Here is a 115,343-nt window from a genome sequence, read left to right on the forward strand (position 1 = left end):
AGTTCTTTTAGTTGTTGATTTCATAACACTCTCCAATTTTGGGGGTGGAAAGTGTCAACCTTATTTAGGACGGCACAGTTGATACAAAAAAGGCCACCCGAAGGTGACCTTTTCCAAACGTTTGGTGGAGCTGGCGGGACTCACCTTCAACTGCCTTAAAAAACAGTCACTTCAATAGGTTAGGGTGTTTGTGATTTTTGAGAATAACCCTTTAGTACCTTATCTTAGTACCATATGAGGCCAGTATCAATATGGAAGCTTATTATCCTAAGTTAAGGACGCCAGTTCAGCTCCCTGAATGGGAGTTGAACTGGCGTCTGAAGTTTTATAGAGAGTCACAACCTTGATATTTGCATCTGCGGCGTTATAGGAAGGTGTTCTAAAACGAAATGAAGCGAAGTGTATTTTCGCACTTCGCTAGGAATGGCATCGGCAATAGTATTTGCAATTTAATCTATTGTGCTTTAGAAACCTTTCACCGATTGTACGGTATATGTTCCAATACGTGAGTTAATTAATCTATTCATCAAAAAATCTATCAATACATTTAGCACAGCGGTCTTGTTTGTCATAGTCGAAGTCTTCATAGACGTCGTTTAAAATTCTATTATCCTCAAATGTGATAATGGCTTGACAGTCTGAGCACCTTCCATAAGTAAGCTTGCAGACATCTTCTAGCTTGACCCGCTCTTCATAACCACATGGATGAGTTATGAAAAGTCGTAGACCATCCTGCTGAGCACTTTCGTAGGATATTTTCTCAAGTAGAACCGTAAGTTTCTGCATAGCAGATTCTAAGCTGTCGGCAGTGGCGACAAAATAACGTCGGGCTGGCGCAGCGGCAATTGCTTCATTAATAATGTAATTCATAGTTTACCTTTTTGTTTTATAATATTTTTTATTGTTTCTGTTTGGTGGGAAGTCAATGGCATCTTTTCTAATGCGAGTTGCGTTTGAATTAGGCGATTGCTTTGTCTGCGTACTTGGCACCAATCACTATCAATTTTTGCCTTAAGCCACTTATCAAACTGACTTCGCATCTTCTTAATCAGTTTTTCGATTTCTAAAGCTTGATTGGCTTTTTCATATTGATACTGCCAAGTACTCAACCGTCGTCCTTTCTCTTTTTCAATTGGTTCATAGCTCCGGTAATCTATTCCGACATGTTGCAAAACCGCATGGTTGAAAGTTTGCTTCAAGAGTTTTGTCGCGCCTTTTTTCTGCAACTCCTTCAAAACGCGCCCACGAACCACTTTGCCAATGATTAGGTGGACATGATCACCAGTGCCTTTTTGCCCTTCTTGGTTTTGCTGGTGTAATACAGCGCGGATCTGCTGTCGATACTGTGCGAACTCAGCTTTTGTCAGCTTGCAGTATTTAGCCAGCTTGATGCAGCAATCTTTGACAATGGATTGCCACTGCTCATAGCTAGGTCTGTAGCCCCTTGGCAACGTAAGGCAATATTCCATCGCGTAGCTCGATAGTGGGCGACCACCACGGCGGTTATTTAGCTGTTGCTTAAGCCTGAAATGTTCGCCTGTAAGAGCAATGCGCTTGGAGGTATCGGCACAGCCGAAGAGTGATACGAGGTCTTCGGTGTATTTGTGGTTAGCGTGTTTGGTGTTTAGAAGGTAACGTTCGCGCATCATTATGCCGTCAGATGCGAGGCGAACGGGTTGTGTTGTTACAGTCCAGTTTTTAAGCATGAATCTCTATTTTTTATAAACATAGAAATTTATTTTTGTATTTGCAAATAACCTTTGAGTTATTTTTGTTATTTATGGCAGGTTCCAGATAGGACAACCGCTTCGCGTTGTCACTGGCAAGAATGGAGACCCTTCTTAACTACCCCCTTTTCAAAAAATGCCATCGTTTGAATAAAGAAAAAATAGTTATTACTCTTTAAATAAACGATATGGAAAAAGAAACTTCCGCTTTGGATTTAATTCAACTTCTGCATGATTTAGAAGACCTTGAAACCACAGATCTTGAGAGCTTAGTGCTTGAAGGAGCGATGAACGCTGGTTTTGTTACCAAGGGTGATTCAGTGAAAAACCTATACAGACGAGCATGGGTTAAAAAAGTGACAGAACATGCTAATGATGCTTATAGATTAGAGGATGTTGCCACAGGCGAGAACTTGGCAGCTACGATCGATAACGTAAAGGCACTATTGAAAGCGAGAGAGACCAAAGTCACTGATATACTGGAATTGCTCGCTAAGCAAATATTAGATGCAACACCTCCGTATAAAAGCTGATTGGATCAGTAGCAATTTATATTTGGTTATTTGATTTAAGCGTCCGAAAGGGCGCTTTTTTGTTAGATGTCGCTGTCACCATATGAGCCGTAGGGTATAATCAGCGCAATTTTCTCAATTGTGCTGTTTACAATGACTAACAACAACTTCTCCCAAACCGCTGCCTTTATCTGGTCAGTGGCTGACCTGCTTCGCGGTGACTTTAAACAATCCCAGTACGGCCGTGTGATCCTGCCGTTTACCCTACTTCGTCGCCTTGAGTGTGTACTAGAGCCAAGCAAAGATGTGGTACTCGCTGAAATTTCAAAAGTAGATAAATTAAGCGAAACTATGGTTGCAGCAGGTAAAGATCCACTGGATGAAAACCAGCGCGAAAAGATGTTGCTACGAGCAACCCAATCACCTATGCAGCCGGATGGATTGGCTTTCTTCAACACCTCGCCAATGAACCTTGGCAAGATGGGACAAAGCAACATCAAGGCGAACCTTGAGAAGTACGTGCAGTCATTCTCCAAGGATGCACGTGAAATCTTCGAGCATTTCAAGTTCGACGAGTTTGTCGGGCTGCTGGAAGATGCCAATCTGCTTTACAAAGTGGTGAAGAAGTTTGCCACCACCGACCTTAGCCCAAACAGCATTTCCAACCACGATATGGGCTTGGTGTTTGAAGAGTTGATCCGCCGCTTTGCGGAAGGCTCAAACGAGACCGCTGGTGAATATTTTACCCCGCGTGACATCGTGCGCCTGACCACCTCTTTGGTGTTTATGGAAGATGACGAAGCCCTAACCAAAGATGGCATCATCCGTACCATCTATGACCCAACAGCGGGTACAGGTGGCTTCCTCTCTTCAGGCATGGAATACGTGCACGAACTCAACCCAAAAGCGGTGATGCGTGCGTTTGGTCAGGAGCTAAACCCAGAGTCCTATGCTATCTGTAAGGCAGATATGCTAATCAAAGGGCAAGATGTTAGCTGCATCAAGCTAGGTAATACTCTGTCAAATGACCAACTGCCCGCCGACAAGTTTGACTACATGCTGTCTAACCCGCCGTTTGGTGTGGATTGGAAAAAGATTGAAGGTGAAATCAAAGACGAGCACCAGCAAAAAGGCTTTGATGGACGCTTTGGCGCAGGCTTGCCGCGAGTCTCTGATGGTTCGTTGCTGTTCTTGATGCACCTTATCAGCAAGATGCGTGATAAGAAGAATGTCGATAACCAAGTGATCGATGGAGGTCGTATCGGCATCATCCTTAATGGTTCACCACTATTTACTGGTGGTGCGGGTAGCGGTGAGAGTGAAATACGCCGTTACATCCTTGAAGCTGATCTACTTGAAGCGATTGTCGCGCTGCCTACCGATATGTTCTATAACACAGGCATTGCGACCTATGTTTGGGTTCTGAGTAACAAAAAAGACCCAGCACGTAAGGGCAAAGTGCAGTTGATTAATGGCGCTAACTTAAGTACGAAAATGCGTAAGTCATTAGGCTCTAAGCGTCACTATTTAACTGATGAAGAAATTCGCACCATCACGAAGAACTTTGGTGACTTTGAAGAAATCGACACCTTGACCAAAGATGGTGTGACGGACAACCAAAAACACTTTGCCAGCAAGATATTTGATACTTATCAGTTTGGCTACCGACGACTAACCATAGAGCGTCCACTGCGTCTGTCAGCACAAATCACCGATGAAGCGGTGGAATCACTGCGCTTTGCTCCCAAGCCATTTAATGCCGTAATGCAGGCAGTCTTTGAACAGTTTGGTACAGAGTGGACTCAGGATACATACGGTACGCTGATTGAAGTAGAAGCTGAAGTGCGTGCGCTGATCAAAGCTGAATTTCCTGAACTAAAAGAAAAGCAAATCAAAGATGTGCTGAATAGCAAGCTGTGGCTGAATCAAAAAGCCCTGATGGATGCGGCGAACGCCCTGCAAGGTGCTGTAGGTGACAAACTTGGTGGAAAGGTGCAGCAATCTGACGACTTCAACCAGTTTGAACTGACCTTGAAAGGCGCATTCAAGGCCACTGGCATAAAATTCGATGCGAAGCAGAAGAAACAATTTATTGATGCGGTAACGTGGAAGAACCAAGACGCCGAACCTGTGATCAAAAAAGTGCTGAAAGAAGAGGCACAGCCGCTATACGGTGCGTTCGACTATAAGGGTAAGGTTGTTGAGTTCCAGCAAGATGGCGACTTGCGTGATAACGAGAACGTGCCACTTGAGCCAAGCGTTAGCACTTCAACCTTGATTGAAAGCTACTTTAAACGTGAAGTACAGCCACATGTTGCCGATGCGTGGATCAACCCAGATAAGCGTGATGACAAGGACAATGAGATAGGTATTGTTGGCTACGAAATCCCATTTAACCGCCATTTCTATGTTTATCAGCCACCGCGTGCGCTGGAAGATATTGATGCTGATTTAGATGCCGTAAGTGCTGATATTATGAAGCTTTTAAGTGAGGTTCATTCGTGATCAATTCGTATTTTTTAGCTGCTTATTTTAGTGCTACTGAACGATTTTCTAAACAATTTAACTTGACTAAAAATGACGGCGTGGTCAATAATGACGTTAACACGCCCACCAAGCCTATGCTTAGCATGCTCAAATTGAGTGGGCTTTTTTATGTCTTCAGTTTACCGAAATTAACCATTCATGTCCTCTCCTTCACGGAGGGGAACTGATGGCAACATTTACGAAAACCGCTAAAACGTTAGATGAACAAATCGCTTTGCTGCAAGAGCGTGGTCTAACAATTCGTGATCCAGAACGCGCCAAGCGTTACCTCGAAGTGATCAGCTTCTTCCGTCTTTCTAGCTATATGCGTCCTTTCCAAGTTCCGCATGATCACACACACCAGTTTAAGACCGATGTCGAATTTAAATCTATCGTTGATCTTTATGCCTTTGATCGTGAGCTGCGCCTATTAATCATGGATGCAATTGAACGAGTTGAAGTGGCAGTACGTGCAACATTCAACAACCATATGGGGACGAAATATCAAACCGAGAAACAGCATAGTGGTTCACATTGGTATTTGAATGAAAGTTTGTTTAAGCGTGACTACAACCATAAGCGGATGTTGAGTAAGGTAGAAAGTTGCCAAAGTCGAGATTCTATCGATCTGCAAAAAGACATAACTAAAATTAATCGAAGTAACCAAAGTGAGGACGAAAAAGCGAACAGGATAGATAAAAGAGTTCGCGAGCGCTACCCACGCTTTTATCAGCATAACTATCAACATCCTCGCTTGATGCCAAGCTGGGCTATGGTCGAAGAGTTGACCTTCGGGACTATCTCACATCTCTATAAAGGGCTGGCAAAAGATGCCGACCGTAAAGGGATTGCCAAGCGTTTTGATGTACCACAAGAGGTGTTTGTGAGTTGGCTGCATACACTCAATTTTGTTCGTAACTGCTGCGCGCACCATAGCCGACTCTGGAATCGTGAACTTTCTATACCGCCCAAAGTGCCTCATGGCGAGCACTGGCAACTTCCGCATCGATTAGAGCCAAGCAAGGTGCAACCTAGCCGTCGTATTTATATGGTGATGTTGATGTTGGCGCATTTGATGCGACAAATTAGCCCAGATAGCCAGTGGCATAACAAAGTCAAAGCGTTAGTAACCGTAATGTACCCAAATGTGCCTCTGGCACCGATGGGATTCCCTGAAGATTGGCGTACACATATTTTTTGGGGTGGGGAAGATGAGTAAAGTAGCTTTGAACGGAAAATATGCAGCATATCCAGAATATAAGGACTCTGGAGTCGAGTGGCTGGATGAAATTCCGAGCCATTGGCGTTGTACTCGTTTGAAAAGGTACTGCAAGGTAACAGATGGAAGTCATCATTCTCCAAAGATTGAAACTGATGGCTATCCGTTCATATCGGTTACTGATGTAGGTGTAAATAGTATTAACTTTTCAGATGCAAAAAGAATTTCTACGAAAGACTATGGACGCCTAGTGAGGGAAGGATGTAAGCCATCCATTGGTGATGTTCTTCTGACTAAAGATGGTACGATTGGTAGAGCTTGTATTGTCAAAGAAGGCATGCCTGATTTTGTCATACTGTCTTCATTAGGGCTGTTGACACCAAAAGAAAACCTCTTAAATAGTTATTTGTATTACTACTTGGTATCAGGAATTAATGTCGATCAGATGAACAGCATGATCCATGGTTCAGCTCTTCGTCGCATGACAATAAGCAAAATTGACGATCTAATTATTGTGCTCCCCTCGTATGATGAACAAACCCAAATCGCCAACTTCCTCGATCACGAAACCGCCAAGATTGACACTTTGATTGAAAAACAACAGCAACTGATTAAGCTGCTGAAAGAGAAGCGACAAGCGGTGATCAGCCATGCGGTGACTAAAGGATTGAACCCTCAAGCACCAATGAAAAATTCCGGTGTGGAGTGGTTAGGGGAAGTGCCAGAGCATTGGGTGGTAAAAAGGCTAAAACATATTTCGCCTAAGGTAGGGGTTGGCCTTGTTATAAATCCATCGACTTATACGAAGGATGAAGGTACGTATTTTATTTTTGGTGGTGACGTCAAAGAGTACGGTTTTGATTTGACGAAAACACGTAAAATCTCTCAAAAAGATAGCGACCAACTGAAGGCTTCGCAACTTCACCATCGTGATTTAGTGTCAATTCGTGTTGGATATCCGGGAATTACAGCGGTTGTTCCAGAGCATTTAGAAGGCTCGAATTGCGCTTCAATTATTATTATAAGGAGAGGTGAGTTTGATTCTGATTGGCTTTGTGCGGCTATGAATATTTGGGTTGGCAGACAACAGGTTGACTTAGCTTCTTACGGTGCAGCACAAAAGCAATTTAATGTATCTGATGCAATTGAGTTTATTTTTCCAGTTCCTCCTGAAGAAGAGCAAAAGAAGATAGCTTCATTTGTCCAGTCAACACTTGATAAATTTACGTTGTTAGCAGACCAAGCGCAGAAGCAGATAGAGCTACTAAAGGAGCGCCGAACTGCTCTTATCTCTGCCGCTATTACTGGCAAGATTGATGTTCGCAACTGGCATGCTCCAGATCCAGAAGTTCAACAGCAGGAGGCTGGGTTATGAGTATCAACTCAACTTTAAAGAACAATTTTCAAGGTGAGATCTATATCCAAATAATTCGGTGGGAACTATATGGCTAATTCATGGATGCATGAAACTGACAAAGGAGAGGTGCTATATAAGTACCGCTCTTTCGATAGCTTTGAAAACCTAGTTGATATATTGGTCAACTCCAGAGTCTACGCTGCAACTTTTGACGCAATGAATGATCCTATGGAAGGTTGTTATAACTTTCCTGACTCGTACTCTGTTGGTGATATTGAAGAGTTAGAATCAGTGATATCTAAACAGAAGTTCTGTTCTTTGAGTACATCAAGAGATATTGACCTGATGTGGGCACACTACTCGAATGGTAATCGAGGTATTTGCATTGGGGTTACACTGAAAAGCACTAAAAAATCTGGATGTGCTTTACGGGTCAAATATGAAGGACAGCCTAATCTTATACACCGCTCTGATTCTAAAGAGGGAGACGATAGAGCACGGCGTATACTTAGATATAAATCACCTTGTTGGCAATATGAAGAAGAGGTACGTTTATTCAGCAATGAAGGCCATCTAATCGATGTTGAAATAAAAGAGGTGATCTTTGGGAAAAGAGCAGATAAGAAAATTAAGCCATTGGTTGAAGCGCTAATTACTAAGTTTCAGCCAGATGCCAAAGTGCTGATGCAAGGTGATCTTTAAATAAGGGATTGTTAGTGGATAAGAAGGATGTATTAGAGATTTATAGAGAGCAATTTGCTTTTGAAGTTGAAAGGAAAAAGGAGATTACAGCTCAGGCTCAAATCCGTTTTGCTTTAGTTGCAACAGGAGCGACTATGCTTGTCTATATGGCTCGTAACTTTGACTTGAATGCTCCCATTTCTCTACTCGCTATTTTTTGTATTAGCTCGTTGATGAGTGCCATTGTCTTTTCTGTGATTGTTTATAAGTTAATAGAGGTTTTTTGGGGTAATACCTACAGCTATTTACCTGCTATGGATACTTCCGAGGAATATCGCAAAAATATTGAAAACTCTCCATCAACAACTGAAAGTTTTGAAGAATACTTAATCGATGAATACAGTGCATGTGCTGGAGATAATCGTAAAACAAATAGCCAACGGCAAGGTAAGCTTAATTCAATTGTAAAGTGGCTCAAAGCATCAATTATTCCTTTTTTAATATCAGGAGGGACTTTTTTGATATTTGACTTAGACGCATCGTCGTCGAGAAGGCCTGTTGAAGTTCAGCTTAAAGGTATTCAAAACTCTAGCTGTGACCTGATAAAACAACAATTAAAGGTAATACATGACGGACAATAAGAATGAACAAAAGCCTGCGCAAATGGCGTCGCCTATTAAGCGTCCCCAGCGAGAGCGGGTGATAGAAATGAAGAAAGTGTGTATTACTAAACCTTACGAACCTAGCCTTGAGTCTAAAGAGTTAATGTTGTTTGAAAGGCTTCCAACTCCTTCAAATAATCGAGCAGAACATCGACCTACTCTAGAATCTGTTTTTCAGGCAGACATTGTTAGCCAGATGGTTGCCAATGGCTGGGTACAAGGCACTGGCGCGGGCTACAACCGTGATTCGGCATTGTATGAAGCGGATGTGCTGACATTTATCAAACAGACGCAGCCGAAAGAGTGGGAGAAGTTCTGCAAAGTCTTCCCGACTGACTCAGAGCGCCACTTTCTCGATGCCTTGGTGACTCAGCTAAAAAAGGCCGATGAGAACGCCACTGATCGCGCATCACGTACCTTTGGCACTTTGGGCGTATTACGTCATGGTTTGAAAATCCGCAATGCCCGTTTTGAATTGTGTCAGTTTAAGCCAGAACATAACCTCAACCCAGAAACCTTGGCGCGTTATCAGCATAACATCTGCCGTATTGTGCCAGAGCTAGTTTACAGCCCGTATGCTACGCAAGCGGAACTCGAAGCGACAGGCAAGCAAGCTAAGAAGTGGCGTATTGATTTGGTGCTGTTCGTTAATGGTTTGCCCGTCTCTACCCTTGAGTTGAAATCTGAGTTTAAGCAAGCGGTAGAAAACGCCATTACGCAGTACAAACTGACCCGTTTACCGAAAGACTCAGCCACTAAAAAGCCAGAGCCGCTTTTGAGCTTTAAACGCGGTGCCTTAGTGCATTTCGCGGTAAGCCAGTATGAAGTCTACATGGCAACCAAGCTTGCGGGTGAAGAGACATTCTTCCTGCCTTTCAACAAAGGCACGCATGATGGCGGTAAAGGCAACGACATTCCTGAAGATGAAAACCGTTACGCCACCGACTACCTGTGGAATGAAGTATTAACCCCAGATAACTTGCTCAACATCATCGGGCGCTTTATCCATCTTCAAATTGAAGAAAAGGAAGATTGGGAGGGGCGTAAAACCAAGAAAGAAACCCTGATCTTCCCGCGTTACCACCAGTGGGATGTAGTGACGAAATTGGTTGATGCTGCGATTGTTGAGGGCACTGGTAATAAATACCTGATCCAGCACAGTGCAGGTTCGGGCAAGTCCAACTCGATTGCATGGACAGCGCACCAACTCTCGACCTTGCATGATGCCAACGGCAACAAGCAGTTTGATTCGGTGATTGTGGTGACTGACCGCACCGTATTGGATGATCAGCTACAAGACACCATCTATCAGTTTGAACATGCTGATGGCGTGGTGGGGCGTATCAATCGCAAAGAGGGCGATGGCTCTAAATCAGATAAGTTGGCAACGGCACTGGAAACGTCTCAGCCAATCATCATCGTGACCATTCAAACCTTCCCGCATGTGTTAAAGGCGATTGAGAACTCAACGTCACTCAAAGAGCGTCGTTACGCCATCATTGCTGATGAAGCGCACTCGTCACAAACAGGTGCAACGGCTCGCCAGCTCAAAGAAGTGTTGATGACGGATGAAGCTGACGAGGACATAGAGCTTTCGTCAGAAGATATTCTTGATGCCACTGTTGCGGCGCGTCGGGGCAGTGCTAACCTGAGTTATTACGCCTTTACCGCCACACCAAAGCCAAAGACTCTGGAGTTGTTTGGTCGCAGACCTGACCCAGAGCAGCCAGCATCTAAACGTAACTTGCCAGTGGCTTACCACATATATTCAATGCGTCAGGCGATTGAGGAAGGCTTTATTCTCGATGTTTTGAGGAACTACACCAATTACAAGGTGATCTATCAGCTCAAGCAGAAGTTGGAAGCGGAAGACAAAGAGGTGGATTCAGGCAAAGCCAAGCTGAAACTCAATAACTGGGTGCGCCTGCATGACCACAATATCTCGCAGAAAGTGAAGGTGATTGTTGAGCACTTCAAAAAGAACGTGATGGGCTTATTGGGTGGTCAAGCTAAGGCTATGGTCGTCACAAGCTCGCGTAAAGAGGCGGTGCGTTACAAACTGGCTTTTGATAAGTATGTTTCTGAGCATGGTTATGCGGGTATTCGTGCCATGGTTGCATTCTCTGGTGAAGTCGAGTTTAACGCTGCTGACCCAGACAGCACTGCGTTTATGGATCAGAAGTTCACTGAGCACAACATGAACCCTGACCTTAAAGGTCGTGAGATGCGCAAAGCCTTTAACACAGATGATTATCAGGTGATGCTGGTGGCAAACAAATTTCAGACGGGCTTTGACCAACCAAAACTCTGCGCTATGTACGTGGATAAAAAGCTCGCAGGTGTTGAATGTGTACAGACGCTTTCACGACTTAACCGAACTTATCCGGGCAAAGCCGAATGTGGTACATTTGTGCTCGACTTCTACAACGATCCGCAAGATATTCTTGATGCTTTCCAGCCTTATTATCAAGTGGCAGAGCTTGAGGATGTCACTGACCCTGACAAGATTTTCGACCTATCAGAGAAGCTGCGTGCTAGCGGTATATTCTTATGGTCGGAGGTAGATCTATTCGTTGATGCCTTCTTTACCAAGAACAAATCTAATGCGGCTATCAGTAATATCTGCAAGCCAGCGATAGACCGTTGGCGCAAGCGTTATACTTCTGCGGTAGAAGCATACATTCACGCTAAAAACGTGTTTGAACGCACCAAGAAAACAGGTGATGCCGTGTTAATCGCTAATGCGGAAAACACCTTCAAAGAGTGTAAGCAGGAGAAAGACCGTTTGGAGATTTTCAAGAAGGATTTAGGTAGCTTTGTACGCTTCTATGAGTTTATGTCACAGATTGTCGATTACGATGACAAAGAGCTAGAGAAACTGAGCCTCTATGCACGCCACCTTCGTCCAATGCTGCGCGAGAAGGTTATTGAAGAGGATGAACTTGACCTTGGTAATGTGGTGATGAGCCACTATCGTCTGTCGAAGATCCGTCAGCAGGACATTCAGCTTCAAGAGAATACGCCTGAGTACAAGTTGCACCCAAGCAACGATGTTGGCACTGCCAAGCCAAAGGATAAGAAAGAAGAGTTCCTGTCTCACATCATTGAGCGATTGAACGAGGTGTTTGTCACCGACAACCTGACCGACAAAGACATGATCAATTATGCCTTTACGGTGCGTGACAAACTCACAGAAAACGAAACGGTGATGAGCCAAATAGCCAACAACACGCGTGAGCAAGCCATGCTGGGCGACTTCCCACGTGCGATTGATGATGCGATTTTGAATAGCAACGAGGCGCACCAAGAACAAATGATGCAGTTGTTGTCTGACCCGAACAAAACCAAACAATTTGCGCGGGTTATCTTCGATATGTTGAGTGGGTATAAAGGGTAAGGAAGTGGTTTTTGTGATGAAGGGGCTGGTTGAATCAGCTTAAAGTTTTTTGAGTGAATTGGATGAGCCAGTTTATGGCTGGCTCATGCTTTAGGATATTCCGTTCTTTCAGTTAATTAAATAAACGTAAAAAACGGAATCAACTGATGCCAGTTAAGCGTTGTTGATAAGGTAATATATTTTCTTTCGCCCTGTTTTTCCGCTAACCTCAAAGTTGATGAGCTTACCAGATACACGGTCAATTATTTCAGCGCACTTGTCACGGCCATATTTTGTGTTTTTTAAAAGAAAATCTCTTAATTCCGTTTTATCCATCTTATTGCCATCTAAAACAGACTTTATTAATGAAACGGCATCAGGGTACTTATCAAGATAATCATTATATTTAAACACTTCATCTTGTAAAGATTTTGCCTTTGTATGCGTATTTTCATCGATATTTCGAACAGAATTTATCATATCAACATACTTCAAACTTTCTGCTTTTTGGTATGCGAATGTCAGCTCAAGGGCATTATTACCACGGAGTTTTTGGTTTATCAGTTGAATGTGTTTTGTTTGGGTTCCATTTTCGTCAGTATTGTCATATTTAATGTCCATCATGTAGATACAATCTACGTCTTCGACAAGATCTGATGTCCCAGAATAGACAAGTTTGTTGTCGCCATCTCGATTTTTGTTGGTATGACCTAAACCGATAAAGGTTCCCCCCCTCATAACAAAATCTCTGACAGTGATACCAAATCTACGCATATGTTTTTTGTCCATTGTGTCAGCGAACTTCTTAAGAGTATCCACAATGATCACAACATCCTTTGCTGCATCATCATCAGATAATCCGTCTAAGATGGCTAACAGAGAATGTGATTCGAAGCCGTTATATCCGGGAACAAGCACGTGAACCCCAATACTTTCCAAAATTTCAGTTTTTTCAATAACTCCATTTTGAGTGTCATCAGCATTTATATAAAAGACCGATAGATCGTTAGTAAGACCTGCTGCATGAGCTTGTTTCAGTTGGTTGATGATTAATAAGGTTTTGCCAGCATTCGGTGGTGCAAAAAGAGTACTTGACTGTCCTTTGAGAACTAAACGGTCAAAGATAAAAACGCTCTCAGCAGCGTTCTGTTTAATATTATCTAAGTCCTCATTGATAGCGAGTTCAATGAGTGTTGCCAATGTATTTTTTTTCATTAAATAAACTTTCAGTAAATTTAGGGTGAGCGAAGCCGTTCACCCAAAATATATGGGTTAATAAAATATTTTTTAGTTGTGGTGGTGCTGTTTAAATAGGTATCACGCTAAATTATATGGGCGAATATATGCGGTATGGCTCGTATCTATCATATTAACAACAGGAGCAAGAATTCTAGGATGGTATTGCTCACTGTACGTATCAAACGACTCAGAATTATGTTTATGGCCAACAATGCACTCTATAATCTCTTTGGAAATTCCTAACTGTTTCAACTCATTGATGAACGTGTGTCGGAAAGAGTGTGCATCTAACCCTTTACCTAAACCCAATGAATCCCTACGGCGACTAAACCACTTCGAAGCGTTAGTCGAGTAGTAGCCATCAACAAGAGGCAGTTCTGGGAAGAGACGACCATCGTTTTTTGAATCTACGAATGATAAGAAACCTTTTGCAATCAATTCATTATGAATAGGGATCAGCCTGATAGATGAACTATTTTTGACACTCTGCCCCTGGAAGTTCTCCCTAATCTTAAGACAGTAAACACCATCAACTTGAGTTACATCATCAAAGATTAGTTGGCAGATTTCATTTAGCCTTGCCCCTGTGTAACGTAACAATAGTGGTACCCAGTAGTAATAAGAATGAAGGTAGCGATGAGATTTGTAGTCTGTCATGTTGAAAATGGCAGCAAGGTGGTGGTCGGAAAAGCATAGGCGTTTCCGACCACCTTTTTCACTCTTTTTTGGAAGTCGATAGAATACATTGTCCTTAACGTATCCATGAGCTTTGCTCCAGTTAAGAAAAGTAGAGAATTTTTCGATTATCCCTTTGACGGTTGTAAGGGATAGACATGGTTTAGGCTTTGGCAAGGCCGCATTTTTGAAGATTACGTCGTACCCTGTTAGTCCCGCAAACTCAGAGTGTTTCTTTGCGTTTGTGGGATAGTGGCTCAAGGCGTCTCGAACGTTTTCAGCGCCTGAACGATCAAGCTCGTTTAAGTCATCAAAACCGATAAGGTGCAATACTCTCGCAAGAAGTTCATGATCTTGCTGGATGTTTTTTAGCTTAGATTTGCCGAGTTTGATACGTGAATCTGTATAAGCATCTAGTAGTTCGACACCTGTTAGTGGTTCTAGTGTCTTATGGCTTCGTTGCACTGGTATTTTAAGACTGAGGATAGCTTCGAGATTTACAGTATCTCTGAAATTTGAGCGTAAGCTTTGTGCTACAGAAGAGGATAAATTCATAATAGTTCCTAATTATTCGATTGCTTTCCAATCAATCTAAGAAGGTCTTTCACGCCCGTAAAGAAAAAAAACTAGCAACCTATCAATCACATACATGTATGCATACTTAACTGCAACTTGTTTTTTAAGTTGTTGTTTTTAAGTTGTTTATTTGGTTGCTTTGAGCTGAATTTTGAAATAAAGAGCTAATGAGTTTATTTTTTTTGGGCGTGAAATCACGCCCAAAATTAAAGCCACATAACTGTTTAAGAGGTCGCTAGGGTCACTCAGTTGAATAGTTTGGCACCTTATCTAAGGGGAGGGGTTCAATCAGGTTTACGACAGTCATCACTTGCTCAATGTTCAGATCCTTCCCGTAGCGGTCGTAGGTAATGTTATTCAAGGTGTGACCTAGTATCGCACCAGCCACAATATGGGAAACTTGCTTTTGTTTAAGTTGTGTCGCTACCGTATGACGGAAAGAATGAAAGTCATGCCCTTTGCCAAAACCAAGTTTGGTTTTAAAGCGTCCATACCACTTAGAGGCGGTGCTACCAAAACCATCTCGTGAATTTTTCAGTTCAGGAAACACACGCTCATGTTTGATTGAGTGTAGGTATTTAATGAATCCAAGTTCTATTAATTGTCGGTGAATTGGGATAACGCGACGACTCGTTACATTTTTTAGTTTCTGTCCCTCATATCGATCATCAATTCGGATCACCCAAATACCACTCTGTTGATAAATGTCCGCTTTGTAGAGTTGGCACAGTTCATTCTGCCGAGCACCTGTAAAATAAGCTAAGAGAGGGAGCCAGTAGTAGTAGGGATGTCTGAAGTCTCCCTTCGCATGAATTTCTGTACTAAAAATTTTCTGTAAGTCTGTTTTTGCATATGCGTTTTTGGCTTCACTATCTTTACGTTGCTTGCGGAAGCGAATTGCTTTGAATGGGTTGATATCAGTAAATTCGTTCAAGTGGCACCACTCAAAGAATCCTGACGCTTTCTGACAATAATCTTTTACCGACTCTTCACTGAGTGTAGGCATATTAAGGCTATTATTGAGTTTAACTGCCTCCTTGGCTGTTAGGCCTTTGAACTGGGGGTGTTTCTTCATGTTTACGGGGTAATGTCGCAATAGCTGCACTGCGTCTTCTGCATCGCGTCTGCGAATTAAAGGGAGATGGGATTTTCCAACTAAATCAAGAACGGTTTTGCACTTAGCTTTCAGCATTCCAACGGCCTTAGGAGAAATATGCTGAGCCTTATAAAGACAAAAGCGCTCTAGTATCTTTTCTGGGCATAACACCTTAAGCTTTTTCTGTTTTGCTGGTGGGTGCTTTTTTTCGTTCTGAATGGGTCTGACTTGCTTTGGTGCTGTGGTTGCAGTCGGGGATATAATGGTGCGACGAACCTGTATCTCTAGTTCTAATGCTAAAAGCGTAGCTTTATCTTTGCATGATGTTTTTAGCGATCGTTTAACTTCACGAATCCCATCAAATAAGTGTCGATGCTCTGAGGGGATTTGAAAGCGAAACTGCCAAATGCCAGATTTTGATATAGATAAATAGCGCATGTTTTAGTACCAAAATGTAGTACAAACAGCCTAATATTGAAGTGGCGAATACAAAAAGGGCGATAACTCAGAGAGTTACCGCCCTTTCCAAACGTTTGGTGGAGCTGGCGGGAGTTGAACCCGCGTCCGAAAACCGTTCATCATTGGTACTACATGCTTAGTCGATCTTTAATTTCGCCACCCACCTGCGAACCGACACGCTAATGAATGACTAGCCTGAATTAAAATTCGCCGTTCATCTCTCAGGCGGGAGAATCCGGGCTAGCGCGTTTGGGTTTGATCCCTCGTTGATCCCCGTCTTACGTGCGGAAGCTAGGGCGAGAGAGCTCTTAGCAGGTTATTAAGCTGCTAGTGCGTAGTTTTCGTCGTTTGCGACTATTTTTTTGCGGTTTGTTAACGAGGCCTACCGCACCTCGGCATGCACCTCAGACTTCTGAATTCCCGTCGAATCCTAAATCAGCCCCAGGTAATATTCGCATAGTAACAGAAAAGCATTGGCTGTCCAGTACTATGCGTTTAAGTGGTCAAGATTAACGCAGCGCGCTCTTCATTACGCGTGCTTTTTCTCTTGCCCAGTCTTTTTCTTTTAGATCCGTACGTTTATCGTGCAGCTTTTTACCTTTTGCTACGCCAATTTTTAGTTTCACCCAAGAGCGAGACCAGTACAGTGAGAGGGCCGTTAATGTCATACCTTCACGGTTTACACGTCCGAATAGGTTATCCAGCTCACGACGACTCATTAGTAGTTTACGCACACGTGTAGGGTTCGCCACAACGTGTGTCGATGCCTGATTTAAAGGAGTGATTGTCATGCCACTCACAAAGGCTTCACCGTCACGCATAAATACGTAACTTTCAGAAATATTGGCTTTACCTTGGCGAAGGGCTTTCACTTCCCAACCTTGGAGCTCCAAGCCAGCTTCGATTTCATCATCGATGAAATACTCGTGGCGAGCTTTTTTATTCAGCGCGATAGTATTGCTACCCGCTTTTTGTTTCGTTTTTTTCTTTGCCATAATAGCGTCATTATACGGGTTGGATATCGGATAGGAAATCCTTTTATTTGCGCAATCGTGGAATAAAAGTAAAATTGGCGAGTAGCTTTAAATCTGTACATGTATCGATAGGAGTATGTATGAAGCAAGTCAGCCGTTCTGCGCTTGTGTCTTTTAGCGCCGAACAGATGTTCAATCTGGTTAATGATGTTGCTAAATACCCTGAATTTCTGCCTGGTTGCTCGGGCTCTAGAATCATTGAGTCTTCGGGGAATGGTATGGTGGCTTCTGTCGATGTGGCGAAGGCTGGAATCAGCAAAACGTTTACGACTTCAAATGAGTTGATCCCCGGTCAGGCAATTATGATGAACTTGGTGGATGGCCCGTTTAAGACGTTGCGTGGTGGTTGGATTTTTACCGCGCTAGATGAACAAGCTTGCAAGGTTGAACTAAAGCTTGAGTTTGAATTCTCAAGTAAAATGATTGAGATGGCCTTCGGTAAGATTTTTAACGAGCTTACTAGTAATATGGTAAATGCATTTACTAAACGCGCAAAACAGGTCTACGAGTGTTATGAGTATTGAGTCAGATATGATTCACGTTGAGGTTGTCTATGCTCTTCCTCATGAACAGCGTGTATTTAACTTAGTGGTAAATAATCACGCAACGGTAGAAGAGATCATTCGACAATCCGGTGTATTGGAGTTGTACCCTGAAATTGATTTGTCCAAGAACAAAGTGGGTGTGTTTAGTCGTAACGTGAAGTTAGATGCGACCGTTCGAGATCGAGATCGAATAGAGATTTATCGTCCGTTACTCGCCGATCCGAAAGAGATTCGCCGTAAACGGGCGGAGCAGGCTAAAGCCGAGGGGAGTGCAGACCCAGTCACCGGTGGCAAGCCTAGTTCTGTACGTAAAAATAAGCAAGATTAATATAAACCCAATAGCTCATGTGAGTTACTCAAAGTTTGACTAACGTGATTTCTATATAATAAAAAACCTCCCAAACGGGAGGTTTTTTTGCAAAAGTCAGTTTACTGAATTTGCTCGTAAAATGCGTCACTTTTTGGAAAGTCACCACTGATGTCTGCGAGTGTGCCTTGGTCATTAAAGTTTACAATCAGATCTTTCTGTACTGGTTCGCCATGGCCAGGAGTATGATGATAGATGTAATACCAAGTGTTTGGATAGCCGTTTTCAATAAGCATTGGCGACCCTAATACGAAGCGAACCTGTGCTTTAGTCATCCCAAACTTTAATTTATCAACCGCACTTTGTTCTACATAGTTGCCTTGGTTGATATCAATACGATAAACCAGTCTTTCCAATACCGAACATCCTGTCAGCAATGTCATTGCTAATGGTACGGCAACTAACCACTTCTTTAATTGCATAATAATTTCTTAGTAACCTTTAAAATACTGCGCTGATAATAAACAAGCTCGACGCAGATGTAAAAAGCTATGCGTCGTATGGTAGACAATCTGACAACGAATTTTGAGTTGAGTTGCATTTATTCACCGATATTAGGCGGTAAATGTCACCACATGACGTATTAGTTAGGTGACGAAGAGCAAATTTCAATCGGAAGTAGGGTGATGGACGCTTTCAGCGGTGAGCAAAGCCTAGTGACTCGTTAGTCGGTTTTGGCGAATTCGCGTAATGCATCACCTGAAAAACGATAATACTCTTTTTCATGAATTAGTGTTGCACCAATTGAGCGGTAAAACTGACCTGCGGTAGGGTTACTACTTTCAGCTGTCCAGTCCAACCTTTGGCATCCACACTTGATCGCCAAAGATGCCAGATACTTCATTAACTTGAGACCAACCCCTTTTCCTCGAACCTTCGAAGATACGAACAGATCTTTTAAGTACATCTGCCCTGAGAGTTTTGGGGCAGGGAACATGACGGTATAAGATGCAAAGCCTACGACGTCATCATTATCGTAAACCGCAATGATATTAACACCAGAATGTTCAGAGAAGACTTGGCTCTTTAGATAATGGACCAGATCGTGTTTTGATGAAGCTTTTTCTTTGAAGTAGTAATGTTCTAACTCAATAAAAATAGGGATGAGATCTAAGCAGTTGGTTTTGTGTATTGCTCTGATATCCATATCTCATCCCTTGTCGATTTATTAAGCGGCGATAAGCAGTTCTTTTGCGTTTGCCAACGTTGAGTCGGTTATTTGACTACCACCAAGTAAGCGAGCTAATTCTGCCACACGTTGTTGTTCATCTAATGCGTGCATTTGGGTTTCGGTTTGGCCTGCTTTGGTTTGCTTAGCAACAAACATTTGTTGATGGCCGCATCCGGCAACTTGAGGGAGGTGAGTGACACACAATACTTGAGTAGATTCGCCAAGCTTGCGTAGCATTTTGCCCACTACGGCAGCTGTTGGGCCACTAATACCTACGTCCACTTCATCGAAGATTAAACTTGGTGTATCTACTTTCTGAGCGGTGATCACTTGGATAGCTAGAGAGATACGTGATAGCTCACCGCCTGACGCAACTTTTGCTATAGGTTGCAATGGTTGTCCCGGGTTGGTCGATACTAAGAAGCACACGCTGTCCATGCCAAGCGGCGATGGGTGCGTGTTGTCATTGCTAACTTCGATACTGAATACTGCTTTCTCCATGCTCAATTCGTGCATGCTTTGTGTGATCAGTTTGTTCAGTTCTTTTGCGTAACGGCTGCGTGATTTGTGCAGTTTTTCTGCTTGTGTTAGAAAGCTTTGGTACTTGTGTTCTACTTCTTGAGCAAGTTCATCTAAACGTTCATCGGAGCAATCTAACGCTTCTACTTGGGCCAGAAGATCTTGATGATGCTGGTAGAGTTCTTCTGGCATTACGTGGTGTTTACGAGCTACAGACATCACTTTAGAAAAACGTTCTTCTACATAAGCCATACGAGCTGGATCAACATCGATGCCATCTAAGTAGCTGCGTAATTCATTCTTCGTTTCTTCAAGTTGAATCATCGCTTCTGACAGCATGTTAGGTAGCTCAGATAGCTTTTCATCTAATTCGGCTAATTGAATTAGGGAGTGATTGGCCGATTGCAAAATACCAAGCGCATTGACTTCTTCACCTTCGTAAATAAGTTCGATGGCTTGCTGACAGGTAGTGGCGAGTTCACCACTGTTGGATAGTCGTTTATGCTCTTGCTCGAGCTCTGCAAATTCTTCTTCACCTAGCGATAACTCATTCAGTTCTTTGATTTGGTATTCAAGCAACTGTTTTTGCGCCTGGTTTTGCTGGCTATTTTCTTTTAGCTGCTTGAGGTTATTATCCGCCTGACGCCAATGCTGGTAAGCACTTCGTGTGCTTTTTAGTAGGTTTAAATGCCCAGCATATTGGTCGAGCATGGCCATTTGGTGCTCACTTTTCATCAATTGATGATGAGCGTGCTGCCCATGGATATTGATAAGTAGCTGCCCTAGAGATTTGAGTTGTGATAGTGGAACAGGGCTGCCATTAATGAAGGCTCTTGAGCGGCCTTCTTTTGTGATAATACGACGCAAAATACACTCACTGCCATCTAGCAGATCGTTATCTTCTAACCAACGTGTTGCATGTAAGTTGTTGTCCAATAAAAAAGCGGCGCTAACTTCGGTTTTCTCTTCACCTTGTCGCACCATGCCGGCATCGGCTCGTCCGCCTAAGCAGAGCCCTAAAGCATCGATAGCAATGGATTTACCCGCGCCTGTTTCACCTGTAATGGTGGTCATGCCCTTAGAAAGCTCGAGTTGTAAAGACTTAACAATCGCAAAATTATTAACACTTAGATGAGCCAGCATTTTATTTACCTGTATAACTGAACAATACTGTATAAGGGAACAGTATATACTGTTTCTTTATACAGTAAAGTCAGGTAGGGAAAATTTTCTTTGTAGGCTGTTTTTTTGTGATGAAGTGGGAAAAATGAGCCGATGTGATTACAACGACTCATTAAAATTGAACAGGTTACGGACGAGTTGGGTTAATCGTTAGTGGTTCTAGTGTGACGACTGCATTCACACCTGCACCTGGGTGATCTACGTATGAAGTATCTTGCATTAGAGTGTAGTAAACGTCGACGAAGTCATCATCATTCGTGAGTACACCATCGGGGATAGTGTCGATGATCTTGTTCGTGATTTGCGGAATAATCGCGTAAGCCTGAACTTCTGGATCTGGAATCGCTTTCAATACTTCTTCGGCAACTTGAACAAGGAGTTTTGCCAATTGTTTATAGTCTGTGCCGTCATCTTGCTCCATGAGCACAATGTCTGCCGCACCCCAGCGGTAACGAGACCAGTGAATAATGATCTGATTTGGATAGTAATCTTGGTTATCGTAGTCTAAGTATGGAAGCTCCACCAAATCGAGAGTAGGTTCATCACGACTTGGATTGACGCCCGTTACGATAGCGTAGATTTCTGCCTTGCCAGAGATCCAAGGTTCTTTGTCATCGGCTAGACGGATCTTTTTCAACTGCGTGGTTTGAATTGGAGCCGCTTCGCCCACTGCGCTACTTGACAATAGCGGTGTATTTTGGCGTTGTTCATCAGCAATATATGGTTGAACTAAAGCTGGTTGACCGAGTTTTTTCATCTCAGCTTGCATAGCTTGCAAGCCTGCTTTTAGCTCTGCAGAGCTATTGTTATCAACGACAAGTACAGGTACCTCAGGGAGCTGGTAAACATCGAGTTGATGGATGTTGCCATAAACATCAAATGCTTCGATGTATTGCCAATTCTCATCATCACCACTTGGTTCAAATGCAAATAATGGCTCGACCTCGCCACTTTGCCATGCTGTTATCATGGCTTCATTTGCCAAGCGAACTTCTAACAACTGATCAGAGTATTCAGAAATACCTTTCCAGCTACGAATTTGAGTGTCAGCTTGTACAAGCTGGCGGCTGAACTCTGAGTTAGGGTTTTGCTTAACAAATGCTGATACAGACACGTTAGTCTGTTGCGGAGTAATATCTCTTCTCAGCATGGGTTCAATGGCAGCATAATTCTCACTCAATTGTTGAGCTAGGGCCCGTTTCGTCTTAGTGATATCTTCCGCTTTTGCATTGGACACACTGTTGACTTGCGTTTCCTCTGATTGGCAGCCAATAAGTGCTAATGTACTGAGAACAGACAGAATGATGGTTTTCTTCATAATATGTCCTTTATTGATTGTATGAAATAGAGTTAATACTCTATTCATGGTGAGAATATCACCGGACATAGATCATTGAATTTGCTTTTCTATCTTTTGTGTAAAGTTTGCCCACAGGATCAAAATTTATAAGCTTCTCTTTAATGATGACAAATATCGTGTCGCCTCACTACTTTGTGTCTATTTCTTGTCTAAGAAAGCCAAAAGCCAGTAGCAATTGAGCTGCTGGCTTTTTTATTGAAGTTATTACCCTGAGTAACAAGTGTTAGAACAATTTACTAGACCAGCCAAGCTTATTCCGTAAGACGTGATAGTAGCTGTAGTCTTTTGGATGGATGAGCTTTAGTACATTTGGACTTTGATAGATGTGAATTTCGTCGCCAGGGGTAACTGGAAGTGAGACTTGTCCATCACAGCTAACTTCTTGTGTTCCACGGTTTTCTGGTGATACCACCAATTTAATTCGACGTTTTCCATCAACCACCAAAGGTCGACTCGACAATGTATGCGGGAACATTGGCACGAGTGAAATGGCATTCAAGCTAGGAGAAAGAATTGGGCCGCCGCCAGAAAGTGAATATGCCGTCGAGCCAGTCGGAGTGGAGACAATCAAACCGTCGGCCCGTAAAGAGAAGGCGAAGCTTTCATCTATGTACACTTCAAATTCAATCATATGGGCAATTTGCCCTGGGTGAAGTACGGCTTCGTTTAGCGCAGCGTTATGACTCTTTATTTGTCCGTGGCGGTGTACTTCCGCCTCTAAAAGAAAACGCTCCTCTTCAATATACTCACCGTCGAGTACCGCTTGCAGAGACGCTTGGAAGTCGTCTGGGTTCAAGTCAGTTAAGAAGCCCAGATTTCCACGGTTCACGCCTATAACTGGTACATCAAATCGGGATAAAATTCTTGCTGCACCTAGCATGTTGCCATCGCCACCAACCACAATGGCTAGATCGGCATTTTTTCCTAGTTCAACTAAGCTAGCAAACTGACTCTGTGGGATATCATCCAGTATTGCGGCAAGGCGATCGTCAATGAATACTTTATAGCCCTCAGAGGTCAACCATTGGTACAACTCTTTATGAGTTTGAATTGCTTGTTGATCTCTTGGTTTTCCGATAATCGCGATCACGTTACATGGATTTTTCATAGCATTTCCGCATTAAAGAGGCTTGAATCAGGAATCTTCATCCCCATAATAATGGCAAGTCACCTAAATATGCGAATTTTTATGTGGTTAAAGCCCGCAAAAACGCGCATGGCTTTAAGGGCATTATGTTGAATTCTGGAGATATCATGAGCAACGAAGAAAACAAAGTTACAGAAGAAGAGCTTGATCAAATCATCGAAGAGGCTGAAAAAGTAGAAGCTGAAGCACAAGAAGTTGAAGCTGAGCTTGAAGAGCTTGGTGATGAGACAGACGCTAAGATTGCTCAACTAGAAGCGGCACTATTGTCTAGCGAGGCAAAAGTAAAAGAGCAACAAGATGCGGTGTTGCGTTCTAAAGCTGAAGTAGAAAACATGCGTCGTCGCACTGAGCAAGAGATCGATAAAGCACGTAAGTTTGCGTTGAACAAGTTTGCAGAAGAGCTGCTTCCTGTTATTGATAACCTAGAGCGTGCAATTCAAGCGGCAGATACAGAGAATGAAACTGTGAAGCCGTTCCTAGAAGGCGTTGAACTAACACATAAAACGTTTGTAGACGTTGTAGCGAAATTTGGCTTGAAAGCAATCAACCCTGAAGGTGAAGCATTCAATCCAGAGTTCCATCAAGCGATGTCGATTCAGGAGAGCCCTGATCATGAATCAAACACTGTTATGTTTGTTATGCAAAAAGGTTACGAACTAAACGGCCGTGTGATTCGTCCGGCAATGGTAATGGTTGCTAAGTAACTTTAACTACCTGTTTTTTAAATATAAAAGCGCCCATCATTTTTGATGGGCGCTTTTTTGTTTTAAACATAAATGACTGCATCGAACTTCGTTGTATATCGATAAATGAAAATTTGATCCCCTTCATATTTTTTCCTATTGGTTAATTATTTTCCTATAGGAGATTTTCTCTCATCTCGCTGCGTGTTTATTAACGGAAAGGGCTATAAGTGATTGTAATCATTCGTTGTGTGAATATTTGTTCTGCATAGGAATGTAAATATAGTCATTTTTTCTAAAACAATGTCGTTAACAAAAATGTAAATTATCACTTTATTTTGTAACTTCGGTGTGTATGATTTGCGACTAATGCTTTAAAAGTAAGCATATATAACTACAAAAATGTAAATAGTAAACACAACATATCGGAGATTTATAATGGATAAATCGCTTTCTAGTAAGATTTTTATAGGCTTGTTTGCCGGCCTTGTGCTGGGGACAGCAATTCAGTACTTATTTAGCGGTATTGCGATTTTTGATACATACCTACTTGGAGCAGCAGAAGGTGTTGGCGGCATGTTCGTCTCACTGATCAAATTGCTTGTTGTTCCTTTAGTTTACGTTTCAATCGTATGCGGCATTGTTGACTTGAAAGACATCAGTGCATTTGGTCGTCTTGGTGGAAAAACTTTTACCCTTTACATTCTTAACACCATCATTGCGATTACGGCGGCTTTGACTGTCGGCTTGATCTTCCAGCCAGGAGCGGGCGCTAATCTAGCAGGAACGGTATCTGAGGCTGTACAGCTGACAACGACAGAGACGCCGGACATTTTCTCTTTAGTTGTTAACATTGTTCCTAGCAATCCTGTACAAGCGTTTGCTAGCGGCGACATGCTGCAAATCATCTTTATGGCAATTTTGACGGGGCTTGCAATTCAAGCTTTGGATTCTCGTGGTGGCCCAGCTATTCGCACATTCAAAATGGCAAATGAAATCATGATGAAATTGGTTGGATTAGTGATGAGTCTTGCACCATATGGTGTGTTCGCACTAATGATTCAACTAGGTGCAACGCTAAACGCCAATACATTAATGTCCGTTGCCGGTTACGTGGCTTTGGTGGTTGCGATGTTGGTGTTCTGGATCTTCTTCTTCTACCCAATGGCAGTGAGTATTGCGACAGGAACTTCTCCAAAGACTTTCCTACGTGCAACTCGTGAGCAGATTCTTTTCTCTCTATCTACCGCGAGCTCAAACGCGACTATCCCGGTAACGATGCGCACACTGACAGAAAAGCTTCAGGTCTCTAAATCGGTTGCTGGCTTCGGTGTACCACTGGGCGCAACGATGAATATGTCTGGTGTGTCTATCTATATTGCTCTAGCAACGATGTTTGTTGCGAACGCTTTTGGCCAGCCAATTAACACCGCAGACATCTTCACACTTGGCTTAACTATTCTTCTGTTATCTATTGGTGCTGGCGGCGTTCCTGGGGGCGGCGTGGTAATGGTAGGCGTTTTGCTTCACCAACTAGGTTTACCACCTGAAGGTTTAGCAATCATTGCAGCGGTCGACCGTATAAATGATATGTTCTGTACATCATCTAACGTTGTCGGCGACACGGCAGTGAACACCATTGTTGCAAAAACAGAAGGTGAGATAGGTAAAGAAGAAGGTGTTGATGCTGAGCCTGCTCAAGCGAACGCCTAATACCTTGAATAATTTATTTTAACCCTAATATTGAAGCGAGCTCTTATGAGCTCGTTTTTTATTTAGGAAGAGTCGGACATAAATAAATTTATCTGGGAAATGACGTTTTGTTGCGCTACAGCAGTGTGACGAGTTCCCAACTAATCAGAAAGAAACACATAAATTTCGAAAAAAGACGCTTTTTTTTAATTCTGCCCTTGAAAAGCATTTTGCCGCCCTTATCTATGTGGCATAGAGAAGCAAACATTGATTATTTTTGTTTGTGAGCAAGGGTTGAAACCCGATTCTCCTCCCCCCACATTGGGGTTATAACCAAACGAAAATAGAATTTATTCGGAGATAGCCAGATGGGTAAAATCATTGGTATTGACTTAGGTACTACTAACTCATGTGTTGCTGTATTAGACGGCGACAAACCACGTGTAATTGAAAACGCAGAGGGCGAACGTACTACTGCATCGGTTATTGCTTACACTGACGGTGAGACGCTAGTAGGTCAACCAGCGAAACGTCAAGCAGTAACTAACCCAGAAAACACGCTATTTGCAATTAAGCGTCTAATCGGTCGTCGTTTTGAAGACGAAGAAGTTCAGCGTGACATCGAAATCATGCCTTACAAAATCGTTAAGGCTGACAACGGTGATGCTTGGGTAGAAGCGAAAGGCCAAAAAATGGCAGCTCCTCAGGTTTCTGCTGAAGTTCTTAAGAAAATGAAGAAAACTGCTGAAGACTTCCTTGGTGAGGAAGTAACTGGCGCAGTTATCACAGTACCTGCTTACTTTAACGATGCTCAGCGTCAAGCGACAAAAGACGCTGGCCGTATCGCAGGTCTAGAAGTTAAACGTATCATCAACGAACCAACGGCAGCTGCACTAGCTTACGGTCTAGATAAGAAAGGCGGCGATCGCACTATCGCGGTATACGACCTTGGTGGTGGTACATTCGATATTTCAATCATCGAAATTGATGAAGTTGAAGGCGAGAAAACATTCGAAGTTTTAGCAACTAACGGTGATACTCACCTAGGTGGTGAAGACTTTGATAACCGTCTAATCAACTACTTGGTTGATGAGTTCAACAAAGAGCAAGGCATCAACCTTAAGAACGACCCACTAGCAATGCAGCGTGTTAAAGAAGCAGCAGAGAAAGCGAAAATCGAGCTTTCTTCTACTTCTCAAACAGACGTAAACCTACCTTACGTTACTGCAGATGCAACTGGTCCTAAGCACATGAACATTAAAGTGACTCGTGCAAAACTAGAATCTCTAGTTGAAGACCTAGTACAACGCTCTCTTGAGCCATTAAAAGTAGCTTTAGCTGATGCTGACCTATCAGTAAACGACATCACTGACGTAATCCTAGTTGGTGGTCAGACTCGTATGCCAATGGTTCAAGCGAAAGTTGCTGAGTTCTTTGGTAAAGAAGCGCGCCGTGACGTAAACCCTGACGAAGCAGTAGCAATGGGTGCTGCAGTTCAAGGTGGTGTACTTGCTGGTGACGTTAAAGACGTACTACTACTAGACGTAACTCCACTGTCTCTAGGTATCGAGACAATGGGTGGCGTGATGACTAAGTTAGTTGAGAAGAACACAACTATCCCAACTAAAGCGAACCAAGTTTTCTCTACAGCGGAAGACAACCAGAGCGCGGTAACTATCCACGTTCTACAAGGTGAGCGTAAGCAAGCGATGTACAACAAGTCTCTAGGCCAATTTAACCTAGAAGGCATCCAGCCTGCACCACGTGGTATGCCACAAATCGAGGTTACGTTTGACCTTGATGCGGATGGTATCCTACACGTGTCTGCGAAAGACAAGCAGACTGGTAAAGAGCAGAAGATCACTATCCAAGCTTCTGGCGGTCTAAGCGATGAAGACATCGAGAAAATGGTTCAAGAAGCAGAAGCTAACAAAGAAGCGGACAAGAAGTTCGAAGAGCTAGCGACTGCACGTAACCAAGCTGACCAAATGATTCACGGTACTCGTAAGCAAGTAGAAGAAGCTGGTGAAGCGCTACCTGCAGAAGAGAAAGAGAAGATTGAAGCAGCAATTTCTGAGCTAGAAACAGCACGTAAAGGCGAAGACAAAGAAGCTATCGATGCTAAAGTTCAAGCACTAATGACCGCTTCTCAAAAGCTGATGGAAATCGCTCAACAACAAGCTCAAGCGCAGCAAGCACAAGGTGCTGACGCAGGTGCACAGTCTAAAGAAGACGACGTTGTAGATGCTGAGTTCGAAGAAGTTAAAGACGACAAGAAATAATATTTCTTAACCAGATGGCTGCATAGCCATCTGGGGTCGATAAGACTTCGTGTGCGGGCGTTTGGGGCAACTCTTACGCCCGTCTGTTTGTAAACGCTGTCTTTCTAGTTAAGTATGTTGCAGACAAGTGCACTTACCTAGAACGATACAAACACCAAGCGGTGAATCGATGCCGTTTGTAGTAATTAACTGGTGACGAAGAACATGTCAAAACGTGATTTTTACGAAGTATTAGGCGTAAGCCGTGATGCCTCAGAGCGCGATATCAAAAAGGCGTATAAGCGTCTAGCGATGAAATTCCACCCAGACCGAAACCAGGGTGATGATTCTGCGGCGGACAAGTTTAAAGAAGTAAAAGAAGCGTACGAAGTTCTGACCGACCCTCAAAAGAAAGCGGCGTACGACCAATACGGTCATGCAGCTTTTGAACAAGGCGGCGGTGGTTTCGGTGGCGGCGGCTTTGGCGGCGGCGGTGCTGATTTCGGCGACATCTTTGGCGATGTATTCGGTGACATCTTTGGTGGTGGTCGTCGTGGCGGTGGTGGCCACCGTGCCCAGCGAGGTGCTGACCTACGTTACAACATGGAATTGACGCTAGAAGAAGCGGTTCGTGGTGTAACGAAAGAGATCGAAGTACCGACACTAGTACACTGTGATACCTGTGATGGTAGTGGCGCGAAGAAAGGTTCATCTGCTGAAACATGTGGTACCTGTCATGGTCATGGTCAAGTACAGATGCGCCAGGGCTTCTTCGCAGTGCAACAAACCTGTCCTACCTGTCACGGCAAAGGTAAAATCATTAAAGACCCTTGTAATGAGTGTCATGGTCAAGGTCGTAAGCAGAAAACAAAAACACTTAACGTTAAGATCCCGGCAGGTGTTGATACTGGCGATCGTATTCGCCTATCTGGCGAAGGTGAAGCGGGAGAAATGGGGGCGCCTGCTGGCGACTTGTATGTACAAGTGCACGTGAAAGAGCACCATATCTTCGAGCGTGATGGCAACAACCTATACTGTGAAGTGCCAGTAAGCTTTGCGATGGCAGCTCTAGGTGGTGAAGTTGAAGTACCAACTCTAGATGGTCGCGTAAGCCTAAAAGTACCTTCAGAAACGCAAACAGGTCGTATGTTCCGCATGCGTGGTAAAGGTGTGAAAGGCGTTCGCGGTGGCGGTATCGGTGACTTGATTGTTAAGTTGGTTGTCGAAACACCAGTAAATCTAAGCTCACGCCAAAAAGAACTGCTCAAAGAGTTTGAAGAATCTTGTGGTGGTGAAGCGGCGACAAAGCACAAGCCTAAATCAGAAGGCTTTTTCAACGGTGTGAAAAAGTTCTTTGATGATTTAACCAGCTAAGACTTTAGTGAAAAGCACAAATACAAAGGCCTGCTAAAATGCAGGCCTTTTTGCATCTCGGTGTTCTTCTAATTCCAGCAATCACTTGGTTCTTCGACATTTGTTGACGTTAAAGTAATCGTTTTAGCGCCAGTCAAACACTCGTCGTCGTCTTGTCCCAGAGCCGATTTTGCTGTTGCTGTAATGGTATAGGCCGTACTTGCAGAGCTCGCAATATTGAAAGAAAATCTATTTTTGTCTGAGTCACATAGAGTGCATGTGCCTCCAGAGATAATATGACTCCAGTCGTACCCACCATCATAAGATGTCTCTAGCTCTAGCTGAATTCGACTAAGATCGCTCAAGGCAACCGTCCTATGAGACTTGAGCACATGATTGGTGTAAGAAGGGTAGGCGACAGCCGCAATGATCCCGACAATCACTACAGCTACCAGTAATTCGATCAATGTCATCCCTCTCAATCCTTTTTTGTAGCCGTTACAACGAGAAATTCGAATCATCACGAGTAGTTTCCTTTTCACTTTTCCGCCTATTTTTGGCAGGTGATAGCATCTGTGCAAGATGAATTACGGCCCTTTTGCCGTTTACATAGGAATTTGGGAAATGCCTCGCGGGTTTACGTTGTTGGAGCTTCTTATTACTGTTGCTGTCTTGTCAGTACTACTACTTTTTGTCGCCCCAAGTTTTTCAAAAGTTAGCCAACACATGAAAATAGTGAATTTAGCCAACGAATTACAGGGTTTTTTGATCCAAGCGAAATCGGAATCGGTGATGAGAAATCAAGATTTTTGGGTTCATATTCAAGGCTTGCCTTCATCCACCGGAAGCTGGAAGCTCACACTCTCGAGTGTATCGAATGTCACTGACATTACTTCAATGAATACTGTTGCTGAGCTGCAAGGTCATCTATATCGGGGTCTGGTGGTGTCGAGTAATATAACTAGCGTCAAGTTTGATCGTGTTATGGGGAATCCCAAAAATGCGGGAAGTATTCACCTGAAGAAATCTCAAGCGGATACCAGTCCGATAAAAGTAACTGTTCATAACGGAGCAGGGCGAGTAAAAGTGTGCGCTATGAATAAGGCAAAATATGGCTTTGAACAATGCTAAACAGCAGGGTAGTACACTTGTTGAGTTTATGATTGCTGCGTTGTTAGGACTTGTCGCTTTGGGCATTGTTGGCGCAGTGTTTCTTTCTAACCAAAAAACAGCTGTGCAGCGAAGCAAGGAAATAATGCTACTTCAGCAGATGAGTAGTGTAATTCAACAAGTGAAAGAGGATATTCAGCGAGCAGGGTTTGATGGTATTACGACAAAATCAATGATGCTTTCCGGTTCTCCTAGCGTTCTATATCAACAATCCGAAAAAATCGGTTATGTTTATCGAAACACAGCAAGCTCTGTGAGTAATACGATATATCGGTTAAAGGATAATATGTTGGAATATTGCCAGGATGATTCACCATCACCTTTAAGTGTCGTGTCTGCTGCTAGTGGATGTTTTGATCTTTTTGATCCTAAGCAAATTAAAGTAACTCAATTTGGTGTTAGTCGAACATTACTATCAGGTTCGTCAATAGAGAGTGCGTTTATTTCTATTTCAATGGCCGCTGAATTAAAAAATGATCCGGCAATTTCTCACGCCATTTTATTACAAGTTCAGCAAAGGAATTGGCAATGATACGTAAGCATCAACAAGGAGTGGCCACGTTACTTATTACTTCCATACTGCTCTCTTTCGCTTTGGTTGTGACGTTAGGGTCATATAAGAATCTATTTTATCAAATTAAGCGTGCGCAGAATGAAGTTAGTTCTCGGCAACAGCACTGGGAAGCGGAAGGGGGGCTTGAGTGTCTATTTGCTTATGTCACAGATGATGTATCCATAGTGAACGAGCTCATCCCAATTAATCACAATAATTTAAATACCTTATGTAAGAGGGAATTAAACCTTAGCCAGCTGAACGTTACTGATATAGGGGCAGGAGTCTATCGTATTAATTCTATATCTCACAATGGTTGGGCCCAGCTCAATAAAACTTTCAGTACACTAAGTAATCGTGGAAAAGGAGCGATACAAACCACATCCAAGTTAACTACTTATGGTGATTTAAAGGTTCATCCAGATGCGAAAGGTGATCTTAATTCTGACAATCTGTATGAATGCATATCACTGACTTATCGGTATAGTTATACCATGGAAGGCGGAAGCACAGGATCAAAATATAACACTGCATCAATAAGAGCGAATAGCTTATATGATGGTTCTCCTGCTGGAGGGTGTACCGCTGCAACGACAACCAATGTTACAGTAAAAGCTGGGAATGCAATTACGAAAACTAATAAACCTGAAACTTCTGATCCGCAGCTAAAAGGCGATTTTGTTTATGACTCTGAAGTCGATCCATTCCAAACCTTTTTTGATTACAAAAAAACACCGGAAAACATTGATAAAGTCAAAGCTTCATTTCCGAAAGCTGGGAAAATCAATTTGTCAAATGCGACACAGTGTAAATCAGCTATCGAAAATGCTTTTAAGGAAGTAGATAAGGTTTGGATTACTGGTGACTGCGCCATTCACGGGAATTTAGCACTTCAAGGCAACCATGAGAAATATACGTTAGTTATTCAAGATGGTATTTTTATCAATACTGGTTCAACAACATTTCAGGGTTCGCTTTTTCATTTAGTCGATAAAACTAAACCACAGTTTGCTCCTGATGAGTTAAAAAGCTATTGGGAAAGTTTGTTCTCGAATGCTGATGGCTCACCGACTAATTTTACCATTGGTAAACAATATACTGATCTTACACAAACTGTTTATGTTGATGCAGGGGCATTTCACGCAACGGGTGGTTATGGTTTTGATACTGATGGGTTAAAAACCTCAATTGCGGGCTCAATGGAGTTACTATTTGATTCCAGCAAAAGACCTACAACAAGGAGAAATGATGTTCGTTGGCAAGAGGGAAGTTGGAATGCCAAGTAAACAACATGGTTTTAGTTTAATTGAAATAATGATTTCTTTTATTTTAATTGGTGTCGGTGCTCTTGGATTGGTTAAGTTGCAAGCTTACATTGAGCTGCGGGCAGATTACGCGATGCATAGCATTGAAGCGCTAAATCTTGCTGAGCAGAAATTAGAGTGGTTTCGTACGCGTGGGGCTATTTCTGCAGTCCCCTCGATGCCCGCCGCTAATTTTGATACAAATATTGTCTCTGGGGAAGATACTACGCACCCCTTGTATACTTTATCTTGGTCTGTGCCAACGGCAACTCTGTCGGGCGCACTTAAAACGATACATATGGAAGCTCTATGGCAAGATCGCCACGGTAAAATACAATCGGTAGAGCTGAAAACCATGATCTCTAAACATAGCGAATTTGATTAAATAGTCTAGGTTCCTGTTTTACGCCGATTCAATCAAAACCGATTGGAGTTCTGGATAAGGTGTTCACTGTCCGCGTTGCCCTTTTTATATTGAAGAGAATTATTTCTTGCTTCTCATCACGTATAGTTTCTTTTCTTAAAACTATCTATTCATCGCTCTATGCAACCTCTGTTTTTGCCAGCTCGTTTACTAAATGTATATGTTGATTTTTCCATAATGTTTCAGGCTTGTATCTTTGGTTTTGTTTTTTTGCAAAATATGTCTCCAATTATGAAAAAAAATCTAGAACCTTGTGCTTTCTCCATTAGTGTTTACTAGAATACTCGTTGGATAGTAGGCCGTTATAATTATTCAAATAGGCCTTGGCACCAACATCATTCACTATGGAGTTACCATGAGTAACCAAGCTGTAAATAAAGCACCATCATCGAAGCCGAGCGGGATGGAGCGCTTTTTAAACTTTATCGAGAGGACAGGTAACAAAATCCCTGATCCTGCGATTTTGTTCTTCTGGGCATTGATCATTACTTGGGCGGCGTCAGCACTTTTGTCGAATGTATCATTCGATCTTCCAAACCCTCGAACGGGCGAAGCTCTTACTATCACCAACTTACTTACGGGCGAAGCGCTAGCAAGTTTCCTTGCTAACATGGTGACGACGTTTACTGGCTTTGCGCCACTGGGTATCGTACTTGTCGCAATGCTAGGTGTGGGTGTTGCAGATTCTTCGGGTTTTATTACGACGGGTCTTAAGAAGATGCTGAACTTCACGCCAGCTAAGCTTCTTACTCCAATGCTGATTTTGGTTGCTATTGTGTCGCATACTGCGGCAGATGCAGGCTATGTTCTGGTTATTCCTCTTGGCGGTATTATCTTCCATGCGGCAGGTCGTCACCCTTTAGCAGGTATTGCGGCAGCATTTGCAGGTGTATCTGGTGGCTTCTCTGCAAACTTTATCCCTTCAGGTATCGATCCGCTATTGGCTGGCTTTACGCAAACTGCGGCGCAGGTTCTTGATCCTGAATATGTGGTTAACCCATTAGCGAACATCTTCTTCACTGGCCTATCCTCTATCATTATTGTGGGGATTGGTTGGTACGTGACAGAGAAAATCATCGAGCCTCGTTTATCAAAAATGCCAATTGATGATGATGCGGAAACCGCGCCAAACCTAGGTTCATTTACTGAACTGGAATCAAAAGCATTCCGTTATGCAGGTTGGGCAATGATGGCGGGTATTGCTTTACTTGTTGCAGCGTTAATTCCAGAAACATCAGCACTTCGCTCGCCTGAAGGTGAAATTACTGCCTTCTCAGCACCGATAATGAAGTCTATCGTGCCGTTGATCTTTATTCTGTTTATCATTCCTGGTTACGTTTACGGTAAAGTGTCTGGAACGTTCAAGACCAGCAACGACATTATCAAAGCGATGGCTGATACTATGTCAACCATGGGCGCATACATTGTTATGTCGTTCTTCTGTGCTCAGTTCCTATCTGCATTTGCTCAGTCAAACATCGGTACGATGCTAGCGTTGTATGGCGCAGAAGGCTTAAAAGCGATGAACCTACCAGGTGAAGTGACCATCATCGGTATGATCCTTCTAACCGCGTCTGTAAACCTACTTATTGGTTCGGCATCGGCAAAATGGGCTTTAATTGGTCCAATCTTAGTGCCAATGCTAATGGCGGTTGGTATCTCGCCTGAGCTGTCTCAAGCGGCTTACCGTGTGGGTGACTCTGTATCGAACATCATTTCGCCTCTAATGGTATTTTTCCCTCTTGTAGTGGTTTACTGTCAGCGTTATGTGAAGTCGGCTGGTATCGGTACGCTTGCGTCACTAATGATGCCATTCTCGATCGCAATGCTGATCGGTTGGTCTATCTTCCTAGTTGCTTATTGGATGGTAGGTATCCCGCTAGGCATTCAAGCTCCTTACACTTACACAATGTAAAAACGTTTAGGGTGTGAAAGCCGCTAATTGGCAGCCAAAAAGCGCAGGTCTTCGATCTGCGCTTTTTTGTTCTCGTAAAACGAACATCGATAGGTCTTGTAACTAGTTTTTTGGAGTTGCAGACTTTGTCCCGTGATGTGTCGCTGTAGTGAAGCCGAAGTTGGTGATAAAATTCCCGACTTCAATCATTTTTGTTTCTTTGGAGCCTCCTTTGTCTAACCATCCGTTTACCCCTCAAGATGAATTGTTTATGCGCAGAGCGATGGAGCTTGCTGAGCAAGCAGAAGCTGAGGGGGAAGTACCTGTTGGCGCAGTGCTTGTCAAAGATGGTGAAATTATCGCTGAGGGGTGGAATCGCTCTATTGGTACTAATGACGCTACCGCACATGCTGAGATCCAAACGCTGCGTAAAGCAGGCCAAAAGCTAGAAAATTACCGCCTTCTGGATACGACGTTATATGTAACACTTGAGCCATGCCCAATGTGTGCCGGAGCCTTATTGCATAGCCGCGTTAAGCGGGTTGTTTTTGGAGCGCCAGATTTAAAAGCTGGAGCTGCAGGAACAGTGCTTAATTTGTTTGAAAGCCAAGCCGCTTACCATTACGCCTTAGTTGAAAAGGGGCTGCTAGAAGATGAGTGCCGCACTCAGCTACAAGCGTTTTTTAAGCGTCGCCGAAAGGAAATTAAAGCGAAGAAGCAAGCACAAAAAGCATTAGAAAATCGAGAGAGCGAGCAAGGTAGTGGGAGTAGTGAGGGCTAGCAAACACCTACAACGTGGTAGATGTTTGTTTGGACGCACTAGTGATTGACTAAATGTACAAAAACACGATTACGTGAACTTACTTTCTTTTTCATACATGTCAGTTTACGTTTACGTCGGATAGCAGCTACTGTGTTATTTAAACGCTTTGACTGCACTCTACGTCTTCTCATATTCAAAACCTCCTGCAGACAAGACTTATACCAGTAAAGCGCGGCTCATCGATGCTTGGCAATAGGCTCGATAATCGCACTAAACATTGTATGGTTTAAACGTTCTTCATTTGACTTCTGCATTGCACAGAGCCAGCAAACAATTTCAATACGATGCTTAATAATAGGAGTGACGTTATTTCGGCAGAGTGTAGCCGAAAGCGCCGCTTCATCAAGTGAGCTAAACCATGTGGTTGTAAAGTAATCTGTTACAAAGCAATCAGTTTTACTAACGATGAAGAAAAGGCGACCAACCAAAGGAATGGTTGAGTGTGGTTGGTGTCACTCAGAATATTGGAGTCTAGATAAGTTTTCGTTAGGACTCAACAAAAATGACGAGCTTCATAGGCTCGTCATTTTCTAGTTTACCGCGGGTTTATTCTTCAATGCTTTCTTGTTCGGTGTCTTCTTCAACCGTGACGTCAGAAGCGCCAGAGACTTGTTCTACGACGGTCTCTACTGCGCCCGATATCAAAATGTCGGGGTTGAGCGGCGGAATCACTTGCAAGTCATCGCTATTCTCATCAATCGCTGGCTGTTGGCTGACATGACCAATGATGGATTGGTAGTAACGTCGAATATTTTCTACGTAATTACGCGCTTCATCGCCTCTGGCGTACCCATAGCGAGTTTGGCTGTAATAGCGCTTCTGACGCAGTAAAGGCAGCCTATCTTTTACATCGGCCCAAGCGTTCGGATCGCCACCTTGTGCTTTGGTGAGTCGTCGTGCGTCCATCATGTGGCCGTAACCAATATTGTATGAAGCTAACGCAAACCATATTTTTTCATGCTCGTTGATGCTATCAGGCACGCGACCTACAATGCGACGTAAGTACTCGACACCACCACGAACAGATTGCTCAGGGTCTAAACGGTTTGTTACCCCGACGCTTTTCGCTGTTGGCAGAGTAAGCATCATCATCCCCCTAACACCCGTTGGCGATTTTGCTGTTGGTTTCCAATGTGACTCTTGATAAGCCAATGCTGCAATTAATCGCCAGTCGAACTCTTCGCTGTATTTTTGGAATAAAGGTGCCCATTTAGGCAATTTGTCATCCAGAGCTCGAATGAATGCGCGAGTATCAACGTAGTCAAATGCTTCAATATGACCAATGTACTTTTCTTCGAGGGTGGACAGTTCTCCTGATTGTTTGATGTTACCGAAAAACTCTATCAGCATTGCATACAAGCTTTCGTCTTCAGAACGTCGAGTAAACCAAGACACAGGTTGATCTTCTGTAAGTTCGAACGCGAGCGCAAGATCGGGGTAAAGGCGTTGAGCTAGGGAAAGTTCCACCGAATCAGTCACAGTAAAACGTAACTCACCCTTCGATACGTATTTGAGTAAGTCTCTCGTGTCAGCATCACCAACAATTTCAAACTGAAGTTCTGGATACTGCTTCTTTAACGCTGTTAGGGTCGGAACATATTGCGATTGTTCAACGATCTTTAATGTTTGAGCGCCTGCATTTGTATCTTCGTCGGACTCGTCGTCTTTCGAGGCTTGGTATTCAATGAGTTGTTCGATATCACGTGGTCGAAGTTGCCCTTTTTTATATACCACTTGTTGGCTTACATAATAATAGGCAGGGCCTGGTCTAAATCGTTTGACTGCTTGTGACGTTTGATTTAAACCCGTAGCGATGATATCGATATCTCCTTTCTTAAGAGCAGGAAAAAGCTCAGCTTGGCGAAAGGCTGGTTTAATCTCGAGTTTGACGCCGAGCTGCTCCGCAAACTGACGCGCCAATTCGTAATCCAACCCTGCGGGACCATCGGGACCTATGTAGTAGGAAAGCTGATTGTTTAGCGTGCCAACACGAAGCACACCACGTTCTTGAATTTTTTCAAATTCACTTTTGGGCTCCGACTCAATCTGGCAAGCAGAGAGTAAAAGAACAGAAACTAAAATTAGAGCACTGCGCTTGAGCCGGTTGAAGTGACTTATTTGCATTAATAGGTACATCTTGGAAAATTTCTATTTGCCTTTATATCAAAGCGAGCTCATGGGGCAAAGTGAATCACACACTTATAACGTGACATTGTGTGTTTTATCGACATTTTAGTTGTAATTCAAATTTGACAAAAAAAATGACGCAAACGGTTGCTTTTGATGTTACATCACAAAAACAATTACTATATAATGCGCTCGCAATGACGAGGTGGAATCGGCATAGGTTCGACAGGGCTTATTTTAAGTGTCTGAATTTATTCCAATATCACCTTAATCAATTGCATAAGAGACCTAAGCACATGAGAATTTTGCGTGGCTCCCCAGCTCTTTCTGAGTTTCGTGTTAATAAACTACTGGAACTTTGTCGTGAACAAGATCTGCCTGTAACTGGCATTTATGCCGAGTTTATGCACTTTGCCGATCTAAAGTCAGACCTTGATGACCAAGAGTTAGAAAAACTTGAAAAGTTACTAACTTACGGCCCAACCATCGAAGAGCATGAGCCAGAAGGTCTTCTACTTCTTGTTACGCCTCGTCCAGGCACTATCTCGCCTTGGTCTTCTAAATCTACCGATATCGCTGTTAACTGTGGTCTGGATAAAGTGAAACGTCTAGAGCGTGGTACGGCTTATTATGTCGAATCTTCAGTTGTTCTATCAGAAGCTCAAGCTGACGCTGTTAAAGCGTTAATTCACGACCGCATGATGGAAACAGTATTCACAGAATTTGAAACCGCATCAGCATTATTTACTGTTGCAGAGCCTAAGCCTGTCGCACATGTTGATATCTTAGCTGGCGGTCGTCTTGCGCTTGAAGAGGCAAACGTTTCCCTTGGCTTGGCACTCGCAGAAGATGAAATTGATTACTTGGTAGAGAACTTTACTAAGCTTGGGCGTAACCCAAACGACATTGAATTGATGATGTTTGCTCAGGCGAACTCAGAGCATTGTCGCCACAAAATTTTTAACGCAGATTGGACTATCGACGGGGTAGATCAACCTAAGTCTTTGTTCAAAATGATCAAAAACACTTTTGAAACGACACCTGACTATGTACTGTCTGCATACAAAGACAACGCAGCCGTTATGACAGGTTCTAAAGCGGGGCGTTTCTTCCCTGACCCTAAATCTCGTCAATACACGTACCACCATGAAGATACGCACATCTTGATGAAGGTAGAAACGCACAACCACCCAACGGCAATCTCTCCATGGCCGGGCGCATCGACTGGCTCAGGCGGTGAAATCCGTGACGAAGGCGCGACGGGGATCGGCGGTAAGCCAAAAGCGGGTCTGGTTGGCTTTACAACCTCTAACTTACGTATTCCTGGTTTTGAACAGCCATGGGAAACCGACTTCGGCAAGCCGGGTCGTATTGTAAATGCGTTAGACATCATGCTTGAAGGCCCTCTAGGCGGCGCGGCATTCAACAACGAATTTGGTCGTCCAAATCTATTGGGTTACTTCCGTACTTACGAAGAAAAAGTCACTTCTCATGCGGGTGAAGAAATTCGTGGTTACCACAAACCAATCATGATTGCTGGTGGAATGGGTAACATCCGCGATGAACACGTACAGAAGAAAGAGATTCCTGTGGGTGCGAGCCTAATCGTACTTGGTGGTCCGGCAATGAACATCGGTCTTGGTGGTGGTGCGGCATCTTCCATGGCATCTGGTCAGTCAGCAGAAGATCTGGACTTCGCTTCAGTACAGCGTGAAAACCCAGAGATGGAACGTCGCTGTCAGGAAGTGATCGACCGTTGTTGGCAGTTAGGCGACGACAACCCAATCGCATTTATCCATGATGTGGGTGCAGGCGGTATCTCTAACGCATTGCCTGAACTTGTCGACGACGGTGAGCGTGGCGGTAAGTTCCAATTACGCGATGTACCAAACGATGAGCCGGGCATGAGCCCACTGGAAATCTGGTGTAACGAATCACAGGAACGTTACGTTCTAGCGGTAGCGCCAGAAAACATGGAAGCATTCGACGCCATCTGTAAGCGTGAACGCGCACCGTATGCAGTGGTGGGTGTGGCGACAGAAGAGCGTCATCTAACGCTAGAAGATTCTCACTTCGACAATACGCCAATCGATATGCCAATGGATATCCTGCTTGGTAAGCCACCGAAGATGCACCGCGACGCAACCACACTAAAAGTGGAAAGCCCTGCCATTGTTCGTGATGGTATTGAGCTTAATGAAGCGGTGGATCGCGTACTTCGTCTTCCTGCTGTTGCAGAAAAAACATTCCTAATTACTATCGGTGACCGAACAGTAACGGGTCTGGTTGCTCGTGATCAAATGGTTGGTCCTTGGCAGGTACCAGTAGCAAACTGCGCAGTAACAGCGGCAAGCTACGACACTTACCATGGCGAAGCAATGTCGATGGGTGAGCGCACGCCAGTGGCATTACTAGACTTTGGTGCATCGGCTCGCCTAGCCGTTGGTGAGTCACTAACGAACATTGCGGCAACAGACATCGGTGATATTAAACACATTAAACTGTCTGCGAACTGGATGTCTCCAGCGGGTCACCCAGGTGAAGATGCGGGTCTTTACGAAGCAGTGAAAGCGGTTGGTGAAGAATTGTGTCCTGCGTTAGGTTTGACTATCCCAGTTGGTAAAGACTCCATGTCGATGAAAACCAAGTGGGAAGAAAACGGCGAGAGCAAAGAAGTCACTTCTCCACTGTCGCTAGTTATCACGGCATTTGGTCGTGTGGAAGACGTACGTAAGACCGTGACTCCACAACTACGCACTGACAAAGGAAATACTTCTCTAGTTCTTGTTGACTTGGGTAACGGCAAAAACCGCTTAGGTGCGACAGCATTGGCACAAGTATACAAACAGCTGGGTGACAAACCTGCTGACGTAGATAATGCAGAGCAGCTAAAAGGCTTCTTTGATGCAATGCAAGCGTTAGTAAGTGATGACAAGTTAGTGGCCTACCACGATAAAGGCGACGGCGGTCTGTTTGTTACACTGGCTGAGATGGCGTTCGCGGGTCACTGTGGCGTAAAAGCGAACATCGCAGAACTGGGTGACGATGCGCTAGCCGTTCTATTTAACGAAGAGCTAGGTGCGGTTGTTCAAGTTAAGAATGATGATCTAGATTCAGTTCTATCTACTCTGGCGGCAAACGGCTTAGAGGCATGCTCACATGTGATTGGTTCTGTTGAAGCTTCAGACGACTTTGTTATCACTTCTGGTGATGCAGTTGTGCTTGAACGTTCACGTACCGAACTACGCGTTATCTGGGCTGAAACAACGCATAAGATGCAAGGTCTACGTGATAACCCAGCGTGTGCAGACCAAGAGCACGAAGCTAAGAAAGACAACTCTGACCCTGGTCTAAACGTTAAGCTCAGCTTCGACGTAAATGAAGACGTAGCAGCACCGTACATTGCGAAAGGTGCTAAACCTAAGATGGCAATTCTACGTGAGCAGGGCGTTAACTCCCACGTCGAAATGGCAGCAGCGTTTGACCGAGCTGGTTTTGAAGCAACCGACATCCATATGAGCGATATCCTAACAGGCCAAGCGGTACTGGATGAATACCATGGCCTAGTAGCTTGTGGTGGCTTCTCTTACGGCGACGTACTAGGTGCGGGTGAAGGTTGGGCTAAGTCTATCCTGTTTAACGCACAAGCTCGTGAACAGTTCCAAGCCTTCTTCAACCGTGAAGAGACGTTCTCTTTAGGTGTATGTAACGGTTGTCAGATGCTATCAAACCTGAAAGAGCTGATCCCAGGTGCAGACTTGTGGCCACGTTTTGTGCGCAACGAATCTGAGCGTTTTGAAGCGCGCTTTAGTCTAGTTGAAGTTCAGAAATCTGATTCTGTATTCTTCGACGGCATGGTTGGTTCGCGTATGCCAATCGCGGTTTCCCACGGAGAAGGGCGTGTAGAAGTACGTGATGCAGAGCACCTAGCAGCGATTGAAGCATCAGGTACGGTTGCGGTTCGTTACGTGGATAACCTCGGTAACCCAACACAACAATACCCGAACAACCCGAATGGTTCGCCAAACGCGATTACCGGTTTAACAACAGCAGATGGTCGCGTAACTATCATGATGCCTCACCCAGAGCGCGTATTCCGCACAGTTGCAAATTCTTGGGCTCCGGAAGGTTGGGGTGAAAATGGCGCTTGGATGCGTATGTTCCAAAATGCCCGTAAGAATATCGGTTAATTAACCAAAGGTTAATCTAGCTTAAGTAAAGCGTTGGTTGAGAGACCAGCGCTTTCTTTTTTCTTATCACTCTTTTTTCTTCGTCGCTCTTTCTAGTGACTTGGCGAAACGTTGCTTTGTTCTGCCTCTTCTTTGTCATCTATTATCTAGCGTAAAAAACTTGCAGCGTTTAGATTACTTTTATGCTCTAATACCGCGCTTACCAAGGGATGGTGTTAAACAGCTCAGCTTAGATGGAGTTATCAAGTTGACCGAATCCCTGATTGATCCCTAAATCCCTTAGGAAATGAAAGAAATGTCTAAGAATCCAAAATTTGCTATCCGCGTCACTGAAAAACGTAACGGCTGGAGCGCAGAAATCACTCGCCAAGTGACATCTCGTAAGACTGTAGTATCAAAGCGCGAAACAGGCTTTGACAGCGAAGAGAAAGCACAAGCTTGGGCTGAACAAGAACTGGCTGGATTTATCCAAAACCAAGTGGTTCGTAACGAGCGTAAAGCAGCGCAACGTCAAGAGCGTGAAGCAGAACAACTAGCGGCAAAAGTTCGTAAAGAAGAAGCCCGCAAAGCACGTGAAACCGAAGTAGACACTGACGAAGAATAAGTTTAAATCGGTGAGATGGTGACGTTACCCATCAAACAAATAGTGAAAATGCCCTGAGTTTTGTCTCAGGGCATTTTTTATTTATATCGGCTAAAAACAATCCGACGATACGGACAAGCTAAACGTGCCGTCTTCAGGGGCTGCAAATTGTTTATTGCCAGGAAGAAGGTGAGGGTTATTAGCATAAGTGCGATGTGTCGATTTGACCTTTGCAGAATGTCTTTCCGGTAAATCAAAGTGTTGTAAGCCGTCAGATAGATCGTTTGCTTCACCGTAGTCGAAATGTGTTGCGACGTCTTTGGGCTGCTTGGCGTAACGACAGTGATCCGGCTTACCATCTTCGTGCCAAGTTAAAGAGTTAGTTTTTGCATCTAGATTCAGGTTATTTGCTGTTGGCTGTGCGTAAAAATCTTCTGAAACTTGGTGCTTGCTTTGTTCTTGTAAGTAGTCTGCAATGTTCTCAGAAGCTTGCGCTAGGCTACCTACAGGGAAGAAGCAAATCAGAAGAAGCCGTGTTTTTAGATTGTTCATAATGTGTATGCAAGCAAAAGGAAATGATAATACTGATAAATAAAACGGCGTGCAATTATGGCCATTGGATACGATATAACAGGGCAGTTAATGTCTGCCCTGCATCTTTTAGGTATGGTTAGTATTGATAAGTGAGGTGCAGTTTGACTTCGCGACCAGGCGAAGGCACGCCATTAGATAGGTATGCTTCGTAGTAACGATCGGTTAAGTTTTTCACAACCGCGCCAACGCTCAAGCCTTCGACTTGTTGTATTTCCCAAACCACGTAAGCGTTTTGTAGCGTGTATTGCTCACTTGGCGATTTCACTTTTAAATTATTACCGCTTGCCTTGGTTTTGGTTTGCGCATCATACCAACGGACTTCCCAGCCCGTACGTAAACCAGGAATCCATTCGTAACCCAAACCCAGATTAATGTTTAATGGCGGTACATCAGGATGATCATCATCTGAACCTGTAGAGTCAGATAGGCTACCTTTGTTTTTGCCGCGAATGTAACTTGCTGAGAAATTACTGTAGAAATCTTCAATCCGGTATTGTGAAATTAGCTCAAAGCCATAGTTTTTAAAGCCATCTAGGTTTGTATTCCAGCTTTGTAACTCAGTCGTATTTTTGTCGAGGTTTTCGCCCGTTCGTATATCAACTGTGTCGCTAACATCGTTATAGAACACAGTTAACTCTGTTGCGAGGTTATCGCGAGAGTTCACCAGCCCTTCCGTTAAGTTGATAATGCTTGCTTGATAAGCATGGATACGAGACACGTCCAGATTCAAAGCAGTAGCCGTAGCGGTAGCTCGCGCATATTGCACTGAGTAGATGTTATCAACGGTTGGTGCTTTTAAAGCGTAGGCGTAGGAGGCGTTTAAACGCGTATTATTGCTCGCATCAAAGTCGATATCCAAACGTGGGCTAAAGCCTTTATGCGTCGTTTCACCGTAGTTATGTCCGGCAGCTGGATCATTATAATCCGGCGCTGCGTTCCCTTTTCCTTCACTCTTGATGTATTCGTAACGCAGAGAAGGTGTGATTGTTAGGCGGTCTGTTGCTTGATAGTGATCAGCAATGTAAGCGGCATAAATTGACTGCGTGCCAGATGGTTCGTAGTAAGGGGTGTACCAACCGTAGTTTTTCGCTTCATTACTGTCGTATGATGCGTTGAATACCAACGAGTCTCTATCGGTTTTTTGATATTGAAGCCCAGTGATTAGAGTGTGGTCTCCGAATTGTGCTTGGTTAAACACATCAACGTAGTCACGCTCGTAACTCAGCCATGACTCATGACCGTAACTGCCAACAGAAACGAACATTTTCTCGAATGCTACGTCAGGGCGAACCCAATGACGATCGTTTTCGGAACGTGCCATTTTGATATTGAAATCAATATACGGGTTAGTCGGCATGTAGTGGTAAGAGATGGTCGTGGTGTTGTCCGTGTATTTGTTATCGACGGTGTAAGCGTATTGGGCTTTTTCTAATGAGCCGTATTTCTTGATATTGTATTCGGTGATGTTAGGCATTTTTCCGCGGCGGTTAGCCCAAGGTTTACGACCTTCATCTTTGTAGCGAGTGTGGCTAAATTCAAACTCGTGATCGTTGTTTTCATAACCGACCTTTACGAGCATGTTTTCTTGCTCATAACCTGAGTAATCCAGCGTTTCACCACCTCCGACGTTAATGTCATCAGAATCTTTTACCGAGCCATTCGCTAGAAAATAAAAACCAGTATCGTTTTTACCATAGAGTGTTAGCGTGTAGGCGTTCTCATCGCCGTTGGTGTTGTATGCACTTGAGATGCGAGCACCAAAGTTTCTTTCGCCGTACAGGAGATCATCGACACTTTTGGTTTTAATGCGAATGGAGCCACCAAACTTCCCGTTGAGTGCTCGATAGTCGTGCGCGCCCTTGATAATTTCTGCTTCGCCAATTAAGAACGGATCAAAAAAGAAGGTACCGTAGCGGTATTGTTGAAAACCAATTGGAGCGCCATCGACAAAGACGGCGATATCGCTTGGATCATCAAAACCACGAATGTTAATACGTTCGCCACCAGAACGACCGCCACCATCTATTGATGCACCGGGAACGGCATCGATCATTGAGGCAAAATTAGAGTACTGTTGCTCTTCAATCTCTGACCAATTAATGGTGGTTTGCGCAGGCTCAGCAATGGTAATAGGTTTGGCATAACGAACGCCTATGACTTCAAGCTCTTCATTTGGCGCTGTCTCGGCATATGAATAAAGAGGGAAGAGCAAAGCCAGTGAAATGAGATTTACTTTGAATGGATGACTTTTTAATCGTTTCATATTGATGATTTATAGTGTTTTTATGAAGCTGGGATTATAAGAACATTATTACGATTAATAAATGATAATGAGATTAATTATCAAATGTGTTTTTGCGACGGATTGTAAAGTTTTTTATCCATTCGTGGAAACTACGATAAGTATCGTTAGCGTACATAAAACAAAAAGCCCAGCATCATGGACGCTGAGCTTATTGGTTTTAAACAAGATAGTGCGAGCACTGTTGCCCCTTTTGAGCTAATCAGGCGCCTACTTGGTAGGAATTACTGAGTTTCTAACGGTATCTGTCCGGTGGTCAGCGGCTCGGCATCGAATTCAGTGAGGCCTTCAATATAGCTTTCGACTGCTTGCTCTAAAGCATTATCACCTTGGTTAAAATAGGCAAGGTGGAAAATTGCATCGCCTTCGTTCACCAATGGTAATGTTTGTTGACCGATAACCAAACCACGCTTCGGGGCTTTTAGTTCTATCTCATCATGACCAAGAGGAGAGCTAATATAAGCGAGCGTTTCCCCCTGTTCTACTTTGTCTCCCAGATTAACGACAGTACGCAAAATGCCGTTACCTGACGCGCGAACCCAGCTGGTGGACTTCGCTATGATAGGCTCAGGCAGCTTTTTCCTGCTCGCACGCAACATACCAATGGCTTGCATTACGCGCCGAATCCCGAGTACACCAGCGCTGATCGAAAGTGGATCAAAACGCAATGCTTCGCCAGCTTCGTAGGTGAGCACTGGAATATCGCATTTTTCTGCTTCACTGCGTAAAGAGCCATCACGCAATGCTGAATCAACAATCACTGGCGTCGAAAATGCTTGAGCAATACGTAGAGTTTCTGGGTTGCTTAAGTTTGCGCGAATCTGTGGCAAGTTCGTGCGATGAATTGCCCCTGTGTGTAGATCCAAAATGTAGTCACAACGCTTGGCAATGTTGTTAAAGAACCCGTGTGCCATACGAGATGCAAGTGCGCCTTTTTCACTGCCAGGAAAGCAACGGTTGAGATCTCGTCGGTCGGGCAAGTAACGAGATTTATGGATGAAACCAAAAACGTTAACGATAGGTACTGCAATGACAGTGCCTTTCAGTTTTTGTGGATCCAGTTGGTTAATGATCTGACGAACGATTTCTACGCCATTAAGCTCATCACCATGGATAGCAGCATTCACCATTAACACTGGTCCTTCTTGTTTCCCATGGATGATTTCCACAGGAATAGATAAAGGCGAATGTGTATATAGCTTCGCTGCTTCAAATTCGATCTCTAATCGTTGTCCTGGTTGTATTTGATGTCCTAAGAGCTCAAACACTTTGCTTTTTTTACTTCTGGCCATAAACCATCTCTGTCAAATGCGTCATCAGCAATGTAACAATTGCTGCAAAATCGCACTAATCATTCTCATTAAGGACACGACAAATTACTTTAATCGTCATGCGTGAAATTTTGGTATGTGTGAAGTTTTTGTTTTCAATATGATCTTTTCTATCAGTTTAATACATAACAAGACATAGAGAAGAGTGCGCAATAATAGCCTTAAAAAATGTGACTGTATTAAAAATAATACTGTTCATGGAGGACAAAAAAACGGACTTTTAACCCTACTTTTTATCCGATAATATCCGCGCCGAATTTGAGGTTTCACACTTTCTAACTAGAGGTTTTGATGAAAAAGGCAATTGCTAAAATTGGTGCATTGACTGCGGTAGCAGTTTCACTTTCAGGTTGCGTAGGTAGTAATGCCGTGACAGGTTATGTTATGGGGTTTAACTTGAAAGCTGTTGACAACCGTTACGCTCGAGGTGGTCTAAATATGCTTTTAGCGCCTGTTTATGGTGTCGCGATCGCAGCGGATTATATCGTGTTTAACTCTCTAGAATTTTGGACGGGTAAGAACCCGTTAAATGGTAAGCCACATATCTTCGATACAAAGGTAGATACTTACATTGATGTAAACCACCAATTAGATAAATCGTTAACGACGGCACCAATCGCACCATTAGCGGATAACCGTGTCATTGAGCAGGGGCGAATGCAGCAAATCGATGAGAACACTGTTCAAATGGATATTACTTACAGTAACGGTGAAAAGGCGACACTCATGGGTGTACGCGATGGTGAGTTTGTTACTTACTACATTGATGGTGAAGTTGTTGCACAAACCTCAATGGATGAATTAGCCGCTTACGCGCAAAACCGTGTGTAGTTGGGTTCAACTAAACCAAAAAAAAGGGTGCCGTATGGCACCCTTTGTCGTTTTTCGTGATTGAATTATGCTTTCTCTGGAATCGCTTCTAAAAGCGCGACCATCTGATCCCAGTACAACTGAACAGTATCAATCTTCACTTTCTCATCTGGAGAGTGAGGGAATTTTATTGTTGGACCGAAAGAAACCATATCCATGTGTGGGTATGGTTCTTTAAATAGGCCACACTCAAGACCAGCATGGATGACCATGATGTTCGGCTTATGACCGTAAATGCCTTCATACATATCACGGAAAATTGCCATGATCTCGGAATCTGCATCTGGCTTCCAGCCAGGGTAAGCGCCTGAGAACTGAATTTGTGCGCCTGCTAGCTCAGTAATCGAGCGCAGCATGCTTTCCACTTGGCTACGGCCAGAGTCAATGAGAGAACGAATCAAGCAAAGCACGGTGACTTTATTTTCTTCTGTGCTGATCACACCAACGTTTAGAGAAGTTTCAACAACGCCTTCCACCTCATCACTCATACGGATTACGCCGTTTGGACAAGCGTTAAGTGCCGCAATGAATCGTTGCTGATCGGCGATTGAAAATACTTGCGCGTCAGTCGTGATCGCTTCATTAAAGGTTACGATACCTGTTTCGATTTTACCCAATTCAGTTTTAAGCAGCTCAGTGTAGTGGTTGAACAGCTCAGCAAGTTTGTCTTGGTTTTCGACAGGAAGCGCGACAGTAACAAACGCTTCGCGAGGGATTGCATTACGTAAGCTACCACCACGGAATTCGACTAAACGTAAATCAAGCTCTTGAGCATGACCGGCAAGGAAACGACCAAGTAATTTGTTGGCATTACCGCGACCTGTGTGAATGTCACAACCTGAGTGACCACCTTTTAGGCCTTTCAGCGTCAGTTGGCGTGTTACAAAACCTGCAGGCGTTGATTCTCGAGAAATATCGAAAGTCATGGTGCCATCAACGCCACCTGCACAACCCATGTAGACTTCGCCTTCTTGCTCAGAGTCTGTATTTAGAAGAATCTCACCCTCTAACCAACCAGCTTCAAGGCCAAATGCGCCAGTCATGCCTGCTTCTTCATCAATCGTCAGCAGAACTTCGAGTGGACCGTGCTTAATATCTTTAGATGCCAATACAGCAAGGCAAGAAGCCATACCAATACCGTTATCTGCACCAAGCGTCGTGCCTTTCGCAGTTACCCATTCGCCATCGATGTAAGGTTGGATTGGATCTTTGGTGAAGTCGTGTTCAGTGTCTTCGTTTTTCTGCGGCACCATGTCGATGTGTGCTTGAAGTACAACAGCCTTCTTATTCTCCATTCCTGGTGTCGCGGGCTTTTTGATGAACACGTTACCGGTTGGATCACGGCGAACGTCAAAGCCTTGCTCTGTTGCCCAGTTGATAATGTACTGTGCTAATGCTTCTTCATGTTTCGATGGATGAGGGATAGAACAAATCTTATCGAAAAACTGCCAAAGTGGAGCAGGTGATAAGGTACTGATCTCAGAATGGAACTCAGACACGGAGGACTCCTTTTGATGTGCTTTGCCAAATATATACCGTAAAAATGTTGTCAAGGTAGCATTAAATGCTAGACGATTTGGCCTTCAAATTGCCGTTAGCATACCACCAGATAAGGAGTACGAGTAGTCGCGATCACAAGGATTTCTCTCAGAACTGTCACAGTTTGTGAATACAATAACAAGCACTATGTGTTCTCTATCATACATTCTGAAAGTGGCTTTATTTTTTAATTCATAAAATTGTAATTTAATTACATATAAACTTTGATAAAGGTCAATTTATGTATTTTTTGTGATTCCAATCACTAAAATGCTTGTAATTAAATTTCTTGGTGGTATATTTGTAACCAGCTTCTGAGAGAAGAATGAAATGCTCAAAGGATGAGTCCGTTTTATCGCCTCCAAGGAACCGAGAAATCAACGAATGTTTAATTGATTTAAAAGGTGATAGTTATGAAAGGTTTACCAAGTACAATGTTCTGGAATAGCAAGTCTGTTTACACCGGTAACTTTGTATACCCAACAAGCTTTGGCTACTAAGTGAAGTCAACGCATGTGACTCGAACAGTTTGTTCACCCCTATAAATTGGAATTTTTTTTCAGTGATAGTGCTGACATGATTCACCGCCACCCAAATTGGGTGGCGTTTTTTTATCTCTATTTTCTCTTCCTGACTCACTTATTGCCATCAAAGCCTTCTTCTATTCCCCATTCTTCGGTTTTATCGACTTTTCCATCAAATCTGTTAGATACCATGTTTAAAATGGGCCTTTTTCATCTGAAAGTTTAGTACATTGCTCAGTTTTTATTCTCTTTTAGAGAACTGTGTTATCTGGGTTACCTATTGTTTTATAAGAATATATTTCTTTACTTGCTTTGATGGGTTAGAGAATGTGTTTCATATCCAAAGAAAAAAAACGCATTAGAGTGAAGATTCTATCTAGAATTTGCTATTTGATAACTTTATAATTCCCGCCAATCGATTACGCAACCGTTTACTTTTTACCTTTACAGGATTCGATCATGCTCGAGAGGCTTTTTAAACTCAGTGAAAATGGCACAAATGTGCGCACTGAGATCATTGCAGGTGTTACGACCTTCCTAACTATGGCTTACATTATTTTTGTAAACCCAGCGATCCTGTCGGATACCGGTATGGACCGTGGCGCCATTTTTGTCGCAACTTGTCTTGCTGCCGCAATCGGCTGTTTTATCATGGGATTTGTTGCCAATTACCCAATCGCACAGGCACCAGGAATGGGCCTGAACGCATTTTTTACTTACTCTGTTGTATTGGGAATGGGTTATACGTGGCAAGTTGCGTTGGCGGCTGTATTTGTTTCTGGCCTTCTGTTCATTCTTTTAAGCGTATTTAAGATCCGTGAGTGGATTATTAACTCGATCCCGCATTCTCTACGAACAGGTATTTCAGCTGGTATTGGTCTTTTCTTAGCGTTTATCGCATTAAAAAATGCAGGTATCGTCGTTGATAACCCAGCGACATTAGTTTCTATGGGAGAGATCACATCATTGCCATCTGTATTGGCCGCGATTGGCTTCTTTCTTACGATTGCACTGGTTCACCGTGGTGTGAAAGGTGCGGTGATGATCGCCATTCTTGGCGTTACAGCGCTTGGTCTTCTATTTGGTGATGTGCAGTGGGGCGGTATTATGTCAACGCCACCAAGCATTGCGCCAACTTTCATGCAACTGGATTTCTCTGGTTTGTTTGAAGTAGGCATGATTTCCGTCGTATTTGCTTTCCTATTTGTCGATTTATTTGACACCGCAGGTACGCTCGTTGGCGTTTCTCAAAAAGCTGGTCTAACTGACGAGAATGGCAACATCCCTCGTTTAAACAAAGCGTTACTTGCAGACTCAACAGCAACGTCAGTAGGTGCATTACTTGGTACCTCCAACACGACATCTTATATTGAAAGCGTTTCTGGTGTAGCTGCGGGTGGGCGTACTGGTCTAACAGCCGTGGTTGTTGGTGTACTCTTCCTACTTGCTCTATTGTTCTCACCACTTGCGGGTATGATCCCTGCTTATGCAACGTCAGGTGCGCTATTCTATGTGGCGATCTTGATGCTGTCTGGGCTAGTAAGCATTGATTGGCGTGACCTAACTGAAGCGTCCCCAGTTGTTGTGACTTGTTTAGTTATGCCGCTAACATTCTCGATTGCAGAAGGTATCACGTTAGGCTTTATCGCATACGCGGCGATCAAGTTATTCAGCGGTAAGGGCCGTGAAGTGTCGATGAGTGTATGGGTGATGTCAGCCATCTTCATCGTTAAATACCTCGTCGGTTAATTTCTCGAGCAAAAAGCCAGTGTGGATTTATTCACGCTGGCTTTTTCTTTTTTTACGTTGTTCACAGAAGACGGTTTTTCTGCGGAATAGGCAGAGAATTTTGATATCACCGTTGGTATTAGCGGTGTGTTTCGGTAGAATAATCGTTTGCGCAGCTTGAAATCCTCGTCTCCAAACATTTTGGAGAAGTTAGTGAGCATTCCGCTTTTGAGTGACTTCGCTAGATTTTGAGGATGCATATTTTCAAATTATTAGGTTATTACAATGAGTAAAAAATTCATTATCACTTGGGATGCAATGCAGACTTACTGCCGTGAACTGGCTGAAAAACAAATGCCAGCTGAGCAATGGAAAGGAATTTGGGCGGTAAGCCGCGGCGGTTTGGTTCCTGGCGCTATTTTGGCTCGTGAACTGGGTATTCGTTACGTTGATACAATCTGTATTTCAAGCTACGACCATGATCATCAGCGCGACATGACGGTACTAAAAGCACCTGAAGGTGATGGCGAAGGTTACCTAATCGTTGAAGACCTAGTAGACAGTGGTGATACAGCGCGCAAACTACGTGAGATGTATCCAAAAGCGAAAATGATCGCTGTGTGTGCGAAACCATCAGGCAAAGAGCTGCTGGATGATTACGTTGTAGATATTGCTCAAGACACTTGGATCGAGCAGCCTTGGGATATGTCAATCCAGTATGCTGAGCCAGTAAACCGCAAGCAAAAATAAACGCGGTTAAAGAATATTGAGAAATGCCCCTTTATAGGGGCATTTTTTTTATTATGATATTAAATCATGCTAATAGCCTAGGGTTCTTCCTATGTCTGAAGACGTCAGTAAAAATCTTTCCGAAACTTTGTTCGTGAAACATAAGCAAGCAAAAGAAACCTCCGCGCTTACCCAGTACATGCCGACCAGTAAAAAAATACTTGATGAACGAGAAGCGCAGGGTGATCGTGCTTGGTATCGTCATTTGCGTCGCTTGCAATGGGCTTGGCAAGGATTGTCTCCGATCGAAATGGAAGGCGTACTGTCCAAAATTGCTTCATCTTCTCACTCGCGAACCAATGATGATTGGTTGGACACTGTAATGGGTTATCACAGTGGTAACTGGACATTTGAGTGGATCAAGCTTGGTATGGCTCATCAGAAGCGAGCAAATGAAATGCAAGGAGAAGAGGCAGCGGATGAACTCTTCACTGCTTCTTTGTGTTTTAGTATTGCAGGCTACCCACATTTAAAAAATGACAACTTGGCATCGCAGGCTCAAGTACTGGCAAACAAAGCGTATTCTGACGGCGCAGAAAAAACTAAGTACACCATCAAGCAAATTGAAGTGCCTTACCAAAATCGCAAAATCATCGCGAACCTCCATTTACCAAGAACGGATAAACAGTTGCCTGTGGTCATGGTGAGCGCTGGTTTGGATACTCTACAAACCGACATGTGGCGTTTGTTCCGTAATCGTCTTGCACCGCGAGATATTGCGATGTTAACCGTAGACATGCCTTCAGTAGGGCATAGCTCTCATTGGCCCTTGACCGAGAATTCAAGTTGCCTACATCAAGCGGTATTGAATGAGCTTTACTCGCTACCTTGGGTTGATCATCACAAAGTGGGGTTAGTTGGGTTTCGTTTTGGTGGTAATGCCATGATCAGACTCTCTTTTGTTGAGCAAGAAAAGATCAAAGCTTGTGTCGCTCTAGGCGCACCCGTACATGATATTTTTACTTCCCCTCAGAAGTTACAAAAAATGCCGAAGATGTACCTAGATCTTTTGGCTTCCCGTTTGGGGAAAAATGCGGTTGATATTAATAGCATGGCTGGTCAGATGATGGCGTGGTCATTGAAGGTTCAGGGCTTCCTGAGCAGTCGAAAAACCAAAGTGCCTATTTTGGCTTTGAGTCTTGAGGGCGATCCAGTGTCGCCACACAGTGATAATCAACTTGTTGCTCTATTTAGCCAGTATGGTAGAGCAAAAAAAATCAGTTCCAAAACAATTACAAAAGGATATGAGCAATCCCTCGATTTAGCCATAAAGTGGCTAGAAGATGAATTATTAGGGTGACAATTCTCCTAAATTAGTTAAGAGTGATATATCTGAGCAAAAAATAAGCTCATGATAATTAAAAATAATAATCATTCTTGGGTGTTTACTTTTAACTATGAAAACGGAGATTCATATGTCAGAGACGACTCAGGGCCCGACTCACTTTCGCTTGATGTCAAAGTTGAAGGCGATAGGGCCTTACCTGCGCGAACCACAATCGCAAGAAGGGCGCTATTATTTTGATTGTTTATCTGTATGTGTAGACGACAAAAAATCGCCTGAGAAGCGTGAATTTTGGGGCTGGTGGATGGATTTGGAATCCATCGAGGGAGGCTTTACTGCTAAATATCATATTGGCAAGTACAACAAAGAAGGGCAATGGGTATCTGAAGCCCTTCCCAAAAAAGTGGTAGAGGAAGTGTATCTCACGCAGAGCACATTCCATCAAAAGCTGGTTGATACTTTAGAAGAACACTTCAAATTAGAAGTCGAATATCACACGGAGTCTTTCGATTTCGCTTAATTTGGTTGTTTTCATTTAATACCAAACAAAAAGGTGCGAAAACGCACCTTTTCTCTTGTTAATTCCCTATTTGATTGTTAAAACATCCTCTCTTTATTTGTTTTTCACTTCAGAAGACATCATGACAACGAATCAACAAAATGCAGTTGTTTCACAACCACAAACTGTCGTTGTGAAACTGGGTACAAGTGTGCTGACAGGCGGCACTCTGGCACTCGACCGTGCACACATGGTTGAGTTAGCACGCCAGTGTGCTGAGCTTAAAAAACAAGGCCATTCAATCGTAATGGTTTCGTCTGGTGCGATTGCAGCAGGCCGTGAGCATCTTGGTTACCCCGCATTGCCCAACGAGATGGCGAGTAAGCAGTTACTTGCCGCGGTGGGGCAGAGTCGCTTGATTCAAACATGGGAGTCTTTGTTTGGTATTTATGGTATCAAGATCGGCCAAATGCTACTAACCCGTGCCGATTTAGAAGATCGTGAGCGATTCCTTAACGCGCGTGACACTATTAATGCGCTCGTTGCGAACGATATTGTTCCTATCGTAAACGAAAATGATGCCGTTGCGACTAGCGAGATTAAAGTTGGCGATAACGACAACCTTTCCGCTTTGGTAGGCATTTTATGTGGTGCAGATAAGCTCTTGCTTTTAACGGACCAAAAAGGTCTGTTTACTGCTGACCCTCGTAGAGATCCGAACGCAGAGCTTATCAAGGAAGTAAAAACCATCGACGATACGCTGCGTAAAATCGCAGGTGGAAGCGGTACAACATTGGGTACTGGTGGTATGGCAACGAAGCTGCAAGCCGCAGACATCGCTCGCCGCGCAGGTATAGAGGTTATTATTGCTGCTGGTAGTGCGCCGAATGTTATCTTTGACTCTTTAAGTGCTGAACCTCAGGGCACGCGCTTCCTACCTTGCGCTGAAGCCTTAGAGAACCGTAAACGCTGGATTCTAGCGGGACCTGCGGCATCGGGCGACATCATTATTGATGATGGTGCAGTCAATGCTGTGGTCGGCAAGGGCAGTAGCCTACTTGCTAAAGGGGTCATCAAAGTTAGTGGTGACTTCGCACGAGGCGAAGTGGCGCGTGTAACAAACGCTCACGGTAAGTTGGTGGCTCGTGGCATCAGCGCCTACTCAAGTGATGACCTAACTAAAATTACGGGTAAGCACAGTAAAGATATCATCTCTATTTTGGGTCATGATTATGGCTCTGAGGTGATTCACCGCGATGATTTGGTCGTCATTCAGGAATAGAATTAGAGGGAAGCAAAGTGGATTTAACGAATATGGGTAAAGCTGCTAAAGATGCAGCTTTCGAATTAGCGACAGCGTCAACTGCGCAAAAAAACCAAGCATTAGCCATCATTGCTGATGAGCTAGAAGCAAACTCTGCTGCTATTTTGGCGGCAAACGCTAAAGACATCGAACTTGGCCGTGAAGCGGGTTTAACCGATGCGCTGCTCGATCGCCTTTTGCTTAATGAAGAACGATTGACTGCAATTGCGAATGATGTTCGCAACGTCATTAGCTTGAACGATCCTGTAGGCAGCGAAATAGACAGTAAGGTACTGGAAAATGGGATGTCACTGTCTCGTCGTCGCGTGCCGCTTGGTGTCGTGGGCGTAATTTATGAAGCGCGTCCAAACGTAACCATTGATATCGCAGCGTTGTGCTTGAAAACCGGCAACGCAAGCATTTTACGTGGTGGCAAAGAGACCTTTTTCTCGAATATGGAATTAGTGAAGGTTATTCAGTCTGCGCTCGCAAAGGCGAACCTTCCAGCCGCTTCTGTGCAGTACATTGAAAAACCAGATCGTGAGCTTGTTTCTCAATTGCTTAAGTTGGACGATTACGTCGACATGATCATTCCACGCGGTGGTGCTGGCCTACACAAAATGTGTAAAGAAAACAGCACGATTCCGGTGATTATTGGTGGCTTTGGTATCAGCCATATCTTTGTCGACGAATCCGCTGATCTAGAGAAATCCCTGAATGTGGTTGAGAACTCTAAAGTTCAACGTCCATCTGCGTGTAACTCATTAGATACGCTGCTCGTGCATGAAAAAATTGCAGCGCAATTCCTACCAATGATCGTAGAGCGCATGAACGATAAAGTGACCTTCGTGACAGAGCCTAAGGCAAAAGCACTGATGCCTCAAGCAACACAAATTCGCGATGCTGTTGAAGGTGACTTTGATACGGAATGGTTGAGCTACACTCTTGGTGTAAAAGTTGTGTCTGATGTGAAAGATGCCATTGATCATATGCGTGTCCATAACGCGAGCCACTCAGATGCGATCATGACCAATAGCTTGGAAAACTCAGAGCTGTTCATCAATTCTGTCGGTTCGGCGGCGGTTTATGTGAATGCTTCAACGCGCTTTACAGACGGTGCGCAATTTGGCCTTGGCGCAGAAGTCGCAGTATCTACGCAAAAGCTACATGCACGCGGTCCGATGGGCTTAGAAGAGCTAACTAGCTACAAGTGGGTTGGTAAAGCGAACTACTTAGCACGCAGTTAACACATTCGACGAGATCTTGAGTGAAAAAGGGGCCTTTGCGCCCCTTTTTGTTTTGTCTAACATACCAATTCCGCTACACTACATGAGCTTTTATTTCGGTTTGAAAGCGTTATACCCAAATAGCTTTAATAGAGTCCGTATAACCATGAACGCGTGGTTATCCGTGATTGCTCATGAGGTTATTTTGGTATAGATATGGAGGTGATATGCATTGTCCTTTTTGTTCCGAGAACGATACCAAAGTTATTGATTCCCGCTTAGTGGCTGATGGCCATCAAGTTCGACGTCGCCGTCAGTGCTTGGCGTGTAGCGAGCGTTTCACTACGTTTGAAAGCGCAGAGTTAGTGATGCCTAAAGTGATCAAATCGAATGGCAACCGTGAACCATTTGATGAAGATAAAATGGTTGGCGGTATTCAACGCGCTTTAGAGAAACGCCCAGTGAGTGCCGATTCTATAGAGTTAGCGATCAGTATGATCAAATCACAACTGCGTGCGACGGGTGAGCGAGAGGTTCCGAGTGAAATGATTGGTAATTTAGTCATGGACCAGCTCAAAGAGCTCGATAAGGTGGCTTACATTCGTTTCGCTTCCGTTTACCGCAGCTTTGAAGATATTCGCGAGTTTGGCGAAGAGATTGCCCGCCTAGAAGACTGAGTAGCTCATGACTCAACACACTCTTGAAAGAGCGTTTTCTGATTTAGATTTCGCCATGATGTCACGAGCTATTAAGTTAGCGAAACGTGGCATTTATACCACCGCCCCTAATCCAAATGTAGGGTGTGTCATCGTTCGTGATGAAGAAATTGTCGGTGAAGGTTATCACCATCGTGCTGGTGAGCCGCATGCCGAGGTGCACGCGATGCGCATGGCGGGTGAAAAAGCAGTTGGTGCAACCGCTTATGTGACGCTAGAACCTTGCTCTCATTACGGCCGTACACCGCCATGTGCCGAAGGGCTGATTAAAGCCAAAGTGGCACGTGTGGTTTGCGCCATGGTAGACCCAAACCCGAAAGTTGCAGGTCGCGGCATCCAGATGTTACGTGATGCCGGAATTGAAGTACAAATCGGCTTGTTAGAGCAAGATGCCCTTGCCCTTAACCCTGGTTTTATAAAGTACATGCGTACAGGCATGCCGTTTGTTCAATTAAAAATGGCAGCCAGTTTGGATGGGCAAAGCGCACTCAGTAATGGTCAGAGCCAATGGATCACCTCCCCAGCGGCCCGCCAAGATGTGCAGCGTTATCGAGCGATAAGTGGTGGCATTCTTTCTACTAGCAAAACGGTGATTGATGATAATGCATCACTCAATGTGCGCTGGGATGACTTACCTAATAGTGTTCAAGCGCAGTATTTACAAGAAGAGCTTCGTCAACCAGTACGTGTAATCTTAGACCGTCAGAACCATTTAACTGATGCGCTCAAGCTGTTCCATACCGATGGAGAACGAGTTATTGTTCGCTCTGATGGAGACTGTATCCCTCTATTGGACAGCGCTCACCAAATTGACTTATCAACGACATTAAAACGTATCTCGGATGAGCACCACATCAATCACTTATGGGTTGAAGCTGGAGCTACGCTAGCGAGTGCGATGATAAAGGCTAATCTTGTAGATGAGCTCATTGTTTACCTTGCGCCAAAACTCATGGGCAGCGATGGTCGGGGGCTTATCGGTGCTTTAGGGTTAAGCGCTATGGCTGACGTCATAGATTTAAACATTACAGACGTTCGTATGGTTGGGGTAGACATTCGCATCACCGCCACCATAAAACGTAATGAAATTAGATAAGAAATAGTATGTTTACAGGAATAGTAGAAGCAGTTGGCAAGTTAGCTGCGATTACGCCGAAGGGCGAAGACATCACCGTCACGGTTGAAACGGGTACGCTTGATATGTCAGACGTTAAGTTAGGCGATAGCATTGCGACCAATGGTGTTTGCTTAACGGTAGTTGACTTCGGAAGCCACTATTACAGTGCTGATCTGTCATTAGAAACCTTGAAGAAAACTGGGTTTGCTGAATACCAAGTAGGCGATAAGGTGAATGTAGAAAAAGCCATGTTGCCAACAACGCGATTGGGTGGACATATCGTTTCTGGCCATGTCGATGGGGTTGGTGAAATTGTCGAACGCAATTCAGTTGGCCGTGCGATAGAGTTTTGGGTTGCAATGCCTGCGGAAATTAGCAAGTACGTTGCAGAGAAAGGCTCGATTACTGTTGATGGTATTAGCCTAACCGTCAACGACTTACGTAAAAATGCTTTTAAGCTGACGATCGTTCCTCATACGAGTGAAGAAACTACGATTGACCAGTTTCAAGTGGGGCGCAAAGTCAACTTAGAAGTTGATGTACTTGCGCGTTATATGGAGCGTTTACTGCAAGGACAACAAGAAGATAAGGCCGAGTCTCGTATCACGATGGACTTTTTACAGCAAAACGGTTTTGCATAAGTCTTGGGAGTGGCTGCGTGAGGCATGCGATAAAGAGCAGACTCACAGAACACCGCGAGATTCATTGACTTGCTTAATGCAAAGCTCAAACTATTGACCTAACTAGCATTCACTGCAACGTAATTTTTCATTGCTGTCGCAATAACAAATTTAGAATAACGGGATAACAGACTATGCCAATCAGTACGCCACAAGAAATTATTGATGATATTCGCGCGGGCAAAATGGTCATCCTAATGGATGATGAAGACCGCGAGAATGAAGGTGACTTGATCATGGCTGCCGAGCATATTACGCCGGAAGCCATCAACTTTATGGCAACCTATGGCCGTGGCCTGATTTGTTTAACCATGACCAAAGATCGTTGCGAAAGTCTAGGTCTGCCACCAATGGTGCAAGACAATAATGCGCAATACACCACCAACTTTACTGTTTCGATTGAGGCAGCAGAAGGGGTAACGACTGGTATTTCAGCCGCAGATCGCGCACGTACCGTTCAAGCAGCAGTCGCGCCAAACGCTAAAGCTGCGGATTTAGTGCAGCCTGGTCACATCTTCCCTCTCGCAGCTCAAGACGGCGGTGTACTGACTCGTGCAGGTCACACTGAAGCTGGCTGTGATTTGGCTCGTCTTGCTGGTTTAGAGCCAGCATCGGTGATTGTTGAGATCTTAAATGACGACGGCACGATGGCTCGTCGCCCAGATCTAGAGATCTTTGCAGAGAAGCACGGTATTAAATTGGGCACTATTGCCGACCTAATTGAGTACCGCAATAACACTGAGACAACGATTGAACGTGTGGCAGAGTGCAAGTTACCGACAGAGTTTGGCGAGTTCACGTTAGTCACGTACAAAGACACCATTGATAATCAAGTGCACTACGCAATGTGCAAGGGCGATTTGAAAGAAAAAGCGCCACTGGTTCGCGTTCATCTTCAAGACGTTTTTACCGACTTACTACGTAGCGATCGTAATGCAGAGCGCAGCTGGACACTAGATAAGGCAATGAAACGCATTGGTGAAGAAGGCGGTGTGCTGGTTGTTCTTGGCCATGAAGAATCGACCGATCTACTTATTCATCGCGTGAAGATGTTCGAAGCGCAAGACAAAGGTGAAGCCCCAACGCTTGCTAAAAAACAAGGCACGTCTCGCCGTGTTGGCGTTGGTTCACAGATTCTTGCGGATCTCGGTGTACATGATATGCGCCTTCTGTCATCGACCAACAAAAAGTACCACGCGTTAGGTGGTTTTGGTCTGAACGTTGTTGAGTACGTCTGCGAGTAACAACCGAACAATAAGTTCCTAGTCTTTGACGTGCTTAACTCGTCAATGGCTAGGAACCGGTGATTTGCCTCCAATTTCCATTAGATATTGCTCACAAATTTGTGCTAGAATCCGGCGATTCTCACTTGATGAACATATTTCACTTATAAATAGAGTTAAAGGAAAGCTTATGAAAGTGATCGAGGGTGGCTTCCCAGCGCCAAATGCAAAAATTGCTATCGTTATTTCTCGTTTCAACAGTTTTATTAACGAAAGCCTACTTTCTGGTGCGATCGATACACTAAAGCGTCACGGACAAGTAAGCGAAGACAACATCACGGTTGTGCGTTGTCCAGGTGCCGTAGAACTACCTCTAGTAGCTCAGCGTGTTGCTAAAACTGGCAAATTCGACGCTATTGTTTCTCTAGGGTCTGTTATTCGCGGTGGAACGCCTCACTTTGACTATGTTTGTAGTGAAATGAACAAAGGTCTAGCACAAGTGTCTATGGAATTCAGCATTCCAGTAGCATTTGGTGTTTTGACTGTTGATACGATCGATCAAGCGATTGAACGCGCAGGAACCAAGGCTGGTAATAAAGGTGCAGAGGCTGCACTAAGCGCACTTGAAATGATTAATGTACTATCTGAAATTGATTCCTAATGGGGGCCAGTGTGAAACCAGCCGCACGTCGTAACGCACGTCAATTCGCTCTACAGGCGATCTACTCATGGCAAATTACTAAAGAGAATGTTGCCAAGATTGAAGAACAGTTTTTGTCTGGCGACAAATACGATGAAGAAGAACTTCATGCATCTGAGCCAGCGCTTGCTGCTCCAGAGACAGACGTAGCTTACTTCCGTGAACTATTAAGCGGTGTTGTACTTAGCCACGCTGAGCTAGATAGCAAAATTCGTCCATACATCTCTCGTCCTATGCAGGATTTAGATATGATGGAACTTGCTCTTCTTCGCCTTGCTATGTACGAGATGACTCGTCGCGAAGATGTTCCTTACAAAGTTGTTATCAATGAAGCGATTGAACTTGCAAAAGTTTTCGCAGCAGAAGATAGCCACAAGTTTGTGAATGGTGTACTTGATAAAGCAGCACCTCACATTCGTAAGAAATAACGATTTCTTCAATGAAAAGGTCAGCACATGCTGACCTTTTTTGTATCAAAAGCTTTTACATCAAAAAGTAAGTGAATTATGTCTGGTGAATTTAATCTGATAGACAAATACTTCGTCGGTCGTCAGAGCCAACGTAAAGATGTCCATCTAGCCGCTGGTGATGATTGCGCTTTGGTCAAAGCGCCAGCTAATGTTCAGATTGCGATTAGCACGGATACATTGGTAGCTGGAACGCATTTCTTAGCCGACGCGAACCCAGCATGGGTCGCACACAAAGCATTGGCTTCTAACATCAGTGATTTGGCGGCGATGGGCGCAACGCCTGCGTGGGTGAGCTTTGCATTAACGATGCCTGAGCCAGATGAAGAATGGCTTGCACCTTTCTGTGATGCATTTTTCGAACTGGCTGATTACTATGGTATTCAGTTAATAGGCGGTGATACCACCAAAGGCCCATTGTGTCTGACACTGACGGTGCAAGGTTTTGTACCTGAAGACAAAGCGCTCACGCGATCCGGCGCCAAGCCTGGGGATTGGGTATACGTAACGGGAAACCTTGGCGATGCAAAAGCTGGCTTGGATGTGATTCTAGATGACTCTCTGCGCAGTAGAGCCGGCGCGGAAGCACTAGAGCGAGCTCATTACCTTAGTTCTCCGCGTGTGCTTGCTGGACAAGCTCTTGTTGGCTTAGCCTCGTCGGCGATAGATATTTCAGATGGTTTAATCTCTGATATTAAGCACATTTTACAGCGATCTCAGGTTGGGGTTAGTATTGATGTCTCTCAGCTACCGATCTCTTCAGAATTAGTCCAGTTTTTAGATGATAAGATCAGCGCGCAGCAGTATGCTTTAGCAAGTGGCGAAGAATACGAGTTGTGTTTTACCTTGCCGGAGCAAAATCGAGGCTCGTTACAAAGCGCTTTATCTCATACTGGCTGTAAGGTCACATGTATTGGTCAAATCCGACCAAATGGAACCTTCGAGCTGCATGATAACAATCAACCACTTGATTGGGACTTAAGTGGCTTCGACCACTTTAAATGATCTGAGCTAAGCTCTAGCCAAGAGCCTGTTACTATTGAGTAACTCGCAGGCATGACGATTGAAACCAAACTAGCAGTATAGGTTTAAGGATATGACCAACCCTCTTTCTCTGATTTCATTAAAGAACCCGTGGCATCTATTGGCGACGGGTTTTGGCAGTGGATTATCCCCGTTTATCCCTGGAACAATGGGCACACTGGCGGCCGTGCCTTTCTTTTTGTTGTTGGCACAATTACCATTTACGGCGTATGTCATTGTTGTTCTGATTTCGTGTGTGATCGGCATTCAAATATGCCAAGTGACGTCTGCAGACATGAAGGTGCATGATCATGGTTCAATCGTATGGGATGAGTTTGCGGGCTTTTGGATTACGATGAGCATTGTACCTGCACTGAATATTCCACTCACTGAATGGAAGTGGTTGATCACTGGCTTCATCTTATTTCGTTTTTTCGATATGGTAAAACCTTGGCCAATTGGGTGGCTAGATAAGCGAGTTCACGGTGGGCTGGGTATTATGGTTGATGATATCGTGGCGGGAGTTATGGCCGGTGTTGCCCTGTTTCTAGTCGCAAAATATGCGGGCTGGATGAATTAAACGTTGACCGTAAAAAAAGGGATGCTATGAGCATCCCTTTTTACATTCTATTTTGCTAAATAATCCAAGATGGATTTTTCAATTCCTTTTGCATCGAGACCAAGCTCTTCATGCAGTTCATCTTGTGTTCCCTGATGAATAAACTCATCTGGTAAACCTAGGTTCAACACAGGTTTAATGATTTTATCTTTCATCATGAACTCAACGACACCAGCACCAGCACCACCCGCGATAACATTTTCTTCTAACGTCACGAGCACGTCATGATCTGCGGCTAATTGACGAATCAATGCCTCATCGAGCGGCTTCACAAAGCGCATATCAGCAACAGTGGCGTTAAGGTATTCTGCCGCTTCTAGCGCGTTACCCAAGAAAGTACCAAAGTTCAGAATAGCAACTTTTTCACCTTGGCGAACCATGCGCCCTTTACCGATTTCTAACGCCGTAAACTCAGTTTCGATTTCTACGCCCATGCCGCTACCACGAGGGTATCGAACCGCACTCGGGCCAGAATGCTTATGGCCAGTGTAAAGCATTTGTCGACATTCGTTTTCGTCACTTGGCGCCATGATCACCATGTTCGGAATACAGCGCATAAAGCTCAAATCGAACGCACCTTGGTGAGTTTGACCATCTGCGCCAACGAGACCTGCGCGGTCGATCGCAAACATCACTGGTAAGTCCATGATCGCGATGTCGTGGATCAATTGGTCATAACCACGTTGCAAGAAAGTCGAATAGATAGCAACGATTGGATGATCGCCCGCAATTGCCATGCCTGTTGCCAGTGTCACTGCGTGCTGCTCAGCAATCGCCACATCAAAGTATTGGTCTGGGTACTCTTTTGAGAAACGCACCATACCTGATCCTTCGCGCATTGCTGGCGTAATTGCCATTAGCTTAGGATCTTGGGCCGCCATGTCACATAAAAAGTCACCGAAGATCTTTGAGTAAGTTGGCTTACCGCCACTGCTCTTCGGTAAGCTATTGTTTGCCGGTGCGAACTTCGGCACTGCATGGTAGCCGATAGGATCTTTCTCGGCAGGCTCATAACCTTTGCCTTTCTTGGTCATGATGTGTAGGAATTGAGGACCTTTAAGCTCACGCATATTTTTCAGCGTTTTGACGAGTTCATTGACGTCGTGCCCATCAACCGGGCCAATGTAATTAAAGCCGAACTCTTCGAACAGAGTACCAGGCACCACCATGCCTTTTAGGTGCTCTTCCGTACGGCGAACCAACTCTTTAATAGGTGGAACACCAGACAGCACTTTCTTGCCGCCTTCACGGATAGAAGTGTATAAGCTACCAGAAAGTACCTTTGCAAGGTGGTTATTCAGGGCGCCGACGTTTTCTGAAATCGACATTTCGTTGTCGTTCAAAATCACCAACATATCAGGATGAACGTCGCCAGCGTGGTTCATGGCTTCGAATGCCATGCCTGCTGTAATTGCGCCATCGCCAATCACACTGACAATTTTACGGCCTTTGCCTTCTTTTTGTGCGCTGATGGCCAAGCCAAGGCCTGCACTAATCGATGTCGAAGAGTGGCCGACAGATAAGGTGTCATATTCACTTTCTTCACGCCAAGGGAAAGGGTGTAGACCATCCTTTTGGCGAATTGTTGGCATTTTATCGCGACGTCCGGTGAGGATTTTGTGCGGGTAAGCCTGATGACCAACATCCCAGATCAATTTGTCGATAGGGGTGTTGTAAACATAATGCAGAGCGACAGTTAGCTCTACGGTGCCTAAGCCAGACGCTAAGTGTCCGCTAGATTGGCTCACTGAATTTAGCAGATACGTTCGCAGTTCATCACACAGATTTGGTAATGTTTCTTTCGGAAGAAGACGTAATTCTTCCGGTGTATTTGCTAACGCCAGTGTTGGGTACTTTGAAATATCAAGAGTCATATAAATGCGCGCTTATAGTGTTAATTTTTGCGCTCGATGACATATCGGGCGAACTCTTCGAGTAACTGAGTATTGTATGGGATAGCTTCCAATGCTTGAAGTGCTTCCTGTAACAGAGTGTGAGCTTTCTCTATGGCTCCCTCTAAACCCAGCAGGGAAGGATAAGTGCTCTTATTCAGACCTTGGTCGGAACCTTGAGGCTTACCCAGTGTTTCTGTGTCACTGATGATATCAAGAATATCGTCTTGAACCTGAAACGCCAAACCAATTGCTTTTGAGTAGCGCTCCAAGTGAGGTAGAACCTCGATACCTTTCTCACCAGCAGCTAATGCACCTAATTTTACCGCACAATCAATCAGAGCTCCGGTTTTTTTACGGTGTATCTCTTCCATTTCTTCAAGAGAAACTTGGCGATTTTCCGCGCCTAAATCTAAGGCTTGCCCTACACACATGCCGCTAGCACCAGAAGAATGCGCTAATGCTTTGATCATGTTGATGCGTTGAGCTTCTGCCGCCGGGCTTAATTGACCATCAGCAATAATAGTGAAGGCAAGGGTTTGTAGTGCATCACCTGTCAGTATTGCGGTTGCTTCATCAAACTTAATATGACAAGTTGGTTGACCTCGACGCAGTTCATCATCGTCCATGGCTGGCAGATCATCATGAATGAGTGAGTAGGCATGTATACATTCGATAGCAGCGGCGGGGGTGTCTAAGTCTTCAGGTTTACAGCCGAGCATTTGACCTGTGATGTAAACAAGAAAAGGGCGAACGCGTTTTCCACCTAGCAAAAGGCCGTATTTCATTGCTTGAATCAATGGCTGCTCTTGATATGGAAGCTGATCGAGCCACAAATTCAATTGCTGATTGTTTCTTTGTTGAAAAGACGTCAATGTCTGTTGCATCACATTGCTCACTACTGATTGTTATTCTGAATCTGGTTTGAAGTCACTCAGTGGTGCTTCATCATCTTCACTAAGAAGAATGCTCACGCGCTGTTCGGCGTCGCTTAATTTAGTTTGGCCTGCACGAGCTAAGGCAATGCCTCGTTCAAACTTACGCAGGGCATCATCTAGAGCAAGATCGCCATTTTCTAATTGATCAACCAAGCTATCAAGCTCTTCAATGGTTGCTTCAAAGGTCATGTTTTCTGGTTTCTTGACCGCCATCTTTTTTCTGCCTTAATCAAGCCTCGGGTAAGATGCACGAAAGTTACCTTAGCCTAGTAACTTGGTCAAATTTAACCTTATATAATTGTCACAAAATTAGCGTTCAACGAGTCTAAGCGGTGAAACCCCATATTTTGGTTGAGGTTGTTAGGTGTAATTTGTGATCCATTAGCTAAGATTTTTCTAAAAATTCTGCGCGAGTTGTCGATACAGGTAATAATCCGCCCAATGGCAGTATTTGAGTATAGCGTGAGGAGTGCTTTGTGGATTTAGCAACCCTATTAGGTTTGATTGGTGGTTTTGCATTCGTCATTATGGCGATGGTGCTTGGTGGCAGCATCGGCATGTTTGTCGATGTCACGTCGATCCTTATTGTCGTTGGTGGCTCAATATTCGTCGTGTTGATGAAGTTCACAATGGGACAGTTTTTTGGTGCGACAAAGATTGCTGGCAAAGCCTTCATGTTTAAAGCGGATGAACCCGAAGACCTGATCGCAAAAATTGTGGAAATGGCCGACGCGGCGCGTAAAGGTGGTTTTCTTGCTCTTGAAGAGATGGAAATAAACAACACATTCATGCAGAAAGGCATTGATCTACTGGTTGATGGCCATGATGCCGACGTTGTGAGAGCGGCACTCAAAAAAGACATCGCGCTTACGGATGAACGACATACGCAAGGTACTGGCGTATTTCGCGCCTTTGGCGACGTTGCTCCTGCGATGGGAATGATTGGCACCTTGGTTGGTCTTGTTGCGATGCTTTCAAACATGGATGACCCTAAAGCGATTGGACCAGCAATGGCCGTTGCACTCTTGACCACATTGTATGGCGCGATCCTGTCCAATATGGTGTTTTTCCCTATTGCGGATAAGCTTTCTCTTCGCCGTGACCAAGAAACGCTAAATCGCCGTTTGATCATGGATGGCGTATTAGCGATTCAAGATGGCCAAAACCCGCGAGTGATCGATAGTTACTTGAAGAACTACCTCAATGAAGGTAAACGTGCCCTTGAGATTGACGAGTAACTTGGAGAGTCGTGATGGATGATGAAGATAACAAATGCGATTGTCCGCCACCTGGCCTCCCGTTATGGATGGGGACATTCGCAGATTTGATGTCGCTACTGATGTGTTTCTTTGTTCTTCTGCTCTCGTTTTCTGAGATGGATGTACTGAAGTTCAAACAAATTGCAGGATCAATGAAATTTGCCTTCGGTGTGCAAAATCAGCTTGAAGTGAAAGACATTCCCAAAGGTACTAGTATTATTGCCCAAGAGTTTCGACCGGGTCGGCCGGAACCAACTCCGATTGATGTCATCATGCAGCAAACCATGGACATCACTCAGCAGACGCTCGAATTTCATGAAGGGGAGTCTGATCGAGCTGGTGGCACAAAACGTGATGAAGGCAAGTTAACGGGTGGGCAATCGCCAGAAACGTCAACTCAAAACAATGAGTCTGCCGAAGCGGACATGCAACAACAGCAATCTAAAGAGATGTCGCAAGAGATGGAAACCTTGATGGAAAGCATCAAGAAAGCCTTAGAGCGAGAGATTGAACAAGGCGCCATTGAAGTTGAAAACCTCGGTCAGCAGATTGTTATACGTATGCGTGAAAAAGGTGCATTCCCAGAAGGTTCGGCCTTCTTGCAGCCTAAGTTTCGTCCTTTAGTTCGTCAGATTGCAGAGCTAGTAAAAGACGTGCCAGGCATTGTGCGAGTATCTGGCCATACAGACAATCGACCGCTAGACTCGGAACTTTATCGTTCTAACTGGGATCTCTCTTCTCAGCGTGCAGTATCAGTCGCGCAAGAGATGGAGAAAGTGAGAGGCTTCTCTCATCAACGTTTAAGAGTACGAGGCATGGCGGATACGGAACCCTTGTTACCGAATGATTCTGATGAAAATCGCGCGCTTAACCGACGGGTTGAAATCAGCATTATGCAAGGCGAGCCTCTCTACAGTGAAGAAGTGCCGGTAATTCAATAACTAGGCTTTAGTTTTAAGTCAGTAAAGAGATAAGAAAGCGAGCAGATTGCTCGCTTTTTTTGTTTTTCCAATCCGCTTGGGTGTATAATCTTGCGCCTTAAAAGTGAGCTCAGACTACTTTTTGTGACTGAAACGCGGTTTTACTGCGTATGAAGTATTGAAGTTGAGTGTCACTCTTTGTTGATTGCGAAACTAACCTGCGAATTAGACTATGAAATTTATTGTAAAGCCCCATCCAGAAATTTTTGTAAAAAGTGAATCTGTGCGTAAGCGCTTCACAAAGATTTTAGAGTGCAACATTCGTAACATCATTAAGAGCCGCACGGAGTCTGTCGCGGTATTTAACCGTCGTGATCACATTGAAGTGACCTCTGAGAGTAACGAATTCCACGCTGAAGTTCTTGAGGTTTTGACTCATACACCAGGCATTCACCACGTACTGGAAGTGAAGCAAACTGAATTTAAAGACTTGCACGATATCTTCGAGCAAGTACTAGAACTCAACCGTGCTGCACTCGAAAATAAAACCTTTGTTGTACGTGCGAAGCGTCGTGGCAAGCATGACTTTACCTCTATTGAACTAGAGCGTTATGTAGGCGGTGGTTTAAATCAAGCGATTGAAAGCGCTAGTGTTAAGCTACGAAACCCAGACGTGACGATCAAGGTAGAAGTCTCGAACGACAAGCTAAACCAAGTATTGTCTCGTCATAAAGGCCTAGGTGGTTTCCCACTGGGTACGCAAGAAGACGTGTTAAGCCTGATCTCGGGTGGTTTCGACTCTGGTGTTTCAAGCTATCTTCATATCAAGCGTGGTTCAAAAGTACATTACTGCTTCTTTAACTTAGGTGGTCCAGCACACGAAATCGGCGTTAAGCAGGTTTCTCACTACCTATGGAACAAATACGGTTCTTCAGCAAAAGTACGTTTTATCTCAGTTGATTTCGAGCCTGTGGTTGCGGAAATCCTAGAGAAAGTCGATGACGGCCAAATGGGCGTGATCTTGAAGCGTATGTTTATGCGTGCAGCAGGCATGATCGCTCAGAAGATGAAGATCGAAGCATTGGTAACAGGTGAAGCACTAGGTCAAGTATCGAGCCAAACGCTAACCAATCTACGCCACATCGATAACGTAACTGACACGCTGATTCTGCGTCCACTTATCAACTGGGATAAAGAAGACATCATCAATCTAGCACGTGAAATCGGCACAGAAGATTTCGCAAAGACAATGCCAGAATACTGTGGTGTTATCTCTAAGAAGCCAACCGTGAAAGCGGTGAAAGGCAAGCTAGAAGCTGAAGAAGAGAAATTCGACTTTAGTATCCTTGAGCAAGTGGTTCAAGAAGCTCGCATGATGGACATTCGTGATATCGCGAAAGAGTCTGAGCAAGCCGCACCAGAAGTAGAGCAAGTTCAAGCGGTAGAAGAGCACGCGGTTGTGCTAGATATTCGTAGTCCTGAAGAGGAAGACGATAACCCACTTGAAATCGAAGGTGTGGATGTGAAACATATCCCTTTCTACAAGCTGGGTACACAGTTTGGTGACTTAGACCAGTCTATGACATACCTACTTTACTGTGACCGCGGTGTGATGAGCCGTCTGCAAGCGCTTTACTTGCAAGAGCAAGGCTTCAGCAACGTAAAAGTTTACCGTCCATAGCTGACTGATAAAATACGTTAAAAGGCGCAAATTGAGACATCAATTTGCGCCTTTTTTGTTTTTGATCGCGTTACAGACAACCATTACTTAGCATAATGTTGAGGCTCATCGCAAAGCCATACACTTTGTGTTGATATAACGATAATTAATCCGAAAGAAGAGTAATAAAGTGATATTGCTGCCAGATATGCGGATGAGATTTTTGATAGATAAAAAAACACCGCCTAATTTAGGCGGTGTAACAAATTTGACAGACAGGTCAAAAATAAATACAGGAAGTATATGTTTTGTCACAGGGAGTGTGGACAAAACATTATGGTAGAAATCTACCTAACTCGAAATACGAGTTTGCAAACACAACATCGCAACAACGAAGCCAATTGATTTCCAAAGAAATCAAGCCGTTCAGGCCCGTGTTGCGGGGTGAAATATAGAATTTATCTGGCTGTTCGACAACGGACATTTTATAATGTTTCAGATTAAAAAAACTAATCCTATTAGAGGTCCCATATGTCTCGCAGATTGCCTCCATTAAATTCGCTTCGAGTCTTCGAAGCGGCTGCTCGTCATCTCAGTTTTACACGAGCAGCAGAAGAGTTATTTGTTACTCAAGCCGCGGTCAGTCACCAGATTAAAGCGCTTGAAGAGTTCTTATCATTGAAGCTCTTCCGTCGACGTAATCGTTCTTTGTTGTTAACAGAAGAAGGCCAAAGTTACTTTCTCGATATCAAAGATATTTTCACCTCGATTGCGGAAGCGACAGATAAGGTGTTGGAACGTAGCGAAAAAGGGGCATTGACGATTAGCCTACCGCCGAGTTTTGCTATCCAATGGCTTGTACCTCGTTTGGCCGATTTTAATGCTCAAGAGCCCGATATCGATGTACGTATTAAAGCCGTAGATATGGATGAAGGCTCACTGACTGATGATGTTGATGTGGCGATCTACTATGGCCGTGGGAACTGGCCAGGTTTGCGAGCAGATAAATTGTACCAAGAGTTTTTGATCCCACTTTGTTCACCTTCATTACTTTTGGGTAACAAACCATTAGAATCTTTAAGTGACCTCAAATTACATACTTTGTTACACGATACTTCGCGTAAAGACTGGAAGCAGTTTGCTCGTCATTACAACATTGAAGGCATCAACGTAAACCACGGTCCTATTTTTAGTCACTCAACGATGGTGCTACAGGCTGCTGCGCACGGTCAGGGGGTCGCGCTCGGTAACAACGTACTCGCCAAACCTGAAATGGAAGCCGGACGACTCATTGCACCATTCGACGAGGTGTTGATATCTAAGAATGCATTCTATGTGGTGTGTCATGAACAGCAGGCAGATATGGGCCGAATCGCAACGTTTAGAGACTGGATGTTAGCAACCGCGAGAAAAGAACAAGAGGAAGTATTGGATGAATCACTGGATAGCTGAGGGACCTGAAAACGGACCGCTGTTTATTTTTGCTCACGGCGCAGGTGCGGGGATGGAGCATGATTTCATGACAGCGGTCGCCAAAGGATTAGTGGAGCAAGGTATTCGTGTAGTGCGTTTTAATTTCCCTTACATGGTGAAACGTTCGGAAGATGGCAAAAAGCGTCCGCCCGATCGCGCGCCAAAGTTGCTCGAAGCATACAGCGAAGTGATCGCTCACTTTACTTCTTCTCCCGTGGTTATTGGTGGTAAGTCAATGGGCGGTCGTATGTCGAGCTTGTTGGCTGAAAATGAGCTGGTGTCGGGCATTGCCTGTTTAGGGTTTCCATTTCACCCGCAAGGAAAGCCAGAGAAATACAAAGGCGAGCACTTAGCAACCATTGAGAAACCTACGCTGATTCTGCAAGGGGAACGAGACACCTTTGGTAAGCGTGAGGAATTCGATGATTTCGTCCTTTCGTCACAAGTAACGGTGAGCTTTTTACCTGATGGTGACCACAGCTTCAAACCGCGCAAGAGCTCAGGTCATACTGAAGTGGGTAACATTGCACTCGCGATAGAGCAGTTAGCGGCGTTTATAAAAGAGGTGTACAGTGAAAAGTAAGTGGTTACTCTCATTCTCTGGTCTGTCTGGGCTGCTTTCGGTCGCTCTTGGAGCATTTGCTGCTCATGGGCTAAAAGCGACACTGGCCCCTTATTTGCTCGGTGTATTTGAGACCGGAGTTCTGTATCAATTTATTCACACGTTGGCGATTGTGTTTTGTGCCATTCTGCTTCTGCTCAATTTGGGACAAAAAGCACAAAAATATTTTTTCATTGCGGCGATTTGCTTTATTATCGGCATCTTTTGTTTTAGCGGCAGTCTTTACGCGCTGGCGCTGACGGGCATTAAGTGGTTTGGGCCAATTACTCCTGTGGGAGGATTACTGTTCATGATTGGTTGGTGTCTGTTCTTTTTTGCTGCGTTCAATATCAAAGAGGTCTCCAAGTGAAACAACTAATGCTCTATTGCCGTTCTGGCTTTGAGAAAGAGTGTGCTGGTGAAATTCAGGACAAAGCGACACAGTTGGAAGTGTATGGCTTCCCTCGTGTGAAGAGAAACTCAGGTTATGTTGTCTTCGAGTGTTACCAAGATGGAGATGCCGACAAACTTGCGAGAGGTTTAGACTTTAAGTCTTTAATTTTTGCTCGACAAATGTTTGCGGTAGCAGCTGAGTTTCAATCGTTGCCAAGTGATGACCGAATTAGTCCAATTTTGAATGAACTAGCAGACATCGAAGCATTCCCTCGTTGTGGTGATTTGAGAATTGAAACGCCAGATACAAATGAAGCGAAAGAGCTACTGAAATTCTGCCGTAAGTTTACCGTCCCAATGCGTCAAGCGTTGCGCGGCAAAGGCTTAATGCTGAACAAAGATAACGCGAAAAAACCAGTACTGCACATTTGCTTTGTTGAGCCTGGCCACTGTTACGTTGGTTACTCTTACACTGACAACAACTCACAGTTCTTCATGGGTATCCCTCGCCTTAAATTCCCAGCAGACGCCCCAAGTCGTTCAACACTTAAACTGGAAGAAGCATTTCATGTCTTTATTCCACGTGAAGAGTGGGATGAGCGTTTGGCACCAGGTATGTGGGGTGTGGATTTAGGTGCATGTCCAGGCGGTTGGACGTACCAATTAGTGAAGCGCTCAATGTTCGTTCACTGCGTTGATAACGGCATGATGGCAGACAGTTTGATGGAAACTGGCCAGATCAAACACCATATGGTGGATGGTTTTAAGTTCGAACCAGACCGCAAGAACGTAACATGGATTGTTTGTGACATGGTGGAAAAGCCAGCTCGTGTTGCTCACCTGATGGGACAGTGGCTGTTAAAAGGTTGGGCAAAAGAGGCTATCTTTAACCTTAAGCTGCCAATGAAAGGGCGTTATGACGAAGTGCTGCAAGACCTTGAAAATCTGAAGCAGTTCCTCATTGATAATAAGGTAAAGTTCAAGCTACAAGCTAAACATTTGTATCATGATCGTGAAGAGATCACGATTCATATCCAATGTCTGTCGAATATTTCACCTTACTAACTTTATTCCCCGAGTCTTTTGGGAATAGTGATTAGAATAGAAAAAGCGCCTTCAAATGGCGCTTTTTTAATATCTGCCGGATTTCATGGTGTGAAACTACCATCGGACACTACTCCGCTTTGTTTGGCCCTAAAAAGCGAATATCTTGCAAGTTAAAGCCTAGTTCTATATCGCACTTTAAAGCGGCGACGCGTTTACATAAACGAGCAGACTCAATGTGCTCATCCAATTTTTTACGGTATTTCGGTACGAGATCTTCACTAGCGTAGGCAGCTTCAATACTCTCAAACTGAGTGAGAATCTCTTTCGCTGCTTTCGGGCCAATTCCAGGTACGCCCGGAACCTGGCTAGAGCTTATCCCTGTCAATCCCCAGTAATCCGCTAGTTGACTTGGTTTTACGCCGAACTCTTTTTCGATAAATGGTTCATCTAACCAACGATGTTGGAAATAATCACGGATTTGTAGGGTAGGGGAAAGTAGCTGGCAGTAACCTTTGTCAGTCGAAACGATGGTGACTTTTTCACCATGGCTGGCCACTTTCGTTGCGAGTGTAGCAACCAAATCATCTGCTTCATCGCCTTCAGACAGCAATGAATCAATACCTTGCTCCCACCACGCTTGTTGAATCGCATCTAACCCTTGCAGTAGTGGCAGAGGCATTGGTTTTCGGTTTTGCTTATAGTCAGGGAGAATTTCAGCGCGCCAACCTCTGTCTTGTTCGTGGTGATCAAAAACTGCGATGATGTGTGTCGGGTTGGCCTCTGACAGAATGCGAGTGAGGGTTCTTTGCGTTGTGGTTATGGTTCTTGCTATGTCGGTTGGATCTGGTTGTGCTGAGTGCACTCGGCGGATCAGGTTTAGGGCATCAATGATAACAAGATGAATAGACATAATGACTTAGCAATAAAAAAGGGGCGTAATGCCCCTAGTGTAACGAATGCTAGCCTGACTATCGACCACCAATTTCCGGGTGAGCGATTCGATAACACGGTTCGTAGTCTGAACCGCCAGGTAATTTCATTCGGTGCTGTTCGACAAAGTCTTTTAGCAACTTATCGAGTTTTTTCATGAGGACTGCGTCGCCATGAATGGTGAAAGGCCCTCTACGTTCTATTTCTCGAATACCTTCAGCCTTTACGTTACCTGCCACTATGCCAGAGAAGGCTTGACGCAAGTTGGCCGCTAAAACTTGCGGTTCTTGATCTAGGCTTAAATCCAATTGTTCCATCGACTCATGAGTAGGTTCAAATGGCAGTTGGAAGTTTGGCTCAATTTTCAATGACCAGTTAAAGCTGTACGCATCGCCTTTCTCTTTTCGGTGAAGGCGTACCGAGTCCATGGAGCGTTTCATAATACGAGCGACTTCTGCCGGGTCGTCAATGATGATCTCGTAGTGCTTTTGCCCTTCCTCACCAAGTGTGTCGCGAATGAACTCATCAATAGAGCGGAAGTACTCTTCACTCTCTTTTGGTCCTGTTAATACGATAGGCATTGGCTGATCGGCGTTATCCGGGTGCATCATGATGCCAAGAATGTACAGTAGCTCTTCCGCTGTGCCCGGGCCACCTGGGAAAATAACGATACCATGAGCCATACGGACGAAAGCTTCCAAGCGCTTTTCGATGTCGGGCATGATGACCAGCTCATTTACTATTGGGTTTGGTGGCTCGGCCGCAATAATCGAGGGTTCGGTTAAACCAAGATAACGTTGCTGAGTATAACGTTGCTTTGCGTGCCCAATTGCTGCACCTTTCATCGGCCCTTCCATTGCACCAGGGCCGCAACCTGTGCAGATGTTAAGTTCACGCAGGCCCAGTTCGTTACCCACTTCACGTGTGTACTGATACTCCACTCCATTGATAGAGTGACCACCCCAACATACGACAAGATTCGGTGCGATACCTGGAGTTAATGCTCTGGCATTACGAAGAATGCCGAACACGAGGTTCGTAATGTGAATTGGGTTAGTAAGGTTGAGCCGCTGGGCGTCTGCCAAATGCATGTTTACGTAAACGATATCACGCAATACGGAGAACAGATGCTCTTGGATACCTTTAATTATTTCGCCGTCAACAAAAGCGTGCTCTGGCGGATTAGTCAGCTCAAGCTTAATACCACGCTCACGACGCACGACGTTGACATCAAACGATTGGTATTTATCGAGCAGTTCTTTCGAGTTATCGGTATGGCTACCGGAGTTCAACACCGCTAATGTGCAATTACGGTACAGCTGATAAAGTTCACTCGAGGCTGTGTTCTTTAAGCGCTCTACTTCTAGTTGAGATAGCAAGTCCATGCTACCAGCGGGGCTTATATGGGTAATCATAACGCCTCCTTGTGTTGCATTAATTTGAGGGAAAGTACCAACTTACCTTTTTGGTGTTATACGTATGGTTTGATGAAAGGTAGTTGGCCGATTTGGTTTTATGGTTATCAACTCCCAAGCAACCTCAAGATGATACATTTGCCTTTTATAAATACATCATCTTGAAGTGACTTGGGTTTTTACAGCTTAGCAGACTAAAAGGGAAGAAATGTGATAACTCGTTGAAAATGGGTGGTTATAAAGCGTAGATTGCACCAAATTTGGTTTGTTTGCTCGCTTTTTGTACGAATCTTAGCTCCAGTTAAGCTGGTTTGTTCCACGTTTTTTAGCGTCCGCAAGCATCTTGCCAAGACGATCGAGCACATACTCTGGCGTATCGGACTCTTTGAAAGACGTCGATACAGCAGCTAAGGTAATCATGATATTTTGCTCACGGAACTTAAAGGGTAATTGGCTAATATCACGCTGGATATGCTTAATCAGATCCAGTGTGTATTCTTCAGATTGTTCCGGGACGAGTAGAATAAACTCCTCGCCACCAAAGCGAGCCACTGTTTCCGTTTCTGATACGCGCTTGTTAATAGTACGAGCGATGATCTTCAGCGCTTTATCGCCAGCCGTATAACCATAGCTATCATTCACCGCTTTGAAGTTGTCTACATCAAATAGCACAACACGAAGGTTTTGCTGAGAGCGAATCCAACGGCGATACTCTAGCTCTAGTCGATCGTTAAATGCAGTGCGGTTATAAACTTTAGTCAGCGGGTCGAGCAACATACGCTGAGCTTGGTCATCTAAGCGTCGACGATAATCTTGCGTAGTTTCAAATACCGCTTCGAGTTGGTTCTTACTGTAACTTAACCGCTCTTGCAGCGCTTGCTCTCGCTCTTCCGTCATTTTCAGTCGCTCTGTCAGCGACGCCATTTTTTCGAGAAGAGGCGTGATTTCTTTTTTCACAACCGCGATATCTTGAGCTTGATTAAGTGACTTTTGGCTTAATTCAACCAAGCTGTTCATTTCTGTGTTGAGCTCTTGGCGGTGTTCAAAGTAGGTATGATGCTGGTCGACGTTCTGATGAACGGTTTTTAGGTTACTTGCGAGAGAAGTGTTCAGCTGATCAAGGAATTGGCTAGACGCCTCGCGCTCGAACTTTGTTGCTTCGACAACCAATTTCAGCGTTGAGAGCGTAAGCTCAATGAGAGACTCGGCACTCACGCCAAGGAGCAACTTAGCGCGAATATCCAGCAATCTATCGCCTGATTCTCCCTCGAAATCCAGCTCTGTAATAGTATGTTGAAGGTCGCTGGCCAAGCATTCAAGTTGAGATCTGTCAGGATTGTTTTCAAATTCACTAAGATGTAGACGTGAATTAGACGTAATGATTTTCAGAGCGCGTTCGTAAATACTCAGTAGCTTAGTGGCTTGATCAGCTTTATTGCTGGCGTGAACTTCAGAGAAACTCATCAGGTTCCGTAGTTCACGTTTTAACTGCGCAGGTAAGCCAGTGACACGTTGCAGTGTTTCACCACTGTGCTTGATTTGTTCGTCAAGGTAACCGTTCTGTTTATCCATCGTCTTCGACTGCTGTTTGAGCATCCTCTCTAATACCGCTAAACGCGGGATAAGAGTGCTGATATCTTTTTGATGTTGCAGCTCTTGTTGGATTTCAAATAGGTAGTTGGATACCTGAGTGTTCGAACCCTGGCAAGCTGAAGACAATGATGCCACAACGCGTTTAAGAACTTGTTGTTCACGTTTGAATTTGAGTGAAGTATCACGATGAGTCAGTCTGAGTTGGTCAAGTTGACAACTCAGCTGATGCAGCTGCGACTGAATATCGGATTCCAAGATTCCCATGAAGTGACTACGGTTAAGTCCATGTACTACTGACAATTATCTGATAATAACAAAAAACTTTATAGCGTCATTAGTTATTACGTTCAACAGGCGTTTAATTATCCATTTTTTAATATTTTCTTGATGTCGTCCTCATTCTTGTAGGACGAATGGATCTTGATCAGGCCTTGGCTAATGGCATGTTGACAGGCAGTTCTTATGTTACCTGTTGCAAAGCTAGCAGCAGGCGCATTATCGATGGCTTTTAAGAACACCCAGTGGCTTTGCTTATCCTTCAAGCTGACTTCTCGTGCGATGTGAGTAGCAAGCAATAACAGATCGAGTAATTCCTCATCGTTAATTGCAGTGTAGGCTCGGGGTAAGAACGGATAATCGCTGATGCCCATACGAATAATACGATTGACGTTGTGCTGCTGTGCGAACTCATCCACCCAAGTCTGGAATTTTTCGAACATGACTTCGGCAGAAGCATCACGGTCAGCGTTCGGTTCTATGTAGAGTAAGTTCGCATCTGAGAAATGGTAAAGACGCGACGGTTTTTCTATTTTTTCCGCAAGGAAGTCGCCAAATGCCCGTTCTAGTTCTAGACCTGCCTTATAGCCGTTATGGACGTACATGCTTCGTAAGAATGGCAAATCGATCATAACAAAGCGTAGGCGATCATTAAGTGGTTCGTGGATCAGTTCACCCATTTGCCATTGCTCGAAAGTTTCGCTCGACTTTTTCAATGAGCGAGAAAGCTTAACATTCAGCATACGCAAGTTACGTAAACGAGAGCGAGAGTGGGTGAAGAGGTCGTTACGCAGTTTTTCGATTTCACTTGCTTGGCGCTGCATAATGACACCACGGCGCATAATGAACAAAAACATGACCAAGACAGTAATAAACAATGCAAATGAGATTTTCTGGAATTTACGATGCTCTCTTTCCACTTGCTCTAAGCGTTCTGATTGACCGATGTAATGGATGGTTTGTTCGGCAAATTCTTTTTGCTGACGGAACGCATCCTCACTGATTTGGTTAAGCTGCTTTTGTTCTAGACGAACGAGGTTGGTGTATTTTTTATAAGCTTGCAGAGAAAGTTTGTATTCGCCTGCCTGCTCGTAACCCAACCCAAGTAAACGGTATGACTGCTGCTTAATGAAGTTGTTATTTTCAGGTGACTTTTCAGCAAGTGCTAACGCCAGCTTAGCATTAGTAATGACGTCTTTACTGTCATTTTGATGATAAGCCAGACCTGACTGAAGCAGGGCAGCCTTTGCTTCAAGCTTAGGAATATTGGTGTATTCTAAAAGCTCTTTAGAGCGGTCTAAGTACTGCTCTGCTAGCGCGTAGTTATAGAGTTGTAGGTAGGTAGCCGCCAAGCTTAAGCGAATTTTAATGATTCTATTGATGTTCTTACTGGTACTTTCATGGTCAAGCACGTTGAAGTAATGCACTAACGCAAGGTTAAACTTACCCTGATAAAAGTAGATGTCGCCCATTTGCTCTAGGACGTCCGCTAGGATCGGAGAGCTAGGGTAAGAGTCATAAAAATCTGCGGCTTGAGATAAGTATTCGATCGCTTTGTCGTACACTCGTCGCTCCTGGAAGAGCCTAGCCAAAAGGCGATTCACTTTTGCTAATCTTGCACCACTGTTACTTTCAATAGATTGCCAATAACCGTATAGCAGCTCTGACAAAGCCAAATTGTATTTCTTGCTATTGAGGTAAAACTCGCCGACGGCTGTGTAGTAGTCGATCAAGGCTAACTCAGAGCGGCTATCGTCAAGCATGGTCTTTGCTTCAGAGTACAAGTTTTCCGCTTTAATGATATCGCCACTATGTGAAGCGAGGAGTGCTCTTTGCATCACTAGTCGGTAGCGAACGCTGTCGGTGCGTTGTAATACGGCATCGGCTTCATCGAGCTGTTGTTCAATTTGGTTAAGCGTGTCTTCCGCTTTTGAGTAGTTTTCGTCGTACATCCAAATCATTTGGTTGCGCATCAGCTGGAGATCTAAGTCCATGTACGGCAATTGATATTCTTGCGCTAAGCGTTCCGCTTTATTTAGGTGCTCGATAGCCGAACGAACATTACCCATGGCGTAATCTGCCTGAGCGATAATCTTGTGCGCTTCGATGGTGCTGCTTGGTGTGCGAACGCTACGATCTGTTTCGTCGCGAGACATGGCTGAAGGGCTGTCACTTTCTTTGCGTTCTGTTAGCTCACGCTGTGACAAATAGTTGGTTGCCGCTTGTTTTGCTTGTGATGGCTCTATTTCCGCCAATTGTTGTGCTTCGTTGAGTAACGCGGACGATAAAATGGTAGCATGAAGTGGCTGTACAAACAGCAAGCAAAGAAAGCCAATCAACTTGAATAGACGCGAACTGTCCCAAAACATCCTTTCGTTCCCTCGAACTGTTTTTAGATATGGCGATAACGGCGAAAAGCCTCAATTAGCCGTTTAAATGCGGGTTGAAGCCATTTGATATAGTAACATGCTTGGACAATAAAAACGTCCGGCAACCCTTTAGATTGCCGAACTTATTTCTGTTGCCTATGCGCTTACTGACGAGCCATACGGTGATTGTGAGCTGGCTTATCTTGTTCCGTTGAGCGGTAAGGGTTGATATCCAAGCCTCCACGGCGCGTATAGCGGGCAAATACGGTCAGTTTGCTTGGTTGGCAGTATTTCATTAGATCCGTAAAAATACGCTCTACACACTGTTCGTGGAACTCATTGTGCTCGCGGAAAGACACTAAGTAACGTAACAGCTTCTCACGATCTATTTTTGCGCCTTGGTAGCGAATTTCTACGCTGCCCCAGTCTGGCTGGTTAGTGATCAAACAGTTTGATTTCAATAGGTGGCTATGTAGCACCTCTTCAACTTGTACTTCACCTGCTGCACCTTCAAGCAAATCGGCATCGAAATCGTAACTGGTGATGTTAATGTCTTGGTCATCAATACATTCACCGTCCATTGTTACGATAGGTTGATTGGTATAGTGGGTCACTGGATTCACCTCAACCAGCACCTTTTCACCTGCGCATTCAGAAAGGTCTTGTGTTAAACGCTCAGTCACTTCTTCCCAGCTTGCAAAGCGGGTTTGGTTATAGCTGTTTAAGTACAGTTTGAAAGACTTCGATTCAATCAAGTTTGCGCTGGTGGCTGGAATGTATACTTCGCCAACGGCCACTTGTGGTAAACCTTTACTATTTAACCAAGACAGTTCATACAGCGTCCAAATGTCGTGCCCCATGAAAGGCAGAGTATCGCCTAACTGAAGGTCATCTCGGTTCAGGCTGCGAGGGACTGGTTGCAGCAAGCTTGGGTCATACTGGTTCGCATACTCGGTCGTTTTACCTAGTGTTAGGCCAGCAAGCTCTTTAGCGTCAGAATATTTGCTCATACTTTGTGGTCGTTTTCGATTAGAATGGCGAGAATTTTACTGAATCCGCTGGTCAATTGCCATCCGGCAAGTACGGCTATCTGATAAATAAGGAATGAGGAGACCTTCATGACCCAAAACGTTACTCAGGCGCTACAAGAGTTCAGCCTGCGCTACCAACAAGCTTGGCAAGCTAAGCACAATGAGTTGCCAAGCAGTGAAGAGCTTGCAGAGCTTGTTTCTCCTTGTGTCGAAGAGAAGCGTGATGGAAAGGTGCTTTGGAAAGCGGTCGCACGTGATGAAATGGCCGATTTCACCAATGTGGAAAATGCGATTGAGTTGTCACTGCAAGATGATGTTAAAGCCTTTTATGGTTCTCAATACTGCGCCGATATGGAGGCAACTTGGCAAGGTAATTCGTTGACGCTGCTGCAAGTGTGGAGCGATGACGATTTCGTGCGTCTACAAGAAAATATTCTTGGTCATTTGGTGACGCAGCGCCGCTTGAAACTTAAACCAACAGTATTTATCGCAGCGACAGATGAGGAAATGGATGTGATTTCTATTTGTAACCTCACTGGCAATGTGATTCTAGAGCGTTTGGGCACCTCTAAACGTGATGTATTGGCAGATTCATTGGTTGAGTTCTTGAATAAGTTAGAGGCTGCCGTCTAAGTATGTATGTTGTTGAGTTGCAGTTTGAGTGTTTTGATAACACCACCGTCAGCGCGGTAGACAAAGCCATTAATGGCTTGATGGATGCTCTGCGTTACAACGGCCAAGTATTAGGTCGTGAATTCCCGATAGTGATGGGAGAAGGTGAATTTTTCGTTCGTGTTGTTTGCCCAGAACAAGACAGCTTGCATCCACGTTATCACTCAGATTTCGTCAAAGTGTGCATGAACCGTTTGTCGGATGCGTCTTTGCTTGCTCCGAAAATGCGTATGCTGGGGCGTGATTTGAATTCAGAACAAGCAGCCGAAGAAGAGACACCTAGCTGGCAAGTGTTGTACACGACTTATGTTCATACGTGTTCGCCTTTGCGAAGTGGTGAAACCCTGTTGCCAATTCCTTTGTATCGCAATGAGCCAACACTTAATGGAGACCATAAAGCCGTCATTAAGTGGCAGACTGAGTGGCAAGCGTGTGATGAAATCCAAATGGCAGGGGGTTGCCGAGCGGAACATGCGGCGCTGCACGAAATTTGCGATGTGGATAGTGTGCTGTTTCGCCGAGGTTGGGACTTACGTGGCCGTATCGAATACATCACGAAGATCCCTACGTACTATTACCAGTATCGTGTCGGAGGTCAGTCGCTGGAGAGCGAGAAAGCGCGCAAGTGTCCAAAATGCGATGGCGAGTGGCTACTCGATGAGCCACTACATGACATATTTCATTTTAAGTGTGATGACTGCCGAATCGTGTCGAATATCTCTTGGGACCATCTTAAGTAGCGAATTGAAGCTACTTAAATGGGTAGATAGACAAATAGAAAGGGCTGATGTTTTCACATCAGCCCTTTTGTGTTTAGAACGTTTATGTTTAGAACGTTGTTTTCAGTCATGTTTTGAAAAGTGGGATTACCAACCTTTCACAACACCGCCTTTGAACAGCTCTTTTGCCGCTTCGTAAACTTCTTCCGTTTGGTAAGCTTTTACGAAGTTTTGTACGTTTTGCGCATTAACATTTTCTTCGCGAGCGACAATTAGGTTTACGTATGGTGAGTCTTTATCTTCAACGAACACGCCGTCACGCTCTGGCGATAGGTCGATAGAGCTTGCGTAAGTGGTGTTGATGATAGATAGCGTTACGTCATCCAGTGAACGTGGAAGCTGTGGGGCTTCTAGTTCAATGATTTCGATATTTTTAGGGTTGCCTACGATGTCACGTACTGTAGCGAGTAGACCAACGCCATCACGTAGCGTAATTAAACCTTGCTGCTCAAGAAGCAGTAGTGAGCGACCTAGGTTAGTTGGGTCGTTTGGTACTGCGATGCGTGCGCCATCTTGAATTTCATCAATTGATTTTACTTGCTTTGAGTAACCAGCAATAGGGTAAACGAATGAGTTACCCGCGATAGCCAGTTTGTAGCCGCGGTCTTTCACTTGTTGGTCTAGGTATGGTTTGTGCTGGAACGCATTCGCGTCTACTGAACCATCATCCAGAGCGGCGTTTGGTGTTACGTAATCGGTAAATGTTACTAGCTCAACATCTAGGTTGTATTTCTCTTTTGCTACTTTAGCGGCAACTTCGGCTACTTGTGCTTCAGCACCAGCAATAACGCCAACTTTTACTTTGTTTACGTCTACTTCTTTGTCGCCGCAACCCGCTAGAGCAAGAGCAGAGGCGGCCGTTGCTACAGTCAAAAGACCTTTAAGGCTAAATTTCATCTTTATCTCCTTATAATTTGTATTTTTGATGCTTATCTGTGGTCTACACGGCGCACCACTGCGTCGCCGATAGACTGAATAATCTGTACTAGAACAATCAACATCACGACAGTCACGGCCATGATAGTTACATCGTAGCGGTGGAAACCGTAACGAATGGCTACGTCGCCTAGGCCGCCGCCGCCTACCGTACCCGCCATAGCTGAGTAGCTAACGAGAGTGACCAACGTAATCGTTACTGAGTTAACAATAGTCGGCATTGCTTCAGGTAGTAGAACTTTTGTGATGATCTGTGTTGGTGTCGCCCCCATTGACTGCGCTGCTTCCACCAAGCCTGTCGGTACTTCTAATAAAGCACCTTCAATGAGACGAGCGACAAAAGGAATGGCGCCAATAGTCAGTGGGACGATTGCTGCGGTTGTGCCGATAAAGGTTCCAACCAGCATTTTTGTCACTGGAATAATCGCAACCATCAGTACGAGGAATGGCACTGAGCGACCAATGTTAACGATAGCGCCTAAGCCGCTATTTAGTTTGGTGTTTTCAAGTAGGCCGCCTTTCTTAGTAATATGGAGGATTACGCCTAATGGAATACCCACAGCAAAGCCGACTAATCCGGCAACCGCAACCATGTAAAGCGTTTCCCACGTTGCACCTAAAAGTAGTTTGCTGTTTAAGCTCAGCCATTCAGAAATCGTATTAAAGGACATAACCAAGTACCTCTACTTTTACGTTGTGCTTACGCAGGTATTCAAGAGCTGCGTTGTCATCTTCTTCGTTACCAAATAGCTCTGCGACCATCATGCCGAATTTCACGCCACCAGCGTAATCAAGGTCGGAACTCAAAATACTCACATCAATATTGTATTTACGAGAAATTTGCGACATTAACGGTGCATCGACGGTTGCGCCAGTAAACTCTAAGCGAACCAACGGGTAGCTGCCATCAACACGCTCTGCTTGCAGACGAGCTTGGTAATCTTCAGGAATGGAAAGATCCAGCGTTGAGCGAATGAATTGGTGCGCTAGCTCTGTCTTAGGGTGCGCAAAAATATCGCCAACGGTGCCTTTTTCCACCAGCTCACCACCACCGATGATTGCTACTTCGTGACAGATACTTTTTACGACTTCCATTTCGTGAGTGATAAGTAAAATCGTGATGTTGAGTTTGCGGTTGATCTCTTTCAATAACTCAAGGATAGATTGAGTTGTTGCCGGGTCTAGCGCACTAGTGGCCTCATCACAAAGCAGCACGCTAGGATCGGATGCCAATGCACGAGCAATTGCCACACGCTGTTTTTGGCCGCCACTTAAGTTAGATGGGTAGCTCTCGTGTTTGTCGGCTAAGCCTACAAGCTTTAGCAACTCAGTTACTTTTGTTGTGATTTGCGATTTGTCTTTACCTGCCAGTTCTAGTGGCAGTGCTACATTATCAAACACAGTACGAGACGAAAGCAGGTTAAAGTGCTGGAAGATCATGCCAATGTTACGGCGTGTTTCGACTAGTTGTTTTTTGCTGAGTTTGGTTAGATCCACACCATCAACGATGATGGAACCAGAGGTCGGCGCTTCTAACATGTTTACGCAGCGAATCAGCGTACTTTTACCAGCACCTGATGAACCGATAACACCAAAGATGGTGCCTTTGTCGATGTGTAGGTTAATGTCTTTCAGGGCAAGGATTTCCTTACTGCCTTGGTAGAACACTTTATTGACGTTTTTTATTTCTATCATGTTTCAACCTGCCCAAAGATACGGGGAACTTCGCTGTCAAAAACGGCCTTTGACAGAACTTAATGTTGAGCTTTATCTCAATTTTCAGTTGATGCTATGGGTTAAGCAGAATGAAGTCAATAGATATTTTTACGTCTAGACGTCTAAATGTATGGATGTTCTGTTTTAAAACGAAGATGTATAGATAACAAGCAGGAGGTAGACGGCGGGGCACCCTCAGATTTACCGATTCTTGCCCAACAAATCAACCGTTTTGTCGAGGCCTAGAATGAATTAGATAGTGTTGAAGTTTATAAGGTATGTAATAATCTGATTAAACCGAGTTAATAGAGAAATACGTTTTGGCAAAACCTGCTGTTTTTATCGATCGTGATGGCGTGATAAACGTTGACCACGGCTACGTTCATGACGAACATGATTTTGAGTACATTGATGGTGTATTTGAAGCGACGAAAGCGCTAAAAGATAAAGGCTACCTTCTAGTGTTAGTGACGAATCAATCGGGCATCGCACGCGGTAAATTCAGTGAAGACCGTTTCTTGTCTCTGACTCAATGGATGGATTGGAACTTTGCTGATAATGGTGTTGAGTTCGATGGTATCTATTACTGTCCACATCATCCAGAACATGGCATTGGCGAGTACAAGCAAGATTGTGAGTGCCGTAAGCCAAAACCAGGCATGTTCATTTCTGCGCGTGACTTCTTGAAGATCGACATGGAGAAATCTGTGATGATCGGCGATAAAGCTGAAGACATGATGGCAGCAGAAGCGGCAGGCGTTGGCACTAAGATTTTGGTTCGCACTGGTAAGCCAGTAACGGAACAGGGCGAAGCCATTGCAACGGTAGTATTAGATAGCATTGCAGATGTGCCTGCGTACTTAAACAAGTAATCTTCATTACTGACTGAGATAAGGGAAGCCGCTGCTTCCCTTTTGTTTGATTCCTTCTTTTAGTCTGAACACTTATGAGCAAAAAACTCACCATTCTTGATATCGCGAAATTGGCTGGCGTGGGCAAATCGACGGTCAGCCGTGTGCTTACCAATGATCCCAAGGTAAAACCGCAAACGCGAGAGAAGGTTGAGCAAATCATTCGTGAATCTGGTTATGTGCCGTCCAAATCTGCGCAATCAATGCGTGGCGGCCGCCAAAAAGTTATTGGGGTTATCATCTCCCGTTTAGATTCACCATCAGAAAATCGCGCCGTTGGTACAATGCTCAATGCTTTGTATTCCGCTGGTTATGATGCGGTGATCATGGAGAGCCAATTCGATCGCGATAAAACCAATGAACATTTGGATGTGCTTAAACGTCGCAACGTCGATGGGGTGATCGTGTTTGGCTTTACTGGATGTGATGAGCGAGCATTGGCGGAGTGGGGGAATCGTATCGTCGTGATCGCGATGGACACGCAAATGGTTTCTTCGATCAACTACGACAACCAAGGTGTGATAGACATGGCTTTGTCTCATCTTGAGCAGCAATCTTTATCTCGCATTGCTTATATTGGTGTTGACCCTGAAGACAAAACCACTGGCTTAGCTCGTCTAAATGCTTATAAAGCTTGGTGTCAACGCAAACAAATTACACCTTGTTTCCAGACGGGTAAGCTGAGCCATGAAAGTGCTTATCAGTTGGTAGACAAAGTCCTTCAATCTGACACTCAGGCCATCGTGTGCGCCAGTGACACCATCGCGTTGGGCGTGATTAAGCGTCTTCAAGAGTTAGGACGTGAAGACGTGGTTGTGACAGGTGTTGGAGGTAATGAATTGCTCTCTTTCCTTTTCCCTAAAGTATTTAGTGTCGACCCAGGTTATACCCTTGCAGGTGAGAAGTCCGCTAACATGCTGATCAATCAATTAAATGGCGATGAGGAAGTGGTTCACTTTACTCAACAGCCTATCGTTTGTTAATCCACACTAAAACGATCTGCTCTAAAATTATACTGTGATCATTCTCAATTAATGGGACTGTTCCCATTTTGTTTTTTGTCTTCGAATGGCAATATTAAAATTAAGAAATGGGAATGTTCCCATTTATAAAAACAAAATGATGAATCGAATGTATCCAATACAGGGTGGACAAAGTTATGAGTAAGATTGCGCGTAAAGACGTGGAGCGTCTTATTGAGCTGGTCGGGGGGCCGGACAATATTGCCAGTGTAAGTCACTGTTTAACTCGCTTGCGTTTTGTTCTAAATGATACGGACAAAGCAGATACGAAACAGTTAGAAACATTACCGATGGTGAAGGGCTGTTTTACCAACGCAGGCCAGTTCCAAGTGGTTATCGGTACTGAAGTGGATGAAGTTTACAAGGTACTGATCGGACTGACGGGTAAAAGTGAAGCCAGCAAAGACGAAGCGAAGAACGCTGCTCGTCAAAACATGAATATCGTTGAGCGTGGTATTTCCCACCTTGCAGAAATCTTTGTACCACTGCTACCAGCGATCATCACCGGTGGTCTGATCCTTGGTTTCCGTAACGTGATTGGCGACATCAAGATGTTTGATGGTCAAACGCTAACGGAAATCAGCCAGTTTTGGGCAACGGTACACTCTTTCTTATGGCTGATTGGTGAGGCGATCTTCTTCTTCCTACCAGTTGGCGTGTGTTGGTCGACAGTGAAAAAGCTCGGCGGTACTCCGATTCTGGGTATCACGCTTGGTGTAACATTGGTTTCGCCGCAGTTGATGAACGCCTACCTGATTGGTAAGCAAGTACCCGAAGTGTGGGATTTTGGCTTATTCGCCATCGAAAAAGTGGGCTATCAGGCGCAAGTGATTCCAGCAATGCTTGCTGGTATGGCTCTGGCGTTTATTGAAACCAACTTAAAACGCATCATTCCGTCTTACCTTTACCTAGTGGTCGTGCCGTTTGTCTCAATCATTGTGTCTGTGATTCTTGCGCACTCTATCATTGGTCCATTCGGTCGTATGTTGGGTGACGGCGTTGCTTTCGCAGCAAAAGCAGCCATGACGGGTGACTTCGCAATGATTGGCTCAACCATCTTCGGCTTCCTATACGCGCCATTGGTCATTACTGGTATTCACCACACCACCAACGCGGTTGACCTTCAATTAATGCAAGAGCTAGGCGGCACGCCAATTTGGCCTCTGATTGCGCTTTCAAATATTGCTCAAGCGTCTGCGGTCGTCGGCATCATTATCATCAGTAAAAAACATGGCGAGCGTGATATCTCAGTACCTGCGGCTATCTCTGCTTACCTTGGTGTGACCGAGCCGGCGATGTACGGCATCAACTTGAAATACAAGTTCCCAATGCTGAGCGCGATGATCGGTAGTGCGTGTGCTGCTGCTATTTGTGGTAGTGCGGGCGTAATGGCGAACGGTATCGGTGTGGGCGGTTTGCCGGGCATCTTATCTATCCAACCGCAGTTCTGGGGCATTTTTGCTTTGGCTATGTTAGTCGCAATGCTGGTACCTGCTGCATTAACGTTAATTCTTTATAAGCGTGCACAAGCCAAAGGTGAGCTTGAGCCTGCAAACGCGTAATTCTATTTGAGGCAGTGACTTGGCTGCCTCCTCCTATTTTTCTTTTCAAATTTTAAGTTTCCGATAACTGGTAAGTGAGTGTTAGAAATGGCTATGACCAAGCATGATGAGAGCTGGTGGAAAACCGCAACCATCTATCAAATTTACCCAAAAAGCTTTTGTGACAGTGGCAGTAAAGGCACGGGCGACATCAAAGGGATCATTTCTAAGCTGGATTATCTTAAGCATCTTGGTGTGGATGCGATTTGGCTGACGCCGGTTTACCAATCACCAATGATCGACAACGGTTATGACATATCCGATTACTACTCGATCAACCCTGAGTTCGGCACTATGGAAGATTTCGATACTTTGCTAGCAGAAGCGCATCAGTTGGGCATTCGTATTATCATGGACATTGTAGTGAACCACACGTCGACAGAACACAAGTGGTTCCAATCCGCACTGGGTGATAAAAACAGCCCATACCGTGATTACTACATTTGGAAAGATCCGGTAGATGGTGTAGAACCAAACAACTGGCAATCTAAGTTTGGTGGTAACGCTTGGGCGCTGGATGAAAAAACAGGCCAGTACTATTTGCACCTTTTTGCTAAAGAGCAAGCGGACTTAAACTGGGAAAACCCAGTAGTGCGTGAAGAAGTGAAAGAAGTCATCAGCTTCTGGGCAGACAAAGGTGTCGATGGTTTCCGTCTCGACGTTATCAACCTGATTTCCAAGCAGCAAGATTTTCCAAGTGACGATATTGGTGATGGTCGTCGTTTCTACACGGATGGTCCACGTGTGCACGAATACCTTCAAGAGATTAGCGAATCTGTGTTTCAAAAATACGGCAGCGTAACAGTGGGTGAAATGTCTTCCACCACACTAGATCACTGCCAGCAATATTCTTCGCTAGACGGCAAAGAGCTATCCATGGTGTTCAACTTCCATCATCTGAAAGTCGATTATCCAAATGGTGAAAAATGGACCAAAGCGCCGTTTGATTTCATTCAGTTAAAACAGATCTTCAATCATTGGCAAACGGGCTTAAATGGCAAAGGGTGGGGGGCGCTGTTCTGGTGTAACCACGACCAGCCACGCGTTGTGAGCCGATTAGGTAACGACGAGCAATACCGTGTTGAATCTGCCAAGATGCTTGCGGCATCAGTGCACATGATGCAAGGCACACCTTATGTTTACCAGGGGGAAGAGATCGGCATGACCAACCCGGGTTATACCGAAATCAGCCAATATCGTGATGTTGAAAGTACTAACATGTACGACATCATGGTCAACCGTGATGGTGTATCTCATGACGATATGATGGCGATCTTGGCACAGAAGTCGCGTGATAATTCACGTACACCAATGCAATGGAACAGTGCAAAACACGCGGGCTTTACTGAGGGAACGCCGTGGCTTGAAGTGGCGCAGAATTACTCTGAAATCAATGCTGAAGCTGCGGTTGCCGATTTGAACTCGGTGTTCTACTTTTACAAGCGTCTGATTGAACTGCGTAAACAGGTTCCAGTCATCACCGATGGCCGTTATGAAGATTTACTGCCAGAGCACAAACGTATTTTCGCTTACGTTCGTCAGAACGATAAGCAAACGCTGCTGTGTATCAATAACTACTATGCTGAAGAGGTGGAATGCGTTCTGCCAGAACGTTTTGATATGAGTAAAGCGAAAAACTTGCTATCTAACTATCAAAACTCAGCGAGCGCAGTCGCGTCAAACCATCAAGTGTTACGACCTTACGAAACTCGTATTTTATTGATAGAAGAATAAACTCGGGTGTCATCACCCCTAAGATTGATGTTCGAGATGAAGGCTTTGGTGTGCTCCCCAAAGCCTTCTTTTATTGAGGTATCTATAAAAAATGCAAGCTTATTTTGTTTCAATCGCTGTTAGCTGCACTTTCTCTTCGTTGATTTGTACTTGTTGTACTTTCAGCAGTTCAATTTGTTCTATCAGACCTAAGCTCGGATTAAACCAACGTTCTGCCGAAGTGGCGAACTCCATTGAGTCCATATCATCACAGTTTAGGTTGTAGATGTTCTCTTCCATCAGGTATGCCGCTTCAATTTTCTTGCCTGAGATCGAGAACGCTTTACGCACGCCAGTTTCTCGGATTTGCTGTTGCCAAACCACTTGGCAAGATGCTGTCATAGGAAGGTTTTGTACCCACTCATGCCCTTCAAAACGGTCTAGTAGGTTGTGAACTGAGTAGCCTGTAAGAGTGGTTTGCAGAGACATAGTTTCTTCACCGATGTCAATATTCGGGCTTTTCTCTTTTACGTCGTCACCGTTTAGGCGGAAAATCGGACCGCTGTGCATAAGCATGGCAATAAACTGATGACCAATGAAATAAGCGTCAGTGATTTCATGGAGTGCACCATCTGATCCTGCAAAGTAAAGCGTATTGCTCTCTTCGTCGTCGTTGTACTGCTCGTCTGAATAGTAGAACTGTTCGGCGCCGTAGTTCATCAAGTCATTAACCAACTGGACCATTGCCTCGCTGTTTGGGATTTGTGCCAATGCTGCCAATATTTGCTCGCTATCCATCGCTTGGAGGCTCAGTTTCATGTCGCCCTCTGGTTGGCCATCCAAGCTAAACGAATAGCTCAATTGTGTGTTTGGTACAGGAGCGAAAATGGAGTTGTGAATCGAGACGTCGAAACTTTCTTGAGGCACTTTGTTTGGATTCGCACTGCCAGAAGACGAACCTCCGCCACAGCCGTAAAGAGCCAGAGTTGCTGCTGCGATAAGCGTCATTTTGTTTAGCATGGTTTACATTCCTGATTGATAAGGCCGCTTCATGTTGGGCCGTTGCTTGAATGCGAGCATGCTAAGTTCAGCGAGAGAAAAAGGGCAAAAAACAAAAGATAACAGGGGTTAATGAAAGCTTAATTTTATATTTAGGTCTTTGTTTTATTTGGATTTATTTCGTTGGCTACATTAGTGCAATACTCGTTAATGAGCGCTTTCCATCGGCTTATGATTTCTTGATCGGTCACACTAACATGCAACGTTTTCCACGGTTGGAGGCAAGTCTCTTTGGATTCAGATTGAGAAAGACGCTCAAACAAGGTTTCGGAAGGTAAAACGCGCAGCAGCGCCACCAGTGATTCCATGTAGTTGAGACGGAACTGTTCAAGTTTGTTCTGCTTGTAAGCAATGTGAGACACAAAGGTATAAATAAGTGCGTTTTGGATGCGTGAGTCGCCATCTGGTGTCGTTAACAGAGCTTTTGCCCTGTCTAAGTTACCTAATTTGAAATGCAATAGACCTAACCAGAGGCTCAGCTCATCTGGCAAAACATCAAACGACGATTGTACTTGAGTTAAATACGCTTCCAGCTTTTGATGTTCGTGCTCGTATAAGGCGAGATGTCTTGCCGTTGTTATAGCCGCAAACTCATCAGATTGTCGGAGAGGTTGGCTAGAAAAGGCATTCTCGAATAACATTTTTTTGTGAATATCCGAAAGCTGCCACGTACTTGCCGAAGGTGCAGGCAGATTGAAGTATTGCGCGACATCCGAGTGCATTTGGAAAATATCCGATTGTAAGTCAGATAAACGCAGTGTGTACTCATTGCGAAACGCTAGCTTGCCCGTCGCAGGATAAATAAGGTTCATCTGCGCTTTCAAGATGCCCTGTTTTGTGCCGTCTTTTAACTCGATATTGAGCTCGTAGTCGCTGGTCTGCATGTTTCGTGCGCCAGGGAAATATGGCGCATGACCGATAGGATCAAGAAAGTAACTGGGAGCATCTTGGTTGGCGATGTCGGTGTATGGATATTCGACCTGTTGTTGCAGCAAGATGGCTTTGACCAGTATGCGGTATTTTCGCGCCTGAGAGCCGATTGAATCGACACGGTTGAGTAGTAGCTCGACTTTGGGAATCAGTAGTTGATGACGTGTTTGTTGTGTTGAGATTTCTTGGCGTTGCCATAACAAGCTTGCGAGCGTCACGCTACAAACTGCAAGTATGGCACACAAGCTATAAGCAAAAATCAGCTTGAAGTTCTTATTCCTCGCAACCTGAGTTGGGATAACGCGTCGATGGCTTTTCGCTGGTGGCACCAAACGAATATTGGCAGGGTTAAGAAAGTAGCCTTTGCGGGGGTAAGTGACTAAAAGCTTAGCGGCATCGTATTCGGGTAAGTACTGCTGTAGCAGGGCACGTAAGGTGCTAATGCGGTTCGTGAGCACATTCTTAGAGATGAACTTGCTCTGCCAAATGGTTTCAATAATGGTGTCAGCAGAGAGTGGGTGGCCAACGCTTGTTAACAGCAGTTCTAATAATTCAATGGTGCGAGGTTCAAGATCAATCGCGATAACATCTTGATGAAGGGTCTGTGTCTTCGGGTTATAGATCAGCTCTCCAATCGCAATACAACTGTGAGTCTGTTTAGCTTGTTGCAGAAAGTCGCGCATACCGTACCGATCTATTTGGAAATCGCGAAGTATTATATAGCGATTGGAGCGCGAAATCTTATAAATCGCGCTTCAATCATTATCAAAAATTTATGAACCGTAGGTCACGGAATAGCGGTGCGGTTTGTGGTTCATCGCTAACACGAGATTGAGTGCAAACGCCCCCAAAATTGAAAGGCCAATCACTTCTGGTGTGACAAAGAAGAATGAAGCAAACAGGATACATGCATCGATTGCCATTTGGCTTTTGCCAACTGAAATGCCAAATTTGTCTTGGATAAACAAACACAGCACGTTAAAGCCACCCAAGCTGGAGCGATGTCGGAATAGGATCAGCATACCGAGCCCCATTAAAAGCCCGCCTGCGACGGCGCAATAAACTTCATTTACCGATTCGAGCGAGATTAGCAAATAAAGATGATCGGCAAAGATAGAAACCAACGCGCCAGAAATGGCACTATTAATGGCGAAATGACGGCCGAAGCGTTTCCATGCTAGTAAGTAAAAAGGACTGTTTGCTAAAAAGTACAGCACACCAAAGGTAAAAGGTGTAAATTGGCTAATAAGCAGAGCCAATCCAGTCGTGCCTCCCGTTAGAAGGTTCGCGGATTGGAGAAAGAAAACGCCTTGAGCTACTAAAAAGGTACCCGTGAGAATCGCTATCCAGTCTTCTTTTAATGAGTGTTTTTCCATCAATATTGCAGTCATTAGTGATAAATAAGGCGTGCATAGTAGTAAAAAGATGATCTTTTCGGTAGCTAGAGGGTAAAATTTACGGTAAACCTATGTAATTGCTGTTTTACAGGGTGTAAAGCACAAATTTGACAGGCAATAGATTGTCGTTATGCGATTGCAATGCTGGCATGATAAACATTGCTTGTCATCATGAAAAAACTGCATGAGAAAAATTGTAAATTTCTCTTTATGACCTAAATCAAATTATGTAGAATGCGCGCCATTAGGGTGACGAAAACGTTTGCGTCGGGTCATTCAACAGTTTTTTTGCAACTTTCAGTACTAATCTGAGTCAGGAGATACAGATGCTTAAGCGTGATATGAACATCGCAGATTACGATGCGGAACTGTTCGCAGCTATCCAGGAAGAAACTCTTCGCCAGGAAGAACACATTGAACTTATCGCTTCTGAAAACTACACAAGCCCACGTGTAATGGAAGCGCAAGGTTCTCAGCTAACGAACAAATACGCTGAAGGCTACCCAGGTAAGCGTTACTACGGCGGTTGTGAGTACGTAGATAAAGCTGAAGCACTAGCAATTGAGCGTGCATGCCAACTATTTGGTTGTGAGTACGCTAACGTACAGCCTCACTCAGGTTCTCAAGCAAACAGCGCAGTTTACATGGCGCTTCTTAACCCTGGCGATACAGTTTTAGGCATGAGCCTAGCGCACGGTGGTCACCTAACTCACGGTTCACCAGTAAACTTCTCGGGTAAGCACTACAACGTTATCCCTTACGGTATCGATGAAGCTGGTCAAATCAACTACGACGAGATGGAACAGCTAGCACTTGAACACAAACCTAAGATGATCATCGGTGGTTTCTCTGCTTACTCGCAAATCGTTGATTGGAAACGCATGCGTGAAATTGCTGACAAAGCAGGTGCTTACTTATTTGTTGATATGGCGCACGTAGCTGGTCTTATCGCTGCCGGTGAATACCCAACACCAGTACCGCATGCTCACGTGGTAACAACAACGACGCACAAAACACTAGCAGGTCCTCGCGGTGGTCTTATCTTGTCAAATGCTGGCGAAGATATGTACAAGAAATTGAACTCAGCAGTGTTCCCTGGTGGTCAAGGTGGCCCTCTAATGCACGTTATCGCTGGTAAAGCAGTAGCGTTCAAAGAAGCGATGGAGCCAGAGTTCAAAGCTTATCAAGCTCGCGTAGTGAAAAACGCAAAAGCAATGGTTGGTCAGTTCCAAGAGCGTGGCTACAAAATCGTATCTAACGGTACAGAAAACCACTTGTTCCTTGTTGACCTAATCGACAAAGATATCACTGGTAAAGACGCAGACGCGGCACTAGGTGCTGCAAACATCACTGTAAACAAGAACTCAGTACCAAATGACCCACGCAGCCCATTCGTAACGTCTGGTATCCGTGTAGGTACGCCAGCGATCACTCGCCGTGGCTTCACTGAAGAAGATGCAAAAGAGCTAGCAAACTGGATGTGTGACGTTCTAGATAACATCGGCAACGAAGAAGTTATCGAAGCGACTAAACAGAAAGTGCTAGAAATTTGTAAGCGTCTACCGGTTTACGCCTAACTGTTCTTCATAGAATGAGTCGATTTCGGTGTCGAACATACTCATTTGCTCGCGTAAACTCCGTGTGTTCTCCTAGAACTCGACTCGTCTATTTTGAACATTGATATACTAAAGGTCCTCAATTGAGGGCCTTTTTTGTTTGTCTGGCGTTTGGAATGAGATATAGCGAGAGTGTGTGATAAGGGGGTGGCTACCAACACTGTCCCTTTTCAATATATCCAAACCACGTCATTCCGACGAGCCTAGGCGAGATCAGGAATCTTGTTGAGGCACACTCTTTTACTCAGAGTTTCCCTAAAAATCATCAGTATTCTGAAAACAGATTCTGAATCACGCTCGTTCCTCGCTGTTCAGAATGACGGTGGTAGAATGGCTTTTTATCATCATTTGCCAGATGCAAAAAAGGTTGGCACTGAGCCAACCTTTCTTTTCAAAACAAGCTTTTCAAAACAAGCGAGAGCTTATTTAATCTCGATACCTTGAGCCTGCATATCGGCATGGTAAGAAGAGCGAACAAATGGACCACACGCTGCATGCGTGAAGCCAAGTTCTAGTGCAACTTCTTTTAGCTCGTCAAACTCTGATGGTGGAACGTAACGTTCTACTGGCAAGTGGTGACGGCTTGGCGCTAGGTACTGGCCTAGAGTCAGCATCGTTACGCCGTGTGCGCGTAGATCTTTCAGTACTTCGATGATTTCTTCTTTGGTTTCACCAAGGCCCATCATCAAACCAGACTTGGTCGGTACATCGGGATGCTGCTCTTTGAACTTCTTAAGGAGCTCAAGTGACCATTTGTAGTTCGCACCTGGGCGAGCTTTACGGTAAAGACGTGGCGCGGTTTCTAAGTTGTGGTTGAAGACATCTGGCGGATTGTCTTTCATTAGATCAAGCGCTACATCCATGCGACCACGGAAGTCAGGAACCAGTGTTTCAATCTTAATATGCGGGTTTAACGCACGGATCTCGCGGTTACAATCGGCAAAGTGTTGTGCACCGCCGTCACGCAGATCGTCACGGTCGACAGAAGTGATTACTACGTATTTCAGCTTCATATCGGCAATGGTTTTCGCCAGTTTTTGAGGTTCTTCTGCTTCCGGTGGTAATGGGCGGCCATGAGCAACGTCACAGAAAGGACAACGACGAGTACAAATAGCACCTAAGATCATGAAGGTTGCTGTACCGTGGTTAAAACATTCCGCTAGGTTCGGGCAAGATGCTTCTTCACATACGGAGTGAAGTTTATTCTTACGCATCGCCGCTTTGATGTCTTGAATTCGTTGGCTGTCGGCTGGTAGCTTGATCTTCATCCAATCAGGCTTACGTAGCACTTCTTTCTGCTCTGTAGGCATGTTCTTTACGGGAATCAATGCCATTTTATCGGCGTCACGATATTTAACGCCTTTTTCCATCTGGATTGGTTTGCTCATGCTTTATTACCTTGAGAAGGTGCTTCTGTGCTGAATTCTACTTGCTCATAATTGAGCAAAGTAACGAGTTCTTCTATTAATTGTTTTTCTACGGCTTCTACATTGTCTGGGCCGCCAAATTGGCTGACCTGAACCATTTCCATACCTTCATAACCACAAGGGTTAATACGCAGAAACGGTGTTAAATCCATATTTACGTTCAAGGCTAAGCCATGAAACGAGCATCCTTTACGAATGCGTAAACCGAGAGAGCATATTTTCTTACCGGCAACGTAGACACCTGGTGCGTCAGGTCGCGCGGCTGAGTCAATATTGTATGCTTTTAGCGTATTGATCACGAGGTTCTCGATTGTGGTAACGAGATCTCGTACACCTAATTTTTTACGGCGTAGGTTGATCAAGAAGTAGGCGACCAACTGACCAGGGCCATGATACGTAACCTGGCCTCCGCGATCACTTTGTACAACAGGAATATCGCCAGTGTTAATCAAGTGCTCAGCTTTACCTGCCTGTCCTTGCGTAAATACTGGGTTATGTTCTACCAACCAGACTTCATCACGGGTTTCTTCTGTGCGTTGGTCGGTGAACTCATGCATCGCCTTCCATACAGGCTCATAGTCTTGGCGGCCAAGTCGTTTTACAACAAGTTGGTGTTGCATGGGAATTCCTGTTGCTAATATATAAAGTTTTTGGATTATAAACCGGATAACCCTGATGCTCTACCGCTGCGTAACAGATTTTTAACTGAAAGCGATGTAAAGCCTCGTTATCTCTTTGATAAATAAAAAGAAAGCAGCCAAGGCTGCTTTCAAAAAAAATTTAATATATCAAAAAATTATAGAACCATGCGTACGATGTCAATTTCACCTAACTCTTTGTACAGTGTCTCAACCTGCTCGATAGAGGTTGCAGTAATGTTGATTGACACAGAGTGGTAGTTGCCCTTAGCACTTGGTTTAACGGTAGGGCTGTAGTCACCTGGAGCATGGCGCTGAATAACTTCAAGAACAAGCTCTGGAAGTTCAGGCTTTGCATGACCCATTACCTTGTAAGTAAATGAACAAGGGAACTCAAGCAGGTCTTTTAATTTTGCATCAGAGTTGATGGTTAGCATATCGATAACTCCAGTAGATATTCGTTGCGGTGCGAAATAGTACAGTCAAATTAGGGGGAACTCAAGACGAGGAGCTCAAACTTAAAAAGCCGCCCATTCAGGCGGCTTTGCGAATAAGTTTGCTACTCTAACGTTCTTTTTAGAAGAAGCTCTTGAATAACAATACGATGTAATCCCACATGCGGCTAAATAGACTACCTTGCTCTACGGTTTCTAGTGCCATTAGTGGGTACTCGGCAATATCTTCACCATCGATCTGATAGTATAGCTTACCAACTACATCACCTTTATTAATTGGGGCTTCTAGCTCTTTTTCAAGGACGAAGCTTGCTTTTAGGTTTTTCGCTTCACCACGCGGTAGTGTTACGTAAGTATCTTGGTCAAGACCCAGTGCTACGGTGTCTTTGTTACCCATCCACACTTTTTCTTCTACGAACGTTTCACCTGCTTTGTGCGGTGCCACTGTTTCGAAGAAACGGAAGCCGTAGCTTAGCAGCTTTTTGCTTTCTGACTTACGAGCATTGGCATCTTTAGTACCCATAACGACCGCAACCAAGCGCATTTGACCTTCAGTTGCTGAACTTACTAGGCTGTAACCCGCATTACTTGTGTGACCCGTTTTGATGCCGTCAACGTTCATGCTCTTATCCCAAAGTAGACCGTTACGGTTGTATTGGGTGATGCCGTTGTAAGTAAATTTCCTCTCTGAGTACACTCGGTACTCATTTGGTACGTCACGGATAAGTGCTTTACCTAGCAGTGCCATGTCGTATGGTGTTGAGTACAATTCTGCGTTATCTAAGCCATGAACGTTGGCAAAGTGCGAGTTAGTCATACCCAATGTGTTGGCCCAAGCGTTCATTAGGTCAACAAATGCATCTTCTGAACCTGCAATATGTTCTGCCATCGCAACACAGGCATCGTTACCTGACTGGACGATGATACCTCGGTTCAGGTCACGTACTTTAACTGTTGTGCCTACTTCAATGAACATCTTTGATGAATCAGGGAAGTTTTTCGCCCACGCATTTTTACTGATGGTGACATCATCATCTTCTGAGATATTACCACGCGCTAGCTCTTGGCCGATTACATAGCTGGTCATCATCTTAGTCAGACTAGCTGGAGACAATTTTGTGTTCATCTCTTTCTCTGCCAGTACTTTACCTGAATGGTAATCCATCAGCACGTAGCCCTTCGCCGCGATTTGAGGGGCATCTGGAACAACGATAGGTGATGCAAGAGCAGATTGAGCGAAAGTTGCAGAAAGGGCAACCGAAGAAACGAGAATAGATTTCACAAACTTATTTTTATTCATGGTAATTCAAATTTTTGGGTTAACTGCAGACATCTTATCAGAATCCCTAGTTATGTAAGAGGGGGATCAAAGAGAAATTCATGACACGAGGTCATTTGGCAGTGTTGTGTTTTTTAATAAATGCAGACGAATAGCCGAGCAACTTTACTTTATCTAGTGTGGCTTGCGTCAGGGAATAGTCAGTAAATGGCCCTAACAACAAGCGATAAGACTCTTTCGCACTCTCTAGGAAAGTTTCTGTATCCAATTTTTGACCAAGCTCGGTACCTAAAGTTCGCGCGCGCTCTTCATTTTTTGATGATGCCACTTGAATAACGTACCTAGGGTGCGCTTCTAATGACTTTTTGTCCGTGGGCTGATTGATACTGATCACTTCAATTTCCACGTTCGCGGTGCCTGTTTTTATGACATCTAACTTGTGCGCGGCGGCATAGCTTAAATCAATGATACGGCCATCGTGAAAAGGACCTCGGTCATTAACTCGTACTATGGTGGTTTTGCCGTTGTCAGTATTGGTAACTTTTACGTAACTTGGTAACGGTAGCGTTTTATGCGCTGCCGTCATTGAGTACATGTCATAGATTTCGCCATTAGAAGTCAAATGACCTTGGAATTTTTTCCCATACCAAGATGCGCGGCCTTTTTCTTTAAAGCCTTTCGCATTGCGAACTATTTTGTAGTCTTTGCCACGCAAGTGGTAATCTTTGTTCCCACCTAGGCTGTACGGTTCATATTTAGGATGCGCATCCTCGATGTGTTCGACTGAAAGCGGTGTATCCGGTGCAACATCGGATTCGAGTTCGTAACGGCCTTCTTGTTCTTTTTGGCTAGTTGATGAACAGCCTGCCAAAATAAGAGCAGAGAAAACCAAGGAATATAAAGCGCGTTTTTGCATGTCTAGGTCGCCTTAGAGAATGCTTTTCGGTGCGTATGAATCGACATTAGAATACCAAAACCAGCCATCAAGGTTACCATTGATGTGCCGCCATAACTGATGAGTGGCAACGGTACACCTACTACAGGTAGGATGCCACTTACCATGCCAATATTTACAAAAATATACACGAAGAAGCTGAGTACAATACTGCCTGCCATCATTCGTCCAAATGCGGTTTGCGCTTGGCTGGCGAGATATAAACCTCGTCCAATAATAAATAGATAGATGGCTAAAAGGCAAAGGAAGCCAATCATACCCCATTCTTCAGCAATTACTGCAAAGATAAAGTCAGTGTGTCGTTCAGGAAGAAATTCTAGTTGTGACTGCGTACCTTGCAACCAACCTTTGCCGGAAATACCGCCGGAGCCAATCGCAATTTTACTCTGAATAATGTGGTAGCCCGCTCCTAGCGGATCAGACTCCGGGTTAAATAGAGTACGAACTCTCACTTTTTGATACTCTCGCATCAAGAAAAACCACAGAATTGGAATGAAACCACCTAATGCAATCGCAGCACCAGCAATTATTTTCCAGCTAATGCCTGCGAGGAAGATAACAAAAATACCGGAAGCCGCGATCAGGATTGAGGTACCTAAGTCAGGCTGTTTTGCAATGAGAATGGTTGGTAAGCAGACCATAATCAGTGCAACAATGAGTGTTCTTAGCGTTGGTGGGAGGGGCTGTCTACCAACATAGCGAGCCACCATTAATGGCACCGCGAGCTTCAATAGCTCTGACGGTTGAAAGCGCACAAAACCGAGGTTAAGCCAACGCTGCGCGCCTTTCGATGCTTCACCGAAAAACAGCACGCCGAAAAGCAGTATAACGCCACCAACGAACATCAAAGGTGCCAAGCTTTCGTAAGTTCGTGGAGAAAGCTGTGCAAGGACGAGCATCACAACGAGTGAAAGCACCATTCGCATGGCTTGGCGATCCATCATCAGTAAACTTTGGCCACTGGCGCTGTACATGATCACCAGGCCAAACCCCATCAGGGCCAGTATGCCAAGTAGGAGTGGTAAGTCGATATGGAAGCGTTCAAACAGGGCGCGATTTTTACCTGTAGAGGGATCCATCTTCATTACTGTTTTACCTCTTTCTTCGCATTGTTTTCAGGCTCAATTTCTTCTGGACCAAGAACGACTCGGTCAAAAATTTTCCTTACTACTGGGGCACCGTTACTAGAACCACCACCGGCATTTTCTAGTACTACAGTGACGACCACTTTAGGATCATCAAATGGTGCAAAGCCAGTAAATAACGCATGGTCACGTAAGTGCTCGGCGATCTCATCGGCGTTGTACTCTTCGTTTTCACCCAGACCGAAGACCTGTGCAGTACCTGATTTACCCGCTGTTTCATAATTCATTTTGTAGAATGAGCGACGAGCTGTTCCGCGCGTGCCATGGTTTACCCGACGCATGCCTTCTTTCGCCATATCCCAGTACTTTTTAGGCACATTCTTGATTGGTGGGTAAGTCACGTATTCTGTCGTTTGCTGCTCTTCGAAGTCGTTACCATTTTCTATCGTCGCTTTGAGCAAGTGAGGTGCGATCACTTCTCCCTCGTTTACTAATACGGAGGTTGCTTTGGCGATTTGCATTGGTGTTGCTGTCCAATATCCTTGGCCGATACCTACAGGGATCGTATCACCTTTATACCACGGGGTTTTATGGCGAGACATTTTCCAGTCACGAGTCGGCATGTTCGCCTTACTTTCTTCGTAGATATCAATGCCAGTGTAATCACCAAAACCGAACATCATCATCCAATTCGAAATACGGTCAATGCCCATGTCATAAGCGATTTGATAATAGAAGGTATCAACAGACTCTTCGATCGACTTAATGATATCGACGCGTCCGTGTCCCCAACGCAACCAGTCCCGGAACGGACGTGTGTTAGAGTTTGGTATGCGCCAATAACCAGGATCATTTCGTGTGGTGTTAGGTGTGACGACACCTTCTTGCAGCGCGGCTACCGCCATAAATGGTTTGATGGTAGAGGCCGGAGGGTAAATGCCAAGTGTAGTGCGGTTGACCAAAGGACGGTTTTTATCGTTCAAAAGGGCGCGATAATCTTTACCTGAGATTCCGTGCACGAACGAGTTAGGATCGTAGCTAGGGCTTGAAACCATAGCCAGTACGCCGTTGTCTCTAGGATCGATTACTACAGCACTGCCTCGGCGGCCGTCCAACAATTGGTGTACGTACAACTGCAAGTTGATATCAAGGTTTAAAACGATGTCTTTTCCGGGTACAGGTGGAACGTACTTTAAGGTACGAATTACTCGGCCGCGGCTGTTTACCTCGACTTCTTGATATCCGGCTGTACCGTGTAAGAGGTCTTCGTAGTATTTTTCAATACCCAGCTTACCAATGTCGCGAGTGGCTTGATAGTTTGCGTCTTTTTCTTCTCGGATCAGGCGTTGCATGTCGCGATCATTAATTCGAGAAACATACCCAATCACGTGGGTTAAGACTTCGCTGAAAGGGTAGTAGCGCTTTAAGGTCGCACTTATTTCCACACCTGGAAAGCGGTACTGATTGACGGAGAATACCGCTACTTGTTTTTCGTTCAGTTGGGTAAGCAGTGGGACCGATTTAAATCGACGAGTCCGTTTACGCTCGTGGTGGAAACGTTCAATCTGGTCTGGTGTAATTTCCAGAATAGTTTGTAATTCTTGGATGGTTGCATCAATGTCTTTAATTTTTTCTGGGGTCAGTTCTAAGTTAAAGACGGGACGGTTCTCTGCCAGTAAAACGCCATTTCGGTCATAAATTAGACCTCGGTTAGGCGCGATAGGCACCACTTTGATGCGGTTATCGTTCGAGCGGGTTTGATAGTCTTGAAACTGGTTCACCTGAATGTTGTACATGTTGGCAACCAGAGCTCCCATCAAGACAACAATGCCGATAAAAGCAACAATAGCGCGGCTGGCAAACAGACGCGCTTCGGCTTGATAATCTCGGATTTGACTGCGGCGTTTACGAATCATTAACGCTTGGCTCTAAAGTTAAACAACGATTATTCGCGATGATAAGGGTGGTTAGCGGTGATGCTCCACGCTCGGTACAAGCTTTCTGCCATTACGATACGCACTAGAGGGTGGGGTAGCGTTAAGGCAGACAATGACCAGCTTTGGTCTGCTGCAGCTTTGCATGCAGGAGCGAGTCCTTCAGGACCGCCGATTAATATTGATACATCACGGCCATCTAATTTCCAAGCTTCTAACTGCTCAGCGAGTTGAGGAGTGTCCCATTTTTTACCTGGGATATCTAACGTGACGATACGGTTGCCTTTTGGTACCGCAGCGAGCATCGCTTCCCCTTCTTTTTGCAGGATGCGAGCGATATCGGCATTCTTACCACGCTTGCCAGCAGAGATTTCAATCAACTCCAACGGCATATCATGCGGGAAACGGCGACGATATTCTTGAAAGCCTTCCTCAACCCATTTTGGCATTTTTGTGCCAACAGCAATTAGTTGAATTTTCAAAAGATTAACCCCAGAGTTTTTCTAGCTGGTAGAGTTCGCGGTGCTCTTCTTGCATCACGTGAAGCATGGCGTCGCCCATATCAAGGACTACCCATTCACCTTCGTTTTCACCTTCCATTCCTAGTGGCTCAAGACCGGCTTTTTTCACCTCTGTTGCAACATGGTCAGCGATGGATGAAACGTGGCGTTTGGATGTACCAGTACAGATGATCATGTAATCTGTCACGCTTGATTTATCTTCCACATTTAGGACGATAATGTCTTCCGCTTTCATGTCGTCGGCTTTATCAGCTAAAAAGTCTTTCAGTTCTTCGCGAAGCACTCGGTTTTCCTCGGTTTGTCTCTTATCTCTACAGTGTTTTACATTCTTGCTTGCAAAACAGGTCGCGCACTATATCACGCTTTGATTTTTAAATTGCCAGCTTAATATCAGGAGAGCAGGTTTCTAAGCTCAACTGATGAATAGTTGGCCATACAGACTCGTCATACTGAGTTTTGGCTTTTATCTCGGCTTGAGCCAACAAGGAGAGCAATGCACAAATACGACTCGCTGATAAGCGGGCCAGTGCTGCGTTATAGAGTGGACGCTTGTTTTGCCAAACTCGATATTTCTCAAATACCTGGTTCATTCCCATTTGAGTTAAGTCTTGATGCATATTTAAAAGTTGGCTCAACTCTTTTTGTACACTTCGAATCAAGATCACGGTCTCAACCCCTTCCGCCTCAAGTTGGCGAAGAATACGTTGTGCACGGTTTGCTTTACCTGCCAGTAAGGCGTCGATCCAGTTAAAGGTAGTGAAGTGGTTATGGCGACTTAGGGCTTCCTCTAAACGTATGATGGTCAGCTCACCATCCGGGTAGAGTAGGGCCAATTTCTCTAAGCTTTGTGTCAATGCAAATAGGTTACCTTCATGCCATTGAGCCAATATTTGCAGTGATTGTTGATCGGGTTTTAGGCCCAACGTGCGGCAACGTGCCTGAATGAACATAGGTAAGCGTTGTAGATCTGGCGACAAACAGCTTACCCAGTCGCCTTTTGAGCTTAATGCTTTGAACCATTTCGCATTTTCTTGGGCTTTGGTCAGTTTGCTACCAACAATGACGAGCATGATGTCATCATGCAGCATATCACACAGTGTTTGCAGCTCTTTGCTGACGGCGGTTGTCACGCCACTCTCTGGAATTTCAAGCTCGATCAATTGACGGTTTGAGAACAGGCTCATCGCTTGGAAGCAATCGTAAACTTGATTCCAGTCGATGCTTGCGTCTACCGCAAAACGGTGTTTTTCCTCAAAACCTTGTTGAAACGCTGCCTTTTGGATTGCTTGGCGGCTCTCTTGAATCAGTAACGGCTCATTACCAAAGATTAGGTAAACCTGTTTAACGTGTTTAGTTAAATGATCCGTTAATTTATCGGCATAAATTCGCATAGTGATTAAGAGTTTGTGTTCGCTGGCTCAGAGATTTGTCCTGCTTCATATTCGGCACGAATACGGCCCAACTGGCGCATCATCTGTTTTGCAGCTTGCAAGCGCATCTCGTCTTCAATTACGTCACGTTCAACAGATTTTGCAAGTGCCGTCAACGGGTTGTCTAGGTAGTTGCGGTTTACTGTTGTCGTAAAGTTTTTAGAGCCATAGCCAGGAATCGTCACACGGTATTTTACTACGTATGTCAGCTCTTTTTCTGCTGCACGGCTATTTTGATACAGAGACAGTGTACGCTCATCGATAGTCGCTTCCGTCAAATGAAGGTTGGGTACCGTCGATGATGGTTGAACAAGTTCAACTTTGTTCAGTTCGAGTTGAGAGCGAACATAGCGAGTTAATTCACTGTATTCATCGTAGCTGGAGAAAGACATAGTGTGCAGCTCTTCCGGTACGGAATACTCGCCGCGAAGGTGAAAACCACAGGCAGAAAGAAGCCCCGCTAATACCAATACCACTGGTAGTTTAATCAAAGAGAAAAAGCGCATTGATTGTATTCATCCTAAATTGAAGGGGTTATTTACCTTAAACCACTCATGTGAATGGTTTGAGGTAAATAAACAGGGTAGAAAACTACCCTGTTTAATGACTCTTGGTTAACAAATAAGTTCGCTAAACAGAGACAAATTGACAGCTGCGATTAGTTTGCAACAATGTTCAGCAGTTTACCTGGAACGTAAATAACTTTACGAATAGTCAGGCCATCAGTGAACTTAACCACGTTTTCGTCGTTTAGACCAAGCTGTTCGATATCGTCTTTAGAGATATCCGCTGGGACTGTTAGCTTCGCACGTAGCTTACCGTTAACTTGAACAACGATAGTTTTTTCGTCTTCAACTAGCGCTTTTTCGTCAAACGTCGGCCATGCCGCGTTATCAATGTCTGTTTCACCTAGTGCTGCCCATAGCTCGTATGAGATATGCGGAGTGATAGGGTAAAGCATGACAACAATAGCTTTCAGTGCTTCGTCAAGGATTGCACGATCTTGCGCAGATTCTTGAGGCGCTTTCGCTAGTTTGTTCATCAGCTCCATGATCGCTGCGATCGCGGTGTTGAATGTTTGACGACGAGCGATATCGTCCGTCACTTTCGCGATAGTTTTGTGAACGTCGCGGCGAAGTGCTTTTTGATCACCAGAAAGCGCTGAGGTATCTACTGCTTCTGCTGCGCCTTTCGCTGTGTGCTCTTTCACTAGTTTCCAAACACGTTTTAGGAAGCGGTTCGCACCTTCTACGCCAGACTCTTGCCATTCAAGTGTCATGTCCGCTGGAGACGCGAACATCATGAATAGACGTACTGTGTCAGCGCCGTACTTATCTACCATTTCTTGAGGGTCGATACCGTTGTTCTTAGACTTAGACATCTTGATCATGCCTGAGTGCGTTACATCGCGACCTTCAGTGTCTTTAGCAGAAGTAATGCGGCCTTTACCATCACGTTCAACGGCTACGTCTGTTGGAGCTACCCACTCTTTGCCGCCTTTCTCGTTCTCGAAGTAGAACGCATCAGCCAGTACCATGCCTTGACACAGTAGTTGCTTGAACGGTTCGTCAGAAGTTACGTAACCCGCATCGCGCAGTAGTTTGTGGAAGAAGCGTGAGTACAGTAGGTGCATACAAGCATGCTCGATACCACCGATGTACTGGTCTACTGGTAGCCAATAGTTTGCTTTTTCTGGGTCTAGGATGTCGTCCGCTTGTGGTGAACAGTAACGCGCGTAGTACCAAGAAGATTCCATGAACGTATCGAACGTATCTGTCTCACGTAGAGCAGGTTCGCCGTTAAAGGTTGTCTTCGCCCACTCTTTGTCTGCTTTGATTGGGCTCGTTACGCCGTCCATTACTACGTCTTCTGGAAGAATCACTGGTAGTTGGTCAGCAGGTACTGGGTGAACTTCACCGTCTTCAGTGGTTACCATTGGGATTGGCGCACCCCAATAACGTTGACGAGATACACCCCAGTCGCGTAGACGGAAGTTTACAGTCTTAGTGCCTTTGCCCTCTGCTTCTAGCTTCGCTGCGATTGCGTCGAATGCCGCTTGGAATTCTAGGCCATCGAATTCACCTGAATCGAACAGTACACCTTTCTCAGTGTATGCTGCTTCAGAGATGTCTAGCTCGCTGCCATCAGCAGGCTTGATAACTGGCACGATGTCTAGACCGTACTTCGTTGCGAACTCGTAGTCACGTTGGTCGTGCGCAGGTACAGCCATTACCGCGCCTGTACCGTAGTCCATCAGAACGAAGTTTGCTACGTATACTGGTACTTCGCGGCCGTTCAATGGATGAATAGCAGTAAGGCCAGTTGCCATACCTTTCTTCTCCATTGTCGCTAGCTCAGCTTCTGCAACCTTGTTGTTCTTACATTCGTCGATAAACGCTGCAAGCTCTGGATTGTTCTCTGCTGCAAGAGCTGCAAGAGGGTGGCCGGCTGCGATACCCACGTAAGTCACACCCATTAGCGTATCTGGACGTGTTGTGTAAACTTCTAGGTCTTGTTGACCCTTAACTTCAAACTTCAGTTCAACACCTTCAGAACGACCAATCCAGTTGCGCTGCATGGTTTTCACCATTTCAGGCCAGCCTTCAAGCTTGTCTAAGTCGTCTAGTAGCTCTTGAGCGTACTCAGTGATTTTGATGAACCATTGAGGGATTTCTTTTTGCTCTACAGGCGTATCACAACGCCAGCAACAACCATCTTCAACCTGCTCGTTTGCAAGAACAGTTTGGTCGTTAGGACACCAGTTAACAGAAGAAGTCTTTTTGTAAACTAAACCTTTCTCGTAAAGTTTAGTGAAGAACTCTTGTTCCCAGCGGTAGTACTCCGGTGTACATGTTGCGAATTCACGGTTCCAATCGTAACCAAAGCCTAGAAGCTTAAGTTGGTTCTTCATGTATTCGATGTTTTCGTAAGTCCAAGGTGCTGGCGCAGTTTTGTTTTTTACTGCTGCGTTTTCTGCAGGTAGACCGAATGCGTCCCAACCGATTGGTTGCATGACGTTTTTGCCTTGTAGGCGTTGGAAACGAGATACTACATCACCGATAGTGTAGTTGCGCACGTGACCCATGTGCAGTCGACCACTTGGGTATGGGAACATGGACAGACAGTAGAATTTTTCTTTATTTGGGTCTTCACTTACAACAAAGGTTTTGTTGTCATCCCAGTGCTTTTGAACTTTTTGTTCAATATCTTGTGGGTTGTATTGTTCTTGCATCGATGGTATCCGTTATCTTGGAATTTGTGAGTTCGGTTAGAACAGACTTAAATAGATCGTCATAGAATACCTAAAGCTAGGGATCACAACAATAGCCAATCTGTACCCATGCGCCCTTAAGTGACGCAGGTAGGAGAAAGATGGAGGTCAGTTATGCCTAAACGTAAAACAGGTTATGAGGAAATGCTCGAGGATGTGATTGAAACCTTGAAGCACAGTCCGGAAGAAGTTAACAAAGCGATTGAGACGTCGGGCAAAGTGGTGGATGCTGCTAATGACTTGACCAAAGATGAATTGGCTTTAATCAAAGCGTACCTTAAAGCAGACTTAAAAGAGTTTTCAGAGAGTTACGAGGATAGCAAAAGCGGTCCGTTTTACTTAACGATTGCGGATTCGATATGGCAAGGGCTGTTAGAGATTACAGACCGAACTAAAGTTGAGTGGGTTGAGTTGTTCGATGACTTAGAGCATCAAGGGCTATATGAAGCAGGAGAGGTGATAGGCTTAGGCACTTTAGTTTGTGATGAGTGTGGTCACAAGACAACGTATAACCACCCAACAGTAATCATTCCGTGTATTAAGTGTGGTCACAAAGGCTTTACTCGTCAGTCATTAAAGCCATAAATGGCGAGTAACGACTGTATAATGCAATGAATAAAAAAGAGGCTTAGTCGCCTCTTTTTTGTCTTTTCTACTTTCAAGCTGTTATCAGCTCTGTTTTCTTCTTAAACCGAAAGCCAGCGCTAAACTTAACCCTACCCAAATATACAATGGCCAAGTACCAACGATTCGATATGGCGTTTTCCCATCGGTTGGGGTGAGCTCTGCGCGCAGTACTGCAGTTTCAAACTGCGGAACTTGCTCAACGATTTTACCCTTGTGATCGGTTACCGCTGTTAATCCATTGTTAGTCGAGCGGATGAGCGGTTTGCCCAACTCTAAGGCACGCATACGGGCGATCTCCATATGCTGAAGAGGGCCGATAGAGTGACCAAACCATGCATCGTTTGAAAGCGTTAGAATGAAGTCTGTTTCGTCAGTCACATTTTGACGCACTTGCTCATTAAAGATGATCTCATAGCAAAGCGCTGGTGCCATGTGCATGCCATTCGCAACGATGTTTGGCTGCACAAAAGCCCCACGGCTAAACGATGACATCGGTAGGTTAAAGAATGGCGCTAATGGGCGCAAAATATCTTCAAATGGTACAAACTCACCAAACGGTAGTAGGTGATGCTTATGGTAACGTTCGCTTAAATCGAAGCTGTAGTCACCGTATGGTGTGATGCCGAGGGACAGAATACTGTTGTAGAACTGTCGATCTTCAGCTTGATTGACGACACCGGTGATGATTGCGCTGTTATTCATTTTTGCAGCGCTGTCGATATTGCTCAAAAATGAAGGCACTTCAATTTCAAAAGCGGGAATTGCTGCTTCTGGCCAAACGATAATGTCAGCGTCCCAGTTTTCACGAGTTAAGTCAGCGTATTTCATGATGGTTGGCCAGCGTTGACTTGGTAGCCACTTTAGGTTCTGGTCTACGTTACCTTGAATCAGCGCGAGCTTAGTCGTGTCTTCTGGTCGGGGTGTTACCCAATCGTAGTTGCGAATCCCAAAGCCAGTACTGAGTAGTACCGCAGGGATAATCACCATCAGCCACTGCTTATGAATCCATGCATAGGCTAACGCCCCTGCGCTGATAAGGATAAATAGAGTAAGCAGTTCTACGCCGCCAATTGGTGCAAAGCTTGCGAGTGGAGCATCTATCTGGCTATAGCCTAGCCATAACCAAGGGAAGCCGGTCATCACCCAACCACGCAACCAATCACTGATCAGCCATAAAGCAGGTGCAGCGAGAAGTGCTTTTGTGAGCGTAAATTGAGGAAACAGTTTGTTGTTGAGCCAAGCAAATAAGCCTGAATAAACAGCCAAGTAGGCAACAAGTAAGCCCATTAAAAATAAATTGGCAATGAGCGGCATACCGCCAAAACCGGAGATACTGACGTAAACCCAGCTAACGCCAGTTGCAAATTGACCTAACCCCCAAGCATAACCAATCCATAGTGCGCGTTTCGGAGTTTGGTTAGCAAGAAGAATCAGTAGAATTGCAGGGCTAAGAATGGCAATAGGCCACAGCTGGTAAGGAGCGAAAGCGAGTGTAGTAGAGGCGCCAACAAAAGCGGCCACTAAGGGCCGCTTAAGGCGATGAAAGAGTTCATTCATCATTGTAATTTTCTGAGATTCCCAATGGGTATCGCGTTACTCTTGAGTGGCTTCAACCAGGGTTTCTTCGTCTGGGATCGTCACTTGGAGTTGAATGACACGACGGTTATCGGCAGCGGTGACTTTGAAGTTGTAGCCTTCAATTTCAACCAGTTCACCACGAGAAGGTAAGTGACCAAAGGCAGTCATGACCATACCACCAACGGTATCAACTTCCTCATCGCTGAAGTTGGTTCCGAATGTCTCATTAAACTCTTCGATGGTTGTCAGCGCTCTGACAGCAAACGTATGCTTGCTCAGCTTACGAATGTCCGTCTCTTCACTTTCATCGAATTCATCTTCAATATCCCCGACGATTTCCTCAAGGATATCTTCAATGGTCACAAGACCAGAAACACCACCGAATTCATCGACAACAATGGCCATATGATAACGTTCTTCACGGAATTCTTTCAGCAGTCGATCAACGCGTTTACTTTCCGGTACTACAACCGCTGGTCGAATGACTTCTTCGATATCAAATGGATTGCTGCCTGAGCCTAAGTATTTAAGTAAGTCCTTCGCTAGAAGTATGCCTTCCACATGGTCTTTATCTTCGCTGATCACAGGGTAGCGAGAGTGTTGAGCATCGGTAATCAAAGCAACCAAGGTATCAAGGTCGTGAGTACGCTCAACTGTAACCATTTGCGAACGCGGGATCATAATGTCACGCACACGCATTTCGGAGATTTCCATAACACCTTCAAGCATATCGCGAGTGTCATGGTCAATCAGGTCGTTAACTTCAGAGTCGCGGATAACATCCACAAGCTCTTGGCGATCTTTTGGTTCGCCCTGAAATAGTTGACCTAGACGTTCAAAGAAGGACTTTCTACTCGGACCTTCTGCCTTTTCTTTCTTATCTTCGTTAGAAGAGGGAGAATTATCTTCGTTCATTGTTTCTCAATTAAGTAACGCTATCAGAAGTGTGATAGCACACATAGAGAGGCGAACACGAGAGTCATTTAGGTGGTTCGCCTTTCCCTGTCGAGTGGCCAATAGCTACTCTTTTTCAGCAATGTAAGGATCTTCATAACCCATACCTTGCATGATTTCGGTTTCGAGGGACTCCATATCTTCGGCTTCGTCATCCTCTATATGATCATAACCTAGCAGATGCAAGCTGCCATGTACAACCATATGCGCCCAATGTGCTAGCAGAGGCTTGCTCTGTTCAACCGCCTCTTTTTCAACAACTTGGCGGCAAATAATCAAATCACCAAGTAAATCTATTTCCATACCAGGAGGTGCTTCAAATGGAAACGACAACACATTAGTTGGTTTATCTTTGCCGCGATACTCATGGTTGAGCGTATGACTTTCTTGTTCATCAACAATACGAATGGTGACTTCGGCTTGTGGCTGGAAGAGAGGTATTGTCTTATCTAGCCACAATTGGAAATCTTGCTGCGAAGGCAGACCTTCTTCATTTTCGACTGCCAGTTGCAGATCAAGTTCAATCGCCATGGTTATTCCTTAGTTGAAGCAACTTGTGCATTCAGTTCGGCTTTTGCTGCTTCTAGTAACTTCGCATCGCGTTCTTCACGACGGCGTTTCTCGAACTCTTTACGCTCTTTCTGGTCTTGTGCTTCCCACTTCTCGTACGCGTTAACGATACGAGCAACCACAGGGTGACGTACAACGTCGTCGGCCAAGAAGAAGTTAAAGCTGATGTCGTCAACTTCGCTTAGTACTTCAATAGCATGACGAAGACCCGATTTCGCACCACGAGGTAAGTCAATCTGCGTGACATCACCAGTGATAACCGCGCGAGAGTTAAAACCAATACGCGTTAGGAACATCTTCATCTGCTCAACAGTGGTGTTCTGACTCTCATCAAGAATGATGAAGGCGTCGTTTAGAGTACGACCACGCATGTAAGCAAGAGGGGCGACCTCAATCACGTTACGTTCAATCAGCTTCTCTACGCGCTCAAAGCCCAGCATTTCAAATAGGGCGTCGTATAGCGGACGTAGGTATGGGTCGACTTTCTGGCTTAAATCACCAGGTAGGAAGCCCAATTTCTCACCAGCTTCAACCGCTGGACGAGTAAGTAGAATACGGCGGATCTCTTGGCGCTCTAGTGCGTCAACAGCTGCTGCTACAGCAAGGTAGGTTTTACCTGTACCAGCCGGGCCAATACCAAAAGAAATATCATGCGTGACCATGTTAACCAAGTACTGCGCTTGGTTTGGCGTACGTGGTTTGATCACACCTTTCTTGGTTTTGACGAAGACTTCTTTACCATGCTCGATATTAGACTCAGTATTCTGCTCAAGAACACCAGACTCTTTGATCGCTAGATGGATTTGCTCAGGCTCAATATCTGGGATCTCACCTCGTAAAGGTGCGGTATCAACATATAGAGTTTTCAGGATATCCAGCGCAGCTGATGCGGTATGAGGTTTACCGACAATCGTAAAGTGGTCACTACGGTGGTTAATTTCAACGCCTAGACGACGTTCTAAATGCTTGATGTTGTCATCGAATGGACCGCACAGGCTAGCTAGTCGGCGGTTGTCTGAAGGTTCTAGGTTAATTTCTAGAGTTACGATTTTATTGCTCAATGTTGCCTCTCATTTTTTGCCACTTAGTGAGAGCCTGATAACGACCAGGCTCTCTATGGCTATTTATACGAGCTTACGGCGTAAAAGTAGCTACACCCAGCTCATCTTCGCGACGTGTTTTCGCCATCATCTGCGTTGGGGAAATCACACTACGAAGATCCATGTCTTTTTCAGTACGTACTAGCTCACCACGCAGTGAGTTTGCAAATACGTCTACGATCTTCACATCAACGAACTGACCAATTAGGTCTGCACTACCTTCAAAGTTTACTACACGGTTGTTTTCTGTACGAGCGCGTAGTTCCATTAGGTTTTTCTTCGAAGGACCTTCAACTAGAACACGTTGTTCTGTGCCAAGCATTAAGCGAGAGTAACGCATCGCTTGAGCATTGATAGTTTGCTGTAGTTCGTAAAGGCGCTCTTTCTTCACTTGTTCTGACACATCACAAGGGTAATCCGCTGCTGGCGTACCTGGACGTGGAGAGAAAATAAAGCTGAAGCTCATGTCAAAGTCTACATCTTTGATTAGCTTCATGGTGTCTTGGAAGTCTTTGTCTGTCTCACCAGGGAAACCAACAATAAAGTCTGAACTGATTTGAATATCAGGACGAGCTTTACGCAGTTTACGGATGATCGATTTGTATTCGATAGCGGTGTGAGGGCGTTTCATCATCGTTAGGATACGGTCACTACCACTTTGCACAGGTAAGTGCAGGAAGCTCACAAGTTCTGGCGTATCTTCGTATACTGCGATGATGTCGTCTGTGAATTCTAACGGGTGGCTCGTCGTGAAACGAATACGGTCGATACCATCGATAGACGCAACCAAACGAAGCAGTTCTGCAAATGAACAGATCTCACCATCGTGCATAGGACCACGGTACGCGTTTACGTTTTGACCCAGAAGGTTTACTTCACGTACGCCTTGTTCAGCAAGTTGGGCGATTTCGAATAGTACGTCATCCATTGGACGGCTTACTTCTTCACCACGAGTGTACGGTACGACACAGTAAGTACAGTACTTAGAGCAGCCTTCCATAATAGAAACGAATGCTGTCGCACCTTCAGCGCGAGGTTCAGGTAGGCGGTCGAATTTTTCGATCTCTGGGAACGAAATGTCCATAACTGGTGCATCATCGGACTGAGATTGTTTGATCATCTCAGGTAGGCGGTGCAAAGTTTGTGGGCCAAAAATAACGTCAACGTATGGTGCACGTTCACGAATATGGTCACCTTCTTGCGTTGCTACACAACCACCTACACCGATAACTACGCCAGGTTTCTTATCTTTTAGTGTTTTCCAGCGGCCTAGCTGGTGGAAAACTTTCTCTTGCGCTTTTTCACGGATCGAACAGGTGTTAAGTAGAAGTACGTCTGCTTCCTCTGGCTCTTCCGTCAGCTCGTAGCCGTTTGCAGCATTAAGCAGGTCGGCCATTTTTGATGAATCGTATTCGTTCATCTGGCAGCCCCAGGTTTTAATTAGCAGTTTCTTACTCATCTCACTTTCGCTCGTTCAGTTGTACTTAAATCGGAGAGCTATTGCTCAAATTATAGCCGCCATCACGGCGGTAAGCGGCGTATTGTACTGCTTTAAAAAGCACCTGACTAGTGATCTAGCTAATTCTCTGCAAAGCCTGATGAAATCTAGTTTTTCGCCCTATGCTGAACAAGGTTTTTTGTTAAACAATTTTGTAAAAGTAGCCATGGAAAGTACAATAAAAAACGCCAATTAATCAGCACGATGAAGAGTGAAAAATGAACAAGTATGACATCGCCGTGATCGGTGGCGGTATGGTTGGGGCAGCCGTCGCTGTTGGATTTGCCAAGCAGGGCAGAAGCGTTGTCTTGGTCGAAGGTACAAAACCTAAAGTTTTTGATGCCTCTCAGGCGATGGATATTCGTGTATCTGCAATCTCGCACCAGTCGGTGGAGTTACTTGATTCACTCGGAGCATGGTCAGAGATCAAGAGCATGCGAGTTTGTCCTTATCGGCGCTTAGAAACTTGGGAGCACCCAGAGTGCCGTACTCGTTTTCACTCTGATGAATTGTCATTGGATCAGCTAGGTTACATCGTTGAAAACCGCCTAATCCAATTAGGTCTTTGGCAAGTCTTCTCTCAGTATGAAAATCTAACCGTGATGTGTCCTGAGCGATTAAAAGCCATTGAGTTTGCAGATGTAAATCTTGTGACACTAGAAAGTGGGGCGCAGTTTGAAGCTAACTGGGTGATTGGTGCTGATGGTGCAAACTCTAAAGTTCGTCAATTGGCTGGAATTGGTGTAACTGCGTGGGATTACCGACAACACTGCATGTTGATTAATGTGAAAACAGAATTGCCTCAGCAAGATATTACTTGGCAACAATTTACACCTTCAGGCCCACGTTC

100 protein-coding genes and 1 other RNA gene (1 of these 101 running past the window's edge) are annotated in these 115,343 nt (G+C 44.6%); 52 read left to right on the forward strand and 49 right to left on the reverse strand.

Features of this window, described 5'->3' with window-relative positions; translation table 11 throughout:
- Nucleotides 1-519 precede the first annotated feature (519 nt).
- Both R7F67_RS16265 and R7F67_RS16270 read right to left on the reverse strand, forming a co-directional pair.
- A complete protein-coding gene (locus tag R7F67_RS16265) occupies nucleotides 520-870 on the reverse strand; it encodes a hypothetical protein (RefSeq protein ID WP_005381666.1) in 351 nt (116 codons plus the stop codon).
- The gene (locus R7F67_RS16270; protein WP_318057271.1) at nucleotides 867-1,706 is read right to left on the reverse strand and encodes a hypothetical protein; all 840 of its coding nucleotides are present in this window, start codon (nucleotides 1,704-1,706) and stop codon (nucleotides 867-869) included. Before R7F67_RS16270 ends, R7F67_RS16265 begins: the two co-directional genes overlap by 4 nt.
- A 209-nt stretch (nucleotides 1,707-1,915) precedes the next feature.
- Here R7F67_RS16270 and R7F67_RS16275 point away from each other — a divergent pair, with 209 nt between their 5' ends.
- The 7 genes from R7F67_RS16275 (at nucleotide 1,916) to R7F67_RS16305 (ending at nucleotide 12,081) form a co-directional block, all read left to right on the forward strand.
- Complete coding sequence (locus R7F67_RS16275) at nucleotides 1,916-2,260, forward strand: hypothetical protein (protein WP_140272030.1); 345 nt, start codon at nucleotides 1,916-1,918, stop codon at nucleotides 2,258-2,260.
- A 132-nt stretch (nucleotides 2,261-2,392) separates the two neighbouring features.
- Complete coding sequence (locus R7F67_RS16280) at nucleotides 2,393-4,744, forward strand: class I SAM-dependent DNA methyltransferase (protein WP_234499397.1); 2,352 nt, start codon at nucleotides 2,393-2,395, stop codon at nucleotides 4,742-4,744.
- Nucleotides 4,745-4,952: 208 nt separating this feature from the next.
- Nucleotides 4,953-5,984 (forward strand): Abi family protein, encoded by a 1,032-nt coding sequence (locus R7F67_RS16285; protein WP_234499396.1) that lies wholly within the window; start codon nucleotides 4,953-4,955, stop codon nucleotides 5,982-5,984.
- Complete coding sequence (locus tag R7F67_RS16290) at nucleotides 5,977-7,359, forward strand: restriction endonuclease subunit S (RefSeq protein ID WP_234499395.1); 1,383 nt, start codon at nucleotides 5,977-5,979, stop codon at nucleotides 7,357-7,359. Before R7F67_RS16285 ends, R7F67_RS16290 begins: the two co-directional genes overlap by 8 nt.
- 69 nt (nucleotides 7,360-7,428) lie before the next feature.
- Complete coding sequence (locus R7F67_RS16295) at nucleotides 7,429-8,043, forward strand: DUF2971 domain-containing protein (RefSeq protein ID WP_234499394.1); 615 nt, start codon at nucleotides 7,429-7,431, stop codon at nucleotides 8,041-8,043.
- A 14-nt stretch (nucleotides 8,044-8,057) separates the two neighbouring features.
- Entirely contained in the window at nucleotides 8,058-8,663 is a 606-nt protein-coding gene (locus tag R7F67_RS16300; protein ID WP_140272034.1) for a hypothetical protein, read from the forward strand.
- A gap of 124 nt (nucleotides 8,664-8,787) precedes the next feature.
- A complete protein-coding gene (locus tag R7F67_RS16305) occupies nucleotides 8,788-12,081 on the forward strand; it encodes a type I restriction endonuclease subunit R (RefSeq protein ID WP_407830132.1) in 3,294 nt (1,097 codons plus the stop codon).
- Nucleotides 12,082-12,234: 153 nt separating this feature from the next.
- On the opposite strand, the gene R7F67_RS16310 is transcribed toward R7F67_RS16305, so the two are convergent.
- From R7F67_RS16310 to smpB, 5 genes are all read right to left on the reverse strand, one after another.
- Nucleotides 12,235-13,275 carry a hypothetical protein gene (locus R7F67_RS16310; RefSeq protein WP_154119501.1) on the reverse strand — a complete coding sequence of 347 codons (1,041 nt, stop codon included), beginning with the start codon at nucleotides 13,273-13,275 and terminating at the stop codon, nucleotides 12,235-12,237.
- A gap of 102 nt (nucleotides 13,276-13,377) precedes the next feature.
- On the reverse strand, nucleotides 13,378-14,529 hold the full coding sequence (locus R7F67_RS16315; RefSeq protein ID WP_140272036.1) for a site-specific integrase: 1,152 nt from the start codon (nucleotides 14,527-14,529) through the stop codon (nucleotides 13,378-13,380).
- 262 nt (nucleotides 14,530-14,791) lie between these two features.
- Entirely contained in the window at nucleotides 14,792-16,084 is a 1,293-nt protein-coding gene (locus R7F67_RS16320; protein WP_318057272.1) for a site-specific integrase, read from the reverse strand.
- A 96-nt stretch (nucleotides 16,085-16,180) separates the two neighbouring features.
- Nucleotides 16,181-16,548, reverse strand: a transfer-messenger RNA (tmRNA) gene (gene ssrA / locus R7F67_RS16325).
- 66 nt (nucleotides 16,549-16,614) lie between these two features.
- Nucleotides 16,615-17,100, reverse strand: coding sequence for an SsrA-binding protein SmpB (gene smpB, locus R7F67_RS16330; RefSeq protein WP_005381642.1), 486 nt, complete (start codon nucleotides 17,098-17,100; stop codon nucleotides 16,615-16,617).
- A gap of 119 nt (nucleotides 17,101-17,219) precedes the next feature.
- On the opposite strand from smpB, the gene R7F67_RS16335 reads away from it, so the two are divergent.
- Together R7F67_RS16335 and R7F67_RS16340 are read left to right on the forward strand one after the other, a co-directional pair.
- A complete protein-coding gene (locus R7F67_RS16335; protein ID WP_005381641.1) occupies nucleotides 17,220-17,663 on the forward strand; it encodes an SRPBCC family protein in 444 nt (147 codons plus the stop codon).
- Nucleotides 17,653-18,012 carry an RnfH family protein gene (locus R7F67_RS16340; RefSeq protein ID WP_005381640.1) on the forward strand — a complete coding sequence of 120 codons (360 nt, stop codon included), beginning with the start codon at nucleotides 17,653-17,655 and terminating at the stop codon, nucleotides 18,010-18,012. The genes R7F67_RS16335 and R7F67_RS16340 overlap by 11 nt, the downstream gene beginning before the upstream one ends.
- A 101-nt stretch (nucleotides 18,013-18,113) precedes the next feature.
- Here the strand turns inward: R7F67_RS16340 and bamE are convergent, their stop codons facing one another.
- From bamE to nadK, 5 genes are all read right to left on the reverse strand, one after another.
- Entirely contained in the window at nucleotides 18,114-18,473 is a 360-nt protein-coding gene (gene bamE / locus R7F67_RS16345; RefSeq protein WP_017820585.1) for an outer membrane protein assembly factor BamE, read from the reverse strand.
- A gap of 242 nt (nucleotides 18,474-18,715) precedes the next feature.
- Nucleotides 18,716-19,198 carry a GNAT family N-acetyltransferase gene (locus R7F67_RS16350; protein WP_005381636.1) on the reverse strand — a complete coding sequence of 161 codons (483 nt, stop codon included), beginning with the start codon at nucleotides 19,196-19,198 and terminating at the stop codon, nucleotides 18,716-18,718.
- 21 nt (nucleotides 19,199-19,219) lie between these two features.
- The gene (recN, locus tag R7F67_RS16355) at nucleotides 19,220-20,884 is read right to left on the reverse strand and encodes a DNA repair protein RecN (RefSeq protein ID WP_005383750.1); all 1,665 of its coding nucleotides are present in this window, start codon (nucleotides 20,882-20,884) and stop codon (nucleotides 19,220-19,222) included.
- 166 nt (nucleotides 20,885-21,050) lie between these two features.
- Nucleotides 21,051-22,241 (reverse strand): DUF3103 domain-containing protein, encoded by a 1,191-nt coding sequence (locus R7F67_RS16360; protein ID WP_005383752.1) that lies wholly within the window; start codon nucleotides 22,239-22,241, stop codon nucleotides 21,051-21,053.
- 265 nt (nucleotides 22,242-22,506) lie between these two features.
- Nucleotides 22,507-23,391 carry an NAD(+) kinase gene (gene nadK / locus R7F67_RS16365; protein WP_005381631.1) on the reverse strand — a complete coding sequence of 295 codons (885 nt, stop codon included), beginning with the start codon at nucleotides 23,389-23,391 and terminating at the stop codon, nucleotides 22,507-22,509.
- A gap of 146 nt (nucleotides 23,392-23,537) precedes the next feature.
- Between nadK and grpE the strand changes: the two genes are divergently transcribed.
- From grpE to dnaJ, 4 genes are all read left to right on the forward strand, one after another.
- Nucleotides 23,538-24,134: a nucleotide exchange factor GrpE gene (gene grpE / locus R7F67_RS16370; protein WP_021034134.1), complete on the forward strand. Its 597-nt coding sequence runs from the start codon at nucleotides 23,538-23,540 to the stop codon at nucleotides 24,132-24,134.
- A 417-nt stretch (nucleotides 24,135-24,551) separates the two neighbouring features.
- The gene (locus R7F67_RS16375) at nucleotides 24,552-25,826 is read left to right on the forward strand and encodes a dicarboxylate/amino acid:cation symporter (RefSeq protein ID WP_005381625.1); all 1,275 of its coding nucleotides are present in this window, start codon (nucleotides 24,552-24,554) and stop codon (nucleotides 25,824-25,826) included.
- A gap of 347 nt (nucleotides 25,827-26,173) precedes the next feature.
- The gene (gene dnaK / locus R7F67_RS16380) at nucleotides 26,174-28,087 is read left to right on the forward strand and encodes a molecular chaperone DnaK (protein WP_005381623.1); all 1,914 of its coding nucleotides are present in this window, start codon (nucleotides 26,174-26,176) and stop codon (nucleotides 28,085-28,087) included.
- 204 nt (nucleotides 28,088-28,291) lie between these two features.
- Nucleotides 28,292-29,440: a molecular chaperone DnaJ gene (dnaJ, locus tag R7F67_RS16385; protein ID WP_017635700.1), complete on the forward strand. Its 1,149-nt coding sequence runs from the start codon at nucleotides 28,292-28,294 to the stop codon at nucleotides 29,438-29,440.
- 68 nt (nucleotides 29,441-29,508) lie between these two features.
- Here dnaJ and R7F67_RS16390 read toward each other — a convergent pair whose 3' ends face one another.
- On the reverse strand, nucleotides 29,509-29,940 hold the full coding sequence (locus R7F67_RS16390; protein WP_017635699.1) for a type IV pilin protein: 432 nt from the start codon (nucleotides 29,938-29,940) through the stop codon (nucleotides 29,509-29,511).
- 103 nt (nucleotides 29,941-30,043) lie between these two features.
- Here R7F67_RS16390 and R7F67_RS16395 point away from each other — a divergent pair, with 103 nt between their 5' ends.
- The 6 genes from R7F67_RS16395 to tadA all read left to right on the forward strand — a co-directional run bounded on the left by R7F67_RS16395 (nucleotide 30,044) and on the right by tadA (nucleotide 35,545).
- A complete protein-coding gene (locus R7F67_RS16395) occupies nucleotides 30,044-30,550 on the forward strand; it encodes a GspH/FimT family pseudopilin (RefSeq protein WP_017635698.1) in 507 nt (168 codons plus the stop codon).
- Nucleotides 30,531-31,121 (forward strand): PilW family protein, encoded by a 591-nt coding sequence (locus tag R7F67_RS16400; protein WP_017635697.1) that lies wholly within the window; start codon nucleotides 30,531-30,533, stop codon nucleotides 31,119-31,121. Before R7F67_RS16395 ends, R7F67_RS16400 begins: the two co-directional genes overlap by 20 nt.
- A complete protein-coding gene (locus tag R7F67_RS16405; RefSeq protein WP_318057273.1) occupies nucleotides 31,118-32,428 on the forward strand; it encodes a hypothetical protein in 1,311 nt (436 codons plus the stop codon). Before R7F67_RS16400 ends, R7F67_RS16405 begins: the two co-directional genes overlap by 4 nt.
- On the forward strand, nucleotides 32,418-32,831 hold the full coding sequence (locus R7F67_RS16410) for a prepilin-type N-terminal cleavage/methylation domain-containing protein (RefSeq protein WP_017635696.1): 414 nt from the start codon (nucleotides 32,418-32,420) through the stop codon (nucleotides 32,829-32,831). Before R7F67_RS16405 ends, R7F67_RS16410 begins: the two co-directional genes overlap by 11 nt.
- A 394-nt stretch (nucleotides 32,832-33,225) precedes the next feature.
- Complete coding sequence (locus R7F67_RS16415; protein ID WP_017635695.1) at nucleotides 33,226-34,785, forward strand: AbgT family transporter; 1,560 nt, start codon at nucleotides 33,226-33,228, stop codon at nucleotides 34,783-34,785.
- A gap of 211 nt (nucleotides 34,786-34,996) precedes the next feature.
- Nucleotides 34,997-35,545, forward strand: coding sequence for a tRNA adenosine(34) deaminase TadA (tadA, locus tag R7F67_RS16420; protein ID WP_025998702.1), 549 nt, complete (start codon nucleotides 34,997-34,999; stop codon nucleotides 35,543-35,545).
- Nucleotides 35,546-36,133: 588 nt separating this feature from the next.
- On the opposite strand, the gene mltF is transcribed toward tadA, so the two are convergent.
- Nucleotides 36,134-37,711: a membrane-bound lytic murein transglycosylase MltF gene (mltF, locus tag R7F67_RS16425; RefSeq protein WP_025998701.1), complete on the reverse strand. Its 1,578-nt coding sequence runs from the start codon at nucleotides 37,709-37,711 to the stop codon at nucleotides 36,134-36,136.
- A gap of 299 nt (nucleotides 37,712-38,010) precedes the next feature.
- On the opposite strand from mltF, the gene purL reads away from it, so the two are divergent.
- Nucleotides 38,011-41,904, forward strand: coding sequence for a phosphoribosylformylglycinamidine synthase (purL, locus tag R7F67_RS16430; RefSeq protein ID WP_318057274.1), 3,894 nt, complete (start codon nucleotides 38,011-38,013; stop codon nucleotides 41,902-41,904).
- A gap of 295 nt (nucleotides 41,905-42,199) precedes the next feature.
- Nucleotides 42,200-42,508, forward strand: a complete 309-nt coding sequence (locus R7F67_RS16435; RefSeq protein WP_025998700.1) for a DUF3622 domain-containing protein — start codon at nucleotides 42,200-42,202, stop codon at nucleotides 42,506-42,508.
- A gap of 90 nt (nucleotides 42,509-42,598) precedes the next feature.
- Here R7F67_RS16435 and R7F67_RS16440 read toward each other — a convergent pair whose 3' ends face one another.
- The 3 genes from R7F67_RS16440 to R7F67_RS16450 form a co-directional block, all read right to left on the reverse strand.
- Entirely contained in the window at nucleotides 42,599-43,039 is a 441-nt protein-coding gene (locus R7F67_RS16440; protein WP_005381599.1) for a hypothetical protein, read from the reverse strand.
- A gap of 118 nt (nucleotides 43,040-43,157) precedes the next feature.
- Entirely contained in the window at nucleotides 43,158-45,344 is a 2,187-nt protein-coding gene (locus R7F67_RS16445; protein ID WP_238843127.1) for a TonB-dependent receptor domain-containing protein, read from the reverse strand.
- Nucleotides 45,345-45,607: 263 nt separating this feature from the next.
- Entirely contained in the window at nucleotides 45,608-46,675 is a 1,068-nt protein-coding gene (locus R7F67_RS16450; protein ID WP_064376801.1) for a succinylglutamate desuccinylase/aspartoacylase family protein, read from the reverse strand.
- Nucleotides 46,676-47,005: 330 nt separating this feature from the next.
- Here R7F67_RS16450 and R7F67_RS16455 point away from each other — a divergent pair, with 330 nt between their 5' ends.
- Nucleotides 47,006-47,545, forward strand: coding sequence for a DUF3332 domain-containing protein (locus tag R7F67_RS16455; protein ID WP_005383765.1), 540 nt, complete (start codon nucleotides 47,006-47,008; stop codon nucleotides 47,543-47,545).
- 65 nt (nucleotides 47,546-47,610) lie between these two features.
- Here the strand turns inward: R7F67_RS16455 and R7F67_RS16460 are convergent, their stop codons facing one another.
- A complete protein-coding gene (locus R7F67_RS16460; protein WP_005381594.1) occupies nucleotides 47,611-49,083 on the reverse strand; it encodes an aminoacyl-histidine dipeptidase in 1,473 nt (490 codons plus the stop codon).
- Between the two features lie 1,023 nt (nucleotides 49,084-50,106).
- On the opposite strand from R7F67_RS16460, the gene R7F67_RS16465 reads away from it, so the two are divergent.
- The 14 genes from R7F67_RS16465 (at nucleotide 50,107) to pgpA (ending at nucleotide 62,983) form a co-directional block, all read left to right on the forward strand.
- Complete coding sequence (locus tag R7F67_RS16465) at nucleotides 50,107-51,396, forward strand: NCS2 family permease (protein ID WP_005381592.1); 1,290 nt, start codon at nucleotides 50,107-50,109, stop codon at nucleotides 51,394-51,396.
- A gap of 264 nt (nucleotides 51,397-51,660) precedes the next feature.
- Complete coding sequence (tet(34), locus tag R7F67_RS16470) at nucleotides 51,661-52,125, forward strand: oxytetracycline resistance phosphoribosyltransferase domain-containing protein Tet(34) (protein WP_005381590.1); 465 nt, start codon at nucleotides 51,661-51,663, stop codon at nucleotides 52,123-52,125.
- Nucleotides 52,126-52,216: 91 nt separating this feature from the next.
- The gene (gene frsA / locus R7F67_RS16475; protein ID WP_033905834.1) at nucleotides 52,217-53,464 is read left to right on the forward strand and encodes an esterase FrsA; all 1,248 of its coding nucleotides are present in this window, start codon (nucleotides 52,217-52,219) and stop codon (nucleotides 53,462-53,464) included.
- A gap of 115 nt (nucleotides 53,465-53,579) precedes the next feature.
- Nucleotides 53,580-53,969 (forward strand): sigma factor-binding protein Crl, encoded by a 390-nt coding sequence (gene crl, locus R7F67_RS16480; protein ID WP_005381584.1) that lies wholly within the window; start codon nucleotides 53,580-53,582, stop codon nucleotides 53,967-53,969.
- Nucleotides 53,970-54,090: 121 nt separating this feature from the next.
- Nucleotides 54,091-55,230, forward strand: coding sequence for a glutamate 5-kinase (proB, locus tag R7F67_RS16485; protein ID WP_017820604.1), 1,140 nt, complete (start codon nucleotides 54,091-54,093; stop codon nucleotides 55,228-55,230).
- A 17-nt stretch (nucleotides 55,231-55,247) separates the two neighbouring features.
- On the forward strand, nucleotides 55,248-56,498 hold the full coding sequence (locus tag R7F67_RS16490; RefSeq protein ID WP_017635685.1) for a glutamate-5-semialdehyde dehydrogenase: 1,251 nt from the start codon (nucleotides 55,248-55,250) through the stop codon (nucleotides 56,496-56,498).
- A gap of 206 nt (nucleotides 56,499-56,704) precedes the next feature.
- On the forward strand, nucleotides 56,705-57,154 hold the full coding sequence (nrdR, locus tag R7F67_RS16495) for a transcriptional regulator NrdR (protein WP_005381578.1): 450 nt from the start codon (nucleotides 56,705-56,707) through the stop codon (nucleotides 57,152-57,154).
- Nucleotides 57,155-57,161: 7 nt separating this feature from the next.
- Nucleotides 57,162-58,289, forward strand: coding sequence for a bifunctional diaminohydroxyphosphoribosylaminopyrimidine deaminase/5-amino-6-(5-phosphoribosylamino)uracil reductase RibD (gene ribD, locus R7F67_RS16500; RefSeq protein ID WP_171344833.1), 1,128 nt, complete (start codon nucleotides 57,162-57,164; stop codon nucleotides 58,287-58,289).
- Between the two features lie 8 nt (nucleotides 58,290-58,297).
- Complete coding sequence (locus tag R7F67_RS16505; RefSeq protein ID WP_171344832.1) at nucleotides 58,298-58,951, forward strand: riboflavin synthase; 654 nt, start codon at nucleotides 58,298-58,300, stop codon at nucleotides 58,949-58,951.
- 173 nt (nucleotides 58,952-59,124) lie between these two features.
- On the forward strand, nucleotides 59,125-60,234 hold the full coding sequence (gene ribBA, locus R7F67_RS16510; protein WP_005381573.1) for a bifunctional 3,4-dihydroxy-2-butanone-4-phosphate synthase/GTP cyclohydrolase II: 1,110 nt from the start codon (nucleotides 59,125-59,127) through the stop codon (nucleotides 60,232-60,234).
- 169 nt (nucleotides 60,235-60,403) lie between these two features.
- Nucleotides 60,404-60,874, forward strand: a complete 471-nt coding sequence (gene ribE / locus R7F67_RS16515; RefSeq protein ID WP_005381572.1) for a 6,7-dimethyl-8-ribityllumazine synthase — start codon at nucleotides 60,404-60,406, stop codon at nucleotides 60,872-60,874.
- On the forward strand, nucleotides 60,874-61,341 hold the full coding sequence (gene nusB / locus R7F67_RS16520; RefSeq protein WP_005381571.1) for a transcription antitermination factor NusB: 468 nt from the start codon (nucleotides 60,874-60,876) through the stop codon (nucleotides 61,339-61,341). Before ribE ends, nusB begins: the two co-directional genes overlap by 1 nt.
- Nucleotides 61,342-61,419: 78 nt before the next feature.
- Nucleotides 61,420-62,385, forward strand: coding sequence for a thiamine-phosphate kinase (thiL, locus tag R7F67_RS16525; RefSeq protein WP_042521205.1), 966 nt, complete (start codon nucleotides 61,420-61,422; stop codon nucleotides 62,383-62,385).
- 91 nt (nucleotides 62,386-62,476) lie between these two features.
- Nucleotides 62,477-62,983, forward strand: a complete 507-nt coding sequence (gene pgpA / locus R7F67_RS16530) for a phosphatidylglycerophosphatase A (RefSeq protein ID WP_031780838.1) — start codon at nucleotides 62,477-62,479, stop codon at nucleotides 62,981-62,983.
- 47 nt (nucleotides 62,984-63,030) lie between these two features.
- Here pgpA and dxs read toward each other — a convergent pair whose 3' ends face one another.
- Genes dxs through xseB form a run of 3 tightly spaced genes read right to left on the reverse strand, consistent with a single transcriptional unit; the run spans nucleotide 63,031 to nucleotide 66,065 of the window.
- Nucleotides 63,031-64,896 carry a 1-deoxy-D-xylulose-5-phosphate synthase gene (gene dxs, locus R7F67_RS16535; protein ID WP_104975928.1) on the reverse strand — a complete coding sequence of 622 codons (1,866 nt, stop codon included), beginning with the start codon at nucleotides 64,894-64,896 and terminating at the stop codon, nucleotides 63,031-63,033.
- Nucleotides 64,897-64,916: 20 nt separating this feature from the next.
- On the reverse strand, nucleotides 64,917-65,801 hold the full coding sequence (gene ispA, locus R7F67_RS16540; protein ID WP_005383621.1) for a (2E,6E)-farnesyl diphosphate synthase: 885 nt from the start codon (nucleotides 65,799-65,801) through the stop codon (nucleotides 64,917-64,919).
- 21 nt (nucleotides 65,802-65,822) lie between these two features.
- On the reverse strand, nucleotides 65,823-66,065 hold the full coding sequence (xseB, locus tag R7F67_RS16545; RefSeq protein ID WP_005381566.1) for an exodeoxyribonuclease VII small subunit: 243 nt from the start codon (nucleotides 66,063-66,065) through the stop codon (nucleotides 65,823-65,825).
- Between the two features lie 263 nt (nucleotides 66,066-66,328).
- Here xseB and pomA point away from each other — a divergent pair, with 263 nt between their 5' ends.
- The 7 genes from pomA to rlmM all read left to right on the forward strand — a co-directional run bounded on the left by pomA (nucleotide 66,329) and on the right by rlmM (nucleotide 73,223).
- Nucleotides 66,329-67,090 (forward strand): flagellar motor protein PomA, encoded by a 762-nt coding sequence (gene pomA, locus R7F67_RS16550; RefSeq protein ID WP_005381564.1) that lies wholly within the window; start codon nucleotides 66,329-66,331, stop codon nucleotides 67,088-67,090.
- 14 nt (nucleotides 67,091-67,104) lie between these two features.
- Nucleotides 67,105-68,052: a flagellar motor protein MotB gene (locus R7F67_RS16555; protein ID WP_042521210.1), complete on the forward strand. Its 948-nt coding sequence runs from the start codon at nucleotides 67,105-67,107 to the stop codon at nucleotides 68,050-68,052.
- A gap of 211 nt (nucleotides 68,053-68,263) precedes the next feature.
- Nucleotides 68,264-69,712 (forward strand): tRNA uracil 4-sulfurtransferase ThiI, encoded by a 1,449-nt coding sequence (gene thiI / locus R7F67_RS16560; RefSeq protein ID WP_053302994.1) that lies wholly within the window; start codon nucleotides 68,264-68,266, stop codon nucleotides 69,710-69,712.
- Nucleotides 69,713-70,222: 510 nt separating this feature from the next.
- Nucleotides 70,223-71,143 carry a transcriptional regulator GcvA gene (locus R7F67_RS16565; RefSeq protein WP_005383616.1) on the forward strand — a complete coding sequence of 307 codons (921 nt, stop codon included), beginning with the start codon at nucleotides 70,223-70,225 and terminating at the stop codon, nucleotides 71,141-71,143.
- On the forward strand, nucleotides 71,124-71,747 hold the full coding sequence (locus R7F67_RS16570; RefSeq protein WP_054576935.1) for an alpha/beta family hydrolase: 624 nt from the start codon (nucleotides 71,124-71,126) through the stop codon (nucleotides 71,745-71,747). The genes R7F67_RS16565 and R7F67_RS16570 overlap by 20 nt, the downstream gene beginning before the upstream one ends.
- Nucleotides 71,737-72,135, forward strand: a complete 399-nt coding sequence (locus R7F67_RS16575; protein WP_047010151.1) for a DUF423 domain-containing protein — start codon at nucleotides 71,737-71,739, stop codon at nucleotides 72,133-72,135. The genes R7F67_RS16570 and R7F67_RS16575 overlap by 11 nt, the downstream gene beginning before the upstream one ends.
- Nucleotides 72,132-73,223, forward strand: coding sequence for a 23S rRNA (cytidine(2498)-2'-O)-methyltransferase RlmM (gene rlmM / locus R7F67_RS16580; protein ID WP_017820611.1), 1,092 nt, complete (start codon nucleotides 72,132-72,134; stop codon nucleotides 73,221-73,223). The genes R7F67_RS16575 and rlmM overlap by 4 nt, the downstream gene beginning before the upstream one ends.
- 109 nt (nucleotides 73,224-73,332) lie before the next feature.
- Here the strand turns inward: rlmM and xni are convergent, their stop codons facing one another.
- The 5 genes from xni to queF all read right to left on the reverse strand — a co-directional run bounded on the left by xni (nucleotide 73,333) and on the right by queF (nucleotide 80,798).
- On the reverse strand, nucleotides 73,333-74,115 hold the full coding sequence (xni, locus tag R7F67_RS16585; protein ID WP_005381982.1) for a flap endonuclease Xni: 783 nt from the start codon (nucleotides 74,113-74,115) through the stop codon (nucleotides 73,333-73,335).
- A gap of 58 nt (nucleotides 74,116-74,173) precedes the next feature.
- A complete protein-coding gene (gene ppnN / locus R7F67_RS16590) occupies nucleotides 74,174-75,550 on the reverse strand; it encodes a nucleotide 5'-monophosphate nucleosidase PpnN (RefSeq protein WP_005383611.1) in 1,377 nt (458 codons plus the stop codon).
- 291 nt (nucleotides 75,551-75,841) lie between these two features.
- Nucleotides 75,842-77,407 (reverse strand): sensor domain-containing diguanylate cyclase, encoded by a 1,566-nt coding sequence (locus tag R7F67_RS16595; RefSeq protein WP_005381978.1) that lies wholly within the window; start codon nucleotides 77,405-77,407, stop codon nucleotides 75,842-75,844.
- 98 nt (nucleotides 77,408-77,505) lie between these two features.
- The gene (locus R7F67_RS16600) at nucleotides 77,506-79,788 is read right to left on the reverse strand and encodes a tetratricopeptide repeat protein (protein WP_017635678.1); all 2,283 of its coding nucleotides are present in this window, start codon (nucleotides 79,786-79,788) and stop codon (nucleotides 77,506-77,508) included.
- A gap of 164 nt (nucleotides 79,789-79,952) precedes the next feature.
- Nucleotides 79,953-80,798, reverse strand: a complete 846-nt coding sequence (gene queF, locus R7F67_RS16605; RefSeq protein ID WP_005383608.1) for an NADPH-dependent 7-cyano-7-deazaguanine reductase QueF — start codon at nucleotides 80,796-80,798, stop codon at nucleotides 79,953-79,955.
- A 108-nt stretch (nucleotides 80,799-80,906) separates the two neighbouring features.
- On the opposite strand from queF, the gene syd reads away from it, so the two are divergent.
- Both syd and R7F67_RS16615 read left to right on the forward strand, forming a co-directional pair.
- Nucleotides 80,907-81,452 carry a SecY-interacting protein gene (syd, locus tag R7F67_RS16610; protein ID WP_005381970.1) on the forward strand — a complete coding sequence of 182 codons (546 nt, stop codon included), beginning with the start codon at nucleotides 80,907-80,909 and terminating at the stop codon, nucleotides 81,450-81,452.
- A gap of 2 nt (nucleotides 81,453-81,454) precedes the next feature.
- Entirely contained in the window at nucleotides 81,455-82,231 is a 777-nt protein-coding gene (locus R7F67_RS16615; protein ID WP_005383605.1) for a Zn-ribbon-containing protein, read from the forward strand.
- 126 nt (nucleotides 82,232-82,357) lie between these two features.
- Here R7F67_RS16615 and R7F67_RS16620 read toward each other — a convergent pair whose 3' ends face one another.
- Genes R7F67_RS16620 through metN form a run of 3 tightly spaced genes read right to left on the reverse strand, consistent with a single transcriptional unit; the run spans nucleotide 82,358 to nucleotide 84,901 of the window.
- Complete coding sequence (locus R7F67_RS16620; protein ID WP_005381966.1) at nucleotides 82,358-83,167, reverse strand: MetQ/NlpA family lipoprotein; 810 nt, start codon at nucleotides 83,165-83,167, stop codon at nucleotides 82,358-82,360.
- 32 nt (nucleotides 83,168-83,199) lie between these two features.
- Nucleotides 83,200-83,877: a methionine ABC transporter permease gene (locus R7F67_RS16625; protein ID WP_005383604.1), complete on the reverse strand. Its 678-nt coding sequence runs from the start codon at nucleotides 83,875-83,877 to the stop codon at nucleotides 83,200-83,202.
- Nucleotides 83,867-84,901 (reverse strand): methionine ABC transporter ATP-binding protein MetN, encoded by a 1,035-nt coding sequence (metN, locus tag R7F67_RS16630; protein WP_005381962.1) that lies wholly within the window; start codon nucleotides 84,899-84,901, stop codon nucleotides 83,867-83,869. The genes R7F67_RS16625 and metN overlap by 11 nt, the downstream gene beginning before the upstream one ends.
- Before the next feature lie 341 nt (nucleotides 84,902-85,242).
- Between metN and gmhB the strand changes: the two genes are divergently transcribed.
- From gmhB to treC, 4 genes are all read left to right on the forward strand, one after another.
- Nucleotides 85,243-85,794: a D-glycero-beta-D-manno-heptose 1,7-bisphosphate 7-phosphatase gene (gene gmhB / locus R7F67_RS16635; RefSeq protein ID WP_005381961.1), complete on the forward strand. Its 552-nt coding sequence runs from the start codon at nucleotides 85,243-85,245 to the stop codon at nucleotides 85,792-85,794.
- Between the two features lie 74 nt (nucleotides 85,795-85,868).
- Nucleotides 85,869-86,816 carry a trehalose operon repressor TreR gene (treR, locus tag R7F67_RS16640; RefSeq protein WP_054576934.1) on the forward strand — a complete coding sequence of 316 codons (948 nt, stop codon included), beginning with the start codon at nucleotides 85,869-85,871 and terminating at the stop codon, nucleotides 86,814-86,816.
- Nucleotides 86,817-86,992: 176 nt separating this feature from the next.
- Nucleotides 86,993-88,417 (forward strand): PTS trehalose transporter subunit IIBC, encoded by a 1,425-nt coding sequence (gene treB, locus R7F67_RS16645; protein ID WP_005383602.1) that lies wholly within the window; start codon nucleotides 86,993-86,995, stop codon nucleotides 88,415-88,417.
- Nucleotides 88,418-88,504: 87 nt separating this feature from the next.
- Complete coding sequence (treC, locus tag R7F67_RS16650) at nucleotides 88,505-90,190, forward strand: alpha,alpha-phosphotrehalase (RefSeq protein WP_258475884.1); 1,686 nt, start codon at nucleotides 88,505-88,507, stop codon at nucleotides 90,188-90,190.
- 99 nt (nucleotides 90,191-90,289) lie between these two features.
- Here the strand turns inward: treC and R7F67_RS16655 are convergent, their stop codons facing one another.
- The 3 genes from R7F67_RS16655 to R7F67_RS16665 form a co-directional block, all read right to left on the reverse strand.
- Nucleotides 90,290-91,189 (reverse strand): hypothetical protein, encoded by a 900-nt coding sequence (locus R7F67_RS16655; RefSeq protein WP_318057275.1) that lies wholly within the window; start codon nucleotides 91,187-91,189, stop codon nucleotides 90,290-90,292.
- 131 nt (nucleotides 91,190-91,320) lie between these two features.
- A complete protein-coding gene (locus tag R7F67_RS16660) occupies nucleotides 91,321-92,841 on the reverse strand; it encodes a transcriptional regulator (protein WP_054700862.1) in 1,521 nt (506 codons plus the stop codon).
- Between the two features lie 90 nt (nucleotides 92,842-92,931).
- On the reverse strand, nucleotides 92,932-93,534 hold the full coding sequence (locus tag R7F67_RS16665) for a YitT family protein (RefSeq protein ID WP_017635671.1): 603 nt from the start codon (nucleotides 93,532-93,534) through the stop codon (nucleotides 92,932-92,934).
- Nucleotides 93,535-93,881: 347 nt separating this feature from the next.
- Between R7F67_RS16665 and glyA the strand changes: the two genes are divergently transcribed.
- The gene (gene glyA / locus R7F67_RS16670) at nucleotides 93,882-95,132 is read left to right on the forward strand and encodes a serine hydroxymethyltransferase (protein WP_005381985.1); all 1,251 of its coding nucleotides are present in this window, start codon (nucleotides 93,882-93,884) and stop codon (nucleotides 95,130-95,132) included.
- 461 nt (nucleotides 95,133-95,593) lie between these two features.
- On the opposite strand, the gene lipA is transcribed toward glyA, so the two are convergent.
- The 12 genes from lipA to leuS all read right to left on the reverse strand — a co-directional run bounded on the left by lipA (nucleotide 95,594) and on the right by leuS (nucleotide 108,127).
- On the reverse strand, nucleotides 95,594-96,559 hold the full coding sequence (gene lipA, locus R7F67_RS16675) for a lipoyl synthase (RefSeq protein WP_005391329.1): 966 nt from the start codon (nucleotides 96,557-96,559) through the stop codon (nucleotides 95,594-95,596).
- The gene (lipB, locus tag R7F67_RS16680; RefSeq protein WP_170897217.1) at nucleotides 96,556-97,218 is read right to left on the reverse strand and encodes a lipoyl(octanoyl) transferase LipB; all 663 of its coding nucleotides are present in this window, start codon (nucleotides 97,216-97,218) and stop codon (nucleotides 96,556-96,558) included. The genes lipA and lipB overlap by 4 nt, the downstream gene beginning before the upstream one ends.
- Before the next feature lie 176 nt (nucleotides 97,219-97,394).
- Nucleotides 97,395-97,673 carry a DUF493 family protein YbeD gene (ybeD, locus tag R7F67_RS16685; protein WP_005384135.1) on the reverse strand — a complete coding sequence of 93 codons (279 nt, stop codon included), beginning with the start codon at nucleotides 97,671-97,673 and terminating at the stop codon, nucleotides 97,395-97,397.
- Between the two features lie 139 nt (nucleotides 97,674-97,812).
- A complete protein-coding gene (locus tag R7F67_RS16690; RefSeq protein WP_318057276.1) occupies nucleotides 97,813-98,991 on the reverse strand; it encodes a serine hydrolase in 1,179 nt (392 codons plus the stop codon).
- Between the two features lie 91 nt (nucleotides 98,992-99,082).
- The gene (locus R7F67_RS16695; protein ID WP_017635670.1) at nucleotides 99,083-99,886 is read right to left on the reverse strand and encodes a septal ring lytic transglycosylase RlpA family protein; all 804 of its coding nucleotides are present in this window, start codon (nucleotides 99,884-99,886) and stop codon (nucleotides 99,083-99,085) included.
- Nucleotides 99,887-99,888: 2 nt separating this feature from the next.
- Entirely contained in the window at nucleotides 99,889-101,010 is a 1,122-nt protein-coding gene (gene rodA / locus R7F67_RS16700) for a rod shape-determining protein RodA (protein WP_005384128.1), read from the reverse strand.
- On the reverse strand, nucleotides 101,010-102,926 hold the full coding sequence (gene mrdA / locus R7F67_RS16705; protein ID WP_005384126.1) for a penicillin-binding protein 2: 1,917 nt from the start codon (nucleotides 102,924-102,926) through the stop codon (nucleotides 101,010-101,012). The genes rodA and mrdA overlap by 1 nt, the downstream gene beginning before the upstream one ends.
- A gap of 29 nt (nucleotides 102,927-102,955) precedes the next feature.
- Nucleotides 102,956-103,426: a 23S rRNA (pseudouridine(1915)-N(3))-methyltransferase RlmH gene (rlmH, locus tag R7F67_RS16710; RefSeq protein WP_017821762.1), complete on the reverse strand. Its 471-nt coding sequence runs from the start codon at nucleotides 103,424-103,426 to the stop codon at nucleotides 102,956-102,958.
- A 4-nt stretch (nucleotides 103,427-103,430) separates the two neighbouring features.
- The gene (rsfS, locus tag R7F67_RS16715) at nucleotides 103,431-103,748 is read right to left on the reverse strand and encodes a ribosome silencing factor (protein ID WP_005373015.1); all 318 of its coding nucleotides are present in this window, start codon (nucleotides 103,746-103,748) and stop codon (nucleotides 103,431-103,433) included.
- An 88-nt stretch (nucleotides 103,749-103,836) separates the two neighbouring features.
- Nucleotides 103,837-104,856 (reverse strand): DNA polymerase III subunit delta, encoded by a 1,020-nt coding sequence (holA, locus tag R7F67_RS16720; RefSeq protein WP_258475886.1) that lies wholly within the window; start codon nucleotides 104,854-104,856, stop codon nucleotides 103,837-103,839.
- A 5-nt stretch (nucleotides 104,857-104,861) separates the two neighbouring features.
- The gene (gene lptE / locus R7F67_RS16725; protein WP_005373019.1) at nucleotides 104,862-105,401 is read right to left on the reverse strand and encodes an LPS assembly lipoprotein LptE; all 540 of its coding nucleotides are present in this window, start codon (nucleotides 105,399-105,401) and stop codon (nucleotides 104,862-104,864) included.
- Nucleotides 105,402-105,553: 152 nt separating this feature from the next.
- Complete coding sequence (gene leuS / locus R7F67_RS16730; protein WP_005384121.1) at nucleotides 105,554-108,127, reverse strand: leucine--tRNA ligase; 2,574 nt, start codon at nucleotides 108,125-108,127, stop codon at nucleotides 105,554-105,556.
- Between the two features lie 153 nt (nucleotides 108,128-108,280).
- Between leuS and R7F67_RS16735 the strand changes: the two genes are divergently transcribed.
- The gene (locus tag R7F67_RS16735) at nucleotides 108,281-108,751 is read left to right on the forward strand and encodes a zinc ribbon-containing protein (protein WP_005373024.1); all 471 of its coding nucleotides are present in this window, start codon (nucleotides 108,281-108,283) and stop codon (nucleotides 108,749-108,751) included.
- Between the two features lie 84 nt (nucleotides 108,752-108,835).
- Here the strand turns inward: R7F67_RS16735 and lnt are convergent, their stop codons facing one another.
- The 5 genes from lnt to miaB form a co-directional block, all read right to left on the reverse strand.
- On the reverse strand, nucleotides 108,836-110,353 hold the full coding sequence (gene lnt, locus R7F67_RS16740) for an apolipoprotein N-acyltransferase (protein ID WP_005384119.1): 1,518 nt from the start codon (nucleotides 110,351-110,353) through the stop codon (nucleotides 108,836-108,838).
- Between the two features lie 33 nt (nucleotides 110,354-110,386).
- On the reverse strand, nucleotides 110,387-111,286 hold the full coding sequence (gene corC, locus R7F67_RS16745) for a CNNM family magnesium/cobalt transport protein CorC (protein ID WP_005384118.1): 900 nt from the start codon (nucleotides 111,284-111,286) through the stop codon (nucleotides 110,387-110,389).
- Between the two features lie 105 nt (nucleotides 111,287-111,391).
- Nucleotides 111,392-111,856 (reverse strand): rRNA maturation RNase YbeY, encoded by a 465-nt coding sequence (ybeY, locus tag R7F67_RS16750; RefSeq protein WP_318057277.1) that lies wholly within the window; start codon nucleotides 111,854-111,856, stop codon nucleotides 111,392-111,394.
- A gap of 2 nt (nucleotides 111,857-111,858) precedes the next feature.
- Nucleotides 111,859-112,956 (reverse strand): PhoH family protein, encoded by a 1,098-nt coding sequence (locus tag R7F67_RS16755; protein WP_053303002.1) that lies wholly within the window; start codon nucleotides 112,954-112,956, stop codon nucleotides 111,859-111,861.
- A gap of 73 nt (nucleotides 112,957-113,029) precedes the next feature.
- Complete coding sequence (gene miaB / locus R7F67_RS16760; RefSeq protein WP_005373038.1) at nucleotides 113,030-114,454, reverse strand: tRNA (N6-isopentenyl adenosine(37)-C2)-methylthiotransferase MiaB; 1,425 nt, start codon at nucleotides 114,452-114,454, stop codon at nucleotides 113,030-113,032.
- A 257-nt stretch (nucleotides 114,455-114,711) separates the two neighbouring features.
- On the opposite strand from miaB, the gene R7F67_RS16765 reads away from it, so the two are divergent.
- On the forward strand, nucleotides 114,712-115,343 hold the 5' portion of the coding sequence (locus R7F67_RS16765) for a 2-octaprenyl-3-methyl-6-methoxy-1,4-benzoquinol hydroxylase (RefSeq protein WP_318057278.1). Its footprint extends 547 nt past the window's final position; 632 of the gene's 1,179 nt are visible here — the first part of the coding sequence; the start codon lies at nucleotides 114,712-114,714; the stop codon falls past the right edge of the window.

This window comes from Vibrio sp. YT-17 (assembly GCF_033337375.1).
In the GTDB taxonomy this organism is placed as follows: Bacteria; Pseudomonadota; Gammaproteobacteria; order Enterobacterales; family Vibrionaceae; genus Vibrio; species Vibrio alginolyticus.

Excerpts from the sequence above, each read along its gene's own strand:
- R7F67_RS16315 (WP_140272036.1), bottom strand. The coding sequence starts at position 14,529 with ATGAATTTATCCTCTTCTGTAGCACAAAGCTTACGCTCAAATTTCAGA.
- xni (WP_005381982.1), bottom strand. The coding sequence starts at position 74,115 with ATGTCTATTCATCTTGTTATCATTGATGCCCTAAACCTGATCCGCCGA.
- queF (WP_005383608.1), bottom strand. The coding sequence starts at position 80,798 with ATGAGCAAATATTCTGACGCTAAAGAGCTTGCTGGCCTAACACTAGGT.
- xseB (WP_005381566.1), bottom strand. The coding sequence starts at position 66,065 with ATGGCGGTCAAGAAACCAGAAAACATGACCTTTGAAGCAACCATTGAA.
- R7F67_RS16275 (WP_140272030.1), top strand. The coding sequence starts at position 1,916 with ATGGAAAAAGAAACTTCCGCTTTGGATTTAATTCAACTTCTGCATGAT.
- R7F67_RS16335 (WP_005381641.1), top strand. The coding sequence starts at position 17,220 with ATGAAGCAAGTCAGCCGTTCTGCGCTTGTGTCTTTTAGCGCCGAACAG.
- smpB (WP_005381642.1), bottom strand. The coding sequence starts at position 17,100 with ATGGCAAAGAAAAAAACGAAACAAAAAGCGGGTAGCAATACTATCGCG.
- R7F67_RS16595 (WP_005381978.1), bottom strand. The coding sequence starts at position 77,407 with ATGGGAATCTTGGAATCCGATATTCAGTCGCAGCTGCATCAGCTGAGT.
- R7F67_RS16445 (WP_238843127.1), bottom strand. The coding sequence starts at position 45,344 with ATGAAACGATTAAAAAGTCATCCATTCAAAGTAAATCTCATTTCACTG.
- thiI (WP_053302994.1), top strand. The coding sequence starts at position 68,264 with ATGAAATTTATTGTAAAGCCCCATCCAGAAATTTTTGTAAAAAGTGAA.
- nrdR (WP_005381578.1), top strand. The coding sequence starts at position 56,705 with ATGCATTGTCCTTTTTGTTCCGAGAACGATACCAAAGTTATTGATTCC.
- R7F67_RS16435 (WP_025998700.1), top strand. The coding sequence starts at position 42,200 with ATGTCTAAGAATCCAAAATTTGCTATCCGCGTCACTGAAAAACGTAAC.
- mltF (WP_025998701.1), bottom strand. The coding sequence starts at position 37,711 with ATGCAAATAAGTCACTTCAACCGGCTCAAGCGCAGTGCTCTAATTTTA.
- R7F67_RS16265 (WP_005381666.1), bottom strand. The coding sequence starts at position 870 with ATGAATTACATTATTAATGAAGCAATTGCCGCTGCGCCAGCCCGACGT.
- crl (WP_005381584.1), top strand. The coding sequence starts at position 53,580 with ATGTCAGAGACGACTCAGGGCCCGACTCACTTTCGCTTGATGTCAAAG.
- frsA (WP_033905834.1), top strand. The coding sequence starts at position 52,217 with ATGTCTGAAGACGTCAGTAAAAATCTTTCCGAAACTTTGTTCGTGAAA.
- grpE (WP_021034134.1), top strand. The coding sequence starts at position 23,538 with ATGAGCAACGAAGAAAACAAAGTTACAGAAGAAGAGCTTGATCAAATC.
- treB (WP_005383602.1), top strand. The coding sequence starts at position 86,993 with ATGAGTAAGATTGCGCGTAAAGACGTGGAGCGTCTTATTGAGCTGGTC.
- R7F67_RS16455 (WP_005383765.1), top strand. The coding sequence starts at position 47,006 with ATGAAAAAGGCAATTGCTAAAATTGGTGCATTGACTGCGGTAGCAGTT.
- purL (WP_318057274.1), top strand. The coding sequence starts at position 38,011 with ATGAGAATTTTGCGTGGCTCCCCAGCTCTTTCTGAGTTTCGTGTTAAT.
- R7F67_RS16600 (WP_017635678.1), bottom strand. The coding sequence starts at position 79,788 with ATGTTTTGGGACAGTTCGCGTCTATTCAAGTTGATTGGCTTTCTTTGC.
- bamE (WP_017820585.1), bottom strand. The coding sequence starts at position 18,473 with ATGCAATTAAAGAAGTGGTTAGTTGCCGTACCATTAGCAATGACATTG.
- mrdA (WP_005384126.1), bottom strand. The coding sequence starts at position 102,926 with ATGATTCGTAAACGCCGCAGTCAAATCCGAGATTATCAAGCCGAAGCG.
- dnaK (WP_005381623.1), top strand. The coding sequence starts at position 26,174 with ATGGGTAAAATCATTGGTATTGACTTAGGTACTACTAACTCATGTGTT.
- R7F67_RS16270 (WP_318057271.1), bottom strand. The coding sequence starts at position 1,706 with ATGCTTAAAAACTGGACTGTAACAACACAACCCGTTCGCCTCGCATCT.
- R7F67_RS16295 (WP_234499394.1), top strand. The coding sequence starts at position 7,429 with ATGGCTAATTCATGGATGCATGAAACTGACAAAGGAGAGGTGCTATAT.
- nusB (WP_005381571.1), top strand. The coding sequence starts at position 60,874 with ATGGGGGCCAGTGTGAAACCAGCCGCACGTCGTAACGCACGTCAATTC.
- pgpA (WP_031780838.1), top strand. The coding sequence starts at position 62,477 with ATGACCAACCCTCTTTCTCTGATTTCATTAAAGAACCCGTGGCATCTA.
- R7F67_RS16655 (WP_318057275.1), bottom strand. The coding sequence starts at position 91,189 with ATGCTAAACAAAATGACGCTTATCGCAGCAGCAACTCTGGCTCTTTAC.
- glyA (WP_005381985.1), top strand. The coding sequence starts at position 93,882 with ATGCTTAAGCGTGATATGAACATCGCAGATTACGATGCGGAACTGTTC.
- dnaJ (WP_017635700.1), top strand. The coding sequence starts at position 28,292 with ATGTCAAAACGTGATTTTTACGAAGTATTAGGCGTAAGCCGTGATGCC.
- syd (WP_005381970.1), top strand. The coding sequence starts at position 80,907 with ATGACCCAAAACGTTACTCAGGCGCTACAAGAGTTCAGCCTGCGCTAC.
- R7F67_RS16285 (WP_234499396.1), top strand. The coding sequence starts at position 4,953 with ATGGCAACATTTACGAAAACCGCTAAAACGTTAGATGAACAAATCGCT.
- R7F67_RS16625 (WP_005383604.1), bottom strand. The coding sequence starts at position 83,877 with ATGTCCTTTAATACGATTTCTGAATGGCTGAGCTTAAACAGCAAACTA.
- ribD (WP_171344833.1), top strand. The coding sequence starts at position 57,162 with ATGACTCAACACACTCTTGAAAGAGCGTTTTCTGATTTAGATTTCGCC.
- holA (WP_258475886.1), bottom strand. The coding sequence starts at position 104,856 with ATGCGAATTTATGCCGATAAATTAACGGATCATTTAACTAAACACGTT.
- treR (WP_054576934.1), top strand. The coding sequence starts at position 85,869 with ATGAGCAAAAAACTCACCATTCTTGATATCGCGAAATTGGCTGGCGTG.
- R7F67_RS16305 (WP_407830132.1), top strand. The coding sequence starts at position 8,788 with ATGTTGTTTGAAAGGCTTCCAACTCCTTCAAATAATCGAGCAGAACAT.
- ppnN (WP_005383611.1), bottom strand. The coding sequence starts at position 75,550 with ATGATTACCCATATAAGCCCCGCTGGTAGCATGGACTTGCTATCTCAA.
- ribE (WP_005381572.1), top strand. The coding sequence starts at position 60,404 with ATGAAAGTGATCGAGGGTGGCTTCCCAGCGCCAAATGCAAAAATTGCT.
- miaB (WP_005373038.1), bottom strand. The coding sequence starts at position 114,454 with ATGAGTAAGAAACTGCTAATTAAAACCTGGGGCTGCCAGATGAACGAA.
- nadK (WP_005381631.1), bottom strand. The coding sequence starts at position 23,391 with ATGAAAAATCCATGTAACGTGATCGCGATTATCGGAAAACCAAGAGAT.
- R7F67_RS16440 (WP_005381599.1), bottom strand. The coding sequence starts at position 43,039 with ATGAACAATCTAAAAACACGGCTTCTTCTGATTTGCTTCTTCCCTGTA.
- R7F67_RS16320 (WP_318057272.1), bottom strand. The coding sequence starts at position 16,084 with ATGCGCTATTTATCTATATCAAAATCTGGCATTTGGCAGTTTCGCTTT.
- R7F67_RS16505 (WP_171344832.1), top strand. The coding sequence starts at position 58,298 with ATGTTTACAGGAATAGTAGAAGCAGTTGGCAAGTTAGCTGCGATTACG.
- R7F67_RS16620 (WP_005381966.1), bottom strand. The coding sequence starts at position 83,167 with ATGAAATTTAGCCTTAAAGGTCTTTTGACTGTAGCAACGGCCGCCTCT.
- lipA (WP_005391329.1), bottom strand. The coding sequence starts at position 96,559 with ATGAGCAAACCAATCCAGATGGAAAAAGGCGTTAAATATCGTGACGCC.
- R7F67_RS16465 (WP_005381592.1), top strand. The coding sequence starts at position 50,107 with ATGCTCGAGAGGCTTTTTAAACTCAGTGAAAATGGCACAAATGTGCGC.
- ribBA (WP_005381573.1), top strand. The coding sequence starts at position 59,125 with ATGCCAATCAGTACGCCACAAGAAATTATTGATGATATTCGCGCGGGC.
- R7F67_RS16690 (WP_318057276.1), bottom strand. The coding sequence starts at position 98,991 with ATGAATAAAAATAAGTTTGTGAAATCTATTCTCGTTTCTTCGGTTGCC.
- corC (WP_005384118.1), bottom strand. The coding sequence starts at position 111,286 with ATGAACGAAGATAATTCTCCCTCTTCTAACGAAGATAAGAAAGAAAAG.
- R7F67_RS16665 (WP_017635671.1), bottom strand. The coding sequence starts at position 93,534 with ATGGAAAAACACTCATTAAAAGAAGACTGGATAGCGATTCTCACGGGT.
- R7F67_RS16410 (WP_017635696.1), top strand. The coding sequence starts at position 32,418 with ATGCCAAGTAAACAACATGGTTTTAGTTTAATTGAAATAATGATTTCT.
- R7F67_RS16695 (WP_017635670.1), bottom strand. The coding sequence starts at position 99,886 with ATGCAAAAACGCGCTTTATATTCCTTGGTTTTCTCTGCTCTTATTTTG.
- lptE (WP_005373019.1), bottom strand. The coding sequence starts at position 105,401 with ATGCGCTTTTTCTCTTTGATTAAACTACCAGTGGTATTGGTATTAGCG.
- R7F67_RS16280 (WP_234499397.1), top strand. The coding sequence starts at position 2,393 with ATGACTAACAACAACTTCTCCCAAACCGCTGCCTTTATCTGGTCAGTG.
- R7F67_RS16310 (WP_154119501.1), bottom strand. The coding sequence starts at position 13,275 with ATGAAAAAAAATACATTGGCAACACTCATTGAACTCGCTATCAATGAG.
- R7F67_RS16405 (WP_318057273.1), top strand. The coding sequence starts at position 31,118 with ATGATACGTAAGCATCAACAAGGAGTGGCCACGTTACTTATTACTTCC.
- R7F67_RS16340 (WP_005381640.1), top strand. The coding sequence starts at position 17,653 with ATGAGTATTGAGTCAGATATGATTCACGTTGAGGTTGTCTATGCTCTT.
- lnt (WP_005384119.1), bottom strand. The coding sequence starts at position 110,353 with ATGATGAATGAACTCTTTCATCGCCTTAAGCGGCCCTTAGTGGCCGCT.
- R7F67_RS16390 (WP_017635699.1), bottom strand. The coding sequence starts at position 29,940 with ATGATTCGAATTTCTCGTTGTAACGGCTACAAAAAAGGATTGAGAGGG.
- leuS (WP_005384121.1), bottom strand. The coding sequence starts at position 108,127 with ATGCAAGAACAATACAACCCACAAGATATTGAACAAAAAGTTCAAAAG.
- R7F67_RS16290 (WP_234499395.1), top strand. The coding sequence starts at position 5,977 with ATGAGTAAAGTAGCTTTGAACGGAAAATATGCAGCATATCCAGAATAT.
- R7F67_RS16570 (WP_054576935.1), top strand. The coding sequence starts at position 71,124 with ATGAATCACTGGATAGCTGAGGGACCTGAAAACGGACCGCTGTTTATT.
- dxs (WP_104975928.1), bottom strand. The coding sequence starts at position 64,896 with ATGACTCTTGATATTTCAAAGTACCCAACACTGGCGTTAGCAAATACA.
- R7F67_RS16400 (WP_017635697.1), top strand. The coding sequence starts at position 30,531 with ATGGCTTTGAACAATGCTAAACAGCAGGGTAGTACACTTGTTGAGTTT.
- R7F67_RS16615 (WP_005383605.1), top strand. The coding sequence starts at position 81,455 with ATGTATGTTGTTGAGTTGCAGTTTGAGTGTTTTGATAACACCACCGTC.
- R7F67_RS16555 (WP_042521210.1), top strand. The coding sequence starts at position 67,105 with ATGGATGATGAAGATAACAAATGCGATTGTCCGCCACCTGGCCTCCCG.
- R7F67_RS16735 (WP_005373024.1), top strand. The coding sequence starts at position 108,281 with ATGCCTAAACGTAAAACAGGTTATGAGGAAATGCTCGAGGATGTGATT.
- recN (WP_005383750.1), bottom strand. The coding sequence starts at position 20,884 with ATGCTGGCTCATCTAAGTGTTAATAATTTTGCGATTGTTAAGTCTTTA.
- R7F67_RS16350 (WP_005381636.1), bottom strand. The coding sequence starts at position 19,198 with ATGGATATCAGAGCAATACACAAAACCAACTGCTTAGATCTCATCCCT.
- treC (WP_258475884.1), top strand. The coding sequence starts at position 88,505 with ATGGCTATGACCAAGCATGATGAGAGCTGGTGGAAAACCGCAACCATC.
- R7F67_RS16565 (WP_005383616.1), top strand. The coding sequence starts at position 70,223 with ATGTCTCGCAGATTGCCTCCATTAAATTCGCTTCGAGTCTTCGAAGCG.
- R7F67_RS16415 (WP_017635695.1), top strand. The coding sequence starts at position 33,226 with ATGAGTAACCAAGCTGTAAATAAAGCACCATCATCGAAGCCGAGCGGG.
- metN (WP_005381962.1), bottom strand. The coding sequence starts at position 84,901 with ATGATAGAAATAAAAAACGTCAATAAAGTGTTCTACCAAGGCAGTAAG.
- lipB (WP_170897217.1), bottom strand. The coding sequence starts at position 97,218 with ATGCAACACCAACTTGTTGTAAAACGACTTGGCCGCCAAGACTATGAG.
- rodA (WP_005384128.1), bottom strand. The coding sequence starts at position 101,010 with ATGAAGATGGATCCCTCTACAGGTAAAAATCGCGCCCTGTTTGAACGC.
- R7F67_RS16450 (WP_064376801.1), bottom strand. The coding sequence starts at position 46,675 with ATGGCCAGAAGTAAAAAAAGCAAAGTGTTTGAGCTCTTAGGACATCAA.
- R7F67_RS16395 (WP_017635698.1), top strand. The coding sequence starts at position 30,044 with ATGCCTCGCGGGTTTACGTTGTTGGAGCTTCTTATTACTGTTGCTGTC.
- R7F67_RS16660 (WP_054700862.1), bottom strand. The coding sequence starts at position 92,841 with ATGCGCGACTTTCTGCAACAAGCTAAACAGACTCACAGTTGTATTGCG.
- proB (WP_017820604.1), top strand. The coding sequence starts at position 54,091 with ATGACAACGAATCAACAAAATGCAGTTGTTTCACAACCACAAACTGTC.
- ispA (WP_005383621.1), bottom strand. The coding sequence starts at position 65,801 with ATGCAACAGACATTGACGTCTTTTCAACAAAGAAACAATCAGCAATTG.
- R7F67_RS16360 (WP_005383752.1), bottom strand. The coding sequence starts at position 22,241 with ATGAAGAAAACCATCATTCTGTCTGTTCTCAGTACATTAGCACTTATT.
- thiL (WP_042521205.1), top strand. The coding sequence starts at position 61,420 with ATGTCTGGTGAATTTAATCTGATAGACAAATACTTCGTCGGTCGTCAG.
- R7F67_RS16375 (WP_005381625.1), top strand. The coding sequence starts at position 24,552 with ATGGATAAATCGCTTTCTAGTAAGATTTTTATAGGCTTGTTTGCCGGC.
- ybeY (WP_318057277.1), bottom strand. The coding sequence starts at position 111,856 with ATGGCGATTGAACTTGATCTGCAACTGGCAGTCGAAAATGAAGAAGGT.
- ybeD (WP_005384135.1), bottom strand. The coding sequence starts at position 97,673 with ATGCTAACCATCAACTCTGATGCAAAATTAAAAGACCTGCTTGAGTTC.